We start from the raw sequence: 86,185 nt of genomic DNA, 5'->3' as shown, positions 1-86,185 counted from the left end.
CGACAGCGGTCCGGCCTCGATCCCGACCCTTACGTAATCGCCAGCGACCGATGTCAGCAGCACAGCAATGTCATCCGGCTCGGTCGGCACCTTACGCTCGCACACCACCTTGCCGGCATCGTCCACCACGCACACCGACGTCTCCTTCACCGAGACGTCCAGACCTACAAAATGCGTCATCGCTCTCACTCCTTCCCTCGATGCACGAGGTCAGGCTCGACCCCGATCCAGGCATCGTATGTGAAGGGGCTGCAATCTCATCGCTGTCGAAATGCAGCCGCCGCGATACACCATCTTTGGGCACGTCGACGTGGAAAGCGGACTAACCTTGGCGTAGCACGGTGGTATGGAGAATACGTTCGGCTCTATGTCCGATGAGGATTTGGTCGCTTCTTATCGCGCGTTGCGTCGTGAGCGCCGCGACGGCTACGCTCGCTGGTTCCTGCTCATCATGGAGCTTCAAGTTCTGCATGATGTGAGCATACTGGAAGCGGAGCGCCTTGCACTCTCGAATAAGCATCGGCGCAGTTGGGTTAAAAAGCAGATCAACTCGCATCAGCGCTGCCGCAAATACGCCCTCGCCCATATACGCTACAATGGCGTCGCATCCTTGATCGCCCGAGAGGGTGAGACATTCAACTTCAAGGTCCGCTTCCGAGTTTGGTCCGAAGCGGAATGACCGCTTTATCAGTCTAGGACCTAGATTGCGCGACGCCCGAAGGCCGGGCGTCGCGCCACCAGCGGGTTCGACTCGCGCTCGAGCATCGCCAGCGTCGATTCGAACAGCGCGCGCAGCGCGACGATGTCGCTGAGCGCTTCCTCAGGGGTGTCGCGACTCTCGACACAATCGCGCGCGATCATCTCGATCCGTTCGGCCACCGCGCCGAGCGGCTCGGCCCCGAACTGGAGCGCTTCGCCTTTCAGCGTGTGCGCTGGGATGACCATCGCGGCGGCATTGCCGGCGCGCATCGCGGCTTCGATCGCGGCGACCGACTTGACGCCGTCTTCGCGAAAATAGCCGAGGATCCGCACGAACCCGGCGCCGAGCTCAGCGCGCGCGCGGGCGAATGCCGTCCAATCGACCAGATCCTTTTGTTCGAGCGTCACCGCAATCTCCCGCAGGCCTATCGCCGCATTACCTCAATATTAGGCAATCGACGTAAACGAGTGGTTGATACTGACGGCAAAATAACGACGATCGAACTAAAGATAATATTTAGATCAATACTTCCGATTAGACTTTAGTCGTAGGCTCACCGGTCGAACGGGTTTTTCGGCGCGCGCAAGGTCAATCGGACCGGAACCGCGCCAAAGCCCAGATCGCGGCGGATCCCGTTGATGAGATAGCGTTGATAGCTCATCGGCAACTGGTCGACGCGCGTGCCGAACAGCACGAAACCGGGCGGACGCGTCTTGGCCTGCGTCATGTAGCGCAGCTTGATCCGCTTGCCGCCGGGTGCGGGCGGCGGGTTGGCTTCGACCGCCTTCTCGAACCAGCGGTTGAGCTCGCCCGTCCCGACACGCCGCGACCAGGTGTCGCGCGTTTCGAACGCGACCTTGAGCAACGTGTCGATGCCCTTGCCGGTCGCACCCGACACGGTCAACACGGGCATGCCCTTGATCTGGCTGAGCCCTTCCTCGAGCGCACCACGGATGCCGTTGAACAGGCTGGAGCCGTTCTCGGCGATGTCCCATTTGTTGATCGCGACGATCAGCGCGCGGCCTTCCTGCAGCGCGGCGTCGGCGATGCGCAGATCCTGCGATTCGAGCCCGCGCGTCGCGTCGAGCAGCAGCACGACGACTTCGGCGAAATCGATCGCGTGGAGCGCATCGGCGACCGAGAGCTTTTCGAGCTTGTCCTGCACGTTGGCGCGCTTGCGCATGCCCGCAGTGTCGATCAGCCGGACTTTCCGCGCATCCTCGCCATGTTCGCGCTCGGGATCGTGCCAGATCCAATCGACCGCGATCGAGTCGCGCGTGATGCCCGCCTCGGGGCCGGTGATGAGGCGCTGCTCGCCGAGAATCTGGTTGATCAGCGTCGACTTGCCCGCATTCGGCCGGCCGATGATGGCGAGCTTGAGCGGCGCGTCGGGAGCGTATTCCTCGTCTTCGTCGAGGCCGTGCGGGATATCTTCGCCGGCGGCGTTCTTCTCGGGCTCGATATAGGGGAGCAAGGCGTCGAACAGTTCGACCAGCCCCTCGCCATGCTCGGCCGACAGCTCGACCGGATCGCCAAAGCCGAGCGACAGCGATTCGAGGATACCGTCGGCGCCCGCTTTGCCCTCGGCCTTGTTGGCGACGAGAATCACCGGCGTGGTCGATCCGCGCAGCCAGCGCGCAATCTCTTCGTCGAGCGGGACGAGCCCGACGCGCGAATCGAACATGAACAGCGCGACGTCGGCCTGCGCGACCGCCGCCTCGGTCTGCTGGCGCATCCGGCCGGGCAAGGACGCGGCGTCCTCATCCTCATAGCCGGCGGTGTCGATGATGCGGAAATTGAGCCCGACAAGCGTCGCATCGCCCTCACGGCGATCGCGCGTCACGCCGGGGCGATCGTCGACCAGAGCGAGCTTCTTGCCGACAAGGCGATTGAATAGCGTCGATTTGCCGACGTTCGGCCGGCCGATAATCGCGACCACGGGGGTTTTGGACATGCGCGCTCCTTACGGCACGCGCGACGTTTCGTCACCCCCGCCCAGCACTGCCGGGTAAAGGTCACTTATAGGCGGCGACACGGCCCTTCTGGTCGAGGACGTAAAGCGTCGAATTCGATACGATCGGCGGCAGCGTGAACGGCGTCTTGTTCTCGATCACCGTGCCGACCTTGCCGCTTTCGACCGAGGCCGAGACGATCTGACCGGCCGAATTGGTCAGCACCAGACGGCCACCCGCGAGCACGGGGCCGAACCACGTGACCGGATTGGCCTTCTTGCCTTCCTTGAGCGTGCCGTCCTTCTTGGTCTTCTCGCTCATGTAATGGCGCAGCTGGCTGATCCACCGCACCTTGCCGGTCGCGCGCGCGAGGCAGACGAGCCGCGCATCGTCGGTAACGATGAACACCCACTCACCGGCGACCCACGGCGTCGAGATGCCGGCGAAATTCTGCTCCCAAAGACGCTGGCCCGAATCGATCTCGATCGCGACCATGCGACCGCCCTGCCCGACGGCATAGACGATCCCGCGGTCGATCACCGGATCGGCATCGACGTCGGCGAGCGACGAGACCGAGGTCGAGATCGTCGAGCGCGACAGCGCGTCCTGCCACAGCGTGCGGCCGTTTTCGTAGCGATACGCGTTGAGTTCGCCCGACGAGAAACCGGCGACGACCGTCCCCTGGCTGACCGCGGGCGCAGCCACACCGAACACGCCCTGCGTCTCGACCGAGCCCGACTGGTTCCACACCACCGTGCCATCGGCCTGCGACAGCGCGAACAGCTGGTTGTCCTGGCTCAGCACATAGACCTGGCCATTGGCGACGGTCGGCGCACCGCGCAGCGGCGAGCCCGGCTTGACGTGCCACAGGATCTTGCCCGTTGCCGCCTCGAGCGCGACGACATCGCCGAGCCCGTCGGTTGCGAACACCTTGCCATCGTCGAAGCTCACGCCGCCGCCGAAGCGCGCGCCGCGGGCCTTCTTGTCGGCCTTGGCCTTGTCGGTCTTGGCGATGTCGGTCGACCAGACCTTTGCACCCGTGGTCGCGGAGAAAGCGTGGATCGTCGCATCGACGTCGATCGTATAAAGCTGCCCACCTGCGACGACGGGCGCCGCGCCGAGCCGCTGACGGTTGCTGCCGCCGTCGATCGAAGCGGTCCAGACGCGCGACAGATTGGTGCCGAGCGCAACCTGGCCGAGCGCCTTGGACGGGCTGCCGCCGGGCTGCGCCCAATTGTCGTTGGTCGTCGCGGGCGGCACGAGCACTTCGACGCCGGCGATCGTCTTGTCGGCAACGACGTCATTCTCGCTGGCGAGGATCGCGATCCGCTGACCGAGCACCGGGGTCTTCTTCTTGCCCTTGAACGCGGCGCAGCTGCTCAGGGCAACGGCGGAGACGGCGATCAAGAGATAGCGGTTGGTCATCTTCATTGCGATTTTTGTTCCTTAGCCCCGGACACGGCATCGACACCCAATATACCCGCCATCTGAACCGCGCGTTGCCGGATCGTCTCCGGCATATCGGGGTTCTGTGCAATCTGCCCGTAAAGCGTGCCTGCCAGATCGCGACGGCCCATCCGCAGATACGAGATCGCGACGAGCTCGCCCGCGCTGCCGAACCATGGATTGCCCTTGACCGCGATGCCGCGCAGCCGCGCGACGACGATTTCGGGCTTCACCGTATCGAACTCGGCGGTGGTCTGGCGAACGAGCGCGAGATCGCGGAACGGCTGGCCGATCGAGGTATCGCTGGCGACCGCGCCGAACTTGGCGGCGGCACCGCGCAGATCCTTCTTCTGCAGCAGCGCATCGCCCTGGCTCATCAGCGCAAGTGCGCGATAGCCTTCGCCACGCGACTGGGCGAGCGTGGTCAGTTCGGTCTGCGCCGCGTCGGGCTTGGCGGCGTTGAGATCGTCATACGCCTTGGTCAGCGCAGCGCCCTCGTCGGCGGCGACGCTTTGTTCGTGCGACTGCCAGAGCAGCCAGCCGGCAAAACCGACGAGCGCGAGGACGATCACGGCGACCGCAGCAACGCCATAGCGCCGCGCCGCCTTCGCCATCTGATCGCGGCGCAATTCCTCATCGACTTCGCGCAGGAATGCGGCATCGGTATTCGGCGGCACGGCCAAGGGGGAAACTCCATCGGATCAGGGCGGGAAGGCGCGGACCTTAGCCGCGCCGCCCGCCAAACAAAAGCGTTCAAAAAAGCGGTGCGGCCGCTAGTCCTTCGGGGCGTAGATCTGCTCCACGCCGGGAAAGCTCCGCGACCGCACATCGGCGGCATAGCGCTCGACCGCGGCGGAAATACGGCCCGACAGATCGTCGAACTTCTTCACGAAGCGCGCGGTGCGCTCGAACATGCCGAGCATGTCCTCGGCAACGAGCACCTGTCCGTCGCACTGTGCCGAAGCGCCGATGCCGATCGTCGGGCAGGCGATGCTGCGCGTGATCTCGATCGCGATCGGCTCGACCACGCCTTCGATCACGACGGCGAACGCACCCGCCGCGGCGATCGCCTGCGCGTCGGCGACGATCTTGGCAGCCTCGGCCGCGCTGCGCCCGCGCGCGCCATAGCCGCCGAGCGCGTTGACCGCCTGGGGGGTCAGCCCGACATGCCCCATTACGGGAATGCCGCGTTCGGACAGGAAGGCGACGGTCGGCGCCATCGCGGTACCGCCTTCGAGCTTCACCGCGGCGGCGCCAGTCTGCTTGAGCAGCCACGCCGCGCTCTCGAATGCCTTTTCAGGGCTCGCCTCATAGCTGCCGAACGGCATGTCGATCACCACGACGCTGTGATAGCTGCCGCGCACCACCGCCGCACCGTGCGCCGCCATCATCTCGAGCGTGACGGGAATGGTCGACGGCAGGCCGTAGATCACCTGGCCGAGACTGTCGCCAACCAGCAGCATGTCGCAATGCGGATCGAGCAGCTGCGCGTTGCGCACGGTGTAGGCGGTGAGCATCACCAGCGGCTCTCCGCCCCCTCGCCCGTCGACTTTTCGCGCGCGGATGGCGGGAACGGTGAGCCGCTTCATCGGCGCCGGGGTTGGATTGGCGCGGCTGGTCGCGGTGTCGATCGTGAAGGTCGTGGACATGGACAAGGCGAATAGCGCCTCGCGCGGTGCGACGCCAGCGCCCCGCATGGGCGCCGACGCGCGGGGCTAGCTTACTTGACTTCGACGCCCTTCCAGAAGGCGAAGCGCCCCTTGATCTCGGCCGCCTTTGGCTTTGGATCTGGGTAGAACCAGGCAGCATCGGCGTTGCGCTTGCCGTCGACGACGACCGTCTTGTAGCTCGCCTCGCCCTTCCACGGGCAATGCGAATGCGTCGCGCTGTCCTCGAAATGCTCAGCGACGATGCTGTCGGCGGGGAAATAGTGATTGCCCTCGACCACCACGGTATCGTCGGACTGGGCAATGACGGTGTCGTTCCAGCGTGCAGTCGGCATGGCGGTCTCTCCTAGACGGTTACATCAGCTAGATAGGTATCGGGCTTGAACCCCGCCAGCAGCGTATCGCCCTGCACCAGCACCGGGCGCTTGATCGTCGAGGGGTTGGCCAGCATCAGCGCGACCGCCTTTTCGGCGTCGAGATCGGCCTTGTCGGCGTCGGGCAGCTTGCGAAAGGTCGTGCCCGCACGGTTGAGCAGCGTTTCCCAGCCGAGCCGATCGACCCAGTGCCGCAGTTCGGCCTCGGGAACGCCGGCCTTCTTATAGTCATGGAAATCATAGGCGACGCCCTGCTCGGCGAGCCAGGTCCGCGCCTTCTTTACCGTGTCGCAATTGGGGATGCCGTACAGCGTCGTCATGCAGCGTGCCTTCGTTGAAATTCAGGCGCGTGAGAGTGGCGCGGGATCCGCCCGCGCGCAACGGCGATATGCCAGCGCCCGCGCGCGGGGATATCCGCGGTGCGCCTGCCCGTGTAGGGCGGACCCGCTCGGCTGGATAAGGGGATCGGGATGACGGTAGTGGTGACCGGCGCGGCAGGCTTTATCGGCGCACATGTCGCAAGGCGCCTGCTGCAGGACGGCCGCGACGTGATCGGGATCGACAATATCGAGCCCTATTACAGCGTCGATCTCAAGCACGATCGTCTCGCCTGGGTGCGCGAGGCAGCGGGCAGCGCGCGTTTCGCGTTCCACGCCGTCGACATCGCCGACGAAGACGCGCTCGAGCAGTCGCTCGCGGGCCACGAGCTGACCGGGATCGTCCACCTCGCCGCCCAGGCCGGGGTGCGCTATTCGCTGACGCACCCGCGCAAATACATCCGCGCCAACGTCGCCGGCCATCTCAACATGCTCGAGATCGCGCGCGCGCGGCCGGGCGTGCACATGGTCTACGCATCGTCCTCGTCGGTCTATGGCGCCAACACATCGGTCCCGTTCCGGCTCGAGGACCGTGTCGATCACCCCGTCTCGCTCTACGCCGCGACCAAGCGCGCCGACGAATTGATGAGCGAGACGTATGCGCACCTCTATCGCCTACCGCAGACGGGCTTACGCTTCTTCACCGTGTATGGCCCATGGGGACGCCCCGACATGGCGGCGTGGCTGTTCACCGACGCGATCCTCAAGCGCCAGCCGATCAAGGTGTTCAACGGCGGCGACATGATGCGCGACTTCACCTTTATCGACGACATCGTCGTGGGCGTGATCGGCACACTCGATCGCCCGCCCGCCGATGACGGCCTCGAAAAGCCCGGCGGCAGCTTCGTGCCGCACGCGCGCTACAATATCGGCAACAGCCAGGCCGAGCGGCTCGAAGATCTGATCACCGCGATCGAGACGGCGTGCGGCGTCGAGGCGATTCGCGACTATCAGCCGATGCAGCCCGGCGACGTTCCCGCGACTTTCGCCGACATCAGCGCGATCGAACGCGATATCGGCTTCCGACCGACGACGTCGATCGCGGCGGGCATCCCGCGCTTCGTCGACTGGTTCCGCGCCTATCACGACACGTATCCGAGCTGATGGAGGGATTGGCTGGGGCGGCAGGGTTCGAACCTGCGAATGGCGGCATCAAAAGCCGCTGCCTTACCACTTGGCGACGCCCCAATCCGGGAGGGCGGTGCTTTAGGCGGTGAATCCGGGCTTGGAAAGCCCGGATGTGCGCCTCAGAGCACGCGCTCGAGCCAGCCGTGCGGATCGGGCGCGGTGCCGCGCTGCAGATCGATCAAAGCCTGGCGCAAACGCGTCGTGGTTTGGCCCGGCCCACCGCTGCCGATCGAGAAATCGCCGTCGCGCATCTTCATCGTGCCGATCGGCGTGACGACCGCCGCCGTGCCGCAGGCAAACGCCTCGACCAACCGCCCGCTCTCGGCATCGGCGCGGCACTGGTCGATCGCATAGGGTTCCTCGCGCAGCTCGAGCCCCATGTCGCGGGCGAGCGTGATCAGCGAATCGCGCGTGATGCCGGGCAGGATCGTGCCGGTCAGCGGCGGCGTCGCGATGCTGCCGTCGTCGAACACGAAGAAGATGTTCATCCCCCCCAGTTCCTCGATCCAGCGCCGCTCGATCGCGTCGAGGAACAGCACCTGGTCGCACCCGTTCCGAGTCGCCTCGGCCTGTGCGATCAGGCTGGAGGCATAATTGCCGCCGCACTTCGCCGCCCCGGTCCCGCCGGGGGCAGCGCGCGTATACTCCTGCGTCACCCACAGCGTGACCGCGGGGGCATTCCCCTTGAAATAGGCGCCAACCGACGAGGCGATCACCGCATAGAGATATTCGGCCGATGGCTTGACGCCGAGGAACACCTCGCTCGCGATCATGAAGGGGCGCAGATACAGCGCGCCGCCATCGATCTCGGGGATCCACCCGGCTTCCTGCCGAACGAGCGCGCGGACCGACTCGACGAACAGCTCCTCGGGCAGCGGGACCATCGCCATGCGCTCGGCCGAGCGGCGGAAGCGCGCGGCGTTCTCGTACGGGCGGAACAGCGCCGCGCCGCCGTCGGGCAGGCGATACGCCTTCATCCCTTCGAAGATCTCCTGCGCGTAATGCAGCACCGCCGACGCGCTATCCATCTGGAAGGGCGCGCGGGCGACGATCTTGGCATCGTGCCAGCCATCGCGCTCGCTATAGCGGATCGTCACCATGTGATCGGTGAAGACGCGGCCGAAGCCCGGATCGACGAGCATCGCGTTGCGCTCGTCGAGCGGGATCGGGGTCGCATGCGGCTCGATCGCGAAGACCGGGGCCAATGTCTCGTCCGATGGAAGGCTGTGCGCGTCGAGGCGATTTTGCGGCATGGAATGCGACATTCTGTTACAATTTGGGGATTGAAGGCGTGTACGGGGTGCGCCAAAGGCGGTCAACAATGGCCACAGCAATCGCCTCCGCCTCACCGCTATTCCTGCGCGAACCCGAGATTCGGCGCGGGATCGAGCTGATGTATTTCGCGCAGAGCACGCTTGCGCGCACGACCGAGACGCGGCTCGCCGCAATCGGCCTCGGGCGCGCGCATCACCGGGCGATCTATTTCATCGCGCGCCATCCCGATCTCACCGTCAGCGCGCTGCTCGGGCTGCTCGGCATCACCAAGCAATCGCTCGGCCGCGTGCTCAACGAACTCGTCGATCGCGCGATGGTCGAGACACGCGTCGGCGAGCGTGACCGCCGCCAACGACTGTTGCGGCTGACGCCCGAAGGCGCGGCGCTCGAGACCGAATTGTTCGAAACCGTGCGGCAGCATTGGGCCGCTGCGTATGCGCGCGCCGGGCAGCAGTCGGTGACGGGGTTCTGGTCGGTGCTCGAGGGCATGATCGGCGAAAATGATCTCGCACGCCTGTCGGGATTGCGCGGATAACCTCGCCAGCATCGTCGCCAGCCGACGATTTGCGATAAGACCAGGAAGCGGGGCAGCCGCTTAACCGCGCGCCGCGGCCGCCATTTCCGCATTCCGCCGTGTGGCCGCAGCGATCGTCTCGCTCAGTAGCATTTCAAGTGCGTTCGCTTCGTCGAGGACATCGAGTCCGCGCCGCGTCGAGCCGCCGGGGCTCGCGACCTGATCGGCCAGCGCCCCCGGCCCGACCTCGGCGGCCGCCGCCAACAGCCCCGCGCCTTCGACGGTCGCCAGCGCGAGGCGCTCGGCTTGCGCCTCGGGCAACCCCTGCGCCACGCCGGCTACGGCCAGCGCATCGATGAAGCGATAGAGAAACGCCGGCCCGCTGCCAGCCAGCGCGGTCACTGCGTCGAACTGCGCGGCGGCAACCCATTCGACCAGACCGAGCGGCGCCATCAGCGCGGCCACATCAGCGCGCGCGGGCGCGTCGGCACTTGCCGAATCGAGCGCGACCACGCCCTTGCCGATCGCGACGGGAAGATTGGGCATCGCGCGGATGATTGCGCCCGCATCGAAGCGCGCCGCCAACGGTGCTTCCTCGACCCCCGCAAGAATCGAGACGAGCACCGGCACGCCTGCGAGCCGCGCGGCAAACCGGCTTGCCACATCATCGATCTGCTGCGGTTTCATCGCGAGGATGACGGCGTCGGGCAAAACCCCGCCCGGTAGATCGCGTCCCTGCCCCACGCCCTCGGGCAAAACGCGGTCGGCGCGGTTGACGACGTAGACCTGGTCGCCCGCCAGCACTCCGCTCGCGACCCAACGGCGCAGCATCGCGCCGCCCATATTGCCGCATCCGATCATCCAGACGCGACGGATCGTCACGCTTCGCCTTGGGTCTCGGTCATTGCCGCGGCGAGCGCTTCCTTGGGCGACTTGCCGCCCCACAGCACGAATTGGAACACCGGATAGAAGCGCTCGCACTCGTCGATCGCGCTTTCGACCAGCAGCTCGGCCGCGCCGAGCGACATCGTGCCGCCGCCGGAATCGGTCGGCCCCTCGATCATCGCGGCATGGCGATAGAGCAGGATCCCGCTCGACGACCAGAGTTCGAAATGCCCGACCCAGAGCTGTTCGTTGATCAGCCCGATCGCCTCGTAGATCGCACTGCGGCGATCGTCGGCGACGCGGATGTCGGGAAACGCGAGGAACTGGATTACGCTGTCTTCCTCGCGCCACAGCGCGCGCAGCTCGTACTGCGTCCAGCTTCCCTTGACCTTGGCGATGACCTCGTCGTCCTGGCGCTCATGCTCCCAGCCATGCGCAGCGAAATAGCTTTCGAGCATGTCGATCGGTGCGGCATCGTCGCGGTCGAAATCGGCTTCATCGAGCATCACAAGACGTCTCCTGCATCCGCATTACAGGATGTGGGAGCCGCACAACAGGCAACACACCAGACAGAGGACCCAAGCGTCGAGAAATCTGTGGAAAAGATCAGATCAGCCTTCCGCCTTTGGGGTCGTTGCCAGCTTCGCCTCGAGCGCATCGAGCCGTGCGCGCAGTGCGTCGGCATCGTCGCGCGCTGCGGCTGCCATCGCCTTGACCGCGTCGAATTCGTCGCGCGAGACGAAATCCAGCCCGCCGATCCACTCGCGCGCACGCGCCCGCGCACCCGCCTCGGCTTCGCGACCAACGCCGGCAAGCGTCCCGGCGGCACCGTTGAGGAGCTTGGCGAAATCGTCGAAAATCTTGTTGTCGGATTGCATGAGCCGAAAATCCAGTCGCTTCAGAGCTTGATGATTTGGGTGGTGGACGCCGACGGCGCAAGGGTTTCCGCGCCGGGGTTGAGGTCCATTATCGCATAGTTGAGGTAGAACGCCACCACCAGCCAGGCAAGATAGGGAACCAGCAGGACCGCCGCGAGCGGGCGAATCCGCGCGAACACGACCGCCATGGCGAGCGTCAGCGCAGCCATCAGGGTAACGATGCCGAGCGCCACCGCGACCTGATGCATCCCGAAAAACACCGGCGACCAGGTGAGGTTCACGACCAGTTGGACCGCGAACAGCACGAGCGCCAGCGTCCGCAGCCGCGCCCCGCGCGCATGCAGGATCATCGCCAGCGCGAGCCCGAGCAGAATGTAGATCGTCGTCCAGGCGACCGGGAAGACCCAGTCGGGCGGTGTCAGCTGCGGTTTGATCAAGGCGGCATACCACGCGTTCTGCGACCCCGCCGGCGCCAGCCGTGCGGCGCTGAACCCCAGCAGCAGGATGAGCGGCACCGTCACCGCCGCCCATCGCAGGAAAGCCAGACGCAATTGTTGCTGCGATGCGATCTCTCTCAAGCCTTACGCCCTTCCCGCCTCGTTTGCGCCATGTCGTCCCCGATATGACGGCCCGTATCGGCCATATAGGAGAATCGCCTGCGTGTAGCTGCTAATTTCAAGGCAATGCCGGCAGAGTGTCTCGCATTGCAGCAATCAGGAATTCGACATTGCCCTCTGGGCCGGTGATCGGGCTTTCGACGATCGTCGCGACCGACCAATGCTGGCCAACGATCCACGCTGCCACTTCGTCGCAGACGCGCGCGTGGATTGCGGGATCGCGCACCACCCCGCCCTTGCCGACCTCGCCGCGCCCGGCCTCGAACTGCGGCTTGATCAAAGCGAGCAGTTTTGCCTGCGGCTTGGCGAAGCGCAGCGGCACCTCGAGCACCTTGGCGAGACCGATAAAGCTTGCGTCGCACACGATCAGATCGACCGGTTCGGGAATATGCGCGTCGGTGAGGATCCGTGCGCTGGTCTGTTCATGGACGATGACGCGCGGGTCCTGCCGCAATTTCCAGGCAAGCTGGTTGGTGCCGCTGTCGACCGCATAGACCCGCGCCGCACCGTGCTGCAGCAGCACGTCGGTAAACCCGCCAGTCGACGACCCGACATCGATCGCCACCGCCCCCGTCACGTCCCAGCCGACGGTATCGAGGCCATGCGCCAGCTTGATCCCCCCGCGCGAGACCCAGGGATGATCGCGCCCGCGCACGTCGAGCACGACGTCGTCGGCGATCGCCTGGCCCGGCTTGTCGATCTTGCGCTCACCGGCAAAGACCAGCCCGGCCATGATCAGCGCCTGCGCGCGCGTCTTGCTCTCGGCAAGGCCGCGATCGACGAGGAGCTGGTCTGCGCGGAGTTTGGCCATCTGCGCTTCCAACGCGAAGTCGCTGCCGACCGCAAGGGGCATCCGCATTTCGGCGAGCGGCGACGCTGGGTTGGGCGGCGCGGCTTGCTGTAAAACGGGGCCGATCCGGCCCGTCGCGCGCTGCCGTCGCTTGGCCGCAACGCTATTGCCCACCGGGTCGGTAGAGATATCTTCGGGACCAGGGAGGCGTGGCCGCGCGGCGTCCCCCTAGAGCACGGGCGGCCACGTCTTCCATCGCGACCGGTACGCGGCTTTATTCGAAAAAGAGATACGCCGGATCGAACTTGGCGAAGCGCCGCAGCGCGTCCCAGTCAAGGATCTCGACCTCGCCCTGGCGGAACGCGACCATCCCGCGTTCGCGCAACTGCCGCAGCATCCGGTTGGCATGGACCGCGGTCAGGCCCGTCGCATCGGCAAGATCGACCTGCGTCAGCGGCAGCGGAAAGGTCAGCGTCGGCGCCTGTCCGATCCGCTGGAGCCGCACGTACATCTCGCAGAACAGATGCGCGAGCCGGATCGCGGCGCTGCGCGCGCCGATCGAGACGATCCATTCGCGGTTGATCGCCGCATCGACCAGCGTCGAGCGCCACAGCAATTCGGTGAGCGTCGCCGAGGCTTTGGTGAGCGCGCGGATCTCGGGATGGGGGAACAGCGCCACGCGGACATCCGTCAGCGCCGCGACCGAATGTTCGAGCCGCTTGAGCGGATAGGAATGCAGATCGACGAAATCGCCCGGAATGTGGATAGCAAGGATCTGCCGCCGCCCCTCGGGCGTGTCCTTGTAGCGCTCGACAAAGCCTTCGAGCAGCAGCGTGCATTGCGTCAGCGGGGTCTGCTGGCGCACGATGATCTGCCTCGCATTGTATGTCACCGTGCGCACGGACGCCCCCTCGAGCGCGGCTTGCTCGTCGGCGGTTATTGCAGGCACACGATGGGTCTTCAGGAACAGATCGGTATACATGGCCCCCTCCACGGCGCGGGAACATGCGCTGGATGTTTGCGTTTTGTCCAGTCTTGGAGACGCGATGTGGCCCGATTACCGTGTGATATTCCGATCGAGGCCGCCGCCGAGCATGGTGAGGTGATTCTCGATGGACCCGATGGTCTCGCCGCGTCGCTGACGCCGGAGGCCGCGCGGCGATCGGCCAAGACGATGGTCAAGGCCGCCGAGACCGCCGAGCGCAATCCCGACGCCGAGACGCCCTGACGCTTTGGCCCAGTCGCGAGCGGCTTGTTAACCGCCGCGGCGTATCGTCGCGGCGTGCCATTCCGCAAAATCTTCCTCAGCCGTTGGGCTGCTTTGCTGTGGGCCGCGGGGATCGTGTGGACAGCGGTCGATATCGTCGGCTTCGGCCCTCCCGCGGCGGGGCGGCACGCCATCCTTCCGGCGCAGCCGTCGGACGATACCGATGCCACCGGGGTGGCGGTCAACTCCGACGATCTGGCGGTGCTCGCCAACGCCATCCGGCAGTGACGATCCGCCACTGCCGCCCTAGCGCTTGGGTGCCGGCTTCAGGCTGATCGAGCGGATCCGCCACGTACGCTGCGTCGCGGTCGCGCCGTCGATGTCGCCGGTGCGGTGCAGCGTGACCGATCCGATCTCGTAGACCGGCGTGCCACCGCGTTTCAGCCGGGCGTAGGTCTGTACCGGCACCGTGACATACCGCTGGCCCGCGCCCGCATCGATCGGCCCGGGCGCGCCGACATTGGCGTGATATTCGCTGTACGCGGCAAACCCGGCGGCGAAGGCCGCGGCATCGCCAGCGCTCGGGTCGCGCAGCGCGAATGCCGCATCGTATTTGCGCTCGCCGAGCAAGGCATAATAGGTCTGCACGACATTTGCCGCGCCCTGTGCGCTGTCGGGGGTGAAGGCCGCTTCGGAAACGGGCGTGCGATCGTCCGGCAGCCCGCCCGGCGTACCCGGCGCCGGCGGGTCGAGCGGCGCCGGCTCCGCGCCGTTCGCGTCCGCATCGCGTTCCGGCACGGCGTCGGGTTCGGCGACCTCGACCGGTTCGTTCGAATCATACGCATCGACCGAATTCTGCGCGCGCATCGCCGCGGCGTTGATGTCGATGCTGTTGCCTTGGCTCGACGGTTTCTCGGTGCATGCTCCCGCGAGCACAAGCGGCAGGGAAAGGATCACGAGGCGTTTCATGGCAGATACTCGCCGAACAGGATGAAGCGTGTTGGTCAACGTCACGTCCGTCGGCCTGTTCCTGCCCACCCGATACGACACGGCGAAGCGTGCCAAACGCCGGGTGCCCCACCGGCCCGCGCGAGCGGACCGGCCGCGGACGAAAACGCCAGGCGCCCCGTCCGCGGCGCAGCCTTATGGCCGCAGCGCGGCGTCGTCGCGGTCGCTCAATTCGTCATCGTCCGCGGTGTCGTCGTCGAGCTCGTCCTGGACGTCGTCTTCGTCCTCATCGTTTTCGCTCTCGTCGGCGTCGTCGTCTTCCTCGCCGATCTCGTCGTCTTCCATCTCGAGATCGTCGTCGTCGTCATCGTCGTTCGACGCGATATCCGGGCTGATATCGGTCAGCAGCGTGCCGTCGCTCGGCCCATCGCGCGTCACTTCGAGAATTTCCGCGCGCTGGCTCTCGTCATAGCCCTCTTCGTCGAAACCGTCGTCGCCCGTGCCCTCGCCGGGCACCTGATGTCCACCGATGCTCATCTTCGCTCTCCCGACGCCCCCGCAGGATGCGGGATCGTTCCATCAGCGAACCGTGCGGACGCGAAACGGTTCCGGCCATGCCAAGTAAACAGCGTCAACTGGGGCGAAATAACCGCCCGCGCTCGACGATCGCTGCGATCACGATACCCGATATGCCCGCCACCAGAAAGCCCAGATGGAGCGGCACGGTCGTCCCATCGAAGCTCCGACCGATCGCCCAGCCGACGATCGCGCCCATCGTGATGCCGAAGAATCCCTGCACGCTCGACGCGACGCCGGCGATCGACCCCATATTCTCCATCGCCATCGCCGACATGTTCGACGTGGCGAGGCCGAAGCACGCCATCGTGATCGCCTGCAGCACGACGAAGACGAGCAGCGGCTCGTCGCCGAACCAGCCAACCGCGACCCCCGTGCCCGACGAGAGGATCATCACCACCAACGCCGTCTGCGAAATACGCCGCATGCCGAGCGTCATGACGATCCGCGAATTGAGCAGATTGGCGACCGCCATCGTGCCCGCCGACGCCGCGAACACTGCGCCGAGCCACTCGGGACGGTGGAACACGCGCTCCATGATCGGCTGGATCGACCCGAGATAGCCGAAGATCGCCCCCTGCGCGATCAGCGCGGCGATCGTGTAGCCAACCGAATAGCGGTCCGACAGCGTCTGCCGCCAGCCCGCCAGCGTCGTCTTGATCGACAACGGCGATTTGTTCTCGGGGCGCAGCGTCTCGGGCATGCGCAACACGAACCAGATCAGGCACAGCAAGGCGCCCCCCGCGATCACCTCGAAGATCAGCCGCCACGATCCAATCAACAGGATCGCCTGCCCGATGCTCGGCGCGACGATCGGCACCGCCATGAACACCATGAAGGCGAGGCTCGTCACCTGCGCCATCGCGCGGCCCGAGAAGCAATCGCGGATCAGCGCGATCGTCACCACGCGGCTCGCGGCAATCGCGAGCCCGCTGAGGAAACGCACCGTCAGCAGCAGGGTAAAGCTGTTCGCCAGCCCCGCGCAGAGATTGCCGATGATGAACAGGACCAGCCCGACGATCAGCACCGGGCGCCGCCCATAGCGATCGGTCAGCGGCCCGTGGATCAGCTGCCCGATCCCGAGCCCGATCACGAACACCGTGATGATCAGCGGCGCATCGACGATCGCATCGACGCGGAGCCGGCGCGCGATGTCGGGCTGGGCAGGCAGCATCGTATCGATGCCGAGCGACGCAAGCGCGATCAACGAGGCGATCAGGGGGACGAACTCGACCAGTCGCAGCGGGGGCGAGTCCATCATCGGGCGTTGCGGGGAAGCAGACATGCCGCGCGCAATGCCCGAGTCGGCCGCGCGGGTCACCCCGCAAAGCGCGCAGTTGGTCGGCACGGTGCCGCAATCGTCGCGGAACGGACACGTTGGCGGCGCATTATCGAGGTTCAACGCGAGAGGAACGAGACGATGAGCATTTTCGGCATGATCAAGGACGCGATCTGGGGTCATAAGGCAGCACCGGCACCGACCCCGGCTCAGACGGCGCCCGCCGCACCGCAGGCGCCGGCTACGCCCGCGCCCGCCCCGGTTGCAGCCCCCGCGCCTGCTCCAGCAGCGCCAGCCGAAAAGATCGACGTCAACGCGGTGCTGACGCAGAAAGCCGCCGAAAAGGGCCAGCCGCTCAACTGGCAGACCTCGATCGTCGATCTGATGAAGGTGCTCGATCTCGACCCGAGCCGCGAAAACCGCACCTCGCTCGCGCATGAGCTCGGCTACACCGGCGACACCAACGACAGCGCGACGATGAACGTCTGGCTCCACAAGAAGGTGATGGAGAACCTGGCGTCGTAACGCGCCGGACTTGACGGATTGGCTGGCGGGCCTAGTGTATTACTAAAGCGATACACGAAAGGCCCGCCATGCTTCGCCCCTTCCTATGCGCCACGGCATTGCTTGCACTGACCGCCTGCGATGGTGGCAGCGGTGGCACCTCGATCTCGATCAATTCCTCCGACGGCAATGCCGCGGGCAGCCTCGACGGCAATGGCGAAGCGATGATCGACACGCCCTTCTTCAAGGGCAAGGTGAAGCTCCCCAAGCTTCAGCTCGATGCGTCAGACTTCGAGATGAACGGCGTGAAACTGTATCCCGGATCGACGATCGGCGCGATGCACATCGATGCGCAGGATCGCCCCGACAATGCACGAGACGGTCGCGTCCGGGTGACCTTCTCAAGCCCAGCCGCCGCGGAAACCGTGCGCGACTGGTTCTCAGCAAAATTGACCGCCGCCGATTTCAAGGTCCAGCCCCACGGGTCGGGCCTTATCGGCAAGACCGATGAGGGCCAACCGTTCCTGCTCGACCTAAAGCCCGCCGGAGCCAGCAAGGCGGATGGGGTCATCACGATCGGATGATGTGACGAAGCGGGTCGCTTTATATTGAACACAACCGACGCGCACATCCGATCCGGGCAAGAATAAAGGCGGCATTGAGTACGATATCGCGACTTGGTTGAAACCACTCGTTCACTGTTATCCGCGATGGTCTTGTCATGCGGTCCAACAAACCATTTCGTGCCGCCCCTCTGAACCGGCGCAACCATTACCGGGATCAGCAGCAAAGCAGCGATCAAACAGCGGCGTTCAAATTCCTGGGCGCCGCTGCGATACTCGGCGGGATCGTCGGAGCGGGCTCGCTCGCCTTCAGCGAAGATGGTCGTGCCAAGATCGGCACTGTCGTGAAACCTGTTGCGGTACGGGCGGAGTTGGTGCGTGCCCGCGCACCGCAACCGGGCGACGTCTGGGGCGGTTGCAACGATGCCCGAGCCGCGGGCACTGCGCCGATCTATGCCGGCGAGCCCGGCTATCGCCAGGGAATGGACGGCGACGGTGATGGGATCGCCTGCGAACCTTACCGATAGTCGCCGCCCCCCGATCCACGGCATGCGACAGCGCCTCGCTTATCCCCGCGGGGCTGACGTGGCGCCAAATCGGCGCTATCTTCGCGCTTTGCCAGTATCACGGACGCGTATCATGTTTGACACCCCCACCGCCGAAGTCCCGCCGCTGTCGCTTGCCGACGAGGCGGCCGATCCCGTCGCCTTTGCCGCGGCGCTGGGCGAATCGTTCGAGCGCTTCGGCTTTGCGGTGGTGTCCGACCACGGCGTTCCGGCCGCTCTGATCGCTCGCGCCTGGGCGATGACCGAAGCGTTCTTCGCGCTGCCAGAGGACACCAAGCGCAGCTATTTCAGCGCGGGCGGCGGCGGTGCGCGCGGCTATACGCCGTTCAAGACCGAGATCGCCAAGGGCGCGACGCATGTCGATCTCAAGGAATTCTGGCACGTCGGGCGCGAGCTGGCGAAGGGCCATCGCTTCGAGGCGCAGATGGCGCCCAACATCTGGCCCGACCAGCCCGAGGGCTTCCGCGAAACCTTCATCGAGCTGTTCGCCGCGCTCGACCTCGCGGGCGACCGGCTGCTGTCGGCGATCGCGCGGCATCTCGGGCTCGCGCCGGACTGGTTCGATCACGCGGTTAAGGACGGCAATTCGGTGCTCCGCCTGCTGCACTATCCGCCCGTCCCCGCCGATGCGGCCGAAGTCCGCGCCGGGGCGCATGAGGACATCAATTTGATCACGCTGCTACTCGGCGCCGAGGAGGCCGGGCTGCAGCTGCTGACCAAGGAAGGCGCATGGCTGCCGATCAAGCCGCCCACGGGCGCGATGGTCGTCAATGTCGGCGACATGCTCCAGCGCCTCACCAACCATGTCCTACCCTCGACCACGCACCGCGTCGTCAACCCGGCGCCCGAGCGGCGCGGGCATTCGCGGTATTCGATGCCGTTCTTCCTGCATCCCGCGCCCGACTTCCTGATCGAGACGCTGCCCTCGACGATCACGGCAGAGCGGCCCAACCGCTATCCGACGCCGATCAGCGCACATGACTATCTGCATGAGCGGCTGGTCGAGATCGGCTTGGTCAAGAAATAGTATGCCACCCCGGACTTGTTCCGGGGTCCACTCCTCCGCTAGCGCAGTCGGCGATCGGTGCGCGCGCTCCATCCCGAGCGCTGGGCTGATCGGTGGACCCCGGAACGAGTCCGGGGTGACGAAGGTGTGAACGCTATGACCAAACCCCTCCGCATCGCCCTGGCCGGGCTCGGCACTGTCGGCGGCGGCGTGATCCGCTTGCTTGATACCAACGGCGCGCTGATCGCGCGGCGTGCGGGGCGGCCGATCGAGATCGTCGCGGTTTCGGCGCGCGATCGCAGCAAGGATCGCGGCGTCGACATGACGCGCTTCGAGTGGGTCGATGACACGACGGCGCTCGCGCAGGCCGACGTCGATGTGGTGGTCGAGCTGGTCGGCGGATCGGATGGCCCTGCGCTCACGCTCGCGCGCACCACGCTCGCCGCGGGCAAGAGCTTCGTCACCGCGAACAAGGCGATGCTGGCGCATCACGGGCTCGAGCTTGCGCGCGCCGCGGAGACGGCCGGCGTCGCGCTCAAGTTCGAAGCGGCGGTCGCGGGCGGCGTGCCGGTGATCAAGGGATTGCGCGAAGGCGCCGCCGCCAACGAGATCGAGCGCGTCTACGGCATCCTCAACGGCACCTGCAATTTCATCCTGTCGAAGATGGAGGCCGAGGGCCGCGATTTCGCCGACGTGTTGGCCGAGGCGCAGGCGCTGGGCTTCGCCGAATCCGATCCGAGCTTCGACATCGACGGCGTCGATGCGGCACACAAATTGTCGCTGCTCGCGAGCCTCGCCTTCGGCACGCAGCCGGCATTCGGTGACGTCGCTGCCGCCGGCATCCGCCACGTCCTCGCCGCCGACATCGCCGAGGCGGCGGCGCTTGGGTATCGCGTGCGGCTGCTCGGGCTTGCCGAGGCTGGCCCCGGCGGGCTGTTCCAGCGCGTTCATCCGCATCTCGTGCCGGTCAGCCATCCGCTCGCGCACGTCACCGGCGCGACCAATGCCGTGGTCGCCGAGGGCAATTTCGTCGGGCGGCTGCTGTTCCAGGGCGCCGGCGCCGGCGACGGACCGACGGCTTCGGCAGTCGTCGCTGATCTGATCGACATCGCGCGCGGCGAATTCGGCCCCGCCTTCGCGATGCCCGCCGATGCTTTGACCGCGCAGGGCCCGGCCGATGCCGGTGAGCGCCGCGGCCGCGCCTATGTCCGCTTCACGGTCGCCGATCGCGTCGGCGTGCTCGCCGAAATCGCCGCGGCGATGCGCGATGCGGGCGTCTCGATCGAGAGCCTGATGCAGCGCGGCGCGCATGCCGACGGATCGGTGCTGGTCGCGATCGTCACGCACGAAGGCCCCGAGCGCAGCGTAGCGCAGGCGCTCGAGCGGTTGCGCGGGTCGCAGAGCCTGGTCGGACAGCCGTTGTGGATGCATATCCTGGGGTAAGGGTGCGTACAGCGCTTTCGCGTTCGGCCTACGCCCGTCGAAGGGCTCCCCTTCTTCTCGACCGCGAGAAGAAGGAACCGCCATCGGAATGCTCCCGTCACCCCAGCGAAAGCTGGGGTCTCCGTGCTGCGAAGCGCACCCGTGCAGCCATGAGATCCCGGCCTTCGCTGGGATGACAGGTGTGGGTGCGCGATACTTTGCCAAGCCCCGCACGCGCGGCCCGCGCTACGGCAGGATCACCGACTCGCGCGGCGTGTCATCCAGCGCGATCGCGACGCGGCCCGACTTATCGGGCTTCTTCTTGAACACCCGCCCGACCCCGTGCGCGACGTCGCCGGCCAGCATCATGAAATCCTTCGCCTCGCCCGGCCGCTCGCAACAGCTGTCGGGCGACACCACCTTCTGGATCAGCCGCACCACCTGCGTGCCGCCCTCGAAGAACTGCACACCGCCAGCGCAGCCGCGCTGCATCGTCGCGCACGGCGAGCTGCTCTCGACCGCCATCGCCCCCGCCCCGGTGAGATACGGATTGGACGGTTTCGGTCGGTTCAGCACGACCTCGTCGGGATAGGGCAACGCCTGCGACGGCAGCGGCTTGCCGCACACGACGATGTCGTTGGGATCGACCGCCTTGCCGCGCCGCGTACACGGCTCGTTCGCGACCGGCTGCAGAATCGAGAAGGCAATCGGCGCCGCCGGAGCGGGCACGGCGGGGGTCGCGGCTTGCGCGGCGAGGAGCAGCACGATCATGGACCCGATACTCCGCTGCAATCGTGGCCGATTTCAGGCGATCTTGGCGACACCCAAGCGCGGCAGGTCGATCGCCGGGCAGCGGTCCATCACGACCTTGAGCCCCGCTGCCTCGGCACGCGCCGCGGCGGCCTCGTTGACCACGCCCAATTGCAGCCAGACGGCCTTGGCGCCCGCCGCGATCGCTTCGTCGACCGCGTCTCCCGCTGCGGCGGAATTGCGAAAGATATCGACCATGTCGATCGGGTCGCCGATCTGCGACAGCTCGCGAAATACGAACTCGCCGTGGAGATGCTCGCCGGTGATCTGCGGATTGACCGGGATCACGCGATAGCCATGCTCCTGCAGCGTCCGCATCACACGGTACGATGGGCGATCGGGCCGGTCCGACGCGCCGACCAAAGCGATCGTGCGGGTCTCCTCGAGCAAGGTGCGCAGGTCGCTATCGCTGGTGAGCGGCATCAGGCGTGTCCTTCGATCCAGCCGGCGACATGGCCGGCAATCTGCTTGAACGCCACGGCTTCAGGGCCGTTCCCCGTCACCGGCGGCTGCCCCGCATCGGAGGCGACTCGCACCCGCATGTCGAGCGGAATGCGCCCCAGGAACGGCAGCCCCAATTCCTTCGCCGCGGCCTCCGCGCCGCCGGTGCCGAACGGATCGGACACTTCGCCACAGGAAGGGCAGACATAGCCCGCCATATTTTCGATCAGCCCGATGATCGGCACCCCCGCCTTGACGAACAGGTCGATAGCGCGCCGCGCGTCGATCAAGGCCAGGTCCTGCGGCGTCGAGACGATCACCGCGCCGGTCGGGCGGTATTTCTGGATCATCGTCAGCTGGACGTCGCCCGTCCCCGGCGGCAGGTCCATCACCAGCGTATCGGCCGCGCCCCAATTGGCGTCCATCATCTGCGTAAGCGCCCCCGCCGCCATCGGCCCGCGCCACGCGATCGCCTGGTCGGCGGTGACGAGCATCCCCATCGACAGCAATGGCACGCCGAACGGCGTCTGGACGGGATTGAGCACCTTGTTGTGCGCGGTCGGTTTGAGATCGGCGACGCCCATCAGCCGCGGCTGCGACGGCCCGTAGATATCGGCATCGACCAGCCCGACGCGCCGCCCCGCCTGATGCAGCGCGATGGCGAGATTGGCCGACACGGTCGACTTGCCGACCCCGCCCTTCCCGCTGCCGACCGCGATCGTCACGCGGCGTTGGCGCTGGCTGGTCAACGCGACACGCACCGTCTCGACCCCCGCCACCAAGGTCGCGGCGCGGCGCACCGCATCCTCGAGCGGCGCGTGATCGGCTTCGTCGAGTCCGCTGACATCGACGATCACGCTGGCGCGGGCATCCTCGATCCGGCCCGTCGCGCGGGTGCCGGCGACGAGCGAGAGGGCGGCGTTGAGGGCGGCATCGGGCGAAATCGGATCGGTCATCGCCGCCAGATAGGCGTCATGGGCACGCTTGCCACTGTTTTTCGTCGGAGCACGCCCCTATAAAGGTACCATGACGATCCTATCGCGCTGGTTTTCACGCCCTTCCCTCCAATCCGCCGATGGCAAGGGCCCGTGGGGCAGCGGCGGCGCTGGTGGCGGTTCTGGCGGCGGGGACGACGACAAGAGCGGCGGTCCGCGCAACCCCTGGGCGCAGCCTCCCGCCGGCAAGCCGCGCGGCACGACGGCTGGCCCGAGCGCGCTCGACGAGTTCCTCAAGCGCGCACGCGGCGGCGGCAGCGGCCCGGGTGGTTTCGGCGGTGGCGGGCGTCCGCGCATCCCCGGCGCGCCGAGCGCGACCAACCTGTGGCTGATCGCGGTCGGCGTGATCGTCCTTGCCTGGATCGTCCTCACCAGCTTCCATTCGATCGGGCCGCAACAGCGCGGCGTGGTGACCTTTCTCGGCCGCTATTCCGAAACGCTCGAGCCCGGCATTCGCATGACGCTGCCCGCCCCCTTCGTCGACGTGGCGAAGGTCGATGTCGCGGCGATCAACACCGAAACCTTCCCCGATGAAGGCGATGGCGGCTCCGAAACCGACAAACTGATGCTGACGAGCGACCAGAACATCGTCGATCTCGATTATTCGGTGCGCTGGCAGATTTCGAACCCGCAGGACTTCGCCTTCCAGATCGCCGAACCGCGCAACACGCTGCGCGCGACCGCGATGAGCGCGATGCGTGCCGCCGTCGCCACCGCGACGCTCGACGACGCGATCGGCAGCGGGCGCAACGCGATCGAGGTCAAGGTCCAGCAATCGATGCAGGACATTCTCGACGGCTATAACGCCGGCATCCGCATCCAGGGCGTCGCGATCCGCGGCGCGCAGGCACCGGCGCAGGTGTCCGACGCGTTCAAGGAAGTCTCGGCCGCGCAGCAACAGGCGCAGAGCGACATCAGCAAGGCGCGCGGTTACGCGCAGCAGGTGCTCGCCAAGGCGCAGGGCGAGGCCGCGGCGTTCGACGTGATCTACGCCCAGTACAAGCTCGCGCCCGACGTGACCCGCAAGCGCATGTATTACGACACGATGGAGCAGGTTCTGTCCAAATCCGATAAGACGATCATCCAGGCCCCGGGCGTCGTGCCGTATCTGCCGCTGCCCGGGATCGCCAAGCGCCTGCCCGACGCCGTGCCCGCCCCGCAAGCTCAGGGAGGAGCCGCACAGTGAGCCGCACTTTGCTCCGCAATCCGATCACGCTCGGCATCGTCGCGCTGCTCCTGCTGATCGTCGCCGCCAGCTCGGTCGCGATCGTCCCCGAGACGCGCCAGGCGGTGATCCTGCGCTTCCAGCAGCCGGTCGCGACGATCAACGAATATCACCCGAACGAAGTGTTCGGCCGCACCGGCGCCGGCATCAACTTCCGCGTGCCGTTCATCGACCGGCTCGTCTGGGTCGACAAGCGCGTGCTCGACGTCGAGCTCGACAACCAGCCCGTGCTGTCGACCGACCAGACCCGGCTCGAGGTCGATGCCTATGCGCGCTTCCGCATCGTCGATCCGCTCAAGGCGGTGATTTCGACCGGCAGCACCTCGGTCACCGAGCAGCGCGTCAAGGATCAGCTCCAGCCGCTGTTCAGCTCGTCGCTGCGCAATGAGCTCGGCAAGCGTCCGTTCGCGGCCTTGCTCAGCCCCGAGCGCACGCAGGTGATGGGCAACATCCGCGCCGGCCTGCAGCGGCTCGCGTCGCAATATGGGGTGCAGATCGTCGATGTACGCATCAAGCATGCCGACCTGCCGACCGGCACGCCGTTCGACAGCGCGCTCAACCGGATGCGCACCGCGCGGCATCAACAGGCGCTGACGATCCAGGCGCAGGGCGCGCAGACCGCGCAGATCATCTCGGCGCAGGCCGATGCGCAGGCGGCGCAGATCTATGCGGCGGCGTTCAACAAGGATGCCGAATTCTACGACTTCTATCGCGCGATGCAGTCGTACCGCTACACCTTCGCACAGGACGGCAAGGGCTCGACGAGCTTGGTCCTGTCGCCCGACAACGCCTATTTGAAGGAATTCCAGGGTCGTCGTTGATTCGACGGCCCCGTAACGGCCCGTCAGCCGTTGATATTCAATCGCCGTTCAGCAACCATGGCTAACAGCTATCGCGTTGCTGCCAATTGGTAGACGAGAGGAAACGACCCTAGTGCGCTACGCCTACGCCATCACCGCCGCCCTGCTACTGAGCGGGACCGCCACCGCTATTGCGTTGCCATCCGCCGGAGGCGCGCAGACCGCCCAGAACGAACCCGCCGTCATGGCCGCCGCCGCCCCCAAGCCCGGCGCGCCGATGAGCTTTGCTGACCTGGTCGCGCGGCTGCAGCCCGCGGTGGTCAACATCTCGACCAGCCAGCACATCACCCAGGCGCAGCCCGCCAATCCGTTCGCCGGGACCCCGTTCGAGGGCCTGTTCGGCCAGCAGCAGGGCCAGGGCGGCGGCGGCACGCCGACCACGCGCGAGGCGACCTCGCTCGGTTCGGGCTTTATCATTTCGCCCGACGGCTATGTCGTGACCAACAACCACGTGGTCGCCGCGGGAGCCAAGGGCGCGACGGTCGACTCGATCAGCGTCACGATGACCGACCGCAAGGAATATGTCGCCAAGCTGATCGGCCGCGATCCGACTTCGGATCTGGCGCTGCTCAAGATCGAGGCGAAGAACCTCCCGTTCGTGAAGTTCGGCGATTCAGACGCGGCGCGCGTCGGCGATTGGATCGTCGCGATCGGCAACCCGTTCGGCCTTGGCGGCACGGTGACCGCGGGGATCGTCTCGTCGCTCCACCGCGTGACCGGCGCAGGCGCCTATGACCGCTTCATCCAGACCGATGCCGCGATCAACCAGGGCAATTCGGGCGGCCCGATGTTCGATCTCAACGGCAATGTGATCGGCATCAACTCACAGATCCTCGGCAGCACCGGCGGCGGCAATATCGGCATCGGCTTCGCGATCCCGGCGACCGACGCCAAGCCGGTCATCGAAAAGCTGATGAAGGGCACCAAGATCGCGCGCGGCTATCTCGGCGTCGGCCCGCAACCGATCGACGACGATCTCGCTTCCTCGTTCGGCCTCGCCAAGAACAAGGGCGAGCTGCTCCGCAGCATCGAGCCCGGCCAGCCTGCCGACAAGGCCGGCCTCAAGGTCGGTGACATCGTGCTGCGCGTCGGCGGCAAGGACGTGAACCCCGATCAGTCGCTCAGCTACCTCGTCGCCAATGTGACGCCGGGCACCCGCGTGCCGGTCGACATCGTCCGCCAGGGCAAGCCGCAGACGATCATCGCGACGATTGGCACGCGTCCGTCCGAGGATGCGCTGGCGGCGCAGGCCAGTGCCCAGTCCGACGACGACATGTCCGACGACGGCGATACGCCGGGTGTCGGCCAGGCGGCCTCGAACCCGCTCGGCGTGACCGTCGCAACGCTCACCCCGCAGATCGCGCGCACCTTCAGCATCGACTCGTCGGTGCAGGGTGTCGTGATCGGCACGGTCGATCCGTCGAGCGATGCGGGCGCCAAGGGCCTCAAGCGCGGTGACGTGATCATCTCGGCCAATGGTACGCCGGTCGGCACCCCGGCGGCGCTCGGGGCGGTCGTGATGCAGGCGAAGGCCGCGGGCCGGTCGCAGGTCGCGCTGTATGTCGTGCGCGGGCGTCAGCCGGCGTTCTTCATCGGCGTGAAGCTCAAGAAGTAACGTCAACGAATGCGCCCCTCCCCTTCAGGGGAGGGGTTGGGGGTGGGGGAGGCCTCGCAGAGACCGGGTGCCCCTTACGTCCCCACCCCAACCCCTCCCCTGAAGGGGAGGGGCTAAAAGGCTTCCGCTGGCCCGCATTTCGCGCGATAGTTTGCTCCGAAACCTCGCGAGGCCGCATGACCGACACGACAAGCATCTTCATCGGCGCCGGCGCTGATGGCACCAACCCGCAGCAGCTCGAACTCAAGCGCGCCAACCGCCACGGCCTGATCGCCGGCGCGACCGGCACCGGCAAGACGGTGACCGTCCAAGGCATCATCGAAGGCTTTTCGCGCGCGGGCGTCCCCTGCTTCGTCGCCGACGTGAAGGGCGATCTTTCGGGCCTCGCGATGGCCGGCTCCCCTACCGCCAAAAATCACGAGATCTTCGCCGCGCGCGCCAAGGAAATTGGCGACCAGGCCTGGGCCTATGCCGATACGCCGGTGCAATTCTGGGATCTGTACGGCGAGCAGGGCCACCCGATCCGCACCACCATTTCCGAGATGGGACCGCTCCTGCTCTCGCGCTTGATGGACCTCAACGAAGTCCAGGAAGGCGTGCTGACGATCGCCTTCCACGTCGCCGACAAGGACGGGCTGCTGCTGATCGACCTGGACGATCTGCAGGCGATGCTGGTCGATTGCGCCGGGCGCGCCGACGAGCTCACCACCACCTATGGCAATGTGTCGAAGCAATCGATCGGCACGATCCAGCGCGCGCTGCTCCAGCTCCGCAGCCAGGGCGGCGAGCATTTCTTCGGCGAGCCCGCGCTCGATCTCGACGATTTCATCGGGGTGGACGAGAAGGGCCGCGGCATCGTCAACGTGCTCGCCGCCGACAAATTGATGGCGTCGCCAAAGCTTTATTCGACCTTCCTGCTGTGGCTGATGAGCGAATTGTTCGAGCATCTCCCCGAGGTCGGCGATCCCGACAAGCCCAAACTCTGCTTCTTCTTCGACGAAGCGCATCTGCTGTTCGACGCCGCGCCCAAAGCGCTGCTCGAGAAGATCGAGCAAGTCGTGCGGCTGATCCGATCGAAGGGCGTCGGCATCTATTTCATCACGCAGAACCCGATCGACATTCCCGATACCGTGGCGGGCCAACTCGGCAACCGCGTGCAACACGCGCTGCGCGCCTTCACCCCGCGCGACCAGGCGGCGGTGAAGTCTGCAGCGACGACCTTCCGCGCCAATCCCGGCGTCGATGTCGAGACCGCGATCACCGAGCTGAAGGTCGGCGAGGCGCTGGTCTCCTTGCTGCTTCCCGACGGATCCCCCTCGCCCGTCCAGCGCACGCTGATCGCGCCGCCAGCGTCGCGCGTCGGGCCGGTGACGCCGGTCGAGCGCGGCGTGATGATCTCGACCGATCCGGTCGGCAACAAATACGACGTGCTGGTCGATCGCCACTCGGCCGAGGAAATGCTCGGCGCCAAGGCGCAGGAAGCCGCCGCCGCTGCGGCCGAAGCGAAAGCGAAGACCGAGGCCGAAAAGGCCGCCGCGGTGCAGGCCAAGGCCGACGCGGTCGCCGCCAAGGAGGCCGAGCGCCAGCGCGTCGCCGCGCAGCGCGAGGCGGACCGTCAGTCCAAATTGGCCACGCAGCAGGCCGCAGCCGAAGCCAAGGCCGCCGCCAACTCGCCCTGGAACCGCGCGATCACCTCAGCCACGCGTTCGGCGAGTTCGGCAGTCGGGCGGCAAGTCGCCAACGAAGTCTCGAAGGCGGTGTTCGGATCGTCACGCGGCGCCGCTGGCGGGATTGTCGGCAGTCTGGTCCGCGGCGTGCTCGGGGGTCTGTTCAAGGGGCGGTGAAGCTCTGACGCTGAACCCTGCTGCCTGCACCCCCGGCGAAGGCCGGGGCCCAGTAGCGAAACGCTAATAGGGAAACACTACGCGCGATCACTCCGACCTGCGCGCCTAAGCCCTGCCTTCGCCGGGGTGCGGCCTTGGCTAAGCGATAACACCGGCTGCCACCAAGGCATCGAGCGCGTCCTGGGACAGACCCAAAGCCCCCGCCAGCGCCTCGCGCGTATCCGCCCCGGCGCGCGGCGGCGCCCGATCATAGCTGGCGGGCGTCTCGGATAGCTTCGCTGGGAAGCCGACGACCTGCAGCGGCGTCCCATCCGCGCGCGCCATCGCCTGGACGTTCTTGCGATGCGCAACCTGCGGATCGGCGAAGATTTCGGGTAGCCCCGCGACCTTGCCCGCGGGGAGCTTGGCCGCCTCCATCGCCGCAACAAGATCGTCCGAGCCCCACTGCGCCACCGCAGGGGCGAGATGCGCGTGCAGCGCCTCACGATGCTCGCTGCGCAAGGCGACGCTGGCGAAGCGCGGATCGTCGCCCAGATCGCTCAACCCGAGCACGCGCAGGAAATCGCGGAACTGCCGGTCATTCCCCAGCGCCACGACGATCGCGCCATCGGCGGTCTCGTAATCGCGATACGGCACGATGTTGGGATGATCGTTGCCGCGCCGCACCGGCACCGTCCCGCCATTGAGCCAGTTCGACGCCTGGTTCGACAGCATCGCCAGCTGAGTGTCGAGCAGAGCGCAATCGACATGCTGCCCCTGCCCCGTCACGTCGCGGTGACGCAAAGCGGCGAGGATCGCGACGGTCGCATAGGTGCCGGTGAACAGGTCGACGATCGGCACGCCGACCTTCATCGGCGTGCCGTCGGCTTCGCCGGTGACGCTCATCAGCCCACCCATCGCCTGGATCAGGAAGTCGTAGCCGCCTTTGTCCTTGTACGGCCCGTCCTGCCCGAAGCCGGTGATCGAGCAATAGACCAGCCGCGGATTGATCGCGGAGAGGCTCGCATAATCGAGCCCGTATTTGGCGAGCCCGCCGACACGGAAATTCTCGACCAGCACGTCGCTCTGCGCGGCGAGCCGGCGGATCAGATCGGCCCCCTTGGGCTGCGCGAGATCGATCGCGAGCGAGCGCTTGTTGCGATTGGCGCAGAGGTAATAGGCCGAATCGCCCGAATCATCGGCGAGCGCCGGCGGCCCCCATCGGCGCGTATCGTCGCCCTGCCCCGGCTGCTCGATCTTGAGCACCTCGGCCCCGAGATCGCCGAGCATCTGCGTCGCCCACGGCCCCGCGAGCACGCGCGACAGATCGAGCACCTTGACCCCGGCGAGCGCGCCGCCCGGGGCTGTCGTCTCAGGCGGCATCGGCACGCGTCAGCCGCGCGAGCACGACGCCTTCCTGCGTCTGTCCGCCGACTTCGACGTTGAGTTCCGCGACGGTGCCGTCGAACGGCGCGGTCAGGCTGTGCTCCATCTTCATCGCCTCGAGCGTGACGAGCTTCTGGCCCTTCGCGACGCTGTCGCCCGCCGCGACATCGACCGCGATGATGCGGCCGGGCATGGGCGAGAGGATCGCGCCGTCGGCTGTGCCGCCGATCGCCGTCCCGCGCGGTTGGTCGAGCCGATAGCTGCGCCCTTCGCCAAGGAAGAAGCTAACGACTTCGTCTTGCGGCGGGCCGTCGTCGATCATCAGGTCGGCGACGACGTGCACCGCGCCCGCGTCGTCGACGATCCGCACCTCGGAACGGGGCGCCGCGTTGAGCCGCAACCCGATCGCGTCGTCCCACACGCCAAGCATCGGCCGCGCAGCAAGCGCCGCGGCGGCGTCGCGCAGGTGCGCGGGCTTGGGCGCGGGTGGAACCGTCAGCACGTCCCCGCGCCGCTCGATCAGCCCGGTGTCGATCGTCCCCGCGCCGAAGTCCGCATCCTGGCAAATCCGCGCGAGGAAACCAGCATTGGTTCGCACAGGCCAGACCTCGACATCACCCGTCGCGTCCCACAAGGCCGCGATCGCTGCCGACCGATCTTCCGCATGGACGATGATCTTGGCGATCATCGGATCGTAGAAGGGCGACACCTCGCCAGCTTCTTCGACCCCAGTCTCGATCCGCACAAAGTTCGGGAGGCGCAGATGCTCGAGCGTTCCGGTCGAGGGCAGAAAACCGCTTGCCGGGTTCTCCGCATACAGCCGAGCCTCCATCGCCCAGCCATTGATGGCCAGATCCTCCTGCCGCTTCGGCAACGCCTCCCCGCCGGCGACACGCAGCTGCCATTCGACCAGATCGACCCCGGTGATCTCCTCGGTCACCGGATGCTCGACCTGGAGCCGCGTGTTCATTTCCATGAACCAGATGCGGTCGGCGCGCAGGCCCTCGCTCGCGTCGGCGATGAACTCGATCGTCCCCGCGCCGACATAATCGACCGCCTTTGCCGCCTTGACCGCCGCGGCGCAGATCGCCTCGCGCGTGACGGCGTCCATCCCCGGCGCGGGGGCTTCCTCGATCACCTTCTGGTGGCGGCGCTGGAGCGAGCAGTCGCGCTCGAACAGATGGACGACGGTGCCGTGGCTGTCGCCGAACACCTGCACCTCGATGTGACGCGGCGAGAGGATGTATTTCTCGATCAACACGTCGGTATTGCCGAACGACGACGCCGCCTCGCGCTGGCACGAGACCAAGGCATCGGCGAAGTCGGCGGGATCGTCGACGCGCCGCATCCCCTTGCCGCCACCGCCCGCGACCGCCTTGATCAGCACCGGGTAGCCGACCGCAGCCGCCTCCGCCGCCAGCCGCTCGGGCGACTGATCGGCGCCGAGATAGCCCGGCGTCACCGGCACGCCGACCGCGATCATCCGCTCCTTCGCGGCGTCCTTGAGCCCCATCGCGCGGATGCTGTCGGGATTGGGACCGACCCAGACGATCCCGGCGTCGATCACGTCTTGCGCGAAGTCGGCATTTTCCGAGAGGAAGCCGTAGCCGGGGTGAATCGCCTCGGCGCCTGTCGCCTTGGCCGCGGCGATGATCTTGTCGCCGACCAGATAGCTTTCGCGCGCCGGCGATGCGCCGATATGCACCGCTTCGTCGGCTTGGCGGACGTGGAGCGCCTTGGCATCAGCATCCGAATAGACCGCGATCGTCCGCACCCCCATCGCCTTGGCGGTGCGGATGATGCGGCAGGCGATCTCGCCGCGGTTCGCGATGAGCAGAGACTGGATCATGCGTGTCTATCCGTCGCCCCGGCGCAGGCCGGGGCCGTTACGATAAGAGAAGTGCCGCGCGCATACGCGTAGCGGCCCCGGCCTGCGCCGGGGCGACGGGCGTCGGTCATCCCTCGCAGCCCGTCGTGCGCGAGGACCAGGTCAGGTTCTGGATCTTCCAGCTGCCGCCCTCGCGCACCAGATCGAAATGGTCGTAGCCGCAATGGTGGAGCTTGCCGTCGATGCGGAAGGTGTAGGGGCTCCACACCATCGCGATGTCGCCGTCGACTTCGACCGCGGCGTCGGAGAGCCGCTCGTCATAGCGCTCGGGACCGGGGGCGAAGCGCGCGAGCAATTGCTCGCGGCTCGAATGCGTAATCTTGCGCGTGCCGTCGGCCTGCTCGGCGACCGCGGTGGCGGTCGCGTCGCTGCGCAGCGTCTGGCCGATCGCGGCCGCATCGCGCGCGGCGATCCCGGCGAGCAGCGCATTGACCGGCGCCATCACCTGCGCCTCCTCGGTGCCGGGGGGCGGCAGGCCGGTGCCCTTGACGATCGGCTGAACAGGGGTGGTTTGCGACGACATCTGCGCGGCGAGCAGGAGGGCGAGGATCAGGGGCATGGATATTCCTTAGGGTCTCGCAAAACGGGGAAGGATAAAGGTCGGATCGGCCATCACATCCGAAACACGCCGAACGCCGGGCGTTCGGGGATCGGCGCGTTGAGCGTCGCCGCGAACGCGAGCCCAAGCACGTCGCGCGTCTGCGCCGGATCGATCATGCCGTCGTCCCACAGCCGCGCAGTGGCGTACCAGGGGTTGCCTTCGTCCTCATATTTCTGGCGGATCGGCGCCTTGAACGCCTCGGCCTCGGCGTCCGACCAGCCATCGGCGTCGCGGTGGACGGTCGCCAGCACCGACGCCGCTTGCTCGCCGCCCATCACCGAGATGCGGCTGTTGGGCCAGCTGAACAGGAAGCGCGGCGAATACGCCCGCCCGCACATCCCGTAATTGCCCGCGCCGAAGCTGCCACCGATCAACACGGTGATCTTCGGCACGGTCGCCGTCGCCACCGCGGTGACGAGCTTGGCCCCATGCTTGGCGATCCCCTCGGCCTCGTATTTGCCACCGACCATGAAGCCCGAGATGTTCTGCAGGAACAGCAACGGGATCCGCCGCTGGCACGCCAGCTCGATGAAATGCGCGCCCTTCTGCGCGCTCTCCGAGAACAGCACGCCGTTATTGGCGAGGATCGCGACGGGGATCCCCCAGATATGCGCGAAACCACAGACCAAAGACGTGCCGTACAGCGCCTTGAACTCGTGGAATTCCGACCCATCGACCAACCGCGCGATGATCTCGTGCACGTCGTACGGCGCGCGCACGTCGCTCGGGACGATGCCGTACAGCTCCTCGGCGTCGAACTTCGGCGGTCGCGGCTCCTTCATGTTGACGTCGCCGCCCATCTGGGGCTGCAAGGTCGATACGATGTCGCGGACGATCGTCAGCGCATGTTCGTCATTCTCGGCGACGTGATCGACCACGCCCGAGCGCAGCCCATGCGTATCCGCGCCGCCCAGCTCCTCGGCCGAGATTACCTCGCCGGTCGCCGCCTTCACCAAAGGCGGCCCCGCGAGGAAGATCGTCCCCTGCCCGCGCACGATGATCGTCTCGTCGGACATGGCTGGCACATAAGCGCCGCCCGCGGTGCAAGACCCCATCACGCAGGCGATCTGCGGGATACCCTTGGCCGACATATTCGCCTGGTTGAAGAAGATCCGCCCGAAATGGTCGCGGTCGGGGAAGACCTCGGCTTGGTGCGGCAGGTTCGCGCCGCCCGAATCGACGAGGTAGATGCACGGCAGCATGTTTGCTTCCGCAATCTCCTGCGCACGCAGATGCTTCTTGACCGTCAGCGGGTAGTACGTCCCGCCCTTCACCGTCGCATCGTTGCACACGATCATGCACTGCCGCCCCGAGACGCGCCCGATCCCGGCGATCACGGCCGCGCCCGGCACTTCATCGTCGTACAGCCCATTGGCGACGAGCTGGCCGATCTCGAGAAACGGTGAACCCGGATCGAGCAACCGCTCGACCCGCTCGCGCGGGAGCAGCTTGCCGCGTGCGGTATGGCGTTCGCGGCTCTTCTCGGTTCCCCCGAGCGCGGCTCGCGCGACGTCGCCGCGCAAGCGCTCGACCAAGGCGCGATTGTGCGCGGCATTGGCGCGGAAGGTCTCGCCATCGGCGCTGAGCTTGGTGTCGAGGACGGGGGCGCTCAAAGCGGGCTTCCTGCTTGCGGTATCCGTTGCATATGAAACGGCCTAGCGATCCGCGCCCCCGAAGGAAAGCCGATTGGCAGACGCAGCGGAGCGCGTATACCGCGCTCCAGATAGTTGCCGAGGAAACATCCCGATGAAACGCCTGACCGTCCTTTCGATCGCATTGCTCGCCAGCTCGGCGATCGCCACCGGCGTGGCGGCGCAGATGATCGGCACGCAGTCGGGGGTCGACCCGGCGCTGATCGACAAGAGCGTCAAGCCGGGCGACAATTTCGACGATTACGCCAACGGCACCTGGCGCAAGACCGCCGAGATCGAGCCCGCGCGCTCGTCGACGGGCGTCGGGGTCGAGGTGTCGAAGGTTGCCGAGGCGCGCAACGCAACAATCATCCAGGACGCCGCCAAGGCCAAGGCCGCGCCCGGCACCAGCCAGCGGCTGATCGCCGACTATTACGCAGCATATAACGACACCGCCGCGATCGAGGCGCGCGGCGTCGCGCCGCTTAAGGCCCTCATCGCGCCCTATTATGCGCTGCGCGACAAGGCCGCGCTGGCGAAGCTGATGGGCGCGCAGATGCGCGCCGATACCGACCCGTTCAACAACAACAATTACGCCAGCACGACCAATCTGTTCGGCCTGTTCGTCTCGCAGGATCTCAACCAGCCCAAGCGCAACACGCCGTATCTGATGCAGGGCGGCCTCGGCCTTGCCGACCGCGACTATTATCTGTCGCAGAGCCCGCAAATGGCCGAGCTGCGTGAAGGCTACAAAGCCTATCTGACGCAGATCTTCGGCCTCGCCGGCCTGAGCGATCCGGCAGCACGCGCCGCGCGCGTCTTCGCGCTCGAAATGAAGATCGCCGCCGCGCAGACCGATATCGAAGCGAGCCAGGACGCGAGCAAGGGCGACAATCCGTGGACCCGCGCCGACTTCGCACGCAAGGCGCCGGGGCTCGACTGGACGGCCTATTGGGCGGCGGCGGGCATCCCCGCCGGCCAGCAGGACTTCATCGCGTGGCAGCCCGATGCGATCACCAAGCTCTCGGGCCTGGTCGCGAGCGAGCCACTCGCCGACTGGCAGGACTGGCTGACCGCGCACCGCATCACCGCGGTCGCCTCGGTCCTCCCCAAGGCGTTCGACGATGCGCGCTTCGCCTTCTACGGCAAGCAGCTCAACGGCACCCCCGCGCAGCAGACGCGCGACAAGCGGAGCATCGCCGCGGTCAACGCGGCGCTCGGCGACGAGGTCGGCCGGCTCTACGCCGCGCGCTATTTCTCGGCGCAGTCGAAGGCCGAGATCCAGACGATGGTCAAGAACATCGTCGGCGCGTTCGACCAGCGCATCCAGAAGCTCGACTGGATGACCCCCGGCACCAAGGCCGAGGCGCGCCGCAAGCTCTCGGTGCTCTATGTCGGCGTCGGCTATCCCGACCATTGGCGCGCCTTCCCCAAGTTCGCAGTCGACGCGAAGGACCCGATCGGCAATCTCGAACGCGCCGATCAGGCGTTCTATCGCTACCAGATCGGCAAGCTCGGCAAGGCGCCCGACCGCACCGAATGGTGGATGACGCCGCAAACGGTGAACGCGGTCAATCTACCGCTGCAGAACGCGCTCAACTTCCCCGCCGCGATCCTGCAGGCGCCGTATTTCGACGCGAAATATGATGCGGCGGCCAATTACGGCGCGATCGGCGCGGTGATCGGGCATGAGATCAGCCACAGCTTCGACAATCTCGGCGCAGATTTCGATTCGACCGGCAAGTATCGCAATTGGTGGACGCCCGCCGATCTCGCGCGCTTCGAGCAGGCGGGTTCGGCGCTTGCGGCGCAGTACGATGCGTATGAGGCGCTGCCCGGGCTCAAGCTCAAGGGCAAGCAGGAACTCGGCGAAAACATCGCCGACACTGCGGGCCTCACCGCGGCGTACGAGGCGTATCGCGCGTCGTACGGCGGCAAGGAGCCGCCGGTGATTGACGGGATGACCGGCGACCAGCGCTTCTTCCTGGCGTTCGCGCAGAGCTGGCGGACCAAGATGCGCGACAAGGCACTGCGCGCGCGGATCGCGACCGATGTCCATGCGCCGGCGATGTTCCGCGTGCTGACGGTGCGCAACCTCGACGCCTGGTATCCGGCGTACAAGGTGCAGCCGAGCGAGAAGCTGTACCTCGCGCCGGGCGCGCGGGTTCACGTCTGGTAAGACGCGGGCCCCGCCGCCCCAACCCCGTCATGCCGGGCTCGTCCCGGCATCCACCGTGCCGCATAGCTGGCGATTGTAACGCCAAGACCACGGTGGATCCCGGCACAAGGCCGGGATGACGGACATGCGTTACTGCGCGGCGGGTGCGTCGTTGCCGATCAGCTCGCGCCCGATCAGCATCCGGCGGATCTCGTTGGTCCCCGCGCCGATGTCGAGCAGCTTTGCGTCGCGATAATAGCGCTCGACCGGCCAGTCCTTGGTATAGCCCGCCCCGCCCAGCGCCTGCACGGCCTCGTTGGCAACCTTCACGGCATTCTCGCTCGCGAGCAGGATCGCGCCCGCCGCATCGAAGCGCGTCGTCCGCCCGTCATCGCAGCTGCGCGCCACCGCATAGACATAGGCGCGCGCCGAATTGAGCGCGACGTACATGTCGGCGATCTTGGCCTGCATCAGCTGGAAGCTGCCGATCGCCTTGCCGAACTGCCGCCGCTCACGCACGTACGGCACGACCACGTCGAGGCACGCCTGCATGATCCCGAGCTGGATCCCGGCGAGCACGGTCCGCTCGTAATCGAGCCCCGACATCAGCACGCCGACGCCGCCATTCTCCGGGCCCATGATGTTTTCCTCGGGCACCTCGCAATCGGTGAAAACGAGTTCCGCCGTCGGCGAACCGCGCATCCCCATCTTGTCGATTTTCTGCCCGATCGCGAAGCCCGGCATGTCCTTCTCGATCAGGAAGGTGGTGATACCGCGCGAGCCCTCGCCGGTCTTGGCATAGACGACGAGCGTATCGGCATAAGCCGCGTTGGTGATCCAGAATTTGGTGCCGTTGAGCACATAACCGCCCTGCACCTTGTCGGCCTTGAGCTTCATGCCGACGACATCCGACCCGGCGCCCGCCTCGGACATCGCAAGGCTCCCAACATGCTCGCCCGAGATCAGCTTGGGGAGGTACTTGGCCTTCTGCTCAGGCGACGCCCAGCGTGCGATCTGGTTGACGCACAGGTTCGAGTGCGCGCCATAGCTCAGGCCAACCGACGCCGACGCGCGCGACACTTCCTCGCAGGCGATGACATGCTCGAGATAGCCGAGCCCGAGCCCGCCATCCTCTTCGGCAACGGTCACGCCGTGCAGGCCGAGCGCGCCCATCTCGGGCCACAGGCTCTGCGGGAACCAGTCCTCCGCATCGACCTTCGCCGCGATCGGCGCGATACGGTCGGTCGCGAAGCGCTGCGTCGTGTCGCGGATCATATCCGCCGTCTCGCCCAGCGCGAAATCCATCTGGTTCATGATCGGCCTCTCTTAGTTTCTCGTGTTACCACCGCCAATAGCGCGGCGCGTTTCAAAGCGGTAGCGTCGGATTGCGCGCCGAACGCGGTTGACCCCGCACCTGTGGAACCAGCAAACTGACCACGGGTTAGACCCGCGGCGATCGCGGGATCGTTGCTCCGCTCTCACGAGGATCCCTATGCCCATCAAATCGCTCTTCGCCGCCGCGCTCGCCATGCTCGCCGGGAGCTCCGCACTGGCCGGCCCCGTACCGATCGCCCCCGCCGCCACCGCGTTCAAGCTCGGCAGCCTGCGGCTCGTAGCGTTGCGCGACATGATCAATGCGGTGCCCAACGACGCCAGCGTGTTCGGCCCGCAAGTCGGCGTGCCCGCCGTGTCGGCGGTGCTGCGCCAGGCCGGCGCGCCAACCGATACGCTCCCGCTCGGCGTCGACGCGCTGCTCGTCGAGATGCCGGGGCACACCGTGCTGATCGACACCGGCCTCGGCCCCAAGGTCGGCGGGTCGCTGCCCAAGAGTTTCGCCGCCGCCGGCATCGATCCCGCCAAGGTCACCGACGTGCTGATCACGCATTCGCACGGCGACCATGTCGGCGGCCTCCTCACCGCAGACGGCGGCCTCGCCTTCCCCAACGCGACGATCCGCATGGCCGCGGCCGAATGGGCGTTTCTCAAGAGCAAGCCCGACAATGCCGCGTTGGCCGCAGCGATCACGTCCAAAGTGCAGACCTTCACCCCCGGCGCGACGGTCGTGCCTGGCATCCGCTCGGTCCCGCTGCCCGGCCACACCCCCGGCCATTCGGGCTATGAGATCACCTCGGGCAAGGAGCGCCTGCTCGACATCGGCGACAGCGCGCACAGCGCGATCGTCTCGCTCGCCAAGCCCGAATGGGTGATCGCCTACGACACCGACGCCAAGCAGGGGATGGTCCGCCGCGAGGCGACCCTCGCGCAGCTCGCCGCGAGCCATGAGCGGATCTTCGCGCCGCACTTCCCCTTCCCCGGCGTCGGGCGGGTCGTGAAGCGCGGCACCGGCTATATCTGGCAGCCCGACCTCCGCTGACCCTTACCGCTTGCGGAGACCGACCATGTCCAAGACCACAATCGCCGATTTGTTTGCCGAAACGCTCGAACTCGCCGGGGTCGAGCGCATCTACGGCGTCGTCGGCGACAGCCTCAACGGCCTGACCGACGCGCTGCGCCGCCGCGGCAAGATCGCCTGGGTGCACGTCCGCAACGAGGAGGCCGCCGCCTTCGCCGCCGGCGCCGAGGCGCAGCTGACGGGCAAGCTCGCGGTCTGCGCGGGCTCGTGCGGGCCGGGCAACATGCACCTCATCAACGGGCTGTACGATTGCAACCGCACGCGCGTACCGGTGCTCGCAATCGCCGCGCAGGTGCCGAGCGGCGAAATCGGCTCGAACTATTTCCAGGAAACGCGGCCCGAAGCGCTGTTCCGCGAATGCAGCGTCTATTGCGAGACGATCTCCGACGCGGACCAGATGCCGCGCACACTCGACACCGCGATCCGCGCGGCCGTGGGGCATCGCGGTGTGTCGGTCGTCGCAATGCCGGGCGACGTCGCGCTGCGCAGCACGACGGGCACCCTCGCCCGCTCGGCACAAGCGCTGCTCCCGCCAAAGGCAACGGTCGTCCCAGGCGCGCCCGAGATCGCCCAGCTGGCCGAGCTGCTCAACGGCTCGGACAAGGTCACGATCCTCGCCGGCCGCGGCTGCCGAACTGCGCACGCCGCACTGGTCGAGCTCGCCGGCGCGTTGCAGGCACCGGTCGTCCACGCGCTCGGCGGCAAGGAATTCGTCGAATACGACAATCCGTATGATGTCGGGATGACCGGTCTGATCGGCTTCTCGTCGGGCTATGACGCGATGCTCGGCTGCGACACGCTGTTGATCCTCGGCAGCGACTTCCCCTACCGCCAATTCTACCCCGAAAAGGCCAAGGTCGCCCAGATCGACCTGCGCCCCGAAAATCTCGGTCGCCGCACGGCGATAGATCTCGGGCTGGTCGGCGATGTCGGCGCGACGATCGCGGCGCTGCTGCCGCAACTCAAGGCCGGGCGCGACGGTGCCTTCCTCAAGGACGCGCGCGAAAATTACGCCAAGGCGCGCGAAGGCCTCGACGAACTCGCGCACGGCACGCCGGGCAGCGGCCTGCTCCACCCGCAGCACGTCGCGCGCGTGGTGAGCGAACTGGCCGCAGACGACGCGGTGTTCGCGTGCGACGTCGGCACGCCAACGATCTGGGCCGCTCGCTATCTCAAGATGAACGGCCGCCGCCGCCTGATCGGCTCGTTCAACCACGGCTCGATGGCGAACGCGCTGCCGCAGGCGATCGGCGTTCAAGCAACCTATCCGCAGCGCCAGGTCGTCACGCTGTCGGGCGATGGCGGTCTCGCCATGCTGATGGGCGAATTGCTGACAGTGAAGCAGCTCGGCCTGCCGGTGAAGATCATCGTCTTCAACAACGGCACGCTCGGCTTCGTCGAGATGGAGATGAAGGCGGCGGGGCTGGTCGAGACCGGCGTCACGCTCGACAATCCCGATTTCGCCGCGATGGCGCGCGCGATCGGCCTGCACGGCGTGCGCGTCACCGATCCCGGCGATGTCGAGACCGCGGTGCGCAACGTGCTCGCCCACCCCGGCCCCGCGCTGCTCGATGCCGTGACTGCGCGGAACGAGCTGTCGATGCCGCCCGCGATCACACTCGAGCAGATGAAGGGCTTCACGCTCTACATGGCGAAAGCGGTGATCAGCGGCCGCGGCGATTCGGTGATCGACCTCGCCAAGACCAATGTCGGGCTGCTCAAGCGCCTGTTCTGACGCCGCGCGTGCGCGTCAGCCGACGAGCTGACGCGCATGCCAGGCGACGTGCTCGGCGAGGAAGGTCGAGATGAAGTAATAGCTGTGGTCGTACCCCGGCTGCATCCGCAGCTCGAGCGGGATCCCGGTCGCATCGCACGCCGCCTCGAGCAATTCGGGCCGCAGCTGGTTCTCAAGAAACGCATCCGCATCACCCTGATCCACGAGCAACGCGGGCACCCGCGCGCCATCCTCGATCAGCGCCACCGCGTCGTGCTTGCGCCACGCCGCGCGATCCTCGCCGAGATAGCCCGCCAGCGCCTTCTCCCCCCACGGCACCTGGCTCGGCGCGACGATCGGCGCAAACGCCGAAACCGAGCGATACCGCCCCGGTCGCCCCAGCGCGAGCGTCAGCGCGCCATGCCCGCCCATCGAATGCCCGGTTATCGACTGCCGCGCGGGATCGACCGGAAAATGCTCTGCAACGAGCGCAGGCAGCTCCTCGGTGACATAGCTCGCCATGCGGTAATGCTGCGCGAACGGCGCCTGCGTCGCATCGACATAGAAGCCCGCGCCGAGCCCGAAATCATACGCCCCATCGACATCGTCGGGAACGCCCTCCCCGCGCGGCGAGGTATCGGGCGCGACGAAAATGATCCCGGCCTCGCGACACGCCGCGCGATACTCGCCCTTTTCGGTCACGTTCGCCTGGGTGCAGGTCAGCCCCGAAAGATACCACAGCACCGGCAGCCGATCGCCTGGCGCATGATCGGGAACGAACACGCTGAACGTCATCGGCGTGCCAGTCTCAGACGAATCGTGGCGATAGACGCCCTGCGTCCCGCCATGCGCGCGTACTTCGGATACCGTTTCGAGGGGCATGGCCGTCATCCCTAATGCCGCCGCTGGGTCGCTACGACCCATCGCAAGCGCGCGCCTTAGCCGCGATCGCAGCGCGATGGGAAGGCCCAGGGCGCTCGTCGTTTCGTCAGGGATGGGATGGAGCGGGTGAAGGGAATCGAACCCTCGTCGTAAGCTTGGGAAGCTTCTGCTCTACCATTGAGCTACACCCGCGTGGCGGCGCTTTTCCGAGGTTTGTGTGGCGCTGTCAACCGAGCGTTTCGATCGAGCGTTTCGATCGGGCGAAAAGATCGCCCACCCCACCCGCGCCCAACCGCGTCCATCCCAAAAGAGTCCGCGCCGGACGCGATTTGCGCTCGCGCAGGCGCAAATGGGGGAACATACCAAGGCTCCCCGGCGCTGTGTCGGTCTGGGCCGGTTGGCAATTCTAGCACGAGGCAAACGATCATGACCGAAGCAACCTGGGGCAACGACACCAAGACGCCCCCGATCGACTGGCGGATGAGCGCCGCGCTCGAAGACGTGCCGCGCGGCGCGGAGGACGTCGCCGAGGTCACCAGCCTCGAAGGCGCGGTGCGTGCATGGCGCGAGCTCGATCCCGCACATCAATCGGCAGCGACGCTGACGCTCGAGCGCGCGATCCAGCTCGACGGCGTGTCGCTCACCGCCTTTACCGGCAACAGCATCGCCGCGCTGGTCGAGAAGCTGCCCGCCTGATCGCGACGAAGTTACGAGTTGAATTGTAGCACCCGACCGGAGTAACGGGTGCGCGATTATGTCGATCGCCCAGGGGCCGCGCTGTCGCCGGCCCCGTGTCGGTCGTTTTGCAGGAAGAGGTGCGATGGGCAGCCGCGCCGGGATCGGGACGATACCCGATGCGACGGTGTGGCGGCGGATTTGCATTGAAGGACGATCGATTGATGAGTGATGTGGTGACAAGCCTGCCCGGTCTAGAACCGACCTCGGCGCTGAGCGTCGAAACCGTGCTCAGCGTGCGGATGTGGAACGAGCATCTGTTCAGCTTCACGATCACGCGGCCCGCGAGCTTCCGCTTCCGCTCGGGCGAATTCGTGATGCTCGGCCTCGCCGGCGAGCAGCGCCCGTTGTTGCGCGCGTATTCGATCGCGAGCCCGGCTTATGCAGAGGAACTCGAATTCCTCTCGATCCGCGTGCCCGATGGCCCGCTCACCTCGCGCCTGTCACAGATCCAGCCCGGCGACCAGGTCTATCTCGGCCGCAAGCCGACCGGCACGCTCGTCGCCGATGCGCTGCTGCCGGGCAAGCGGCTGTTCATGCTGTCGACCGGGACCGGCCTCGCGCCATTCCTCAGCGTCGCGCGCGATCCCGAGATCTACGATCGCTTCGACCAGATCCAGATCGTCCACAGCGTGCGCCGCGTCGTCGATCTGGCGTACCGCGAGCCGCTCGAAGCGAAGTTGGCGGATGATCCGCTCGTCGACGAGCAGGCGGCGACGGCGTTCTCCTATGTGCCGACCGTGACGCGCGAGCCGTTCCACACGACCGGGCGGATCGACGCGCTGATCGACGACGGCACGCTGTTCAAGGACATGCCGGGCGAGAAGCACCTCGACCCCGAGACCGACCGGATCATGCTGTGCGGCAGCATGGCGATGATCAAGGACCTCGCCGCCAAGCTCGAGACGATGGGCTTCGTAGAGGGCTCGAACTCGCATCCGGGGCAATATGTGATCGAGCGCGCGTTCGTAGGGTGAGCCGTCCTAAAAGCCCCTCCCCTTCAGGGGAGGGGTTGGGGTGGGGAAGTCACAACGGTTGCTCTCGGCGAGGCACCCCCCACCCCCATCCCCTCCCCTGAAGGGGAGGGGCGGACCTAGGTCATTCCTTCCCGCCAGAAAGGGCCTAAACCCTACAATCTTGGGTCACACACGTCCGAACTTGGCGGAGTCCGGCCCGCACATATAACCGTCGCCCCGGCGAAGGCCGGGACCTCCATGCTGGTGTCCGGCTGCTCGCCAAGCCATCCAGAGGCCCCGGCCTCCGCCGGGGCGACGGTATTGGCTATGTCGGGCACCGGTGGAAAGCGGACCTAGGCTCGCCCTTGTGCCAGAATCGTTGAGAGCTCTTGCAAGCCGGCCGGCGCGAACTCCCAAAACCCTGACATCTCGGCTGGAAAGCGGTGTTTCATGTCGATCAGGACTGGCGCAGCGTCCGGTTCTAACAAGCGCAGGAGCCAGTGATGCAGCGGCATCTTCGCTCTCGCTGCGCCACACAGCACGCTCTCCGCGTCCGTTCCGATCAAGCCTTCTTCCACCTCGGCCACGTCACTTGCGAGCGCCCACTCGAACCAAGCGTCAACGAACGCTTCGATCACGTTCTGCTCAGTCGGAGCCCAAGATCGCCAGTGCGCGAGCGGAAGCTTGCCCAGCACAATCTCGGGATCGTTGGAGTTGCCCGGATCAAACACCGATATGTCGAGAATGCGAGGCAGAAGATAACGAAAATCTTGTTCGTCGCCAATCGTCAGGAAGGCGCCAGACACGTAACGCCAGAGCGCCTGACCGGACAGCTGTCGCAACGGGGTGGTGAGCAGAACATCGGTGCCGCGTGTCGACATGCAGCATGGGCACCCTTCGATCGTTCGGGGAGGCGGTAAGTCGAAAGTGCGGTACACTGCCTCCAGCGCCTCCCGGACGCGCCTCTCCGCTTGATATGAAGCTGTTCCGCTCATCAGGCATAACTGCCCAGCAAAGCGATCCTATGCAACTCGATCCATTGGACGTCCGCTATTGGTATTGCACTGAAGGATCCAAGCGACCGGGTCTGGGCGAGAGCAGCCATCCGCCCTCAAGCCCCACCTATCCGCCCCGATGCCCGCTCATCCCCGCCCCCGCATCGGCTGCAAACCGCGCGTTCCAGATCGTCGCGCTCGCCGACACCGCGGTGACCACCAAAAACGCCAGCGTAAAATCGCCGAGCCGCGGCAGCGCATGCCCGCCCCCCAACATCCCGACGTGCAGCGACGCTGCCCCAACGCAGATCCCGAACGACAGCATCAATTGCTGGAAGGTCGCGTAGAAGCTCGTCGCCGAGCTCATCCGGTCGCTCGGAATCTCGTCATAGGCGATCGTGTTGTACGCCGAGAATTGGAACGACATGAAAAACCCGGACACCATCAGCACGCCGAAGATCACCGGCACCGGCCAATCGGGCCGAAACAGCCCGCACACCGCATAGCCCGCACTCGCCCCCAGCCCGCCGACGATCAGGCTGCGCCGGAACCCCCAGCGCCGCAAAATGCGCGGCGCCAGCCCCTTCATCGCAAGCGACCCGATCGCCCCCGCGACGGTGATCGCGCCGCTCGCCGCCGCGGTCATGCCGAAGCCCAATTGCAGCATCATCGGCAGCAGGAAGGGCTGCGCGCCCTGCGTGATCCGCGTCAGCGATCCGCCGATCAGCGACAGGCGGAAGGTCGGCACGCGCATCAGCGACAGATCGAGGATCGGATCGGCGCGGTGCCGCGCATGGCGGATGTAGAGCGCGCCCGCGACACAGCCGATCCCGATCAGGCCGAGCGCCACCGGCAACTCGCCCGTCCGGCTCGTCATCTCGAACCCGAACAACAGGCAGCCAAGCGCCACGCCCGACAGCACGAACCCCAGGGGATCCGCCCGCACCGGCGTCTCGGCGCGCACCTCGCCGATATAGCGCGTCACCAGGAAGACACCGAGCAGCCCGATCGGCAGATTGAGATAAAAGATCCAGCGCCAGTCGAGATAGGTGACGATCGCGCCGCCGACCGGCGGCCCCAGGATCGGCCCGATCAGCGCGGGCATGATCAGCCACGACATTGCCGAGACCATGTCCTCTTTGGCGACGCTGCGCAGCAGCACGAGCCGCCCGATCGGGATCATCATCGCGCCGCCCAGCCCCTGCAGGAAGCGCGCGCCCATGATGAAGGGCAGGTTCGGCGCGACGCCGCACAGCGCCGAGCCCGCGACGAAGATCAGGATCGCCGCGCGGAACACGGTGCGCGACCCGAAGCGATCGGCCAGCCGCCCGCTCGCCGGAATGAAGATCGCCAGCGCCAGCAGGTACGAGGTCAGCGCCGAGCTCATATTGGTCGCGGGCACATGGAAATCGCGCGCCATCGTCGGCAGCGCTGTCGCGAGGATCGTCGCGTCCATCTGCTCCATGAACAGCGCGCAGGCGATGATCAGCGCGACCAGCCGGTAATTTTTGGGCGTATGATCGACCGCGCCATCCTCGCGCGCGACCTGCGCGATGTCGCCCGCGGCGGGCAGGATGCCGTCGCGGATTTCGCTGTTGATCGAGGCGAGGCCCCGGCGGCGCAATCGCATGGGATGTCCGAAGGCTTTGGGTCAGCGCACCGCGGGCGGCTGAAACCGGATGGATGGGCTCTCCAATGCCAGCGCTTGATCGGCTGGTCGGGGGTCGGCGGAACGGGACACCTGCGCCTCGAAGCGCCGTGCTGCAACGGCGATCTGGGGAATGACCGTTTTCGCCGCGCCGATTCCAACGCAGTCATGCCGGACTTGATCCGGAATCCATGCGCGCCGCTTGCCAATTGCGCCCCGAACTCGTCACCCCTGCCCCCCGTCACCCTCGCGAAAGCGAGGGTCCCGCTTCTTCTGACCGCGGGCCAGGCAGCGGGATCCCCGCTTTCGCGGGGATGACGGGTGGGAGTAGCGTTCGGATCACGCCAACAGTGGGGGCTCCTCGGTTCAGCCCGAACCCGCCCCGATCCCCAACACCCGCTTCCCCTTGGTGCGGCTCGTCAAATGAAACTGCCGGCACCGGTCGCACCTATAGCTCCGCAGCACGAGCCCCGAGACCGCGATCGCGTCCACAGCCGCCACCTCGGAGTCGTACCGCCGCTTGCGCTGGCAAACGCTGAGCTTGGTCCGCGTCAGCGCGGCTTCTTCGGCTGCGGCACGCCGCTCACCCAGAAAATCCCGCCGGGCTGGAGCGTGATGACATATTGCCCCTTGTCGTCGCACTCGGCGATCCACACCGCCTTGCCGTCGATCGGCGCGTGCTTCTCCATCCGCACGATCTTCTGGCAGGTGTAGCCGCCGTCCTGGATCGCGCGGAACATCGTCGTTTCCTGGAGCGATGGCGAGAGCGCATCGATCTTCGCCTCCATCGGATCATGCGTCGCGACGGCGGCGGGCGCGCTGCTGCCGCTCGGGCTGCCATCGCACCCCGCCAAGGTCACCGTGAGCAGTGCCGCCAGATAGATGCGCTTCATCGGTTCGCTCCCAACTCTCAAATCCCGCCGGCCACGACGCTGCGGCCGGTCCCTTCCAACGCCTGAGTGAGATCGGCGATGCACCGGTCGGCGAGAGCCGCATCGGTCGCGCGCACGACGAAATTGGCGCCGGTGCGTCCGTCGCGGAAGAAGGGGTAACTCCCGATGGCGACGCCCTCATGGCTTTTCTCGGCCTGGCGCAGCAGATCGGCGACTTCGCTCTCGGCGACCCAGCAGCCGATCGTGCGCGACAGCACCGGCAGCCCGCCCTCGAGCGTTCCCGTCAGCGCATCGAGCATCCCCGCAGTGATGTGCGGCACCCCCGCCATGATGAAGACGTTGCCGACGCGGATCCCCGGCGCACCCGACATGCGGTTCTCGATCAGGTCGGCGCCCTCGGGCACGCGCGCCATCCGCTTGCGCGGCTCGGTCAGCCCGCCACGCGTCGCGTAATAGGCCTCCAGCACGGCGACGGCTTGCGGATGGAACACCACCGGCACGCCGAGCGCCTCGGCGATCGCATCGACGGTGATGTCGTCATGCGTCGGCCCGATCCCGCCGGTCGTGAACAGATAATCGTTGCGCTCGCGTAAGGTATTGACCGCCTCGACGATCGCGTCGGGCTTGTCGGCGACGATCCGCACCTCGGCGAGGCGGATCCCCTGGACGTTGAGCCACGCCGCGATCTGCGCGACATTCTTGTCCTGCGTGCGGCCCGACAGGATTTCGTCGCCGATCACCGCGAGCGCGGCCGTCCAGATGCGTGTCGTCATGTCCCTGCCATAGCCCCGCCGCCGCCCCCTCGCAAAGCGAAAGCGGTTTCGCTATATCGTGTGCATGACCGACTATGTAACCGTAACCGCCGACGCCCCCTCCGGCCGCACCGGCGCGATCAAGCTTTATGGCCGCGATGCGTTCGACGGGATGCACGCCGCCGGGAAACTCGCCGCCGAAACGCTCGACATGATCGTCCCGCACATGGTGCCCGGCACCTCGACCGCCGAGATCGACGACATGGTCCGCCGTTTCATCGTCGAGCGCGGCGGGGTCCCGGCGACGCTCGGCTATCGCGGCTATACGCATTCGAGCTGCATGTCGCTCAACCATGTCGTGTGCCACGGCATCCCGAGCGAGAAGACGCTGAAAAGCGGTGACATCGTCAATGTCGACGTGACCCCGATCCTCGGCGGCTGGCATGGCGACAGCAGCAGGATGTATCTGATCGGCGACGTGCCGATCAAGGCGAAGCGCCTCGTCGAGGTGACCTATGAATGCCTGATGCTCGGCATCGAGCAGGCGAAACCCGGCAACCATCTCGGCGACATCGGCCACGCGATCCAGCGCCATGCCGAAAAGCATCGCTACGGCATCGTCCGCGATTTCTGCGGGCATGGCCTGGGGCAGCTATTCCATGACGCGCCCGAGGTCGTCCATGTCGGCAAGCCCGGCACCGGCCCCGAGCTCAAGCCCGGCATGATCTTCACGATCGAACCGATGATCAACACCGGCCGCGCCGACGTGAAGCTGCTCGACGACGGCTGGACCGCGGTGACGCGCGACCGCTCGCTCTCGGCGCAGTTCGAACATTCGATCGGCATCACCGAGACCGGCTGCGAGATCTTCACGCTCAGCCCCGGCGGGTTCGACAAGCCGCCTTACTGAGGCGTCGCGTCAGGCAAAGCGTGCGCCGGCGCGATGGCCGACGCACGCGATGTGGAGCGATCAGGCTGCCTTGGTAACCTTCGCGTGCGGAATCGTGTGGTTGCCATAAGCGTAGCTGCCCACGCCATTCCACGCCCCATCGAGCGCGAGCGCCGCCGAGAAGTGCGCGAGATAGCTGCCGATCGCGGGCGGCGGCACCGACACGACATATTCGCCGGTCAGCGCGACGAGCTTCGTATCGTGGCCGAACCCGGTATGGTGCAGCACGCCGCTCACCGGAAATTCGATCGATCCATAGGGTGGCGGCAGCGCCTGCGTGATATGCGCGGTACCGGTGATATGGCCGGTCGGCGCGTTGACCAGCAGAGCGAGCTCGAGCGTGGGCGCACCGGCAAGATGCCCGTCGCCAACCTGTACGAGAAGCTTAACCTGATAGAGTCCTACTGCGTCCGTCATTTTGACCTCCTGCTATATTTTGGAAATCAACACGTCGCATAGGTTTTTCGTCCAATTATACGATATCGAAATATATATTGATTCTATAATCGAATGTATATTGATAGATACCGTTGCGACACCTTGGTATAAACCCAACACATCTTTTGCGTAATGGGTTTTTATTATCGCGGACTCGAAAGCATTTGTTTGACAATGCGCGAGCTCCGCAATCAGCCCCCCGATCTCGAGTCGATGCACAAACCCAGACCGGCAACCAGCGCGACTGCCTTCCAATCCGGCACGGGCCGCTGGACTGCCCATTCGTTAAGCAAAACTTGACCCAAGCCTTTCCGGGTTTGGCGGATTTCCGCCCCTCGCGCGGCTGGCACGGTTGTTGTAAGGTCACCCGGCATAGCGGGAGGCGTAGCAAGCGTGAAAAAGATCGAGGCGATCATCAAGCCGTTCAAGCTCGATGAAGTGAAGGAAGCGCTGCACGAAGTCGGCGTCAGCGGCATCACCGTGACCGAGGCCAAGGGCTTCGGCCGCCAGAAGGGCCATACCGAACTCTATCGCGGCGCCGAATATGTCGTCGACTTCCTCCCCAAGGTGAAGCTCGAGGTCGTCGTCGAGGACGCGATGGCCGACCGCGTGGTCGAGGCGATCGCTGCGGCCGCACAGACCGGCCGCATCGGCGACGGCAAGATTTTCGTCATCCCCGTCGAAACCGCGTTGCGAATCCGCACCGGCGAGCGCAACGAGGACGCGATTTGACGCAGCGCAACATTCTGTGACAGCGTAAACATCCGGGCGACACACGATTCCCGAACCACTCGGGCAGACTATTCGAAAACGAAAGGCGTGGGGACTATGGCTAAGGCACCGAATACGGCCAGCGACGTACTGAAGATGATCAAGGAGCAGGAGATCGAGTGGGTCGATCTGCGCTTCACCGATCCCAAGGGCAAATGGCAGCATCTGACGATGGTCGCCAGCGTCGTCGGCGAAGACGAACTGACCGACGGCTTCATGTTCGACGGTTCCTCGATCGAGGGCTGGAAGGCGATCAACGAGTCCGACATGATCCTCATGCCCGATCTCGACGCCATCTGGACCGATCCGTTCTCGGCGACGCCGATGCTGATCCTCGTCTGCGACATCGTCGAGCCCTCGACCGGCGAACTCTATGCGCGCGATCCGCGCTCGACCGCGAAGCGCGCCGAGGCGTATCTCAAGACCACCGGCATCGGCGACACGATCTTCATCGGCCCCGAGGCCGAGTTCTTCATGTTCGACAACGTCCAGTTCGAGAACAGCTATTCGACGAGCTATTACAAGATCGACGATATCGAGCTGCCGACCAACACCGGCACCAGCTATGACGGCGGCAACCTCGGCCACCGTCCGCGCGCCAAGGGCGGCTATTTCCCGGTCGCGCCGGTCGACAGCGCGGTCGACATCCGCGGCGAGATGGTCTCGACCATGCTCGAAATGGGCCTCCCCTGCGACAAGCATCACCACGAAGTCGCAGCCGCCCAGCACGAGCTCGGCCTGACCTTCGGCACGATGACGGTCACCGCCGATCGCATGCAGATCTACAAGTACGTCTGCCACAACGTCGCGCAGGCCTATGGCAAGACCGTCACCTTCATGCCCAAGCCGATCAAGGAAGATAACGGCTCGGGGATGCACACGCATCTGTCGATCTGGGACAAGGGCAACCCGCTCTTCGCCGGCAACGGCTATGCGGGCCTGTCGGACATGTGCCTGTATTTCATCGGCGGCATCATCAAGCATGCCAAGGCGGTCAACGCCTTCACCAACCCGACGACCAACAGCTACAAGCGCCTGGTCCCGGGCTATGAAGCTCCGGTGCTGCTCGCTTACTCGGCGCGCAACCGCTCGGCGTCGTGCCGCATTCCGTACGGCACCGGCCCCAAGGCGAAGCGCGTCGAAGTGCGCTTCCCCGACGCGATGGCCAACCCGTATCTGTGCTACGCGGCGCTGTTCATGGCGGGCCTCGACGGCATCCAGAACCGCATCCACCCCGGTGAGGCAATGGACAAGAACCTGTACGACCTTCCGCCGGAAGAGCTCGCCGAGGTTCCGACCGTCTGCGGTTCGCTCCGCGAGGCGCTCGATTGCCTGGCCGCCGATCACGACTTCCTGCTGAAGGGCGACGTGTTCTCGAAGGACCAGATCGAGTCGTATATCGAGCTGAAGATGGAAGACGTGAAGCGTTGGGAAATGACGCCGAGCCCCGTCGAGTTTGATATGTACTACAGCTACTGAGGCGCAGATCGGCCGATCTGCGCCGGTGGGGACAAGGCGAAGCCGAAGTCCCCACAGGAGCTGTCGGCCGGCCTCGCTACAGCGAGGACCGACGACGTGGCTTTGCCACGGCGGTGCTTATAGAGAGGGCGCTCGGAGGGATCCGGGCGCCCTTTCTGTTTTATAGTGGCGGCCACCGACCCAAAGCAGGGTGTGTGGGGCCTACGGGTGTCCAACTGGGCCGTCGGTTCCAACGCCTCCTTATCGAAAGGATAGAACTACTATCGATCGAGTTCATGCAGTGATGAGTATCAGCTCCCGAACCGCAAGCACCAATCAACAGCAAAGATTCTCTTCCAGATCGAGGTGAAAGCCTGCAAGCAGCAGGCCCACGTACCTGGATCCTTGTCACCTACGTTTATAATCGTATGCTGGCAGCGATCAGAGGGGACATATGGCTAGAGAACCGAGCGGAACGCGCACTAGGAAGAAGCCAGAGGCGCCAACCGACGAGATCATTCCTGAAACAGCGACAGCGGCGGGCAAGCGGGCATATTTGCGGCAGGCCGATGTTCCTAACGCATCTCTAGATGATGCATTGCGGGTACCGCAGGCGATCTACGATCACTACGCTGGAAAAACAACTTCGCCTTTGCACGTTGCCAAGGCGCTAAACGTCGATCCCAAGGGATCTCAGTTGCGAGTCCTTACCGGGGCCGCTGCTGCTTTCGGGCTTGTTGAAGGAGGTGCGCAAGCCGCCTCGATCACTCCAACAGAACTTGCCCGACGCATAATCCCTCCAAGAGCAGAGGACGAAGACGTTCTCGCCAAGCGTGAGGCGGTTCTAAAACCTAGAGTGTTTGGAGACTTTCTACGAGATTACGATGGAAGCCCATTCCCCCGAGATGACATTGCTCTTAACGTGCTCGAAGGCATGGGAGTACCTCGCGCTAAAGCCGAGGAGGTATTTGAGCGCATCGAAGCTAGTGCACGGTCGGTTGGATTTATTGAAGAAATTAGAGGTAAGCTCTACGTAAGCCTCAATGTTGCTTCGAATGACACTGATGAAGTAAAGCCGACCGACGATAGCATTGGAGCCCAAGAATTCATTCAACGCTCCGCTGCGCAGCAACATAGGCTGCCGCCCGAGCACACGGCCGCAGAACCGGTACATCACCGCATTGTCTCACCGCCCGCCGTACAGAGCAGAGGTGCAACACTCAACGCCGCCTTCGAAGACGACCAACGTCGACGCCGGGTCTTTATAACACACGGTAAGGACCGGGCGTTGGTCGAACCAATACGCAAACTTTTAGAGTATGGTGAGTTAGAGCCTGTAATTTCCGTCGAAAGGCAATCGGTATCTAAGCCGGTTCCAGAGAAAATTATGGATGATATGCGAAAATGTGGAGCTGCTATTATCCATGTCGATAATGAAATGGTTCTCAAGGATGAGAATGGACAAGAGCATGCCGTTCTCAACCCCAATGTGCTTATTGAAATTGGAGCCGCGATGGCATTTTACGGCAGGCGCTTCATCCTCTTGGTTCGAGATGGCGTCAAGCTGCCCTCGAATCTGCAAGGCCTGTATGAGGTGCGATATCCGGGCGATATCCTCGACGCAGGTGCGACGATCAAGCTGCTGGAGGCGATGAAGGATATCAAGAATTATGGTCTACCGGGTGACGCAGAGCCAGAACAGGCCTAGTCATTCGAGCATCCACTTTACGGTAAAGAGCATAGAGTGCTGACGCTCTTGAACCGCTTCGTGCCTCAACTGGATGTATCTTGGAAAGCAGAAGGCGTGTCTGAGCCGGCAAGCCCCTTCCACATGATCAACAGACGCTCATAAGTCCCGCTGTCCTACAAGTCCGAATTATGCCATAGTACACTTCGCTCTTTCCAATCGTCGACACCCGCTCAGCACCCGCAAAAACGGGAACGCCGCCGGCCCAGAACGCCATCAGCCGATCGGCTCAAAATCGGAAACGATCGCGAGAGTAAATACCACATCCAGGGGTCAATCGAGTCAACCACCGCACGGTTCGTCGCACCAACGCACCCGACACAATCTCCCCCCCCGGGGGGATAAAATCCCCCCGCCCCGCGTTCCTCCCCCAACCCCCGGGAGACCCGCAAATGCCGCTCAATGCCATCGCTATAAACTGCACGCTCAAGGCCGACGCCAGCGAAGCCTCCTCGACCGACGTGATGATCGGCCTGCTCAAGACGGCCTTCGCCGAGTGCGACGTCGAACTGACCGAGACGATCCGCATCGCCGCGCACGACGTGAAGCCCGGCGTCAGCTCGGACGAAGGCGATGGCGACGCCTGGCCCGCGATCCGCAGCAAAATCCTCGCCGCCGACATCCTCGTCTTCGGCGGCCCCGTCTGGATGGGCCAGCTCGGCAGCGTCGCCAAGCGCGTGCTCGAGCGGATGGACGCCTTTCTCGGCGAGACCGACGATCAGGGCCGGATGCCGAGCTATTCGAAGGTCGCGGTCGCGGCGATCGTCGGCAATGAGGACGGCGCGCATTTCTCGACCGCGCAGCTGTTCCAGTCGCTCAACGACACCGGCTGGACGATCCCCGCGGTCGGGGCGGTCTATTGGGTCGGCGAAGCCTATGGTTCGATCGACTTCAAGGATCTCGACGAAACCCCCAAGACCGTCGCCAAGACCGTCAAGATGGTCGCGGGCAACGCCGCGCACCTCGCCGGCTTGCTCAAGAAAGCGCCCTATCCCGGCTGATCAGGCGCGCTCCTGCGCCTCGGCGATCGGCGCCGTGCTCCGCCGCAGCGCGATCGCCAGGACGCCGAGCAAGGCCAGCGCCGAGCCCGCGATCATTCGGCCATCGAGCTGGTCGCCGGTGATCATGACGCCGAGCGCGATCGTCGCGATCGGCGTCATCAGCGTGAGCGGGGCGAGCAGGTTGGCCTCGTACCGCGCGATCAGCCAGTAATAGGCGGTGTGTGCGCAGACCGACACGACCAGCGCGGAGAAGAGCAAAACCGCGACGAACGGCCAGCCCGCCGCGCCCGCGCTCGCCCACTGGCCCTGCTCGAAAAGCGCCGAGGCGAGGCTGAGCGGGACGAACGCGACCAGCCCGACCCACGCCTGGAAGCGCAGCGGCGCGATATTCTCCATCTGCTTCATCAGGATCGCGCCGAGCGACCCGGCAAAGGCCGAGCCCAGCACGAACAGCAGCCCCGGAGAGACCTGGAAGCCCGGTTTCCAGATGACGATCAGCACCCCCGCCAGCGTCAGCGCGATGCCGAGCCCGCGCCGCCAGTGGATCCGCTCGCCGAGCAGCAGCACCGAGAGCAAGGTGGTCATTGGCACGCCCGCCTGGATCGCCACCGCCGCCGAAGAGGGCGACGCGGTCTGGAGCCCGAGGAACAGCAGGGCAAAGCTCCCGCCGCCGATCAGGCCGCCGACCGCGACGATCCGCCACACCGGGCGCGGCACGGGCCGCAGCCACGGCAGCGTCGCGGCGAGCACGATCGCAAAGCGCAGCGCGGCGAAGAAGAGCGGCGGCACGTGCCACTCCCCCACCACGACGCGGCTCAGCACGTTGCTCATGCCCCAGATCAGGCAGACGAACACCAGCAAGAGGAAATCGCGAAAGCGCATCGTCGGCCTTGTGCGGCAATCGCGGGGCGCTGGCTAGCGCAACGCTGCCGGCAGGTCGCGCCATTCCCCCGGCGCGATGCCCTCGAGCGACCAGTCGCCGATCCGCCAGCGCACCAGCCGCAGCGTCGGATGGCCGACCGCCGCGGTCATCCGGCGGACCTGGCGGTTGCGGCCCTCGCGGATCGTCAGCTCGATCCAGCAATCGGGCACGCTCTTGCGGAAACGCACCGGCGGGTCGCGCGGCCATAGCGCCGGCGGATCGATCCGCCTGGCTTCGGCGGGGCGCGTCATCCCGTCGGTGAGCTCCACGCCCGCGCGCAGCCGATCGAGCGCGGCGGCGTCGGGCTCGCCCTCGACCTGGACGAGATAGGTCTTGGGCAGCTTGAAGCGCGGGTCGGCGATCCGCGCCTGCAGCCGGCCGTCGTCGGTCAGCAGCAACAGCCCTTCGCTGTCGCGATCGAGTCGCCCGGCGGGGTAGACGTGCGGGACAGCGACGAAATCGGACAATGTTCGCCGCACTGCGGAAATATTTCCATCGGTGAATTGCGACAGGACGTCGTACGGTTTGTTGAGCGCGATCAAGCGCGTACCGACCGCGGGCGGACGGCGCTCGGGCCGGACCGCGGCGCGGGGCCGCGCGGCGGTTGGAAATTTTTCAGACTTTCGCGGCACGGTTGGCCTTATGAGCACCAACCACCCGCTTGACCAGTTCCATCGGCTGCATGGCGACGTGCTGACCCTGCTCGATCGGGCAAGGCCGTATCTGAGCGGCCGCGAGGCCGGCGCCTGCGTCGTGCTCACGCCGTTCCGCACCGAACTGACCGCGGCGCTGCATGCGCTCGACGCCTATACGCAGCAAGCGCTGTTCGGCCCGATCCTGACGGCGGGCGGGCCCGACGTCGCGACTGTGTGGACGCTCCAGGCCGAATATATCAAGCTCGGGTTCGACTATCAGGTCTATCAGCGCAAATGGGCCGGCGTCGACATCAACGCGCACTGGGCGGAATATCGCCTCGCCGGGCTGGCGATGATGCGCCACATGCGCGAACGGATCGGCGCGCTCGACCTGGCGATCAGCGCGCTGTGCGAGCGGCACTTCGATGCCGCCCGCGAACCCGCCACGGTCGATTGATCATACCGTCAGGACGCTCGCCCCGCGCGTCTCGCCTGCCTCGAGCGCGCGGTGCGCCGCAGCGGCATCCTCGAGCGCGAAGGTCTGGCCGATCTCGGGCGTGATCGCGCCGCTGCGCAGCATCGCGAACAGGCGGTCGGTCCCGGCCTCGCGTTCGGCGGGCGTCGCGTAATAGCTGAACAGCGTCGGCCGCGTGACGAACAGCGAGCCCTTGGCGGCGAGGATCCCGAGATCGACCCCGGTCACCTTACCGCCGGCATTGCCATAGCTGACGATCAGACCGCGCGGTGCCGCGCTCGCGAGCGACGCTTCCCACGTCGCCATGCCGACGCCGTCGAGGATGATCGGCACACCCTTCCCTTGCGTGATCTCGCGCACCCGCGCGGCGATGTCTTCGTGCTTGTGGAGGATGACATGGTCGGCACCCGCGGCCTTGGCCTGCGCGGCCTTGGCCTCGCTTCCGGCGGTTCCGACCACGGTCGCGCCGATCGCTTTCAGCCAGCCGACGAGCAGATGCCCGACCCCGCCCGCCGCCGCATGGACGAGCACGGTCTGCCCAGCCTCGACCTTGGCGCAGCGTTCGACCAGGAATTCGGTGGTGCAGCCCTTCAGCAGGAGCGCGGCGGCGGTGCGATCATCGATATCGTCGGGCAGGCGGATCAGCGTTTCGGCGGGCAGGTTGCGCGCGGTCGCATAGGCGCCGAGCGTCGGCCCGAAGGTCCCGACGCGATCACCCGGTGCGAAGGCGGTGACGCCCTCCCCGACCGCCTCGACCACGCCAGCCGCTTCGGAGCCGAGCCCGCTCGGCAGCTTGGCGGGATAGACGCCGGCGCGATAATAGACGTCGATATAGTTGAGGCCGACCGCGGTGTTGCGCATCCGCACTTCGCCGGGGCCGGGATCGGGCAGGTCGACATCGACCCATTCGATCACTTCGGGGCCGCCGGTGCGCGTGAATCTTGCGGTGCGTGCCGCCCTGTTTCCAGCCATGTCTCGTCTCCTGCAACGGCTCAACCGGCGATCTGCGTTTCGGGTTGCAACCGATCTCGCGCCACGCCATTTATCGCGGCCTAGCAGAGAAACAGAAACGTGGAGAGCGGCGATGAAGAGCTATCTCAAACAGTATATCAACGGTGCCTGGGTCGAGAGCCAGGGCGGCACGCGCCATGACGTGATCGACCCCGCGACCGAGCAGCCCTGCACCGAGATCACGCTCGGCACCGCCGCCGACGTCGACGCCGCGGTCGTCGCCGCGCGCACCGCATTCGACAGCTATTCGCAGACGACCGTCGCCGAGCGCGCAGCCCTGCTCGAGCGGATCATCGAGGAATATAAGAAGCGCATTCCCGACCTCGCCTTTGCGGTGAGCAGCGAAATGGGCGCGCCGATCGGCTTTGCGACCGCGGCGCAGGTGCCCGCCGGGCTCGGGCATTTCATCGCGACGCTGAAGGCGCTCAACAGCTTCGAGTTCGAGCAGAAGCTCGGCCGCGCCAAGGTGGTGCACGAGCCGCTCGGCGTCGTCGCGATGATCACGCCGTGGAACTGGCCGCTCAACCAGGTCACCGCCAAGGTCGCCCCCGCACTGGCGGCGGGCGACACGATGATCCTCAAGCCCTCCGAGGAATCGCCCGGCTGCGCGGTGATCCTCGCCGAGATCCTCGACGCGGCGGGTGTTCCCCCGGGCGTGTTCAACCTCGTCAACGGCGACGGCAAGGGCGTCGGCTCGGCGCTGTCGGCGCATCCCGATGTCGACATGGTGAGCTTCACCGGATCGACCCGCGCGGGCATCGCGATCGCGCAGTCGGCCGCCGCGACGGTCAAGCGCGTCCACCAGGAACTCGGCGGCAAGGCGGCCAATCTCGTGCTCGAGGGCGCCGATCTCGCCGCGGTGCTGCCGCCGACCGTCCAGGGCGTGCTCGCCAATTCGGGGCAGAGCTGCATCGCGCCGACGCGGCTGCTCGTCCACACCAGCCAGGTCGCCGAGGCGACCGGCATCGTCAAGGCGATGATGGAAGGCACCGAAGTCGGCGATCCCTCGGTGATGGGCGCGCATATCGGGCCGGTCGTCAACAAGGCGCAGTTCGACAAGATCCAGGGGCTGATCCAGTCGGCGATCGACGAGGGCGCGACGCTCGTCACCGGCGGCACCGGGCGGCCCGACGGGCGCAACGCCGGCTACTTCATCAAGCCGACGCTGTTCACCGACGTGACCCCCGAGATGCGCATCGCGCAGGAGGAGGTGTTCGGCCCCGTCGCGACGATGATCGCCTATGACAGCGAGGACGAAGCGGTGAAGATCGCCAACGGCACGCCCTATGGCCTGTCGGCGACGATCTCGGGCGATCCAGCCAAGGCCGCCAAGGTCGCGCCGCGACTGCGCGCCGGGCTCGTCACGATCAACTCGTGGAGCCCCGACGGCAACGCGCCGTTCGGCGGCTACAAGCAATCGGGCAATGGCCGCGAGAATGGCAAGTTCGGCCTCACCGACTTCATGGAAGTGAAGACGGTCATCGGCGAGCCGGCCTGACGCGCATGACGCGCCGCATCGACGTGTTGATGCCGGTTAGCGGCAGCCCGTACGATGCGGCGGCGGCAGCGCATCTGGCGCCGTACCGTGCCGCCTTCGCCGACGCCGGGATAACGCTGGCCCCGCGCCCGTGGGATCTCGGCCCCGGCGATGGCGATGCGGCGCTGGCGCTGTTCGCGTGGGGCTATCATTTCGACGTTGCGCGGTGGGACGCGCTGCTTGGGGCGTGGCCCGATGACCGGCCGTTGTTCAACGCGCCGGCCCTGCTCGCCTGGAACACGCGCAAGACCTATCTGCTGGCCCTCGAAACGGCGGGGATTCCCATCGTCCCGAGCCGCTTCGGCCGCGCGGACGAGGCGAGCATTGCCGTCGCGTTCGATCTGTTCGCGTGCGATGAGCTGGTGGTGAAGCCGCAAATCTCGGCGGGGAGCCACGAGACCATTCGCGTGAAGCGCGGCGATCCCGTCACCCCGCTCGACGATGCGATCATCCAGCCCTTCCTGTCAGCGATCACCGAGGAAGGCGAACTCTCGCTCTTCGCGATCGACGGCGTGTTCAGCCATGCCGCGCGGAAAGTCGCAACAGGGGGCGACTTTCGGATCCAGCCGCAGTTCGGCGGTCGCTTCAGTCGCTATGTGCCCGATGCCGAAGCGCGCGGCGTGTTCGACGCGGTGCTCGCCGCGCTACCCGAGGCGCCGCTCTATGCGCGGGTCGATCTCCTCCGCCGTGCCGACGGCAAGCTCGCGCTGATTGAAGTCGAGGCGATCGAGCCCGATCTCTATCCCGACATCGCGCCCGAAGTGCCGGAGCGACTGGCTGCGGCGGTGGCGGGGCGGGTTTAGCCGAAGTTGCATCGCGCAGGCGAATGGCGTTTACTCGGCCAGCGCCGGAGGGTCGTATGGACAAGGTCGAAACGCGGGTATTCGAGACTGGGGATGGGATCGCGGTCCACCTGCCGGACGATTTCGCCAGCGTCGCGAGCGTGTTGGTATCGGCCGATCGTAAAGGCGATCGCGTGACGATTACCGCGGTGAAACAGCGCAATCCGCTCGACGAGAAGCGCAAGCTTGCCGCTCTCATGGCGCGGCTCGACGAGGTTGGCCCCGTCAGCCCGGTCGAGACGCGGGCATCGATCGAATTTCCGGATCGGCCTGGTCTGTAGCGATGCATTTGATCGACACGAACGTGGCGATCCATCTGCGCGACGGAGAAGAGTCGGTGTCCGGCCGGATCGCGGCGCTTTCCGGCCCGCCGCGCTTGTCTTTGCTGTCATGGGTCGAGCTCGAGGCGGCGTCTATCGCGACCCGGGCACCGCTGCGCGACGCCGGGCCCGGCTCGACATCCTTCTGGAGGGCCTCGAAATCCTTCCGTGCGATGCCCCTGTCGTGCGGTGCTATGGCCAGATCGTTGCCACGTGCGGGTTTTCGCGACCGCGCATTCTTGATCGGCTCATCGCAGCCACCGCGATCACTCTCGGTCTCACGCTCGTCACCATCAACGGTGACGATTTCCGCGACATCCCCGGCCTCGCGCTCGAGATCTGGCCCGCCCCCGCGGCTCAATAGTCCTTCGACACGCGGACATTGGCGGTCTGGCGGCCAAGCGTCGACACTGTCGAGAGCAGCGACAGCCAGCGCGTCACCTGGAACTCGACCTGCGTCGCCGAATAGCCCGCGCCGTCGGTGACGATCTCGGCATAGAAGCGTCGCGTGATGTACTTGCCTGCGGCGACCGAGGTCTTCTGCCCGGTCGTCGGATCGGCCGAGACGATCCGCAGCCGGTCTAGCCCCGCAACACGCCGCACCGCGTTGATCGGGTCGAGCCCGCCCTTGCCGTTCTGCAGCGCGGCCACCGCCGAAGCCAATTGCAACGCCTCGGGCGCCGAGAGATTGGTGATCGACGTCCCGAACAGCAGTCGCGACAGCAGTTCGTCCTGCGGCAAGGCAGGTGTGCTCGAAAAGGTGATCTCGGGCTTGAGCGCGGGCCCCGTCACGTTGATCGACGCGGTCAGGCCGGTCGTATTGGCGTTGGCGACGATGTCGAGCGCGGGGTTGGCCGGCACCTCGCCCGCGAACAGGATCTTGCCGCGGTCGAGCCCGAAGGTCCGCCCGGCGAAATCGTAATTGCCGCGGACGAGATCGGCGCGCCCGGTGATCGCCGGATTGTCGGGCGCGCCCGCGATCTGCAGATCGGCCGACCATTCGCTGCGCAGCCCGAGCCCGGTGACGAGCACCTGATTAGGCGCGCGCGCATGGATCGCGAGCGTCCAGGGCACCGGCGGCGTCTCGTCGTCCTGCCCGCCATCGGGCAGGTTGATCTCGCGAATGTTGAGCTGCGGCAAGGCGCTGGCGGCACTCGCCTGACCGAGCCGATAGCGGCTCTTGTCGAGCCGGAGATTGCCCGAGATCGTGCCCCCCGCCCCATCCGACTGGAAGCGCAGCGGCCCGGAGACGGTGGCGCCGATATCGTCGCGGGCGATCATCACGGCGTGATCGGCCTGAACCTGGAGGTCGAGCCCGAGCCCGTTCTTCGCGGCGAAATCGAACACGCCGGTGCCGGTGACATGCCCGCCCTTCCCGGCATCGGCGGCGAAGCGATCGAGCACGAGCCGCGATCCGCCGAAGCGCCCGGTGGTCTGGACGTTGGTCAGCACGGTGCCGGTCGTCGTGCTCTCGATCTTCGCGCCCTTGGCCTGGACGACGCCCTTGATTTGCGGATTGGCCACCGTCCCGCCGGCATCGGCGCCGATCGCGACCGGTCCGGTGAGGTCGAACAGCTCGACCCCCGTCAGCCGCCAGACGGTGTCGGCGGGTCCGTCATAGCGCAGCTGCGCAAACAGGCCGGCATTTTGCACGCGCTGCGCGAGATCGTCGCCGCCCGGCAGGGTAAGCAGCATCTGCGCGCGGCCGACGGTCTTGCCGCCCGTTTCGGCGACCGCGCGTGCCGCGAGCCGGTCGCGCGAGAGCAGCCCCGAAATGCCGACATCGACCGGGCGCGACGAGACGATGAGTCCCGAGCGCGTCAGCCCGCGCACCGTCATGTCGATCTTGCCGGTGGGGGCCGCGCCACCGCCCTGCGTGTAGGACAGGCTGCCCGAGGCATTGCCGCCGAGCGCGAGGCCGGGATAGCCGATATCGAGGATCGACAGCGGCATCCGCGCGACGGTCGCGGCAAGTTCGCTCGACGCGCCGGTAAAGCGCCCGGACACCTTGGCCGCACCGCCCGAGAAGGTCAGGTCAGTCGGAGCGAGCCGCCAGCCATCGCCGTCGCGCGTCACCACCGCGGGGGTGACGAGCGTCAGCGGGCGCCGGTCGAGCGTGCCGTGCGCCGACACGACGTAGCGGTCGGGCGCGACCTGCGTCACCGACTGGATATCGAATGCGCGGCCCTGCGAGCCCGCGATCGAGGCGGTGATCGTCCCCGTGCCGTCGCGCAGCTTGGCATGGGCGGCAAAGCGCCCGATCACCAGCGACCTCCGCCGCAGCCCAGCACCCGTCAGGTTCGCATCGATCGACGTACCCGCGGGATCGAGCAGCGCGACGAGGTCGAGATGCCCGCGCCGCAGGACGAACGCGTTGGCGAGCCGCGCTGCGGTCGCGTCGAGATGCGCTTCGATCTGTTGCTTTTCCTGCACCGGGCGGAACAACAGCGTCCCCGCGAGGCCGCCACCCGCCACATCGAGCTTGCCGTCGAATCCGCCGGGGACGATCCGCAGCGGCCCCTTGGCGTGGGTGCCACTCACCGCGAGATCGGCGATTGCGATCGTCCCGTCGCCACCCTTGGGCAGCAGGATCGCGCCATTGCCGCTGAACGGCCCGAGCCGCGAGTCGCCGCGTGCGGTGAAGGCGAAGCCGGTATCGGTCGGGTCGAGATGCGCGACGACGTTCGACAGGCCCATCGTTTGGTTGGGCCGCGCGAAGACCAGATCGAGCGTCGGATGATCGATCTTGCCGTCGAGCTTGATCGTCAGCGGCCCATAGGTCGTCTGCTGGCCCGCGCCCTCGAAATGGAAAGTGCCGTCGCGGCGGCGCACGCCATTGCCGGTGATGCGAAGCTGCGGCGCGGTCAGCACTAGGTTGTTGAGGTGGAGCAAGCCGTCCGGCGTGCGCTCGAGCCCGGTGACGACCCGCGGCAGCCCGCCACCGAGCGAGCGGAAGAAGGCGTTTTCGAGCGTGATCATCTGCGCGACGCCCTGCCCGACGACGCGCGTCCCGCGCCCGCCCGGCCCCGGCACGACCTTGAGCGTCGTCTCCACGTCGACCACGCCGAGCCCCGGGATGCGATAGCGCCCGAGCCCGCCATTGATGCCGATGTCGTAGCGCCCGTCGCGCAGGTCGAGCAGCAGGTTGATCCGCCCGTTGAGCTTGTCCGAGGTCAGCTTTAGGTCGTCGCCGAGCACGAGTTGCGGGGTCACGCGCAAGACGCCGTCGATCGTCAGGTTCCGCAGGATGCCCCCCGCGACATCACCCACGCCGGTGACGCGCGCCGCGGTCGCGCGGATCGGCACGAGGACCGGCTGTTTCGAGAAATGCCCACGCCCCGCCGCGCGGAAATCCTCAAAGCCGGTATTGTCGAACGCGAAGCGCTGGGCTGTCAGGCGATAGTCGAACGCCGCGGTCGCGAAGCGGCCGTCGAGGATGGCGCGGAGTTCGATCGCGCGGCCGGTCATGTTGGGAAAGAGCGCGCTCGGCCGCGTCAGGAAGGCATGGATCCGGACGTTGCGGAACGCGCTTTGCGCCAGGTCGATCGTGCCGTCACCGGTCACGTCGAGCGAGTCCGAGCGCAGCGACAGATTGCCCTTGAGCTGGCGATCGACGAGCATCGCAGCGCCATGAACGAGCACACGCGGCACCGTCAGCCGCTGGAGCTTGCCGTGCGCCAGCGGAGCCGGGACGAGGACACCCGACACCGCATAGCTACCGGCGCGGTTGGTCAGCGCGAGATCGGCAAGCCGGGTCGTCCCGACGTCCGCCACCATGTTGCCGCGCCACGCCGCCCAGCTGCCCTTGCCGGCAAGATCGAGCGCGATCGGCTTGCCGAAGCCCGAGAGCTTGGCGAGCACACCGCGCGCAGTGCCGCGCACGCGGGCGGTCGCCTCGAGCCGGTTGCGATCGGGGGCGGCGTCGAGATGGAGGCGGATGTCGTCGCTCCCCGCCACGACCGCGGCGAGATCGATCAACGCGCGACCGCGCAGGACGTCGGCGCGCGCGCGCACCCGCGCGACGCGCTCGACCCCGGCGAGCGCCGGCGCGACGACGAGCCGGTCGACCGCGAGGCGGCCGATATGGATGTCGAAGCTCGGCAGGATCGGGCCGGGGCGTGTCGGCTTGGTCTGCGGCAATCGCGCGAGCGAGGCGGAGGCGATCCGCAGGCTCGTGATATCGAGCCGATTGTCGAGCCAGTGGAACGGCGACCAATCGAGCTCCGCGCGGGGTGCGGCAAAGAACACGCCGCGCGCATCGCGCACACGGACGTCGATCAGCGTCGCGCGGCCATAGATCGAGCCCTCGATCCGCCCGATACTGTAGCGCAGGCCGTTGGCCGGCCGGATCGCCGCGATCTGATCGGTGAGGAAGCGATGTCCGATGCTCGTATCGATCAGCCCGAGCGCCGCCAGCGAGAGCAGGAACAGCGAGGCGACGACGACGAACACGATCCGCCCCCACACCCCGTGCGGCTTGATCGTCCGCGGTGCGGGCTCGTCGGGTACCGCTTCGGGGGGCGTAGCTTCGGGAGGCAGCGTATCGTCGCTCAAAACGCCTGTCCCAGCGAGACATAGACCGCGACGCGCGGATCGCCCGGCGCAGGGTTTACCGGCGTGCCGACATCGATGCGAATCGGCCCGAAATTGGAATAATAGCGCACGCCGAGCCCCGCGCCGTAGCGGAGCGCGCCGAGGCTCGGGAGCAACCCGGTCGAGATATTGCCGCCGTCGAAGAACGGCACCACACCGAAATTACCGAACGTCTTCACGCGCGCCTCGAGCGAGAATTCGGCGAGGCTGCGCCCGCCGACCGGGTCGTTATTGGGATCGCGCGGGCCGATATCCTGATAGCCATAGCCGCGCACCGATGCGCCGCCACCGGCATAGAAGCGCCGCGACGGCGCGATCGCATCGCGCGGCGCGCCCGCGATGGTGCCGAGCCGGATCCGGCCCGCGAGGACCGTACCCTTGGCGACACTCTTGTACGTGCTCGCGTCGAATTGCAGCCGCGCATACCCGAACGCTTTGCCCTCGAGCGAGATCTCCGGCGAGAAGCGACCGCTCAGGCGGAAGCCGCGCGTCGGGTCGAGCAGGTCGTTCGACCCGTCATAGCTCAGCACGGTGGGCAGCGCGCCGATGAAATAGGTCCGCCGCCGCGGCGCGCCGGTATCGATGAGCACATCGCGCTCGTCCGAGGCGACGAGTTCGGCGCCGAGCGACCAGGTCCATTTCTTCTGGAAGAAGATGTTGGTCTGCCGCTCGAGGCTGCCCGACAGCGACACCGTGCGCGCCTGATACGCCGTGCGCTTGACGTTCGAGGCGACCGTCTGGAAGGTCAGAATCCGATCGCGCCCGTTGAAATTGTTGCGGCGGAAGGTGACGCTCGCCGATTGCTCCTGCGTGCCGAGCACCCCCGCCAGCGTCAGCGCGCCCTCGGGCGGGAAGAGGTTGCGGTTGGTCCAGCTCAAAGCGGCACGCGCGCCTTCGCCGGTGCCATAGCCGAGCTCGCCGGCGATCGTGTGCTTGGGGGCGGGTTCGAGGCCGACCGCGATATCGACCGTGCCGGGTTCCTTGCCCTCGACCGGCGTGATCTTGACGCTCGACACCAGGCTGGTCTGGACGAGCGCACGGCGCAGATCGGCGAGCGCCGAGGCGTCGAACGACTGGCCGGGGACGAAGCGCGCGATGTCCTGGACATGGTCGGCATCGAACACCTTGCTGCCCGAGGTCATCGTGATCACCCCGAAGCGCCGCGCCCCGCCGGGAACGACCGCCAGGTCGAGCGTCGCGGTATGCGCGGCACGATCGACCACGATCTGCGGATCGCCGACGATCGCGAAGGGGAAGCCGCGATCGCTGATCGTCGTGCGCAGGCTCGTCTCGGCGGCGAGCACGGCATCGACATTGACCGCGTCGCCCGGATCGAGCCCGAACGCCTTGCGCAAGGCGGGCGCCTTGTCGCCGGCGGCGTCGATCCCGGCGACCTTGACGCCGCCGAAGGTATAGAGCGTGCCCGGTTCGGCATCGAGCACTACCAGCGGCCGCGCGGCCGGCTCGACGCGCGTCGCGACCCGTGCGTCATAATAGCCTTCGCCGCGCAGCAGCGTCGTCAGCAAGGTCGCATCCTCGCGTGCGCGGCGATCCAACTGCGCGGCATTGGCGGGCTGGCCGTCATTGGCTTTCAGCGTCGAGAGTTGCGCGAAACGATCGCGCAGCAGCGAGCTCGCCACATCGTCGATCCCGTCGATGCGGTAGCTGTAGCGCGTCTCGCCGGTCATCGCGGTCGGCGTGTTGGCGGTGACGGGTTCCTGCGGCGCCTTCGACAGATCGGGCCATTCCACCCCGAGCCCGGGCAACGGCGCGAGCGGCGATTGCGGATCGAGCGGGAGCGATGTTTGCGGCACCGGATCGGCGGGCGACGCGACGGGCGCTGCCGCAGGGCGCGTTTGCGCCACCGCGCCGGAACCGACACACCAAAGAATTCCAGCGGCCGTTCGATACGCACGCCGCCGCCCCACCGATAACGACATACGCCGTCCTAGCCCGGCTGTTTGGCGAACGACAGGGGTTTAGCGCGGCGGCGCCGCCACAATCAGTGAATCGTGCCGATCGCGCGATCGAACGAGAGCAAGGCGATCAGCCGCTCGATCTGCCGCCAGCGGCAGAAATGGAGATAGTTGCCGAGATCGCGGCTGCGGTTGGCGCGCGTCGCGGCCTCCTGCCCGGCCTCCGCGCCGAACACGGCGATGAGATCGGTGGCATGCGTCACTTCGGTGCCATCGGCGAGATAGGGAAGATGCATGCACGCTCCGCTTGAAACACGACCGCAGGGACTGCGAGCGTGGTCGCGCTTCACGGTCCGTGCCAGTCCGGGAAAGGGCGCGCCCCGCCCGCCAGACGAAGGTTAATGCGCCCGCGCGCGGTGCCCCACACCTCCCGACATGGGACGCTGGCGTCCTGCCGCGGGACATGGCACAGCGGCGGCATGATCCATTCCTCTCCGCCCCGTACCCCGCTTGCCGGCGGAGCGCTGATCGCGCTCGGTGCAATCGCCGGGACGGGGATCGGCCTGTTCTCGCCGCTCGGACCGACGCGCGGCTTCCTGATCGGGCTTGGGCTCGGCGTGGCGATCTCGCTCGTCATGTGGCTGCGCGACTCGCGCCGCTAGCGTAGCGCCCGCGACAGCCAGACGACGCGACCGAGGATTTCGGCGGCCTTGGTCGTGATCGCCGGATAGGCCGGATTGTCGCTTTCGATCAGCATCCCGCCGGCCGTCCGCGACACGCGCTTTACGAGCAGGACACCGTCGAGCCGCAGCACGAAGATCGCGGGCACCGCCACGATCCGCGTATCGCGTTCATCGATCACGATCTGGTCGCCATCGGCGATCGTCGGCAGCATCGAATCGCCGCGCGCACGCAGCATCGCCGCATCCTTCGCATTCAGCCGCAGCGATTCGAGCAAAGCGGGGTCGAGCAGCATCGCACCCGCGCGCACCGCGTCGGCGGCGAGCGCGCCCGGCCCGGCCGAGGCCTCGACATCGAGCCGCCGGATCGGCGCCATGCGCGGGGCGGCCACCCCACCAAGTTCAGCCGCATCGACGCGAAAATAGGCCGCGAGCAGGGCCCGGTCGCGCTCGGCGAGATCGCGCGGCGTACCGCGCCGGACATATTGCTGGAGATAGGCATCGTTGCGGCGAAGCATCCGCGACAGCGCGGCATAGCTGACGCCGTTCGCGTCGATCAGCGCCGCCAGCCGCGTGCGGGGATCATCCCTGTCCATACGGCCGATCATAGGCATAGGATTTTTCCTAGACAAGTTGGAAAATAGAACAGATCGTGAACATGAAGCCATTGAGGCTGCAACGAATCACGAGGAGACCGGCATGTCGGTGTTGCAGAAGATCGACCGTTATCTGAAGGCGAGCGCGATGCCGCCGACCACGTTCGGGCGGCTCGCGGTGCGCGACCCGCGCCTGGTGCGCGATCTGCGCCGCGGGCGCGAGCCGGGAACGCGGATGATCCGCCGGATCGAGGCGTTCCTCGCCGATCAGCGAGTCGATCGATGAGCCGCGGCCCCGATTCCGCCACCTTGCTCCAACGCGCGCTCGAACGCAGCGCCGATGCGGCCGGGTGCGCGGCGGTGGTGTGCGTGCTCGAGACGACGCGCTGGGCGAGTGCCACCTTTGTCGGCGCGCGTCATCGGATTGCGCTGACGCTGCGCGACGATCCACCGAGCATGATCTGGCTGGCTGCGCTCGGGGAGGCCGAGCTGGCGATGCGCGGGCATCTCGTCGCCGATATCGCGACGCTCTCGGTTACCAGGCGCGATGGAGAGGCAATCGTCGCGCTCGAGACATTGACGGTCGAGACCTGAGCGCCCGCGCCCGGCGCGACGATCAGCGGTGGTCGGTCGCCAGCCGGCGTAGGCTGCTCAGACTGTCCTCGATCGTCTCGCGCGGCTGGGCTGCGCTCGGCGGCGCATCGCGGCGGCTGACGACGCGTTCGAGCCGGTCGAGCAAGGCGTGGATCGAGTCCGAAGGGTCGCCCGATCCGGTCGCCTCGCGCGGCGGGCGCGCGATCGGCGTAGGGGTGCGCCGCTCGACCGTAGGCGCGTCGATCGGGCCGAGCGGGAAGGTTTCGAAGCGCTCGCTCGGGTCATAGGTCTGGCGACGCGGCAGCGGGAGCGGCTGTTCGACGGTCGCTGCGGCGGGCGCGGTGTCGCGCAGGAAGGTCGGGTCATAGGCCGAGAGCGGCTCGTCGAGATTGACGGGCAGCGGCCGCTCGACCAGCGGCGCGACCTGGTCGGCGTCGAGATGCACCGGCCGCGCACGGACTTCGAGGAAGGGCGTGCCGAGATCGGTATTGGCAAATAGCGGGCGGCGCGCCGGCGCATCGGGATGCGCATCGGCGCGACGCAGCACAGGCGCGTCTTCACCGTTGCTCGCGCGACGGTGCAGCGCGATCGTGCGGCTGCCGAACGCCAGGAACAGCGCGAACCACGCCAGCACGCCGACCCCGCCGCCACACAGCAAGACCAGCGCGGCGCGCGCGGTATAGCCCAAAGGCGGCTCGGCGGCGGAGAGCACCGACGCGATGCCGCTATCGACCACCATCGATTCGAGCAATTCGGTCGGGATCAGCGCGAACATCGCCGCGGTCAGCACCCCGATAACGGCCGCGACGAGCGGGGCCAGCGGGAGGGTCAGGCGTTGAGGATCGGAGGAGACGGCCATGCACTCTGCTCTGCCATGCTATCGGTAAGTTTTTGGTAAACGGGCGCGTAACGCGCAACGTTAACAGCCCAGTTACGCTCCGCCTCGACAAAAATACGCCCGCGCGTCCGGCGATCTTCCCAACTGGCGCGATCGGCGAGCAGATCGGCGAGCGCGCGCGCCATCGCGTCGGGGTCGCCGGGCGCGAACAGCGTGCCGGTCTCGCCATCGCGAATCAGCTCGCGATGCCCGCCGACGTCCGACGCTGCGACGAGTCGGCGCTGCGCCATCGCCTCGAGCGGCTTGAGCGGCGTCACCAGATCGGTCAGCCGCATCTTCTTGCGTGGGTAAGCGAGCACGTCGATCACGCTGTAATAGCGCTCGACCTCGCCGTGCGGCACGCGCCCGACGAAATGGATCTGCGCCGCCACGGGCGAGGCCGCTGCCCGCGCGCGCAACGCCGCTTCCATCGGCCCGCCCCCGACGAGCACGAGATGCGCCTCGGGACGCGCGGTGACCAAGGCGGGCATCGCCGCAATCAGATCGTCGAGCCCCTCATAATCGTAGAAGCTGCCGATGAAACCGATCACCTCCTTGCCGGTGACGCCAAGCGTGGCGGCAAGCGCGGTGTCGTGCGCCAGCGGGGTGCCGAACATCGCGAGATCGACGCCATTGGGCGAGACGATCAGTTTGCCCGGATCGATCCCGCGCGCGATCAGATCGTCACGCAGCCCCTCGCAGATCACCGCCACCGCATCGGCGCGCTTGACCGCCCAGGTCTCGAGCGCGCGCGTCGCGCGATAGCGCAGCGAACCCTCGCGCCCCGTCCCGTTGCCGACCGAGGCGTCTTCCCAGAAGGCGCGGATCTCATAGACAAGTGGCAGCTTGTATTGCCCGGCGACGCGCAAGCCGGCGAGCGCATCGAGCACGGGCGAATGCGCGTGGAGGATGTCGGGCTTGAACTGTTCGACCACCTCGCCGATCCGCCGCGCGAATGCTGCAATCTCGCGCAGTTCGCCGAACGGCGCGGGCAAGCGCTTCACCGCGGCGGTGCGGAAGAAGTCGATGCCATCGACGCTCTCCTCTCCCGCTTGCGGCGATGCCTGGCGTGGCCCGGTGACCGCGGCGACCGTCCAGCCGCGCTGCATCTGGCTTTTCAGGATCGCGCGGGTGCGGAAGGTGTAGCCGCTCTGCAACGGCAGGCCGTGGTCCAGAAGATGGAGAATGCGCATGCTATCGCCCTAACGCATGAGTGCTTAACGGAGCCTCAACCCGACACCCGTAGAGCGGCCTGAACCCCGCAGCGATAGGGCGGTTACGGGTATTGCGAAAGGAGCGCGACGGCATGATCGACAATCTCGCGCTGGCGATCAGCCACGGCCTGATCGCGCTGACCGTGTGGCGGCTGCTGCGCCGACCCGATCTCGACCGCGAATCCGTGCCCGGCGAAGCGCCCGCCCGCAAGCGGAAGGGTCGTCCGGTTGCGTGATCTCGTCTTCGTCGCCTTCCTCGCCGCCTTCTTCGCGGCGGGGTTTCGCCGGCCGTTCATCTTCGTCCTCGCATATGTCTATATCGACGTCGTCGCGCCGCAGCGGCTGACCTATGTCCTGCTCAACAGCGTGCCGGTTTCGCTGATCGCGGTGGTGCTCGCGGTCGGCGGATGGCTCGTCGCAGACGACAAGACGGGAACGCGCTTCACCCCGCGGCAGGGGATGATCGTCCTGCTGATGGTCTATTGCTATTGCACCACGCTCACCGCCGATTTCCCGGCCGAGGCGCTCGATAAATGGGGGTGGGTGTGGAAGTGCCTGGCGTTCGCCGCCTTCCTGCCCTTCACGCTGCGCACCAGGCTCCGGATCGAAGCGCTGCTGCTGGTGATGGTCGCTTCGGCGGCGTCGATCATCATCGTCGGCGGGATCAAGACGATCGCCAGCGGCGGCGGCGGTTACGGCTCGCTCAACCTGATGGTGTCGAACAATTCGGGGCTGTACGAGGGATCGACGATCTCGACCGTCGCGGTCGCGATCATCCCGCTGATCCTGTGGTTCACGCGCCACGGCACGATCTTCCCGCCCGACTGGAAGGTGAAGGGCTTCTGCTATGCGCTCGTCTTTTCCTGCCTGTTGATCCCGGTCGGCACCTCGACGCGCACCGGGCTGCTGTGCATCGGCCTCGTCGCGCTGCTGATGCTGCGCGATGCCAAGCGCAAGCTGCTGTATCTGTGCCTGCTCGCCACCGCGGGCATGCTCGCGGTGCCGTTCCTGCCGTCGTCGTTCACCAACCGGATGAGTACGATCAAGACCTATAAGGGCGACGAATCCGCCTCGACGCGGCTCGCGGTGTGGGGCTGGACGTGGGAATATGCCAAGGAGCATCCGCTGGGCGGAGGCTTCGAAATGTACCGCCAGAACAAGATCCGCTACGATACCGAGCGCGTCGAGGGCAGCGCCGAGAATGCGACCGTCGATCGCCATTTGACCGTCGACCAGGCGCGCGCCTTCCATAGCGCCTATTTCGAGATGCTCGGCGAACAGGGCTTCCCCGGGCTGATCCTGTGGCTGTCGATCAGCCTGATCGGCATCTTCCGGATGGAAGTGCTGCGCCACCGCTATCGCAAGGGTGCGGCCGACACGGCGTGGGTCACCCCGCTCGCCGGCGCTTTGCAGTCAGCGCATATCGTCTATCTGCTCGGCGCGGCGTTCATCGGGATCGCGTTCCAGCCGTTCGTCTACATGCTGATCGGCGCGCAGATCGGGCTCGACACCTATCTCGCGCGCAAACGCGCCGCGCAGCCGTGGCAGCCGCGCCGCAAGCCGCGCACGATCGACCCCGTTACCGCCTGATGGCAGCGCCGTCCCCTGCCCCGCCGCGGTACGAATTGCGCGCGCTGACCGGGATGCGCGGGATCGCCGCATGGCTGGTCGTGCTGTTCCACATCCGGCTGTCGCTCGACTGGCTGCCGCCGGCGGTGATCGCGCTGTTTGCCAAAGGCTATCTCGCGGTCGATTTCTTCTTCCTGCTGTCGGGCTTCGTGATCTGGCTGAGTTGGAGCGAACGGCTGCGCGAGGGCGGGATGCGCGCGGTGCCGGGCTTCCTGTGGCGCCGGCTTGCGCGGATCTGGCCGCTCCACATCGTCATGCTCGGCGCGACGCTCGCGCTCGTCCTCGCGCTCGCGGCGACGGGGCGGCACGATGCCGGGCATTATCCCTATGCCGAACTGCCGCTGCACGTCCTGCTGATGCAGACCTGGGGGTTTACCGATCATCTCGCATGGAACGACCCAAGCTGGTCGATCAGCACCGAATGGGCGGCCTATCTGCTCTTCACGCTGGTGGCCTTCGCGCTCGACTGGCGGCGCGTGCCGAGTTGGGCGGTGGTGGCGGCGATCGTCGCCTTGCTCGCGCTGCTGCATGTCGCGATGGCGGGGGCGCCGACGCTGGGCACCGATATCTGGATCTTCGGACTGCGCCGCTGCCTGATCGAATTCGCGGTCGGCGGCGCGCTGTGTTCGCTCTGGGAACGGTGGCGCGATGCGCCGCTTGTACCCGCACTCGTGGCGATCAGCTGTGCGGTGGTGGCGTTCGTCGCAAAGCTATACGGCCAGCCCGAAACCTTGACGGTTCCCGCGGCGTTCGCCGCCGCGCTGCTCGCGCTTGCGCTGACCTCGGGGATGCGCGGCAACCCGCTCGAAATCCCGGCGCTGCACTATCTCGGTGAGATCAGCTACGCGACCTATCTCAGCCACTTCCTGCTGTTCGTGATCGTCAAGCTCGCCTTGATCGACGATGTCCACGGCATCGAACCGATCCTGATCGCGCTGTACCTCGTCCTGATGCTGGGCACGTCGGTGGCGCTCCACCACCTGGTCGAGCGCCCCGCGCAGGACTGGATGAACCGTTTCCCCGCCCGCCTGAGGCGGACGGGGAACGCGGATCAGGCCGCTTCGAGCTCGACCTGAAGCGCTTCCAGGATCGCCTTGTTGAAGGCGGGGATGTCCTCGGGCTTGCGGCTGGTGATGAACGGGCCGTCGATCACGACCTCCTCGTCGACCACATCGGCGCCGGCATTGGCGAGATCGGTGCGCACCGACGGCCAGCTCGTCATGCGACGGCCATCGACGACATCGGCCTCGACCAGCAGCCACGGCGCGTGGCAGATCGCCGCGATCAGCTTCTCGTCATCGGCGAATTCCTCGATGATCTCGATCGCGCGGTCGTTCATCCGCAGCGTGTCGGGGTTGGCGACGCCACCCGGCAGCAGCAGCGCGGTATAATCCTCGGTATCGACGTCATCGAGCAGGATGTCGGGCGTGATCGTGTCGCCCTTCTCGTCATGGTTCATCCCCTGGATCGGATCGGTCTTGTCCGAGGCGAGCGTCACCTTGACGCCGGCGTCGAGCAGCGCCTGGCGCGGCCCGAAGAGTTCGACTTGCTCGAAACCATCGGTCGCGAGAATGAGCACGTGGGCATTTGAAAGATCGGCCATGATGGGTCTCCGGCTGGGGTGTTCCGGCGGCTTAACCATCGGCAGGGCCAGCCCGTTCCGGAACGATGCGATGGCCCGTGCATTCCTAAAGGCCATGGCGAACATCTCTTACCACGACGACAGTGACCCTGGTATTACACGCAAGGCGATGAAGCACGGCTGGGGCTATTTCGCGGTCGATGGCGCGCGCATTACCGACCGCGACGAGATCGACCGGTTGAACGCGATCGGCCTGCCCCCCGCCTATCGCGACGCCTGGTACTGCCCCAGTCCCAACGGCCATATCCAGGCGGTCGGCTGGGACGAGAAGGGCCGCAAGCAGTATCGCTATCACACCGGTTTCCGCGAGACGCAGGAGGCGGCGAAATACGAGCTGTGCGCGCCGTTCGGCCATGCGCTGCCCAAGCTGCGCGCGCGCGTCGCTGCCGATCTCGCCAAGCGTGGGATCGGCAAGGATACCGCAGTGGCGGCCGTCGTGCGGCTGCTCGACCTCGGCAAGGTCCGCATCGGCAACGAAGGCTATGTGAGGGCGAACAAGAGCTTCGGCGCGACGACGCTGCGCAAGCGCCATGCCGCGCTGAAAGGCCAGGCGTTGAAGCTTCAGTTCAAGGCCAAGTCGGGCAAATTGCGCGTGCTGACGATCACCGACGGATCGCTCAGCCGCTTCGTGAAGCGCTGCCAGGATCTGCCGGGCCAGCATCTGTTCCGCTGGATCGACAGTGCTGGCGAGGCGCACCCGGTCACCTCGTCCGACGTCAACGCCTATATCCGCGAGGCGATGGGCGCCGACTTCACCGCCAAGCATTTCCGCACCTGGAGCGCGAGCGTGCTCGCCTTCGAGGCGCTCGCCGGCGCGGCGCACGACATCAGCCTCAAGACGATGTTGCTCCCGGTCAGCGAGGCGCTCGGCAACACGCCGGCGATCGCGCGCAAATCGTATGTCCATCCGGCGCTGCTCGCGCTCGCCAAGGAAGGGCAGTCCGCGTTTCGCGAAACGCTCCGCCTGCCGCGCAGCACGCAGCATCTGAGCCGCGCCGAACGCGGCTTGCTCGCCTTCCTCGAACAGGGCACGGCACCGTCTCCTGCGAAAGCCGCCTGAGTATTGTCATGACGACCAAGAATACGACCGCAATCCTGCCACCGATCCGCGTTCAGGATTTCGACGAACAACTCCGCAGTCTGATCAGCACCACCTATCGTTGGGCGGCGACGCACTGGCTTCAACTGATCATCGCCGTCGCTCTAGCCAGCGCATTGGTGGTCGCGATGCATTTCATTCGCCGGCTCGCGCGAAAATATTGTTCGCACCCGTCGCTGTCGCGCCGCTGGGGCGCGATCGTCGCGCGGGCGGTGGTGGCTACGGGCAACACCTTCATGGTGATCGCTGCGGTCAAGCTCGTCAGCGCGGCCAATTTTGCGGGCACTCCGCAAGAGGTCCGCGCGACGATCAATTTCATCTGGATCCTGACCGCGGGCTATCAGGGCGCGATCTGGGCGCGCGAGATCATCATCGGCGCAATCGAATATCGCACCGCCGACGAGCATTATTCGGGCGAGGCGATCGGCAGCGCGATGGGGATCATCCGTATCCTGGTCGGCTTTGCGGTGTTCGCGATCGCCGCGATCGTGGTGCTCGACAATCTGGGGGTCAACGTAACGGGGCTCATCGCCGGTCTCGGCGTCGGCGGTATCGCGATCGGTCTGGCGGCGCAGGGCATTTTCGCCGATCTGTTCGCGGCGCTCGCGATCATCTTCGACCGCCCGTTCCGGCGCGGCGACGCGATCAGCTATGACAAATCGTCGGGCACGGTCGAGGCGATCGGGCTCAAGTCGACGCGCATCCGCGGCGTCACCGGCGAGGAGCGGATCGTCGCGAACAAGCAGTTGCTCGAGAAGGAAATCATCAACAACACGCAGCGCGAATATCGCCGCGTGGTGTTCACGCTCGGGCTGGTGCAGTGGACGCCGATCGAGACGCTCGAGGCGCTGCCGACAATGATCAAGGCGGTGGTCGAGGGCAAGGGCATGAAGTTCGTACGCGCGGGGTTCACCACCTTCGGCGCGAGCAGCTACGATTTCGACGTGGAGTTCGATTCGCCGAGCGCGGCGTTCCAGGAATTCTACGACGCGCGGCATACCGTCGGGCTGGCGATCATCCGGTGCCTCAACGAGGCGGGGATCGGTCTGGCGTATCCGACGCAGACGAGCTTCACCGCCGCGCCGGATGGCGAGATGGTGCTGCCCTATGCGGCGCTCGATGCGCCCCCGGTGGCAGAGAAGGCCGAGCCAACGCCTGTTCCCTCCCACCGCCAAGGTACCGGCGCCACACCGAGCGATTCAGCCGTCGACGGGGACTCGGGGCACAACTAACCCACCGTCACCCCGGCCTTGTGCCGGGGTCCACCGGGATACGCGTCCTACCGTCGCAGCACAGGCGGCACGGTGGACCCCGGCACTGGGCCGGGGTGACGAAGGGGCTTAGCGGCCCCGCTCAGATCCCGCCTTCGTCGAGGCTCAGCAACGTCGCATTGCCGCCCGCGCTGGTCGTGTCGACCGACACCGCCCGCTCGACCACGAAGCGATGCAGATAATGCGGCCCGCCCGCTTTCGGCCCGGTGCCGGAAAGCCCCTCCCCGCCGAACGGCTGCGAGCCGACCACCGCGCCGATCATCGAGCGGTTGACGTAGAGGTTGCCGACCTGCGCCAGCGCCTCGGTCTCGTCCGCTGCGCGCGCGATGCGGCTGTGGAGGCCCATCGTCAGGCCATAGCCCTTGGCGTTGACCGCCGCGATCGTCTCGGCGAGTTTGCCCGCGGGCCAGGTCGCGACGTGTAGGATCGGGCCAAACCATTCCTGCGTCAGATCCTCGATCCGGTCGAGCTGCACCAACGTCGGCGGCACGAACAGCCCGTCGGCGGGCGCGTCGAGCGTCTTCACCACGCCGGCGCGCGCGCGATAGGCCATGAGTTTGTCATAGGCAGCCTGGTCGATCACCGGGCCGACATCGGTCGCGGGATCGGCGGGGTCGCCGAGCCGTAGCGTCTCCATCGCTCCTTTCAGCATCTCGATCGTCGTGCCGGCGATCTCCTCCTGCAGCAGCAAGAGGCGGAGCGCCGAGCAGCGCTGTCCGGCCGAGCGGAACGCCGAAGTCACCACGTCTGCCACGACCTGTTCGGGGAGCGCGGTCGAATCGACGATCATCGCGTTGATCCCGCCGGTCTCGGCGATCAGCGGGACGATCGGACGGGTGTCGTCCTCGAGCAGCGATCGCGCGATCTTCCGGGCGGTGGCGGTGGAGCCCGTAAAGGCGACGCCCATCACGCGCGGGTCGGCTGTCAGCGCCGCACCGACTTCGGGGCCGCCGGGGAGCAGGATCAACGCATCCTTCGGCACGCCGGCTTCATGCGCCAGCTCGACCGCGCGCGCGGCGATGCGCGGCGTCTGCGGCGCGGGCTTGGCGACGACGCTGTTTCCCGCAACGAGCGCGGCGACGGTCTGGCCGAGGAAGATCGCGAGCGGGAAGTTCCACGGCGCGATCGTCGCCCACACGCCGCGCCCGTCGAAGCGCAGCACGTTGCGCTCGCCGGTCGGCCCGGGGAGTTCGACCGGCTGCAACCCGTCGCGCGCCTGCTGCGCGTAGTAGCGGCAGAAATCGACCGCCTCGCGCACTTCGCCGAGCGCGTCGGGGATGGTTTTGAAGGCTTCCTGGACGCAGATCGCCATGAGGTCGTCGCGGTGCTGTTCGAGCAGGTCGGCGAGGCGGTCGAGGCACGCGGCGCGCTGGGTTACGGGCGTGGCGGACCAGGCGGGGAACGCAGCGTGGGCGCGCGCAACCGCATCTCCCCTTCCTCTTGCGGGAGGGGTTGGGGGAGGGAGGTGCGCAACGGTCGAAGTCGCGCTTGAGGCACGCCCCTCCCCTAGCCCCTCCCGCAGGCGGGAGGGGGATTCGACCGCCGCCACCGTTTCGCGCAACACCACCCGGTCCGCGAGATCGAGGCCGGCGCTGTTGCGCCGCCCGGCACCGAACAGATCGACCGGCAATGGAATGCTCGGATGCCGCGCCCCACCGACCGCGGCGATCTTCGCCACCGGGTCCGCAAGGATCTCAGCCTCGGTCAGGCGCTCGTCCGCCAACTGATGCACGAACGACGAATTCGCCCCATTCTCGAGCAACCGGCGCACCAGATACGCCAGCAAATCGCGATGCCCGCCAACCGGCGCATAGACCCGGCAATGATAGCCATTCTCGCGCACCAGCCGCTCGTACAGCCCGTCGCCCATGCCGTGCAGCCGCTGGAACTCGAAGTCGCGGCTGTTGCCGGCCCATTCCATGATCGTCGCCACCGTCAGCGCATTGTGGCTGGCGAACGCCGGCCGGATGTTCGGCGCATCGAGCATGTCGCGCGCCACCGCGAGATACGACACGTCGGTCGCCGCCTTGCGCGTGAACAGCGGATACTCCGCCAGCCCCTCGACCTGCGTCCGCTTGATCTCGCTGTCCCAATAGGCGCCCTTGACCAGCCGCACGTTCATGATGCGATCGAGCGCGCCCGCCCACGCGACGACCGGCCGCGCGCGCTTGCCGTACGCCTGCACCGCCATGCCGAACCCGTCCCAGCCCTTGAGGCTCGGCAGCGCGGCGACGGTGCCGATGATATCGAGGCTCATCTCGAGCCGCTCGCTCTCCTCGGCATCGACCGTCAACGCGATCCCTTTGCTGGCGGCCTGAACGGCGAGCGCCTCCAGCATCTCAGTCAGCGCGGGCACGCACTCGTCCCAGCGCGACACTTCGTAGCGCGGGTGGAGCGCCGACAGCTTGACCGAGATCGAATGCCCCGCCGCGGGGTCACGCCCGACCGCGTCGACCGCATCGGTATAGGCGCGGAAATAGCGCTGCGCGTCGTCGTGCGTCCGCGCCGCCTCGCCGAGCATGTCGAAGCTCGCGGTGAAGCCCTTGTTCTCGGGCTTGCGCATCCGCTTCATCGCTTCGTCGATCGTGCGGCCCATCACGAAGATCTCGCCCATCATCCGCATCGCCGCGCCGACCGCCTGGCGTACGAACGGCTCGCCCGCGCGGCTGATCAGGCGACGCAGCGAACTTTGCGTCTGACCATCACCGACGAGGGCACGGCCAACGACCAGCCCCCAGGTCGCCGAATTGACGAGCGTCGAGTTCGACTTGCCCGTGTGCGCGCGCCAATCGGCATCACCGAGCTTGTCGGCGATCAGCAGATCAGCGGTCTCGGGATCGGGCACGCGCAGGAACGCCTCGGCGAGCGACAGCAACGCGACGCCCTCGGACGAATTGAGCCGATATTCCTGCAGAAACTGGTTCACCCACCCCTTTCCCTGCGCCGCACGCAGGTCGGCGAGCAGCCCGAGCGCATGGCCCATCACCCGCTCACGCGACTCGGGCGTGAGCGCCGCACGGTCCAATAGCGGCTTTAGAACATCGGGTTCGCTCGCCCGGTGCAAAGCGCCCATGGATTTGCGGGCGGTGGACGCTACGTCAAAGGTCATGTTCCGGTTTCCGGTCAGGGTGAGACTTGCGCGGGGCTTGCGTGAGTGCCATTTGCCTGCGCGGCGTCGCCTATGCGACGAATTTGCTTTCAGGGGAATGCCGTGACGACCGTTACAGCTCAGGAAATGACCGGCCGGATCGGCACCGAACAGGTGTCCGACTGGGTCGAGGTCAGCCAGGAGATGATCGACAAGTTCGCCGACGCGACGGGCGATCATCAGTTCATCCACGTCAATCCGGCAATGGCCGCGATGACCCCGTTCGGCGGGACGATCGCGCACGGCTTCCTCACGCTGTCGCTGATGCCGCTGCTGTCGTCGAAGATCATCGATCCGGTGACGATCGAGGGCGTGAAGATGGGGATCAATTACGGCGGCAACAAAGTCCGCTTCCTCCAGCCGGTCCGCTCGGGCAAGCGCGTGCGCGGCCGTTTCAAGCTGCTGAGCTTCGACGAGAAGCGTCCGGGTCAGTGGCAGCAGACCAACGAATTCACCGTCGAGATCGAGGGCGAGGAAAAGCCCGCGATGATCGCCGAATGGATGTCGCAGATTTTCGTTTGATCCTTGGCGTCGCCCCGGCGGAGGCCGGGGCCGCTGCGTTGTAGCCCGCAACGCGAGCAGCGCTTCCTACCGAGCGTCCCCGGCCTCCGCCGGGGCGACGTTATAAAGGAAATCCCATGCGTTCCGCCGTCATCGTCTCCACCGCCCGCACCCCGATCGGCCGCGCTTACCGCGGCGCGTTCAACAACACCCCCGCCCCGACGCTCGCGGCGCATTCGATCCGCGCGGCGGTCGAGCGCGCTGGCATCGACGGCGGCATGGTCGACGACGTGGTTTTCGGCTGCGCGCTGCAGCAGGGCCATCAGGCCGGCAACATCGCGCGCACCTCGCTGCTGCGCGCCGGCCTCCCCGTCACCGTCCCCGGCATGTCGGTCGACCGCCAGTGCGCCTCGGGCCTGATGGCGATCGCCACCGCCGCCAAGCAGATCATCACCGACCAGATGGACATCACCATCGGTGGCGGCGTCGAGAGCATCTCGCTCGTCCAGACCCCGCAGATGCGCGTCGCCGCCGATCCCGAGCTGATCGCGATGCACAAGGACGTCTACATGCCGATGCTCGGCACCGCCGAGACCGTCGCCAAGCGCTACAACATCAGCCGCGAAGTGTGCGACGAATATGCGCTCGAATCGCAGCGCCGCACCGCCGCCGCGCAGGCCGCCGGCTATCTCGACGCCGAGATCGTGGCGACGACCGCGACGATGGCGATCACCAACAAGGAAACCAAGGAAGTCACCTACAAGGAGGTGACGCTGTCGAAGGACGAGGGCAACCGTCCCGAGACGACGCTCGAGGGCCTCCAGGCGCTCCAGCCGGTGATGGGCCCGGGCATGAACGTGACCGCGGGCAACGCCTCGCAGCTGTCGGACGGCTCGTCGGCGTCGGTGCTGATGGAAGAGAAGCTCGCCGAGAAGCGCGGCCTCCAGCCGCTCGGCCGCTATGTCGGCATGGCGGTTGCCGGCACCGAGCCCGACGAGATGGGCATCGGCCCGGTCTTCGCGATCCCCAAGCTGCTCGAGCGCTTCAACCTGAAGATGGACGATATCGGCCTGTGGGAGCTGAACGAAGCGTTCGCCGTGCAGGTGCTCTATTGCCGTGACAAGCTCGGCATCCCGAACGAACTGCTCAACGTCTCGGGCGGCGCGATCTCGATCGGCCATCCGTACGGCATGACCGGAGCCCGCGCGACCGGCCACGCGCTGATCGAAGGCAAGCGTCGCGGCGCGAAATATGTCGTCGTGACGATGTGCATCGGCGGCGGTCAGGGTGCAGCTGGGCTGTTCGAGGTCCTCTAAGCCGCATTGCTACCGGAGGCGCTGCGCCTCCGCTTCGAGCCCCGGTCGCTACGGCGTACCGGGGCTCGTTTCGTTTCGGGCCGGCGCGCGCTGAGGCTCCAAAAAATATCGCTAAAGCTTTGCGCCCCGCTGCCGTTGTTCCCAAGGAAAAGGGAGTCGCGCGCATGAGCATTGGTGGCATAAGTTCGATCAGTCCGCTGCTCTCGCAGCTGCAGGCGCAAGGGCTGTCGAAGGACAAGTCCCAGCTCGTCGCCGACGACGTGGCAGCCGCCACCTCGCAAAGTGCCGCGGGCGGCAGCGCCGGCGCCGCCAAGATCACCCCCGAGGTGCGCGCCGCGATCGACACCAAGATTTCCGCCGATGTGCTCTCGGGCAAGCTGTCCAAGTCGGATGCCACCGCCGTCAAGGCGGTGCTCGACAAGGCCGAAGGCGAAGCCGCCCCGGCCGCCTCGGGCGCGACCGATGACGCCGCCGCTGCGGAAGAGGCCAGCGGCGCGAAAGCGGGCGGCGGTGCCGGTGGCGAGTCGAAAAAGACCGAATTGTCCGAGTCGATCGTGGTTGCCGGATCGACCAAGACAACGACGATCACCTATACCGACAACACCACCGAGACGACGACCAAGACGGCCAGCCAATCCGACATCGTGCGCTACAGCAAGCCCAGCCCCGACGCCGCCCAATCGGAAGCGGCGAAGGAGTACAGCCCCGCGATCGAGCCCGGCCTGATCGTCGATCAGCTCGCCTGATCGGCGTCAGGATCGAGCGGCGCCGCCACGATCATCGTCGCGCCGCCGCAACCAACCGCTCTCATCGTCGTTTCTCTCCCGAACCATCCTTCAGGAGAGACCGACATGGCCGACACGCACGAAATCACCCAGACGCTCTGGAAGAAGATGGCCGACAGCCCGTTCCTGATGGTCGGTCTGGCCGACGGATCGTCGCACAGCGAGCCGCTCACCGCGCAGCTCGACAAGGACCTGGTCGACACGCTGTTCTTCTTCGTCGGCAAGGACAACCGGCTGATCGGTGGCGGGAAGGTGATGGCGCAGTTCGTGTCCAAGGGTCACGATTTCTTCGCCTGCATCGCGGGCACGATCGCGCAGGACAATGACCGCGCGATGATCGACAAGCTGTGGAACAAGCAGGTCGAGGCCTGGTTTCCCGAGGGCAAGGAAGACCCCAACCTCGCACTGCTGCGCCTGAAGATCGACAATGCCGAGCTGTGGGAAACCGACATCTCGCTGTCGGGTCGCCTCAAGATGCTGGTCGGCGGTACGATCACGGCCGACGAGAATGGCAGCCACGCCGTGGTCGACACGACCGCTGCCTGAGAAAACAGTTCGGCCCTGCCTTCACCGAAGACAGGGCCGAACGAATATCTGCGATGGAGCGCGCGGCGTCAGCCGTGCGCTTTCATCCATTCCTCGACCACCGGCGCGACCTTGTTGCGCCACTTCGAGCCGTTGAAGATGCCGTAATGTCCGGCGCCCTCGGCCATGTAATAGCGCTTCTTGTCGTCAGGCAGGCTGGTCGCGATCGTCAGCGCCGCCTTGGTCTGGCCGAGCCCTGAAATATCGTCCTTCTCGCCCTCGATCGCCAGGATCGCGATGTCGGTGATCGCGGCCGGATCGACCACGCGCCCGCGGTGCGTCATCGTGCCCTTGGGCAGCGAATGGTCCTGGAACACGACGTCGATCGTCTGCAGGTAGAATTCGGCGGTCATGTCGCAGACCGAGCGATATTCCTCGTAGAAAGCCTTGGTCGAGTCGGCCTGGAGATCCTCGCCCTCGACGAGATGTTTGAACAGCTCGTAATGCGACATCATGTGGTTGCCGAGGTTCATCGACATGAAGCCGGCAAGCTGCAGGAAGCCCGGATAGACGCGGCGCCCGGCGCCGGGGAAGTTGCCGGGGATCGTCGCGATGACGTTCTGGCTGAACCAGCTGTGCGGCCGCTCGGTCGCCAGCGTGTTGACCGCGGTCGGCGCCTCGCGCGTATCGACCGGCCCGCCCATCATCGTCAGCGTCTTGGGGCGGCACGGATTCTTGTCGGCGCTCATCACGCAGGCCGCGGCATAGCACGGCACCGACGGCTGGCAGACGGCGAGCATATGCGTGCCCCCCTGCCCCTCGTTCGGGCCGATCGCCTCGAGAAATTCGATCAGATAATCGACGTAATCGTCGAGGTCGAACTTGCCGTCGCTCAGCGGCACGAGCTTCGCATCGCGCCAATCGGTGATGTAGACGTCGGCGACGGGCAGCATCCGCTCGACCGTGCCACGCAGCAGCGTCGCATAGTGTCCCGACATCGGCGCGACGATCAGCAGCTTGGGGCCACCCTCGACGCCGACGCGGCGGAAGCGCTTGAGTTGCCCGAAGGATTTACGCAGTACCACGTCTTCGACAATCGCCACCTCGGCGCCATCGATCGTGGTGCTGTCTAGCCCGAACGCAGGCTTGCCGCGCGGTGCGGAAGCATGCGCGAACACCTCGAGCGCGGAGCCGAGGACGGCGCCACCGCCGAAATAGGCGAAGGGGTTAGCCGGATTGCTCAGCAGTCCGGCACTGAAATCGGCAATGGCGCTGGCGCCCGCCAGCATCGACTTCTGCATTTCGTAAGCGTTGTACAGCATACCGTACTTTCTAGCAGACAAAGATGAACGTAAAGATAGAACCTATGCTGCATTGCAGTAAACAGCAATGCCGGTATTGCCGCATTCGTCTAGTGGATTGAGGCCTAGACGGCCGCCTGCTACGCACCCCGCATGGTCGAAACACAACCCGCCGCCGTCGCAATCGATCCCCCAGCATCGCTGCCGCAACCAAGTGGGCGCAAGCTGGCGAGTCTGGTGATGGTGTGGCGCTATACGACGCGCTATCCGCTGCAGCTCGCGATCGCGCTGATCGCCTTGCTCGTCACCTCGACGACGACGCTGGCGACCTCGTGGAGCATCAAGTCGGTGATCGACCGCGGCTTCACCCACGGTGCCGGCGACATCGCGCATATCAACGAGGTGTTCTACGATCTGCTCGGCCTCGTCGTGGTCCTGGCGATCGCGACCGCGATCCGCTTCTATTTCGTGTCGTGGCTCGGCGAACGCACCGTCGCCGACATCCGCATCGCGGTGCAGGCCAATTTGCTGCGCCTCGCGCCGCGCTGGTTCGAGGAAAACCGCCCGTCCGAGGTCGCCTCGCGGCTGACTTCGGATACCGCGCTGATCGAAAACGCGGTCGGGACGACGGTGTCGGTCGCCTTGCGCAACGGGCTGACCGGGATTGGCGGGGTCATCCTGCTGTTCGTCTTCGCGCCGAAAATGGCGCTGTCGATCGTGATCGGCGTGCCGCTGATCATCCTGCCGATCATGCTGCTCAGCCGCCGCGTGCGCAGCCAGTCGCGCGCGAGCCAGGATCGCATCGCCGATATCGGCGCGATGGCGGTCGAGACCTTCAGCGCGATGAAGATTGTCCAGGCGTTCGGCCAGGAAGCGCGCGAGGAAGCGCGCTTTACCGATGCGGTCGATCGCAGCCTCGCCGCCGCCAAGCGCCGGATCGCGACGCGTGCGATCATGACCGCGCTGGTGATGGGGCTGCTCTTCGGTGCGGTGACGCTGCTGATGTGGTCGACCGTCGGCGACGTCGCTGCCGGGCGGCTGTCGGCGGGGTCGCTCGCGGGCTTCCTCGTCACCGCGACGTTGGTGACGGGATCGTTCGGGTCGCTGACCGAAGTTTACGGCGACCTGCTGCGCGCCTCGGGTGCGGCCGAGCGGCTGTCCGAACTGCTCGCCGAAGTCCCCGAGATCCGCGCACCGGCACGCCCGGTCACGCTCCCGGTGCCGCCGCGCGGGACGCTCGAATTCGATCATGTCGAATTCCGCTATCCGAGCCGTCGCGACGTCGCCGCACTCGAGGATTTCACGCTGTCGGTGAGCCCCGGCGAGACCGTTGCGATCGTCGGACCATCGGGCGCGGGCAAGACGACGCTGTTCCAGCTGATCCAGCGCTTCTACGATCCCGAAGCGGGCAGCGTGCGGATCGACGGCGTCGATCTCCGCACCGCCGACCCGGCGGAAGTCCGCGCGCGGATCGCGATGGTGCCGCAGGAGACGGTGATCTTCGGCGCGTCGGCGCGCGACAATCTGCGCTACGGCCGCTGGGACGCGCAGGACGATGCGCTCTGGGCCGCCGCCGAGGCCGCCAATGCCGCCGAATTCCTCCACAAGCTGCCCGACGGGCTCGACACTTTCCTCGGCGAAGGCGGCGCGCGGCTGTCGGGTGGCCAGCGCCAGCGGCTCGCGATCGCCCGCGCGCTGCTGCGCGACGCGCCGATCCTGCTGCTCGACGAGGCGACCAGCGCGCTCGATGCCGAGAGCGAGCGGCTGGTGCAGGAAGCGCTCGAGCGGCTGATGGCGGAGCGGACGACGCTCGTCATCGCGCACCGGCTGGCGACGGTGCGCGCGGCGCAGCGGATCATCGTGATGCGCGACGGCCGGATCGTCGAACAGGGCAGCCACGCCTCGCTGATCGGCGAGAGCGGCCTGTATGCGCGCCTCGCAAGCCTGCAATTCAGCGAAGCGGCGTAAGCATCTTCCCCCCTCCCGCTTGCCAGAGGGCGCCGTCTGACTCCCGTCCCGCTTGCGGGAGGGCGCCTTCTACCCCCCTCCCGCTTGCGGGAGGGGCTGGGGGAGGGCATGATCGAGCCTACCGCGCGGACGGACGGGCCCTCCCCCGACCCCTCCCGCAAGCGGGAGGGGAGAACAATGCGCGATTTCGACATCATCGTATACGGCGCCACCGGCTTCACCGGCCGCCTCGTCGCCGAATATCTCACGCAGATCGGCGCGCGGCGCTGGGCGATGGCGGGCCGGTCGCTGTCGAAGCTACAGGAGGTGCGCGATCTGATCGGCGCCCCGGCCGACACCCCGCTGCTCACCGCCATGTCGGACGATCCCGCCAGCCTGCGCGCGCTGTGCGAGCGCACCAAGGTCGTGCTCACCACGGTCGGCCCGTACCAGCTCTATGGCAACGACCTCGTCGCCGCCTCCGCCGAGACCGGCACCGCTTATGTCGATCTGTGCGGCGAGCCCGCCTGGATGCGCCAGATGATCGACGCGCATCACGAGACCGCCAAGCGCACCGGCGCGCGCATCGTCTTTTCGTGCGGGTTCGATTCGATCCCGTTCGACCTCGGCGTGCTGGCCTTGCAGGACGCCGCCAAGGCCAAGTTCGGTCACCCCATGCCGCGCGTGAAGGGCCGGGTGCGGAAGATGCAGGGCGGCGCATCGGGCGGCACCGTCGCCAGCCTCAAGGCGACGCTCGCCGCCGCGGCCAAGCATCCCTCGATCCTCGGCCTGCTGGTCAACCCGTTCGCGCTCACCCCCGGTTTCGAGGGACCGGCGCAGCCCAAGGGCCTGCTCCCCGAATATGACCGCTCGATCGAGGCATGGGTCGCGCCGTTCATCATGGCGCCGATCAACACCAAGAACGTCCACCGCACCAACTTCCTGCTCGGCGAAAGCTATGGCGCCGACTTCGTCTATGACGAGATGATGGTCGCGCCGGGCCTCGGCGAGATGGGCAAGGCCGCCGCCGAGGCGATCGCGCGGATGAACCCGCTCACCAGCGACAAGGGCCCCAAGCCCGGCGAAGGCCCCTCGCCCGAGGAACGCGATGCGGGCTTCTACGACCTGCTGTTCATCGGCGAGGGCGCCAATGACGAGCGGATCGACTGCGTCGTCACCGGCGACAAGGATCCGGGCTATGGCTCGACCAGCAAGATGATCGCCGAGACGGCGCTGTGCCTGGTCGAGGATGTCGCGGGCGAAGGGGGGATCTGGACGCCCGGCGCGCTGATGGGGCAAGTGCTGGCCGACCGGCTGCAGGCGAAGGCGGGGCTGACGTTCCAGGCGGGG

General features: G+C 66.6%; 86 protein-coding genes, 2 tRNA genes and 1 pseudogene. 43 read left to right on the top strand and 46 right to left on the bottom strand.

The features are described 5' to 3' along the window. Positions 1-180: pseudogene (locus EAH76_RS23100) on the bottom strand (IS110 family transposase); the annotation flags it as partial. A gap of 166 nt (positions 181-346) precedes the next feature. Between EAH76_RS23100 and EAH76_RS23095 the strand changes: the two are divergent. Beyond that, the gene (locus EAH76_RS23095; RefSeq protein WP_140852612.1) at positions 347-679 is read left to right on the top strand and encodes a hypothetical protein; all 333 of its coding nucleotides are present in this window, start codon (positions 347-349) and stop codon (positions 677-679) included. 20 nt (positions 680-699) lie between these two features. On the opposite strand, the gene EAH76_RS23090 is transcribed toward EAH76_RS23095, so the two are convergent. The 7 genes from EAH76_RS23090 to EAH76_RS23060 form a co-directional block, all read right to left on the bottom strand. Then, positions 700-1,113 (bottom strand): Hpt domain-containing protein, encoded by a 414-nt coding sequence (locus tag EAH76_RS23090; RefSeq protein ID WP_431358014.1) that lies wholly within the window; start codon positions 1,111-1,113, stop codon positions 700-702. 140 nt (positions 1,114-1,253) lie between these two features. Beyond that, positions 1,254-2,654, bottom strand: coding sequence for a ribosome biogenesis GTPase Der (gene der, locus EAH76_RS23085; protein ID WP_194151067.1), 1,401 nt, complete (start codon positions 2,652-2,654; stop codon positions 1,254-1,256). A gap of 61 nt (positions 2,655-2,715) precedes the next feature. Continuing rightward, on the bottom strand, positions 2,716-4,083 hold the full coding sequence (locus EAH76_RS23080) for a PQQ-binding-like beta-propeller repeat protein (RefSeq protein ID WP_140852611.1): 1,368 nt from the start codon (positions 4,081-4,083) through the stop codon (positions 2,716-2,718). Beyond that, positions 4,080-4,775 (bottom strand): tetratricopeptide repeat protein, encoded by a 696-nt coding sequence (locus EAH76_RS23075; RefSeq protein ID WP_347233122.1) that lies wholly within the window; start codon positions 4,773-4,775, stop codon positions 4,080-4,082. The genes EAH76_RS23080 and EAH76_RS23075 overlap by 4 nt, the downstream gene beginning before the upstream one ends. Positions 4,776-4,871: 96 nt before the next feature. Beyond that, positions 4,872-5,747 carry a 3-methyl-2-oxobutanoate hydroxymethyltransferase gene (gene panB, locus EAH76_RS23070; protein WP_140852609.1) on the bottom strand — a complete coding sequence of 292 codons (876 nt, stop codon included), beginning with the start codon at positions 5,745-5,747 and terminating at the stop codon, positions 4,872-4,874. A gap of 71 nt (positions 5,748-5,818) precedes the next feature. After that, positions 5,819-6,100 (bottom strand): DUF427 domain-containing protein, encoded by a 282-nt coding sequence (locus EAH76_RS23065; RefSeq protein WP_140852608.1) that lies wholly within the window; start codon positions 6,098-6,100, stop codon positions 5,819-5,821. Between the two features lie 11 nt (positions 6,101-6,111). Next, positions 6,112-6,459 (bottom strand): ArsC family reductase, encoded by a 348-nt coding sequence (locus tag EAH76_RS23060; protein ID WP_140852607.1) that lies wholly within the window; start codon positions 6,457-6,459, stop codon positions 6,112-6,114. A 150-nt stretch (positions 6,460-6,609) separates the two neighbouring features. Between EAH76_RS23060 and EAH76_RS23055 the strand changes: the two genes are divergently transcribed. Beyond that, positions 6,610-7,620 carry a GDP-mannose 4,6-dehydratase gene (locus tag EAH76_RS23055; protein ID WP_140852606.1) on the top strand — a complete coding sequence of 337 codons (1,011 nt, stop codon included), beginning with the start codon at positions 6,610-6,612 and terminating at the stop codon, positions 7,618-7,620. Between the two features lie 9 nt (positions 7,621-7,629). Here the strand turns inward: EAH76_RS23055 and EAH76_RS23050 are convergent. Then, positions 7,630-7,704, bottom strand: a tRNA-Gln gene (locus EAH76_RS23050). Between the two features lie 59 nt (positions 7,705-7,763). Then, positions 7,764-8,897: a branched-chain amino acid aminotransferase gene (locus EAH76_RS23045; RefSeq protein ID WP_140852605.1), complete on the bottom strand. Its 1,134-nt coding sequence runs from the start codon at positions 8,895-8,897 to the stop codon at positions 7,764-7,766. 68 nt (positions 8,898-8,965) lie between these two features. On the opposite strand from EAH76_RS23045, the gene EAH76_RS23040 reads away from it, so the two are divergent. Continuing rightward, positions 8,966-9,454 carry a MarR family winged helix-turn-helix transcriptional regulator gene (locus EAH76_RS23040; protein WP_140852604.1) on the top strand — a complete coding sequence of 163 codons (489 nt, stop codon included), beginning with the start codon at positions 8,966-8,968 and terminating at the stop codon, positions 9,452-9,454. A 60-nt stretch (positions 9,455-9,514) separates the two neighbouring features. Here the strand turns inward: EAH76_RS23040 and proC are convergent, their stop codons facing one another. From proC to EAH76_RS23010, 6 genes are all read right to left on the bottom strand, one after another. Beyond that, positions 9,515-10,294: a pyrroline-5-carboxylate reductase gene (proC, locus tag EAH76_RS23035; RefSeq protein ID WP_140852623.1), complete on the bottom strand. Its 780-nt coding sequence runs from the start codon at positions 10,292-10,294 to the stop codon at positions 9,515-9,517. A gap of 17 nt (positions 10,295-10,311) precedes the next feature. Next, complete coding sequence (locus EAH76_RS23030; protein ID WP_140852622.1) at positions 10,312-10,824, bottom strand: YbjN domain-containing protein; 513 nt, start codon at positions 10,822-10,824, stop codon at positions 10,312-10,314. A 105-nt stretch (positions 10,825-10,929) separates the two neighbouring features. Next, positions 10,930-11,196 (bottom strand): accessory factor UbiK family protein, encoded by a 267-nt coding sequence (locus tag EAH76_RS23025; RefSeq protein WP_140852603.1) that lies wholly within the window; start codon positions 11,194-11,196, stop codon positions 10,930-10,932. Positions 11,197-11,216: 20 nt separating this feature from the next. Continuing rightward, a complete protein-coding gene (locus EAH76_RS23020) occupies positions 11,217-11,774 on the bottom strand; it encodes a TspO/MBR family protein (RefSeq protein WP_140852602.1) in 558 nt (185 codons plus the stop codon). A gap of 97 nt (positions 11,775-11,871) precedes the next feature. Next, a complete protein-coding gene (locus tag EAH76_RS23015) occupies positions 11,872-12,624 on the bottom strand; it encodes a TlyA family RNA methyltransferase (protein WP_140852621.1) in 753 nt (250 codons plus the stop codon). Between the two features lie 253 nt (positions 12,625-12,877). After that, on the bottom strand, positions 12,878-13,585 hold the full coding sequence (locus EAH76_RS23010) for a Crp/Fnr family transcriptional regulator (protein ID WP_140852601.1): 708 nt from the start codon (positions 13,583-13,585) through the stop codon (positions 12,878-12,880). A 66-nt stretch (positions 13,586-13,651) separates the two neighbouring features. Here EAH76_RS23010 and EAH76_RS23005 point away from each other — a divergent pair, with 66 nt between their 5' ends. Together EAH76_RS23005 and EAH76_RS23000 are read left to right on the top strand one after the other, a co-directional pair. Next, positions 13,652-13,831 (top strand): hypothetical protein, encoded by a 180-nt coding sequence (locus EAH76_RS23005; RefSeq protein ID WP_140852600.1) that lies wholly within the window; start codon positions 13,652-13,654, stop codon positions 13,829-13,831. Between the two features lie 54 nt (positions 13,832-13,885). Then, positions 13,886-14,098 (top strand): hypothetical protein, encoded by a 213-nt coding sequence (locus EAH76_RS23000; protein WP_140852599.1) that lies wholly within the window; start codon positions 13,886-13,888, stop codon positions 14,096-14,098. An 18-nt stretch (positions 14,099-14,116) separates the two neighbouring features. Here the strand turns inward: EAH76_RS23000 and EAH76_RS22995 are convergent, their stop codons facing one another. From EAH76_RS22995 to EAH76_RS22985, 3 genes are all read right to left on the bottom strand, one after another. Further along, positions 14,117-14,779 (bottom strand): hypothetical protein, encoded by a 663-nt coding sequence (locus EAH76_RS22995; RefSeq protein ID WP_140852598.1) that lies wholly within the window; start codon positions 14,777-14,779, stop codon positions 14,117-14,119. 174 nt (positions 14,780-14,953) lie between these two features. Continuing rightward, the gene (locus tag EAH76_RS22990; RefSeq protein WP_194151066.1) at positions 14,954-15,295 is read right to left on the bottom strand and encodes a DNA primase; all 342 of its coding nucleotides are present in this window, start codon (positions 15,293-15,295) and stop codon (positions 14,954-14,956) included. Positions 15,296-15,389: 94 nt separating this feature from the next. Further along, complete coding sequence (locus EAH76_RS22985) at positions 15,390-16,736, bottom strand: multidrug effflux MFS transporter (protein ID WP_347233121.1); 1,347 nt, start codon at positions 16,734-16,736, stop codon at positions 15,390-15,392. Positions 16,737-16,754: 18 nt separating this feature from the next. On the opposite strand from EAH76_RS22985, the gene EAH76_RS22980 reads away from it, so the two are divergent. The 5 genes from EAH76_RS22980 to EAH76_RS22960 all read left to right on the top strand — a co-directional run bounded on the left by EAH76_RS22980 (position 16,755) and on the right by EAH76_RS22960 (position 20,695). Next, positions 16,755-17,138, top strand: coding sequence for a DUF3597 domain-containing protein (locus EAH76_RS22980; RefSeq protein WP_140852597.1), 384 nt, complete (start codon positions 16,755-16,757; stop codon positions 17,136-17,138). A gap of 68 nt (positions 17,139-17,206) precedes the next feature. Then, positions 17,207-17,701, top strand: coding sequence for a hypothetical protein (locus EAH76_RS22975; protein WP_140852596.1), 495 nt, complete (start codon positions 17,207-17,209; stop codon positions 17,699-17,701). Between the two features lie 137 nt (positions 17,702-17,838). Beyond that, positions 17,839-18,207, top strand: coding sequence for an excalibur calcium-binding domain-containing protein (locus EAH76_RS22970; RefSeq protein WP_140852595.1), 369 nt, complete (start codon positions 17,839-17,841; stop codon positions 18,205-18,207). Positions 18,208-18,319: 112 nt separating this feature from the next. Beyond that, positions 18,320-19,273, top strand: a complete 954-nt coding sequence (locus tag EAH76_RS22965; protein ID WP_140852594.1) for an isopenicillin N synthase family dioxygenase — start codon at positions 18,320-18,322, stop codon at positions 19,271-19,273. A 135-nt stretch (positions 19,274-19,408) separates the two neighbouring features. Continuing rightward, a complete protein-coding gene (locus EAH76_RS22960; protein ID WP_140852593.1) occupies positions 19,409-20,695 on the top strand; it encodes a homoserine dehydrogenase in 1,287 nt (428 codons plus the stop codon). Positions 20,696-20,920: 225 nt separating this feature from the next. Here the strand turns inward: EAH76_RS22960 and EAH76_RS22955 are convergent, their stop codons facing one another. From EAH76_RS22955 to EAH76_RS22945, 3 genes are read right to left on the bottom strand one after another with little or no spacing between them, the layout of a single operon-like run. Continuing rightward, the gene (locus EAH76_RS22955; RefSeq protein ID WP_140852592.1) at positions 20,921-21,445 is read right to left on the bottom strand and encodes a hypothetical protein; all 525 of its coding nucleotides are present in this window, start codon (positions 21,443-21,445) and stop codon (positions 20,921-20,923) included. A 33-nt stretch (positions 21,446-21,478) separates the two neighbouring features. After that, entirely contained in the window at positions 21,479-21,907 is a 429-nt protein-coding gene (locus EAH76_RS22950; protein WP_140852591.1) for a CoA-binding protein, read from the bottom strand. Next, positions 21,907-22,881, bottom strand: a complete 975-nt coding sequence (locus EAH76_RS22945) for an Mrp/NBP35 family ATP-binding protein (protein ID WP_140852590.1) — start codon at positions 22,879-22,881, stop codon at positions 21,907-21,909. The genes EAH76_RS22950 and EAH76_RS22945 overlap by 1 nt, the downstream gene beginning before the upstream one ends. Before the next feature lie 70 nt (positions 22,882-22,951). Between EAH76_RS22945 and hflK the strand changes: the two genes are divergently transcribed. The 4 genes from hflK (at position 22,952) to EAH76_RS22920 (ending at position 28,464) form a co-directional block, all read left to right on the top strand. Further along, the gene (hflK, locus tag EAH76_RS22940) at positions 22,952-24,106 is read left to right on the top strand and encodes a protease modulator HflK (RefSeq protein WP_140852589.1); all 1,155 of its coding nucleotides are present in this window, start codon (positions 22,952-22,954) and stop codon (positions 24,104-24,106) included. Then, positions 24,103-24,966 carry a protease modulator HflC gene (gene hflC / locus EAH76_RS22935; RefSeq protein WP_140852588.1) on the top strand — a complete coding sequence of 288 codons (864 nt, stop codon included), beginning with the start codon at positions 24,103-24,105 and terminating at the stop codon, positions 24,964-24,966. Before hflK ends, hflC begins: the two co-directional genes overlap by 4 nt. 112 nt (positions 24,967-25,078) lie before the next feature. Beyond that, positions 25,079-26,620, top strand: a complete 1,542-nt coding sequence (locus EAH76_RS22930) for a Do family serine endopeptidase (RefSeq protein ID WP_140852587.1) — start codon at positions 25,079-25,081, stop codon at positions 26,618-26,620. A 176-nt stretch (positions 26,621-26,796) separates the two neighbouring features. Beyond that, entirely contained in the window at positions 26,797-28,464 is a 1,668-nt protein-coding gene (locus EAH76_RS22920) for a helicase HerA-like domain-containing protein (RefSeq protein WP_140852585.1), read from the top strand. A gap of 138 nt (positions 28,465-28,602) precedes the next feature. On the opposite strand, the gene EAH76_RS22915 is transcribed toward EAH76_RS22920, so the two are convergent. The 4 genes from EAH76_RS22915 to EAH76_RS22900 form a co-directional block, all read right to left on the bottom strand. Next, a complete protein-coding gene (locus tag EAH76_RS22915; RefSeq protein WP_140852584.1) occupies positions 28,603-29,826 on the bottom strand; it encodes a CaiB/BaiF CoA transferase family protein in 1,224 nt (407 codons plus the stop codon). Continuing rightward, positions 29,816-31,678 carry an acetyl/propionyl/methylcrotonyl-CoA carboxylase subunit alpha gene (locus EAH76_RS22910; protein WP_140852583.1) on the bottom strand — a complete coding sequence of 621 codons (1,863 nt, stop codon included), beginning with the start codon at positions 31,676-31,678 and terminating at the stop codon, positions 29,816-29,818. Before EAH76_RS22910 ends, EAH76_RS22915 begins: the two co-directional genes overlap by 11 nt. A 106-nt stretch (positions 31,679-31,784) precedes the next feature. Further along, entirely contained in the window at positions 31,785-32,276 is a 492-nt protein-coding gene (locus EAH76_RS22905) for a nuclear transport factor 2 family protein (RefSeq protein ID WP_140852582.1), read from the bottom strand. Between the two features lie 53 nt (positions 32,277-32,329). Next, complete coding sequence (locus tag EAH76_RS22900) at positions 32,330-33,931, bottom strand: carboxyl transferase domain-containing protein (protein ID WP_140852581.1); 1,602 nt, start codon at positions 33,929-33,931, stop codon at positions 32,330-32,332. Between the two features lie 133 nt (positions 33,932-34,064). Between EAH76_RS22900 and EAH76_RS22895 the strand changes: the two genes are divergently transcribed. Continuing rightward, the gene (locus EAH76_RS22895; protein ID WP_140852580.1) at positions 34,065-36,128 is read left to right on the top strand and encodes a M13 family metallopeptidase; all 2,064 of its coding nucleotides are present in this window, start codon (positions 34,065-34,067) and stop codon (positions 36,126-36,128) included. A gap of 129 nt (positions 36,129-36,257) precedes the next feature. On the opposite strand, the gene EAH76_RS22890 is transcribed toward EAH76_RS22895, so the two are convergent. Continuing rightward, positions 36,258-37,421, bottom strand: coding sequence for an isovaleryl-CoA dehydrogenase (locus tag EAH76_RS22890; RefSeq protein WP_140852579.1), 1,164 nt, complete (start codon positions 37,419-37,421; stop codon positions 36,258-36,260). Positions 37,422-37,599: 178 nt separating this feature from the next. Between EAH76_RS22890 and EAH76_RS22885 the strand changes: the two genes are divergently transcribed. Then, positions 37,600-38,481, top strand: a complete 882-nt coding sequence (locus EAH76_RS22885) for an MBL fold metallo-hydrolase (RefSeq protein ID WP_140852578.1) — start codon at positions 37,600-37,602, stop codon at positions 38,479-38,481. Positions 38,482-38,506: 25 nt separating this feature from the next. Beyond that, on the top strand, positions 38,507-40,255 hold the full coding sequence (poxB, locus tag EAH76_RS22880) for a ubiquinone-dependent pyruvate dehydrogenase (protein WP_140852577.1): 1,749 nt from the start codon (positions 38,507-38,509) through the stop codon (positions 40,253-40,255). A 15-nt stretch (positions 40,256-40,270) separates the two neighbouring features. Here poxB and fghA read toward each other — a convergent pair whose 3' ends face one another. Next, a complete protein-coding gene (gene fghA / locus EAH76_RS22875; protein ID WP_140852576.1) occupies positions 40,271-41,116 on the bottom strand; it encodes an S-formylglutathione hydrolase in 846 nt (281 codons plus the stop codon). Between the two features lie 118 nt (positions 41,117-41,234). Next, positions 41,235-41,308: transfer RNA gene (locus EAH76_RS22865), tRNA-Gly, on the bottom strand. A 234-nt stretch (positions 41,309-41,542) separates the two neighbouring features. Here EAH76_RS22865 and EAH76_RS22860 point away from each other — a divergent pair. Continuing rightward, entirely contained in the window at positions 41,543-41,812 is a 270-nt protein-coding gene (locus EAH76_RS22860; RefSeq protein WP_140852575.1) for a hypothetical protein, read from the top strand. 203 nt (positions 41,813-42,015) lie between these two features. After that, positions 42,016-42,828, top strand: a complete 813-nt coding sequence (locus EAH76_RS22855) for a ferredoxin--NADP reductase (protein WP_140852574.1) — start codon at positions 42,016-42,018, stop codon at positions 42,826-42,828. 332 nt (positions 42,829-43,160) lie between these two features. Here EAH76_RS22855 and EAH76_RS22850 read toward each other — a convergent pair whose 3' ends face one another. The 4 genes from EAH76_RS22850 to EAH76_RS22830 all read right to left on the bottom strand — a co-directional run bounded on the left by EAH76_RS22850 (position 43,161) and on the right by EAH76_RS22830 (position 47,116). Beyond that, a complete protein-coding gene (locus EAH76_RS22850) occupies positions 43,161-43,688 on the bottom strand; it encodes a hypothetical protein (protein WP_140852573.1) in 528 nt (175 codons plus the stop codon). Between the two features lie 241 nt (positions 43,689-43,929). Next, positions 43,930-45,432, bottom strand: coding sequence for an MFS transporter (locus EAH76_RS22845; protein ID WP_194151065.1), 1,503 nt, complete (start codon positions 45,430-45,432; stop codon positions 43,930-43,932). Positions 45,433-46,001: 569 nt separating this feature from the next. Next, complete coding sequence (locus EAH76_RS22835) at positions 46,002-46,343, bottom strand: hypothetical protein (protein ID WP_140852572.1); 342 nt, start codon at positions 46,341-46,343, stop codon at positions 46,002-46,004. A 17-nt stretch (positions 46,344-46,360) separates the two neighbouring features. Continuing rightward, entirely contained in the window at positions 46,361-47,116 is a 756-nt protein-coding gene (locus EAH76_RS22830) for a competence/damage-inducible protein A (protein ID WP_140852571.1), read from the bottom strand. 64 nt (positions 47,117-47,180) lie between these two features. On the opposite strand from EAH76_RS22830, the gene map reads away from it, so the two are divergent. Then, the gene (gene map, locus EAH76_RS22825; protein ID WP_140852570.1) at positions 47,181-48,005 is read left to right on the top strand and encodes a type I methionyl aminopeptidase; all 825 of its coding nucleotides are present in this window, start codon (positions 47,181-47,183) and stop codon (positions 48,003-48,005) included. Between the two features lie 60 nt (positions 48,006-48,065). Here map and EAH76_RS22820 read toward each other — a convergent pair whose 3' ends face one another. Next, the gene (locus EAH76_RS22820; protein WP_140852569.1) at positions 48,066-48,461 is read right to left on the bottom strand and encodes a DUF1842 domain-containing protein; all 396 of its coding nucleotides are present in this window, start codon (positions 48,459-48,461) and stop codon (positions 48,066-48,068) included. A 414-nt stretch (positions 48,462-48,875) separates the two neighbouring features. Between EAH76_RS22820 and EAH76_RS22815 the strand changes: the two genes are divergently transcribed. The 4 genes from EAH76_RS22815 (at position 48,876) to EAH76_RS22800 (ending at position 53,459) form a co-directional block, all read left to right on the top strand. Next, positions 48,876-49,214 (top strand): P-II family nitrogen regulator, encoded by a 339-nt coding sequence (locus EAH76_RS22815; protein ID WP_010183375.1) that lies wholly within the window; start codon positions 48,876-48,878, stop codon positions 49,212-49,214. A 96-nt stretch (positions 49,215-49,310) separates the two neighbouring features. Then, entirely contained in the window at positions 49,311-50,732 is a 1,422-nt protein-coding gene (gene glnA / locus EAH76_RS22810; protein WP_140852568.1) for a type I glutamate--ammonia ligase, read from the top strand. Between the two features lie 433 nt (positions 50,733-51,165). Continuing rightward, positions 51,166-52,419 carry a TIR domain-containing protein gene (locus EAH76_RS22805; protein WP_140852567.1) on the top strand — a complete coding sequence of 418 codons (1,254 nt, stop codon included), beginning with the start codon at positions 51,166-51,168 and terminating at the stop codon, positions 52,417-52,419. Between the two features lie 431 nt (positions 52,420-52,850). After that, complete coding sequence (locus tag EAH76_RS22800) at positions 52,851-53,459, top strand: flavodoxin family protein (RefSeq protein ID WP_140852566.1); 609 nt, start codon at positions 52,851-52,853, stop codon at positions 53,457-53,459. On the opposite strand, the gene EAH76_RS22795 is transcribed toward EAH76_RS22800, so the two are convergent. Continuing rightward, a complete protein-coding gene (locus EAH76_RS22795; RefSeq protein ID WP_140852565.1) occupies positions 53,460-54,341 on the bottom strand; it encodes a DMT family transporter in 882 nt (293 codons plus the stop codon). It lies immediately after the preceding gene. A gap of 33 nt (positions 54,342-54,374) precedes the next feature. Beyond that, entirely contained in the window at positions 54,375-54,923 is a 549-nt protein-coding gene (locus EAH76_RS22790; protein WP_140852564.1) for a pseudouridine synthase, read from the bottom strand. Positions 54,924-55,023: 100 nt separating this feature from the next. Here EAH76_RS22790 and EAH76_RS22785 point away from each other — a divergent pair, with 100 nt between their 5' ends. After that, entirely contained in the window at positions 55,024-55,473 is a 450-nt protein-coding gene (locus EAH76_RS22785) for a hypothetical protein (RefSeq protein WP_140852563.1), read from the top strand. On the opposite strand, the gene EAH76_RS22780 is transcribed toward EAH76_RS22785, so the two are convergent. Continuing rightward, positions 55,474-56,463 (bottom strand): quinone oxidoreductase family protein, encoded by a 990-nt coding sequence (locus EAH76_RS22780; protein ID WP_140852562.1) that lies wholly within the window; start codon positions 56,461-56,463, stop codon positions 55,474-55,476. It abuts the gene before it with no gap. A gap of 112 nt (positions 56,464-56,575) precedes the next feature. Here EAH76_RS22780 and EAH76_RS22775 point away from each other — a divergent pair, with 112 nt between their 5' ends. The 4 genes from EAH76_RS22775 (at position 56,576) to EAH76_RS22760 (ending at position 59,565) form a co-directional block, all read left to right on the top strand. Continuing rightward, entirely contained in the window at positions 56,576-58,000 is a 1,425-nt protein-coding gene (locus tag EAH76_RS22775; RefSeq protein WP_140852561.1) for an aldehyde dehydrogenase family protein, read from the top strand. A 5-nt stretch (positions 58,001-58,005) separates the two neighbouring features. After that, a complete protein-coding gene (locus EAH76_RS22770) occupies positions 58,006-58,842 on the top strand; it encodes an ATP-grasp domain-containing protein (protein WP_140852560.1) in 837 nt (278 codons plus the stop codon). 56 nt (positions 58,843-58,898) lie between these two features. Further along, on the top strand, positions 58,899-59,162 hold the full coding sequence (locus EAH76_RS22765) for a hypothetical protein (RefSeq protein WP_140852559.1): 264 nt from the start codon (positions 58,899-58,901) through the stop codon (positions 59,160-59,162). A 109-nt stretch (positions 59,163-59,271) separates the two neighbouring features. Beyond that, positions 59,272-59,565, top strand: coding sequence for a PIN domain-containing protein (locus EAH76_RS22760; protein ID WP_140852558.1), 294 nt, complete (start codon positions 59,272-59,274; stop codon positions 59,563-59,565). On the opposite strand, the gene EAH76_RS22755 is transcribed toward EAH76_RS22760, so the two are convergent. The 3 genes from EAH76_RS22755 to EAH76_RS22745 all read right to left on the bottom strand — a co-directional run bounded on the left by EAH76_RS22755 (position 59,559) and on the right by EAH76_RS22745 (position 66,006). Next, positions 59,559-63,683 carry a translocation/assembly module TamB domain-containing protein gene (locus tag EAH76_RS22755; protein ID WP_140852616.1) on the bottom strand — a complete coding sequence of 1,375 codons (4,125 nt, stop codon included), beginning with the start codon at positions 63,681-63,683 and terminating at the stop codon, positions 59,559-59,561. The two genes, EAH76_RS22760 and EAH76_RS22755, sit on opposite strands and share 7 nt — an antisense overlap. Positions 63,684-63,751: 68 nt before the next feature. After that, a complete protein-coding gene (locus EAH76_RS22750) occupies positions 63,752-65,734 on the bottom strand; it encodes an autotransporter assembly complex protein TamA (RefSeq protein ID WP_140852557.1) in 1,983 nt (660 codons plus the stop codon). A 62-nt stretch (positions 65,735-65,796) separates the two neighbouring features. Continuing rightward, complete coding sequence (locus EAH76_RS22745; protein WP_140852556.1) at positions 65,797-66,006, bottom strand: hypothetical protein; 210 nt, start codon at positions 66,004-66,006, stop codon at positions 65,797-65,799. A 183-nt stretch (positions 66,007-66,189) separates the two neighbouring features. On the opposite strand from EAH76_RS22745, the gene EAH76_RS22740 reads away from it, so the two are divergent. Further along, on the top strand, positions 66,190-66,372 hold the full coding sequence (locus tag EAH76_RS22740; protein WP_140852555.1) for a hypothetical protein: 183 nt from the start codon (positions 66,190-66,192) through the stop codon (positions 66,370-66,372). Here EAH76_RS22740 and EAH76_RS22735 read toward each other — a convergent pair. Then, positions 66,369-66,986: a S24 family peptidase gene (locus EAH76_RS22735; RefSeq protein WP_140852554.1), complete on the bottom strand. Its 618-nt coding sequence runs from the start codon at positions 66,984-66,986 to the stop codon at positions 66,369-66,371. The genes EAH76_RS22740 and EAH76_RS22735 overlap by 4 nt on opposite strands. A gap of 103 nt (positions 66,987-67,089) precedes the next feature. Here EAH76_RS22735 and EAH76_RS22730 point away from each other — a divergent pair, with 103 nt between their 5' ends. After that, complete coding sequence (locus EAH76_RS22730) at positions 67,090-67,272, top strand: hypothetical protein (protein WP_140852553.1); 183 nt, start codon at positions 67,090-67,092, stop codon at positions 67,270-67,272. Continuing rightward, positions 67,269-67,580: a hypothetical protein gene (locus EAH76_RS22725; protein ID WP_140852552.1), complete on the top strand. Its 312-nt coding sequence runs from the start codon at positions 67,269-67,271 to the stop codon at positions 67,578-67,580. The genes EAH76_RS22730 and EAH76_RS22725 overlap by 4 nt, the downstream gene beginning before the upstream one ends. A gap of 22 nt (positions 67,581-67,602) precedes the next feature. On the opposite strand, the gene EAH76_RS22720 is transcribed toward EAH76_RS22725, so the two are convergent. Next, positions 67,603-68,439: a hypothetical protein gene (locus EAH76_RS22720; protein ID WP_140852551.1), complete on the bottom strand. Its 837-nt coding sequence runs from the start codon at positions 68,437-68,439 to the stop codon at positions 67,603-67,605. Continuing rightward, the gene (locus EAH76_RS22715) at positions 68,409-69,650 is read right to left on the bottom strand and encodes a TIGR04063 family PEP-CTERM/XrtA system glycosyltransferase (RefSeq protein WP_140852550.1); all 1,242 of its coding nucleotides are present in this window, start codon (positions 69,648-69,650) and stop codon (positions 68,409-68,411) included. The genes EAH76_RS22720 and EAH76_RS22715 overlap by 31 nt, the downstream gene beginning before the upstream one ends. A 113-nt stretch (positions 69,651-69,763) precedes the next feature. Here EAH76_RS22715 and EAH76_RS24230 point away from each other — a divergent pair, with 113 nt between their 5' ends. Genes EAH76_RS24230 through EAH76_RS22705 form a run of 3 tightly spaced genes read left to right on the top strand, consistent with a single transcriptional unit; the run spans position 69,764 to position 72,376 of the window. After that, positions 69,764-69,907, top strand: a complete 144-nt coding sequence (locus tag EAH76_RS24230) for a hypothetical protein (RefSeq protein WP_170208062.1) — start codon at positions 69,764-69,766, stop codon at positions 69,905-69,907. Then, positions 69,900-71,261 (top strand): putative O-glycosylation ligase, exosortase A system-associated, encoded by a 1,362-nt coding sequence (locus EAH76_RS22710; protein ID WP_140852549.1) that lies wholly within the window; start codon positions 69,900-69,902, stop codon positions 71,259-71,261. Before EAH76_RS24230 ends, EAH76_RS22710 begins: the two co-directional genes overlap by 8 nt. Further along, a complete protein-coding gene (locus EAH76_RS22705; RefSeq protein ID WP_170208061.1) occupies positions 71,261-72,376 on the top strand; it encodes an acyltransferase family protein in 1,116 nt (371 codons plus the stop codon). The genes EAH76_RS22710 and EAH76_RS22705 overlap by 1 nt, the downstream gene beginning before the upstream one ends. Here the strand turns inward: EAH76_RS22705 and EAH76_RS22700 are convergent. Next, positions 72,352-72,903, bottom strand: a complete 552-nt coding sequence (locus EAH76_RS22700; RefSeq protein WP_140852548.1) for a type 1 glutamine amidotransferase domain-containing protein — start codon at positions 72,901-72,903, stop codon at positions 72,352-72,354. The two genes, EAH76_RS22705 and EAH76_RS22700, sit on opposite strands and share 25 nt — an antisense overlap. Positions 72,904-72,997: 94 nt before the next feature. Between EAH76_RS22700 and EAH76_RS22695 the strand changes: the two genes are divergently transcribed. Both EAH76_RS22695 and EAH76_RS22690 read left to right on the top strand, forming a co-directional pair. Beyond that, complete coding sequence (locus tag EAH76_RS22695) at positions 72,998-74,002, top strand: DNA topoisomerase IB (protein WP_140852547.1); 1,005 nt, start codon at positions 72,998-73,000, stop codon at positions 74,000-74,002. Positions 74,003-74,010: 8 nt separating this feature from the next. Then, on the top strand, positions 74,011-75,273 hold the full coding sequence (locus tag EAH76_RS22690; RefSeq protein ID WP_140852546.1) for a mechanosensitive ion channel family protein: 1,263 nt from the start codon (positions 74,011-74,013) through the stop codon (positions 75,271-75,273). Between the two features lie 121 nt (positions 75,274-75,394). Here the strand turns inward: EAH76_RS22690 and putA are convergent, their stop codons facing one another. Further along, a complete protein-coding gene (gene putA / locus EAH76_RS22685) occupies positions 75,395-78,421 on the bottom strand; it encodes a bifunctional proline dehydrogenase/L-glutamate gamma-semialdehyde dehydrogenase PutA (RefSeq protein ID WP_140852545.1) in 3,027 nt (1,008 codons plus the stop codon). A gap of 126 nt (positions 78,422-78,547) precedes the next feature. Between putA and EAH76_RS22680 the strand changes: the two genes are divergently transcribed. From EAH76_RS22680 to EAH76_RS22665, 4 genes are all read left to right on the top strand, one after another. Beyond that, entirely contained in the window at positions 78,548-78,982 is a 435-nt protein-coding gene (locus tag EAH76_RS22680; RefSeq protein WP_165954571.1) for a MaoC family dehydratase, read from the top strand. A gap of 116 nt (positions 78,983-79,098) precedes the next feature. Beyond that, on the top strand, positions 79,099-80,277 hold the full coding sequence (locus tag EAH76_RS22675; protein ID WP_140852544.1) for an acetyl-CoA C-acyltransferase: 1,179 nt from the start codon (positions 79,099-79,101) through the stop codon (positions 80,275-80,277). A gap of 164 nt (positions 80,278-80,441) precedes the next feature. After that, positions 80,442-81,023 (top strand): hypothetical protein, encoded by a 582-nt coding sequence (locus EAH76_RS22670; protein WP_140852543.1) that lies wholly within the window; start codon positions 80,442-80,444, stop codon positions 81,021-81,023. A gap of 105 nt (positions 81,024-81,128) precedes the next feature. Beyond that, positions 81,129-81,608: a pyridoxamine 5'-phosphate oxidase family protein gene (locus EAH76_RS22665; protein ID WP_140852542.1), complete on the top strand. Its 480-nt coding sequence runs from the start codon at positions 81,129-81,131 to the stop codon at positions 81,606-81,608. A 68-nt stretch (positions 81,609-81,676) separates the two neighbouring features. Here the strand turns inward: EAH76_RS22665 and EAH76_RS22660 are convergent, their stop codons facing one another. Further along, positions 81,677-82,909 (bottom strand): polyhydroxyalkanoate depolymerase, encoded by a 1,233-nt coding sequence (locus EAH76_RS22660; protein WP_140852541.1) that lies wholly within the window; start codon positions 82,907-82,909, stop codon positions 81,677-81,679. Between the two features lie 132 nt (positions 82,910-83,041). Between EAH76_RS22660 and EAH76_RS22655 the strand changes: the two genes are divergently transcribed. Beyond that, positions 83,042-84,856 (top strand): ABC transporter transmembrane domain-containing protein, encoded by a 1,815-nt coding sequence (locus tag EAH76_RS22655; protein ID WP_194151064.1) that lies wholly within the window; start codon positions 83,042-83,044, stop codon positions 84,854-84,856. Positions 84,857-85,033: 177 nt separating this feature from the next. Continuing rightward, on the top strand, positions 85,034-86,185 hold a 1,152-nt coding region (locus tag EAH76_RS22650; protein ID WP_140852540.1), incomplete at its 3' end, for a saccharopine dehydrogenase family protein.

The organism is Sphingomonas glacialis (assembly GCF_006439055.1).
Lineage (GTDB): Bacteria > Pseudomonadota > Alphaproteobacteria > Sphingomonadales > Sphingomonadaceae > Sphingomonas > Sphingomonas glacialis_A.
Note: the sequence above shows the minus strand (reverse complement) of the source record. Positions and strands in the feature narration are given on the sequence as shown.

Bases quoted from the DNA above. Each gene is read 5' to 3' on its own strand.
- EAH76_RS23095 (WP_140852612.1), top strand. From the start codon at position 347: ATGGAGAATACGTTCGGCTCTATGTCCGATGAGGATTTGGTCGCTTCT.
- der (WP_194151067.1), bottom strand. From the start codon at position 2,654: ATGTCCAAAACCCCCGTGGTCGCGATTATCGGCCGGCCGAACGTCGGC.
- EAH76_RS23080 (WP_140852611.1), bottom strand. From the start codon at position 4,083: ATGAAGATGACCAACCGCTATCTCTTGATCGCCGTCTCCGCCGTTGCC.
- panB (WP_140852609.1), bottom strand. From the start codon at position 5,747: ATGTCCACGACCTTCACGATCGACACCGCGACCAGCCGCGCCAATCCA.
- EAH76_RS23065 (WP_140852608.1), bottom strand. From the start codon at position 6,100: ATGCCGACTGCACGCTGGAACGACACCGTCATTGCCCAGTCCGACGAT.
- EAH76_RS23060 (WP_140852607.1), bottom strand. From the start codon at position 6,459: ATGACGACGCTGTACGGCATCCCCAATTGCGACACGGTAAAGAAGGCG.
- EAH76_RS23055 (WP_140852606.1), top strand. From the start codon at position 6,610: ATGACGGTAGTGGTGACCGGCGCGGCAGGCTTTATCGGCGCACATGTC.
- EAH76_RS23045 (WP_140852605.1), bottom strand. From the start codon at position 8,897: ATGCCGCAAAATCGCCTCGACGCGCACAGCCTTCCATCGGACGAGACA.
- EAH76_RS23040 (WP_140852604.1), top strand. From the start codon at position 8,966: ATGGCCACAGCAATCGCCTCCGCCTCACCGCTATTCCTGCGCGAACCC.
- proC (WP_140852623.1), bottom strand. From the start codon at position 10,294: ATGATCGGATGCGGCAATATGGGCGGCGCGATGCTGCGCCGTTGGGTC.
- EAH76_RS23030 (WP_140852622.1), bottom strand. From the start codon at position 10,824: ATGCTCGATGAAGCCGATTTCGACCGCGACGATGCCGCACCGATCGAC.
- EAH76_RS23025 (WP_140852603.1), bottom strand. From the start codon at position 11,196: ATGCAATCCGACAACAAGATTTTCGACGATTTCGCCAAGCTCCTCAAC.
- EAH76_RS23015 (WP_140852621.1), bottom strand. From the start codon at position 12,624: ATGGCCAAACTCCGCGCAGACCAGCTCCTCGTCGATCGCGGCCTTGCC.
- EAH76_RS23010 (WP_140852601.1), bottom strand. From the start codon at position 13,585: ATGTATACCGATCTGTTCCTGAAGACCCATCGTGTGCCTGCAATAACC.
- EAH76_RS22995 (WP_140852598.1), bottom strand. From the start codon at position 14,779: ATGAAACGCCTCGTGATCCTTTCCCTGCCGCTTGTGCTCGCGGGAGCA.
- EAH76_RS22990 (WP_194151066.1), bottom strand. From the start codon at position 15,295: ATGAGCATCGGTGGACATCAGGTGCCCGGCGAGGGCACGGGCGACGAC.
- EAH76_RS22980 (WP_140852597.1), top strand. From the start codon at position 16,755: ATGAGCATTTTCGGCATGATCAAGGACGCGATCTGGGGTCATAAGGCA.
- EAH76_RS22975 (WP_140852596.1), top strand. From the start codon at position 17,207: ATGCTTCGCCCCTTCCTATGCGCCACGGCATTGCTTGCACTGACCGCC.
- EAH76_RS22970 (WP_140852595.1), top strand. From the start codon at position 17,839: ATGCGGTCCAACAAACCATTTCGTGCCGCCCCTCTGAACCGGCGCAAC.
- EAH76_RS22965 (WP_140852594.1), top strand. From the start codon at position 18,320: ATGTTTGACACCCCCACCGCCGAAGTCCCGCCGCTGTCGCTTGCCGAC.
- EAH76_RS22960 (WP_140852593.1), top strand. From the start codon at position 19,409: ATGACCAAACCCCTCCGCATCGCCCTGGCCGGGCTCGGCACTGTCGGC.
- EAH76_RS22955 (WP_140852592.1), bottom strand. From the start codon at position 21,445: ATGATCGTGCTGCTCCTCGCCGCGCAAGCCGCGACCCCCGCCGTGCCC.
- EAH76_RS22950 (WP_140852591.1), bottom strand. From the start codon at position 21,907: ATGCCGCTCACCAGCGATAGCGACCTGCGCACCTTGCTCGAGGAGACC.
- EAH76_RS22945 (WP_140852590.1), bottom strand. From the start codon at position 22,881: ATGACCGATCCGATTTCGCCCGATGCCGCCCTCAACGCCGCCCTCTCG.
- hflK (WP_140852589.1), top strand. From the start codon at position 22,952: ATGACGATCCTATCGCGCTGGTTTTCACGCCCTTCCCTCCAATCCGCC.
- EAH76_RS22920 (WP_140852585.1), top strand. From the start codon at position 26,797: ATGACCGACACGACAAGCATCTTCATCGGCGCCGGCGCTGATGGCACC.
- EAH76_RS22915 (WP_140852584.1), bottom strand. From the start codon at position 29,826: ATGCCGCCTGAGACGACAGCCCCGGGCGGCGCGCTCGCCGGGGTCAAG.
- EAH76_RS22910 (WP_140852583.1), bottom strand. From the start codon at position 31,678: ATGATCCAGTCTCTGCTCATCGCGAACCGCGGCGAGATCGCCTGCCGC.
- EAH76_RS22905 (WP_140852582.1), bottom strand. From the start codon at position 32,276: ATGCCCCTGATCCTCGCCCTCCTGCTCGCCGCGCAGATGTCGTCGCAA.
- EAH76_RS22895 (WP_140852580.1), top strand. From the start codon at position 34,065: ATGAAACGCCTGACCGTCCTTTCGATCGCATTGCTCGCCAGCTCGGCG.
- EAH76_RS22890 (WP_140852579.1), bottom strand. From the start codon at position 37,421: ATGAACCAGATGGATTTCGCGCTGGGCGAGACGGCGGATATGATCCGC.
- EAH76_RS22885 (WP_140852578.1), top strand. From the start codon at position 37,600: ATGCCCATCAAATCGCTCTTCGCCGCCGCGCTCGCCATGCTCGCCGGG.
- poxB (WP_140852577.1), top strand. From the start codon at position 38,507: ATGTCCAAGACCACAATCGCCGATTTGTTTGCCGAAACGCTCGAACTC.
- fghA (WP_140852576.1), bottom strand. From the start codon at position 41,116: ATGCCCCTCGAAACGGTATCCGAAGTACGCGCGCATGGCGGGACGCAG.
- EAH76_RS22860 (WP_140852575.1), top strand. From the start codon at position 41,543: ATGACCGAAGCAACCTGGGGCAACGACACCAAGACGCCCCCGATCGAC.
- EAH76_RS22855 (WP_140852574.1), top strand. From the start codon at position 42,016: ATGAGTGATGTGGTGACAAGCCTGCCCGGTCTAGAACCGACCTCGGCG.
- EAH76_RS22850 (WP_140852573.1), bottom strand. From the start codon at position 43,688: ATGTCGACACGCGGCACCGATGTTCTGCTCACCACCCCGTTGCGACAG.
- EAH76_RS22845 (WP_194151065.1), bottom strand. From the start codon at position 45,432: ATGCGATTGCGCCGCCGGGGCCTCGCCTCGATCAACAGCGAAATCCGC.
- EAH76_RS22835 (WP_140852572.1), bottom strand. From the start codon at position 46,343: ATGAAGCGCATCTATCTGGCGGCACTGCTCACGGTGACCTTGGCGGGG.
- EAH76_RS22830 (WP_140852571.1), bottom strand. From the start codon at position 47,116: ATGACGACACGCATCTGGACGGCCGCGCTCGCGGTGATCGGCGACGAA.
- map (WP_140852570.1), top strand. From the start codon at position 47,181: ATGACCGACTATGTAACCGTAACCGCCGACGCCCCCTCCGGCCGCACC.
- EAH76_RS22820 (WP_140852569.1), bottom strand. From the start codon at position 48,461: ATGACGGACGCAGTAGGACTCTATCAGGTTAAGCTTCTCGTACAGGTT.
- glnA (WP_140852568.1), top strand. From the start codon at position 49,311: ATGGCTAAGGCACCGAATACGGCCAGCGACGTACTGAAGATGATCAAG.
- EAH76_RS22805 (WP_140852567.1), top strand. From the start codon at position 51,166: ATGGCTAGAGAACCGAGCGGAACGCGCACTAGGAAGAAGCCAGAGGCG.
- EAH76_RS22800 (WP_140852566.1), top strand. From the start codon at position 52,851: ATGCCGCTCAATGCCATCGCTATAAACTGCACGCTCAAGGCCGACGCC.
- EAH76_RS22795 (WP_140852565.1), bottom strand. From the start codon at position 54,341: ATGCGCTTTCGCGATTTCCTCTTGCTGGTGTTCGTCTGCCTGATCTGG.
- EAH76_RS22785 (WP_140852563.1), top strand. From the start codon at position 55,024: ATGAGCACCAACCACCCGCTTGACCAGTTCCATCGGCTGCATGGCGAC.
- EAH76_RS22780 (WP_140852562.1), bottom strand. From the start codon at position 56,463: ATGGCTGGAAACAGGGCGGCACGCACCGCAAGATTCACGCGCACCGGC.
- EAH76_RS22775 (WP_140852561.1), top strand. From the start codon at position 56,576: ATGAAGAGCTATCTCAAACAGTATATCAACGGTGCCTGGGTCGAGAGC.
- EAH76_RS22770 (WP_140852560.1), top strand. From the start codon at position 58,006: ATGACGCGCCGCATCGACGTGTTGATGCCGGTTAGCGGCAGCCCGTAC.
- EAH76_RS22765 (WP_140852559.1), top strand. From the start codon at position 58,899: ATGGACAAGGTCGAAACGCGGGTATTCGAGACTGGGGATGGGATCGCG.
- EAH76_RS22760 (WP_140852558.1), top strand. From the start codon at position 59,272: ATGGGTCGAGCTCGAGGCGGCGTCTATCGCGACCCGGGCACCGCTGCG.
- EAH76_RS22750 (WP_140852557.1), bottom strand. From the start codon at position 65,734: ATGTCGTTATCGGTGGGGCGGCGGCGTGCGTATCGAACGGCCGCTGGA.
- EAH76_RS22745 (WP_140852556.1), bottom strand. From the start codon at position 66,006: ATGCATCTTCCCTATCTCGCCGATGGCACCGAAGTGACGCATGCCACC.
- EAH76_RS22740 (WP_140852555.1), top strand. From the start codon at position 66,190: ATGATCCATTCCTCTCCGCCCCGTACCCCGCTTGCCGGCGGAGCGCTG.
- EAH76_RS22735 (WP_140852554.1), bottom strand. From the start codon at position 66,986: ATGGACAGGGATGATCCCCGCACGCGGCTGGCGGCGCTGATCGACGCG.
- EAH76_RS22730 (WP_140852553.1), top strand. From the start codon at position 67,090: ATGTCGGTGTTGCAGAAGATCGACCGTTATCTGAAGGCGAGCGCGATG.
- EAH76_RS22725 (WP_140852552.1), top strand. From the start codon at position 67,269: ATGAGCCGCGGCCCCGATTCCGCCACCTTGCTCCAACGCGCGCTCGAA.
- EAH76_RS22720 (WP_140852551.1), bottom strand. From the start codon at position 68,439: ATGGCCGTCTCCTCCGATCCTCAACGCCTGACCCTCCCGCTGGCCCCG.
- EAH76_RS22715 (WP_140852550.1), bottom strand. From the start codon at position 69,650: ATGCGCATTCTCCATCTTCTGGACCACGGCCTGCCGTTGCAGAGCGGC.
- EAH76_RS24230 (WP_170208062.1), top strand. From the start codon at position 69,764: ATGATCGACAATCTCGCGCTGGCGATCAGCCACGGCCTGATCGCGCTG.
- EAH76_RS22705 (WP_170208061.1), top strand. From the start codon at position 71,261: ATGGCAGCGCCGTCCCCTGCCCCGCCGCGGTACGAATTGCGCGCGCTG.
- EAH76_RS22700 (WP_140852548.1), bottom strand. From the start codon at position 72,903: ATGGCCGATCTTTCAAATGCCCACGTGCTCATTCTCGCGACCGATGGT.
- EAH76_RS22695 (WP_140852547.1), top strand. From the start codon at position 72,998: ATGGCGAACATCTCTTACCACGACGACAGTGACCCTGGTATTACACGC.
- EAH76_RS22690 (WP_140852546.1), top strand. From the start codon at position 74,011: ATGACGACCAAGAATACGACCGCAATCCTGCCACCGATCCGCGTTCAG.
- putA (WP_140852545.1), bottom strand. From the start codon at position 78,421: ATGACCTTTGACGTAGCGTCCACCGCCCGCAAATCCATGGGCGCTTTG.
- EAH76_RS22680 (WP_165954571.1), top strand. From the start codon at position 78,548: ATGACCGGCCGGATCGGCACCGAACAGGTGTCCGACTGGGTCGAGGTC.
- EAH76_RS22675 (WP_140852544.1), top strand. From the start codon at position 79,099: ATGCGTTCCGCCGTCATCGTCTCCACCGCCCGCACCCCGATCGGCCGC.
- EAH76_RS22670 (WP_140852543.1), top strand. From the start codon at position 80,442: ATGAGCATTGGTGGCATAAGTTCGATCAGTCCGCTGCTCTCGCAGCTG.
- EAH76_RS22665 (WP_140852542.1), top strand. From the start codon at position 81,129: ATGGCCGACACGCACGAAATCACCCAGACGCTCTGGAAGAAGATGGCC.
- EAH76_RS22660 (WP_140852541.1), bottom strand. From the start codon at position 82,909: ATGCTGTACAACGCTTACGAAATGCAGAAGTCGATGCTGGCGGGCGCC.
- EAH76_RS22655 (WP_194151064.1), top strand. From the start codon at position 83,042: ATGGTCGAAACACAACCCGCCGCCGTCGCAATCGATCCCCCAGCATCG.